A 115343-nucleotide genomic window follows, 5' to 3' on the forward strand; every position below is an offset into this window, starting at 1 on the left:
CGGCCTGGGATAGCTGGATCCCCAGTCTGAGTTTGCCGTCAATCCAGAGCACTTTTTAAGGAGTAAAAATGGCTGAAATCAACCTGACCCCCGGCGAGCGTGAGCAGCTTCGCGAAAAGCTATGTACCTACTGCGAAAGAAATTTTGACCTTGAGCTTGAGCAGTTCGATGCCGAGTTCTTCGTTGATTTTATCGCCGAACAGCTGGGGCCCCTGTTTTATAACGCCGGAATTGAGGAAGCTATTCGCACCCACGTAGCCTACAGCGAGCGGATCCAGGAAGAGATGGATGCGAAGAAAGTGTTCTGATTACACCCCGCAATATGTCGCTATCGGCGGGAGATCAATAAACACACACTATTGACATGGTTATAATGCGGGCTCTTGCATTATCTCCCGTGTACGGGGAAGGAAAACCATGTCGCTGATTACCGATCTACCCGCCATTTTTGACCAGTTCTCCGAGGCCCGCCAAAAGGGCTTTCTCACGGTGATAGACCTGAAAGAGCAAAATATCCCCCTGGTCGGAACCTACTGTACCTTTATGCCGCAGGAGATCCCGATGGCGGCAGGCGCCGTGGTCGTCTCGCTGTGCTCAACCTCCGATGAAACCATAGAAGAGGCGGAAAAAGACCTGCCGCGCAACCTCTGCCCGCTGATTAAAAGCAGCTACGGATTTGGCAAAACGGATAAATGCCCCTACTTCTATTTTTCCGACCTGGTGGTGGGTGAAACCACCTGCGACGGCAAAAAGAAAATGTATGAATACATGGCCGAATTCAAGCCGGTTCACGTGATGCAGCTGCCGAACAGCGCCAGCGACGATGCTTCCCGCGCGCTGTGGAAAGCCGAGATCCTGCGCCTGCAGCGGGCGGTCGAAGCCCGCTTTGGCCGCACAATCAGCGAAGCCGCGCTGCGCGATGCCGTTCACCTCAAGAACCGCGAGCGGCGGGCGCTGGCCAACTTCTATCGCGTCGGGCAGCTCAATCCCCCCGCGCTCAGCGGCAGCGATATCCTGAAAGTGGTGTACGGCGCGACCTTCCGCTTTGATAAAGCCGCGCTAAGCGACGAGCTCAACGCGATGGCCGATCGCGTGCGCCAGCAGTGGCAGGATGGCCAGCGGCTGGCGGCTCGCCCGCGGATTCTGATCACCGGCTGCCCGATTGGCGGCGCGGCGGAAAAAGTCGTGCGCGCCATTGAAGAGAACGGCGGCTGGGTGGTGGGCTTTGAAAACTGCACCGGCGCCAAGGCGACCGAGCGCTGCGTGGAGGAGACGGGCGACGTCTACGATGCGCTGACCGATAAGTATCTCGCCATCGGCTGCTCGTGCATCTCGCCAAACGACCAGCGCTTAGCCCTGCTTAGCCAGATGGTTGACGAGTATCAGGCCGACGGCGTGGTGGATGTCATCCTGCAGGCCTGTCATACCTATGCGGTTGAATCAATGGCGATTAAGCGCCACGTTCGCCAGCGGCATAACCTCCCCTACATCGCGATTGAGACCGACTATTCGACGGCGGACATCGGCCAGCTCAGCACCCGCGTCGCGGCCTTTATTGAAATGCTGTAAGGAGCGCGCGTGACTTTTACGGTAGGTATTGATTCCGGCTCCACCGCCACCAAAGGCATCCTGCTGAAAGAGGGCGTTATCCAGCGACGTTTTCTCTGCCCGACGCCCTTTCGCCCCGCCGACGCCATCAACGAGGCGTGGCAAACCCTCAGCGCCGGACTTGCCGAGCGGCCATTTTTAACTTTAACCGGCTACGGCCGCCAGCTGGTGGATTTTGCCGATAAGCAGGTGACGGAGATCTCCTGCCACGGCCTCGGCGCGCGTCTTCTGGCGCCCGCCACCCGCATGGTTATCGATATTGGCGGCCAGGATAGCAAGGTCATCCAGCTCGACGACGCCGGCAATCTCAGCGACTTCCTGATGAACGATAAATGCGCGGCGGGAACCGGGCGCTTTCTGGAAGTTATCTCGCGCACCCTCGGCGCCAGCGTCGGGGAGCTGGATAGCATCACCGAAGGCGTCGAACCGCATGCGATCACCAGCATGTGCACGGTATTTGCCGAATCCGAAGTGATTAGCCTGCGCTCGGCGGGCGTCGCGCCGGAAGCGATTCTGGCCGGCGTGATCAACGCCATGGCCCGCCGCAGCGCCAACTTTCTCGCCCGTCTTTCAGCCCAGAGGCCGCTGCTGTTTACCGGCGGCGTCAGCCGCTGCACGGCCTTTGCGCGTATGCTCGAAGGCCACGCGGGGATCGCGGTGCACACCCATCCTGATGCCCAATATGCCGGCGCGGTTGGCGCGGCGCTGATTGGCCTGCGCCAGAGGCGCCGCGAATGACGGAGTATCTGTTTTTATTTCACTCGACGCCGGGCGTCGTGCGTACCCGCAAGGCCATGCAGGCGGCGGGGATCGTCTGCCAGGTGAAAGATATTCCGCGCCAGCTGCGCGGCGGCTGCGGCCTGTGCATCTCTCTCCGCTGCCAGCCGGGAGAGGAGCTGCGGTGGGTTATTCCCGGCGTCACGGAGGCGATTTATCGCTACGTTGCCGCAGAGTGGCGCCTTATCGCCTCCTTTCCGGCCTGAGCCTATTCGGTAATAACGAACCGCGTCGGCGCAAAACAGTTCAGGATGCGGTGGACGAGAAACACCAGCGTCAGGGTGACGATAAGCGCGATGGTGACCGAGCTAATACGGTACAGATCGCTGAAGATCAGATCCTGATCCGGGTGCAGGTTCTGGCCAAACATAATGCCGATGGTGGTGATGCTGGCGAAGCCCACGCCGGCCCCCACTTTCTCCATCACGTGGAGGCGCGCGCTAAAGGCCAGGCCGAGCGCAATCAGCGGCATCATCAGCACCATATGGTTGCTGAAATCATAAATAAGCAGCCTGCACCACCAGAATATAGAGACAGGCCAGCACCACGCCCACCACCCGCCAGATGGAGCTGATCACCGCGCCGCGGTAGTGCATCGGGAAGAGGATCAGGATCCCGGCCATCAGCGCTGACAGGGAATCGCTCAGATCGCAGATCTGGAAAACCACGAAAATCATTGTCGCGACGGTGCCGGAAAGCAGCGATTCATGGCGAATGCGGGCGGCATCCTTCTTAATCCGCGGCGGCGGCCGGCGCGGCTCAACGTCCGGGATCAGATAGTTCAGCAGCGCGCTGAGGGCCACCGCCATCACGCAGGCTTCGAGATTGGAAAACATCAGCGTATGCCAGTTGCTGGTGGGATAGCTCATAAAGTTGAGCATCGTGCTTTGACAGACCACGCCCATTGAGCCCAGCAGAAACAGCGGCCCCTGACTCATAAAGCGAAAACGCATCACGTAGAGGCCGAAGACCACCAGCGTCATAATCACCGGCCACTGCGACAGATAGCCGACGATTAGCACCATTTCAACGCAGTTTACCGCCGCGCTGAACAGAAACTGCCGTGCGACGTGGCGGTTAAACACCGGCACCAGCGACAGCAGCATCAGCGGATAGACCACAAAGAATACCCCGTACTGCACGTCGTAGAAGGTCGAAATGCTCAGGGCGATCGTCCCGGCGACGGCGATGCGCAGCGTCTGGCGAAAATCATTCGCCGTATAGACAATATTGTCGTGCGGCGTAAAAACCCGGGCCAGCGTATTAATAGACATAGTGCAGCAGGCTCACCAGATGGATCTGCACGCCGGCAAAGGTGCGGGCAAAGGGACCGTCGCTGTTGTACAGCTGTACCGTGGCGCGGGCGCCGGTCGGCAGCGGTTTGTCCAGCGGCTCATCAAGCGCGACGTGAATGCGCATCCGCTGGGCATCGCGCACCCAGCGCGTGGACTGCTCCGGCTGCGACAGCTGGCCGTTTACCTGCTCCTGACCGGCCAAAATCCCGGCGTCGCTGCTGGTGACGTGCGCCGGGAAAACCTTGCCCGGCAGCGCATCGAAGACCACCGCGGCGTCGGTGTTCACGCCGGTATGGCGCAGGCTCTTCTCGCGAAAATCGGCGACGATATCCGTTTGGTTGCTCACCAGCGCCAGCAGCGGCGTGGCGGCGGTGGCGTACAGGCCAGGGCTAAGCTGAAGGTTGCTGACCATTCCGTCGGTTTCGGCATAGATCCTGCTCCAGGCGAGGTTCAGCTGCGCCTCTTCCAGGGCGTTGCGGTATTTTTGCAACGTGACGTTACGCGCATCGTCGCGCTCCCCGCGCTGGATCAGCAAATTCTGGATGCTGGCGTTGAGCGCGCTGACCGACTGCTCGCTGGTCTGCCAGGTGGTGCGCACCTTATCCAGATCCGACTGCGAGACGCTCTGCATCGTACTCAGGCGCTGGTAGCGATCGAGCGTAACTTTGTCGTTACGGGCGGTGAACTGGGCGGTGCGCAGGTTGGCGCGGGCGGCGGCGATCTGCGCATCCAGCTGCTGATTGCTCAGCTTCGCCTGCGCAAAGGCGATTTGCGCGGCCTGCACTTTATTGCTAAACGGCGTCGGGTCCAGCTCGTAGAGCAGATCCCCTTTCTTCACCTGGCTGTTGTTGTGCACATAGACCTGTGCGACATAGCCGGAAACGCGCGGCGATACCGGCGTCACAACGCGCATCACCGTGGAGTCCGGCGTGAGCGGGATCCAGATATCGGCAACGATAAACCAGGCGAAGATCGCCAGGAAAGCGGCAATACTCACCCTTACCCAGCGGGCAAATTTTTGTTCTGGCGTCATCATAGTTTTTTAGATCTTGTTATCTTCTTCGCGGATTGTCCGCAAATTGCAGGCGATTTGATTTAACGTCGCGCTGAAGGTGGCAAGCTCGGCTTCCGGGATGGTCCGGGTAACGCGGGTTTGATAAGTTTCAATCACGCGGTTCAGATCCTCCAGTTTGGTCAGGCCTTCCGCCGTCAGCGTCAGCAGGCGTATGCGTTTGTCATATGGCGATGTGGAACGCAGCAGATAGCCCTGCTTTTCCAACTGGGTGAGGGTGCGCATCAGCGGCGGCAGTTCAATGCCCTGCACCTCCGCCAGTTCGCTAACCGAGACGTTGTCCCCCAGCTGATACAGCTGCATCAGCACCGTCCAGCTTGACTGGGTCATACCGGTATCGTTGAGAGCGGCATCGATAGTCGCGCGCCACTGGCGGACCACCATCGCCATGCGCATCCCCATCGGACGGCGGGCAAACAGTTCGTCTTCGGTCATCTTACTTTCCTCATGTAGAACCTATCCCACCAGGCGTTATTGGCGCAGGCAGTTTGAACGCGGAGAGCGCGGAGAAACCAGAACGTACAGGTAGTACGTGAGAAGTTACTCGCTACGCTCACCCTCCGGGCCGCGCTGAAGGGCGTTCAAAATGACAGGCAAAATGGCCAGGCTCGTAGCTGTGAGGAAAATAATACTTATCACGATAACTATCAAGAAACGAAGAATGAAGAAGCATTAATTGATAAATACGCTGAATGTAACAATCCCGCGGGACGCCGGCTGTCCGGTCGCGCCGGGCGTGGCGAACTGCTGGCCCGGGCGGTCACGGCTCGCAGCCTGCGGGGGGCAGGCCGGGAGCCCGGATAAGGGCTTTATGCCTTCATCCGGGAAAAGCGCATTTTTTAATTGACCTGATCCCGCCGCAGCCCGACATCTTTCAGCTGTTCGTCGCTCATTTGCTGCAAAACCCGGCGCGTTTGCATCCGCAGCCACCATTTTTTGAACGCTCTGCCTACCAGGACAAAACCAATAAACGGCTGCCTTACCCGATTCTCATGAAATTCCATACTCCACCTCCTCACCTTGCCAGAGGCTTTATCTTCTCGGATCCGAGGGTGAACAATACAGATTCAAAAAACTCTTTTCTTTAACATACAGATTAGCTAAAACAGTATCTGCGTGGGATTTTCTCCGCCTATCTGTACTGGTTTATAAATCTGTATGGCGACAATAAGGGATACAGCATGACACGTTACCAACATCTGGCCAGCCTGCTGGCGGAGCGTATTGAGCAAGGGCTGTATCGCCACGAGGAGAAACTGCCTTCGGTTCGCAGCCTGAGTCAGGAGCACGGGGTAAGCATCAGCACCGTGCAGCAGGCCTATCAGACGCTGGAACAGCAGCGGATGATCGTCCCCCAGCCGCGTTCCGGCTACTTTGTCGCCCCGCGGAAAGCCCAGCCGCCGGTACCGCCGATGTCGCGCCCGGTGCAGCGCCCGGTGGAAATCACCCAGTGGGATCAGGTGCTGACCATGCTCGACGCGCGCAATGATAAAAGCATTATCCCCTTCGGCGGCGGTTCGCCTGACGTCACCCAGCCGAGCCTGAAGCCCATCTGGCGCGAGCTGAGCCGGGTGATCCAGCATAATCTCAGCGAGGTGCTGAACTACGACGAGCTGGCCGGGCGCCGCGAGCTGCGTGAACAAATCGCCCGTCTGATGCTCGACGGCGGCTCGGTGGTCACCGCCGATGATCTGATCATCACCAGCGGCTGCCACAGCGCGCTATCGCTGGCCCTGCTGGCGGTATGCCAGCCCGGCGATATCGTTGCCGTCGAATCTCCGTCCTATTACGGCACCATGCAGCTGCTGCGCGGTTTGGGGATCAAAGCCATTGAAATCCCTACCGATCCGGACAGCGGGATCAGCGTAGAAGCCCTGGAGCTGGCGCTGGAGCAGTGGCCGATCAAGGGCGTTATCCTGGTGCCGAACTGCAATAACCCTCAGGGCTTTATCATGCCGGACGCCCGCAAGCGCGCGGTGCTGACCCTCGCCCAGCGCCACGATATCATCATTTTTGAGGATGATATTTACGGCGAGCTGGCCACCGACTACCCGCGCCCGCGCACCATTCATTCGTGGGATATCGACGGCCGGGTGATGCTCTGCAGCTCGTTTACCAAAACTATCGCGCCAGGCCTGCGCATCGGCTGGATCGCGCCGGGGCGCTACTACGATCGCCTGCTGCAGATGAAATATGCCGCCAGCGGGACCAACGTTCCCTCCACGCAGCTGGCGGCGTCGATATTTATTCGTGAAGGCCACTACCACCGCCACGTGCGGCGGATGCGGCAGATCTACCAGCGCAATATGGAGATTTACACCTGCTGGCTGCGGGAATACTTCCCCTGCGGCATCTGCGTCACCCGGCCGAAGGGCGGCTATATGCTGTGGGTCGAGCTCCCCGAGCACGTCGATATGGTCTGCGTCGCGAAGCAGCCTGTGCCGCCTGAAAATCCAGGTCGCGCCGGGCTCGCTGTTTTCAGCCTCGGGGAAATACCGCAACTGCTTAAGGATCAACTGCGCCCTGCCGCCGATCGACAAGCACCGGGAGGTGATGGTGAAGCTGGGAGAGGCGGTGAAGGTGGCGATGGAGTGAGTTTTTCGCTCTGGTGAACAAACTTGTCCCCCGGCGGCGCGGCGCTGACCGGGGCTGCGGGCTGGTAGCCCAAACAAGACGCGTCGCCGCTTCCAGGAACGCAGAGGCCTGGCAGATAGAAGCTTATTTCTCGCTCAGATCGCGGTTCATCGCTTCTCTTAAAATCGCGTTCAGCCGCGTTTGATAGCCTTTTCCCGGGCGTTTAAGCCACGCCATAACATCAGCATCGATGCGCACAGAGGCCTGCGTTTTTAATGGCCGATAAAATTTACCGCGAACCGCATCTGACCACAGCCCATCGTCCGAAGCGGGGATATCGCTGTAATCAATTTCGCCATCCGCTTTCTTCGCCAGCGCTTTGAGTTCGTCTTCACGCTGAGCGCTAAGCCCGGCCGGCTTAGCGCGCTGATATTTAACTGTGCTCATAACGACTCCTCTCTTTGCCGTCCGCCTTCCGGGCGCTAATGATACGAATCACCTCAGCCCCACTTTCAAAACGGACCGAATGCGCCACAAGAATAACGATAATTCCATGAACGAGGCCGATGGTTTGCCATCGATACTCACCGTTTTCATAACGATCCTGGCGGGAAAGGTGCTGCGGATCGTCAAAAACCAGTACCGCCTCCTCAAACCGAATCCCATGTTTTCTTAGATTACTTGCTGCCTTGTTTGCATCCCATTCAAACTCCATTGGCATAGCATTCATCCCGATTGTATATACAAAAAAGTATAGACAATTATCGGGCAAGTATACTATCAATGCTGGAAAAAGCCTCACATTTCCAGAGGCTAATTTGTAAAGGTTATGCCCATTCACTCGTCATAAAACACCATCCCCTTATACGGCTGTTCGCGGCACGCCGCCAGGCGCCGGGCGAGGCTGCCGACGTGCAGCTCCAGCTTGTGGCCGTCCGGGTCGAGGAAGTAATAAGACGCCCCTTCGCTGCGGTTCACCTTCCACACCGCCACGCCGGTCGTTTCCAGCCGCGCGCTGAACCCGGCGAAATCGGCTTCACCGACGCTAAAAGCGTAGTGGGTGTAGTCGCTCTCTTCCGGCGGAGTGACGCGCCGTTGCGGATCGAGGGACAGGCACAGCCACAGATCGCCGCAGGAGAGATAGGCGCCGCTATCCCAGCGCGCGTGCAACGTCATTCCCAGCAGACTGCTGATAAAACGCCACGCTCGGCGCCAGGCTGCTGACCGCCAGGGTCAGGTGATTCAATCCGCTTAACATGGCTTAATCCTCCAGTGAACTCACAATTTGCTGGCGCAGCCAGCGGTGCGCCGGGTCGCGATGCCAGCGCTCGTGCCACAGCATCAGCATATCAAACCCGGCAATCGCCAGCGGCGGCTCGACAATCGTCAGCCCGCTCATTCCGCGCAGCAGCCGCTCCGGCAGCATGGCGACCAAATCGCTGCTACGCAGCGTTTCCAGCATAAACAGGAAATGTGGCACTGAGAGGACAACCCGCCGCGAAAGCCCAAGGTTGGCCAGCGCGGTATCGGTCGCGGCGCTGAAACCGCCGCCGTCCGGGGAGACAATAACTTGATCCAGCAGGCAAAACTGCGCCAGGCTCAACGGCGCCCGCAGCGCCGGATGCCCCGCTCTGCCCGCCAGCACGTAGCGCTCGCTGAATAGCAGCCGCTGATGCAGCTCCGGCGGAGCGCCGTCGCGGGTATGAAAGAACAGATCGACCTCGTCGCGCTCCGCCTGCTGCACCAGGCGCGAAGGCTGGAGATCGAAGAGCGCCAAACGGCTCGATGGGGATGCGCGACGCAGAATATTCAGCGCCGGCAGCAGGATCGCCGAGGCCATATAGTCCGTCGCCGCCATTCGCCAGGTCTGCGTCGCCGTTAGCGGATCGAAATTGTCGGCGGGTGCGACCGCCAGCTCCAGCGCCAGCAGGGCATCACGCAGCGGCCCGCGCAGCGCATCGGCGCGGGCGGTAGGCAGCATCCCGCGCGGCCCGGGAAGCAGCAGCGGGTCGGCAAAAATTTCCCGCAGGCGCGCCGAGCTGGATGCTGACCGACGGCTGCGACAGGTTGAGCCGCTGCGCCGCTCGCGTGACGTTATTCTCACTCAGCAACACGTCGAGGGTGCGCAGCAGGTTGAGATCCAGACGATGCAAATTAATCACGGCTATACCTGAAATTTAAGTAATTAATTTCTACTATAGCGATCAGCCGCCTACTCTGCAGCTCTCCATGACTCAGAGGTGATTTTCATGAAGGTACTGCTGATTTACGCCCATCCGGAACCGCGCTCCCTGAACGGCGCGCTAAAGGATTTTGCCGTCCGGCATCTGCAAAACGCCGGGCACGAGGTGCAGGTTTCCGATCTCTACGCCATGCGCTGGAAGGCGGGCTTTGATGCCGACGACAGCAGCGCCCCGCCGGTCGGCGACTTCTGGCGCTCGACGCTCGATTCAAAGCAGGCCTTTGAACAGGGCACCCAAAGCGCGGATATCGTTGCCGAGCAGGAGAAGCTGCTGTGGGCGGATACGGTGATTTTCCAGTTCCCGCTGTGGTGGTTCTCCATGCCCGCGATTATGAAAGGCTGGATCGACCGGGTTTACGCCTACGGTTTCGCCTACGGCGTCGGGGAGCACAGCGACCGCCACTGGGGCGACCGCTACGGCGAAGGCACCCTGGCGGGCAAACGGGCGATGCTGGTTGTCACCACCGGCGGCTGGGAGGAGCACTACGCCCCGCGCGGAATTAACGGGCCGATTAACGATATCCTGTTTCCAATCCAGCACGGGATGCTGTTTTACCCCGGCTTTGCGGTGCTGCCGCCGCTGGTGTTCTACCGCACGGAGAAAACGGACGAGCAGCGCTTTGCGCAGCAGTGCCGAGATCTGGGGCAGCGGCTGGATACGCTGGCGAGCACCGCGCCAATCCCCTTCCGCCGGCAAAACCACGGCGACTATCTGATCCCGTCCCTGACGCTGCGCCCGGAGCTGGCGGTCGGGGAAAGCGGGCTGGCAATCCATCAGCGGGTGGATTAAGCGCAGCAAGGCGATGCCCGGCCGCCCGGCGTCGCCGTTCAAATACGCTGATTTAGTCCCTGACACGCTTATTTATCCCGAAACGGCTATTTGTTGTAGTCAGACGCCCGCAAGTTGGTTTCTCGTCTCTTTCTCATCGGCCAGGATGGTGTATGTTCTCAAACATCACCTTTAAGCAATCCGGTAACGAGATGAGACGTATTGAGGTAGTACTGCGTGAACTGGAGCGGCTGACGAAGACCATCAGCCGGGACGACCTGGCCGCTGGCGCCGGCGCCTTCACCGCAGAGCAAATCGGTTTTAACCTCGGCCTGGCGCGCAACTCCGTCAGCAAGGATTTAAACCAGCTGTGGAGCGACGGGCTGGTTATCAAAACCCGCGGACGCCCGGTATTCTTTCTGCATCTGCAGGCGACTCAAACCCTGCTGGATCGGCCGCTGGCTGAATCGGAGCGCGAAATCGGCGCCATTAGCGACCTGCTGCCTGATCGGGATCTGCCATCGGCTAGCGATCCGTTCTCGCTGCTAATCGGCCACGATCGCAGCCTGCGGGATGCGGTGGAAAAAGGTAAAGCGGCGGTGCTCTATCCGCATGGGCTGCACGTGCTGCTGACCGGCCCCTCCGGCGTCGGGAAGACTTTTTTCGCCGAGCTGATGCACCGCTACGCCTGCGAACATAGCGACGATAGCCCTCCGCCTCTCGTGTACTTTAACTGCGCCGAGTACGCCAACAACCCGGAGCTGCTCTCCTCCCATCTCTTTGGCCATCGACAGGGGGCGTTTACCGGCGCAACGGAGAGCAAGACCGGCCTGATTGAACAGGCCGACGGCGGCTATCTGCTGCTCGACGAAGTCCATCGCCTGCCCTATGAAGGTCAGGAGAAACTCTTCTCGCTGCTGGATAAAGGCGAGTATCGCCCTCTGGGCGCCAGCGGCCCGGCGCGAAGCATCACCGTACGCCTTATCTGCGCCACCACCGAGCCGGTGAGCTCGTCGCTGCTGCGCACTTTTCAACGCCGCATTCAGGTCTCCATCGATCTCCCCGGCATCCGCCAGCGCTCGCTGGAGGAGCAGATCGAACTGATTATCGGCTTCCTGCAGCGGGAGAGCCGCAAGATTGAGCGCTCAGTAAGCATCGATAAAACGCTGCTGCTGTGGCTGCTGAATAAGCCGCTGGAAGGCAATATCGGTCAGCTAAAAAGCGATATCCAGTTTTTATGCGCCCAGGCCTGGGCGTCAGGGATGGCGGCGCAGCACGATGTCCTGCTGCTGGATGGCAAGCTGGCGGACGGTTCCACTAACCCCACCCAGGAGCAGCGGATACTGGTCGACGCGCTGTTCAATGGTAAAACCCTGCTCAGTATTGACGCCCGCACGCTGCCGCAGCTTAAAAGCCCGGCGGGCGGCGATGGCGGCATCGAAGAGAGCGATCTGTTCTATAGCTTCCTGACCCGCGAATACGTCAATCTGCGCAACAGTAACGTTCCGCCCGCAGAGACGCTGGCCATTCTCAAAAACAAGCTCAGCTCCATTTTCGAATATGGCCTCTACAGCCGCGACAGCGGCACGCGTTCGCCGCGCTATGGCGACCAGATTGAAGAGCGCGTCGCCCTGCTGATCGGCTATGTAGAACAGATCCTGGGCTTTTCCCTGCCGGAAAATCTGGTCAATCCCCTGCGCAAGCACCTGCTGGCGCTGATCGGCTACGTCCAGCGGGGGCTGATCCCGCAGCTCTACTCCTCCAGTTTAATTCTCGATCGCTGTAAAGATGAATATGAGAATGCCACCCAGCTATGCAGGAAAATCAACGATCTGCTGAATATTCAGTGCCCGGCGACGGAGGTGGTCTGGCTGTGCCTGTTCCTCAAAGAGTGCCGCCATTACCGCCAGCGGATCGGCGTCAGCCCCGACTGCGGAGTGATACTGATCGCTCACGGCGCCACTACCGCCACCAGCATGGCGCAGTACGTCAATCGGGTGCTGGAGCGCGAACTGTTCAGCGCCATCGATATGCCGTTCGAACAGTCGGTGCACGACACCCTGGATGCGTTAATCCGGCTGATGCAGGCACGGCGCTGGCAGCGGCTGATCCTGATCGTCGATATCGGCTCGCTGGTGCATTTCGGCAGCACCATCAGCAAGCTGTTCCAGATAGACGTCCTGCTGCTGCCGGATATCACCCTGACCAGCCTGCTGGAGATTGGCCTCGATCTAAGCTACGAGACCAGCGACCTGCCGCGGCTGGCGGCGCTTATGCAGGAAAAAGGCATCCCCAGCCAGCTATGCACCCCGCAGCAGGAAAACGTCGGCAAAGTGCTGGTCATCTCCTGCATTACCGGCATGGGCACGGCGGAGAAAATCAAAACCGTGCTGGAGGAGAGCTTCGGCGAGCTGATGTCGCAGGATACCCGCATGGTGATCCTCGACTATAACGAAGTGCGCAGCCCGGAGCGCGTGCAGCAGGCCATTAACGCCCACGAGCGGCTGGCGGGCATCGTCGGGACCTTCCAGCCCGGGCTGCCGGATATTCCGTTTATCTCGCTGGAAGAGCTGTTTTCCGAGCAGGGCCCGGAGCTGGTGTTAAGCCTGCTGACTCCCGATCTCTCCAGCGCCGAGCGGCGGCTGGAGATGGAGCGCAGCGCGTCCCGGTTTATCAGCGCGCTGACGATGGAAAGCATCATCAACCATATTTCGGTGCTCAACCCGCAGCGCATCCTCAAAGAGATGGAAGGCGTCCTCAGCCAGCTGCGCGCGACCCTGGCGATCGCCCCCAGCCGCCAGGTGACACTACGCTTCCTGATCCACTGCTGCTGTATGGTCGAGCGTATCGTGATTAACCGCAAACCGTTACAGATGGCGCTGGAAATGAAGCCCGATATGGATACTCACGCCTTTAGTGTCATTAAATCCGCCTTCCACCCGGTGGAGGAGGCCTACGCCATCCGCTTATCGGATGCGGAATATATTTATATCTACGAATTATTGTATAGCTAATCCCTTTACTGGCGCGGCCCATCGGCCCGCCAGCTCCCCTCCTCCCCCGTAGATGACACTAATGCTGGCACGGCCTTTGCTCTATCAATAGCGTCTATAAAACGGCGCCAGGAGGCCACCTTGTCATCTACTGTACCTGCACACCCATTACCGCAAATTCTGCTGCTGACGCACGGCGGCTGGGGCACGCCGCTTTGCAACAGCCTGCGCATGGTCACGGGCGAAATTGAAGGCGTGACGGAAATCGCCCTGATGCCCGTCGATACCCTCGGCGAGTATTACCAGCGCGTTGAGGCGACGGTGAAGTCGATGCCGGAAGGCTCGCTGATCCTCACCGACTTTATTGGCGGCACCACCTCTAACGTCGCCGCCCGCCTGAGCGCCGACTATCCGATCGCCGTGATTTGCGGCCTCAACGCTTCGCTACTGCTGGAAGCGCTGGATAAGCGCGAACAGGGACCGCTGACCCGCTGCGTCAACGAGCTGGTGGAAGCCGGACGCAGCAGCTGTCGCGACGTCGTCGCCCACGTGAACCAGTTAAATCATTAAGGAGCCCTTCATGGCAAAAATCGTTTTATGTCGTATCGATAGCCGTCTGATTCACGGCCAGGTTGTCACCAAGTGGGTCGGCCAGTCGCAGGCTAACCGTATCGCCGTGGTCAGCGACGAGCTCGACGCCGATCCGTTTATGAAAAATATCTACCTGATGGCGGCGCCGCCGAATATCAAAGTCGACTGTTTCAGCAATGCCAGCTTTACCGCGGCCTGGCGGGAGAACCAGACTCGGCGAGGGGAACGTGCTGGTGCTGTTTCCGTCCCTCAGCGCAATCCAGCAGGCCGTGCAGCAGGGTTTCGACGTCACCTCGATTCAGGTCGGCGGACTTGGCGGCGGGCCAAACCGGAAAGCCGTATTTCAGAACATCACCCTCGATGAAAAAGACGTCGGTATCCTGGGTGAGCTGAAAAACAGCGGAATTCAGGTGTTCTTCCAGACGATCCCGGAAGATAAACCCCAGTCACTGGACGACATCCTGAAAAAATTCTAACCAGTTGATAAGCAGGTAAAAACTATGGACACATTGCTTTTTGCGAGCCTGATGGGACTCTATTACTGGTTCGCTCGATTACGTTTAGGCTATACCTTCTCCGCCATGCTGCTGCAGCCCGTCGTGGTTGCCGTTTTCGTCGGCCTGCTGCTGGGCGATATGAAGACCGCGATGATCATCGGCGCGGGTATGCAGCTGGTGTATCTGGGCGTCACCTCCACGCCGGGTGGTAACGTCCCGTCGGATCCGGCGCTGGCCGCCTGTATCGCCATACCTATTGCCGTGAAGGCGGGGATGGAGCCGAACCTGGCGATCGCGCTGGCGATTCCGTTTGGCGTGATCGGGGTATTCCTCGATCAGCTGCGCCGGACGCTGAACGCGGCGTGGGTGCATATGGCCGATAAACATGCCGAGAGCGCCAACATGACGGGGATCATGCGCTGCGCCTTCATCTACCCGGCCCTGCTTGGGCTGCTGCTGCGCTTCCCGGTGGTCTTTGCCGCCAACTACTTCGGACAAAGCGTGGTTGAGAAGTTCCTCAAGCTGATGCCGCACTGGCTGACCCACTCGTTTGAAATTATGGGCGGCATCCTGCCCGCGCTGGGCTTCGCCATCACCATCATGGTGATTGGTAAGAAGAGCCTGCTGCCGTGGTTTATCGGCGGATTCTTTGCGGTGCTCTACCTGAAGGTGGACATCATGGCGATGGCGATTTTCGGTACCTGCGTGGCCTTCCTGATTAAAGGCCTCGCCAAAAATGAAGGGGCGGCATAATGAGTAGCGATGTCATGCAACATGAGCTGGTTGAACGGGCCCGTGAAAGCCGGGCGCTGAGCAAAGCCGATATCACCAAGGCCTGGCTGATTTACTGGCTGGGGGCGGAAGTATCCAGCTCCTACGAGCGTCTGCAGAGCCTGGTGTTCTGCGCCTCGATGACGCCGATTATCAAAAAGCTGTATCCGGAGAAAGAGGAGCAGGCCGAGGCCCTGAAGCGCCACCTCAACTTCTTTAACTCCGAGCAAACTTTCGGCGCGGTTATCCAGGGTATCTCTATCGCCATGGAAGAGCAGAAAACCCGCGGCGAACCGATTAGCGACGCCTCCATTACCGGGATCAAAACCGGCCTGATGGGGCCGCTGGCCGGGATGGGCGATTCAATAATCTGGGCCGCGGTCATGCCGCTGCTGATTGCGATCTTTATCCCCTTCGCCGCCGGCGGCAGCGCCTTTGGCGGCATCGCGCCGCTGATCCTCTACCCGGCGATCACCATGGCGATAAGCTACGGGCTAGTGCATAAAGGCTACACCCTCGGGCGGGATTCGATAATCGGCCTGCTGCAAGGGGGGCGCATCAAGGAGCTGATCTACGGCGCCAACGTGCTGGGCCTGATCATGATGGGCGCGCTTTCGGCAAGCTACGTCAAAATCACCACGCCGCTGAAAATCAGCGCGCTGAAAGGCTCCGAGGTGGTGGTGCAGCAGATCCTCGACTCTATTGCTCCGGGCCTGCTGCCGCTGGCGGCGGTCTTTGCCGTCTACTTCTATCTGCTGAAAAAGGGTCCGCGCTACACCACGATTTTACTGTCGATTGTCGCGATCAGCATCGTTTGCTCGCTGACGGGAGTGCTGTAGGCCATGAACGATAATATTTATCAACGGCTTGGGCTAAAGCGGGTGATTAACGCCTGCGGCAAAATGACGATCCTTGGCGTATCGTCCGTTGACCCGGAGGTGATGCAGGCCGCGGCCGAAGCCGCCAGCGCGTTCGTGGAAATCGATAAGCTCACCGACCGCACCGGGGAGCTTATCTCCACCCACACCGGCGCCGAGGATAGCTACCTGACGTCCTGCGCCTCGGCGGGCATTGCCATCGCGGTGGCCGCGGCGATCACCCGCGGCGAGCCGGATAAGGTCGCGCAGATGCCGGATAGCAGCGGTCTGGCCAACGAAATCATTATCCTGCGCGGCCACAACGTCGATTACGGCGCACCGATAACCAGCGCGATCCGCCTCGGCGGCGGACGGGTGGTCGAGGTCGGGTCCAGCAATCTCGCCGCGCGCTGGCAGCTGGAGAGCGCCGTCAGCGACCGTACAGCGGCGCTGCTGTTTGTGAAATCGCACCACTGCGTGCAAAAAGGGATGCTCGCCATCGACGACTTTGTGCAGGTCGCCCGGCGGCACAACCTGCCGCTAATTGTCGATGCCGCCGCCGAAGAGGATCTTCGCCGTTGGGTCGCCACCGGCGCGGATATGGTGATTTACAGCGGCGCCAAGGCCTTCAACGCCCCCACTTCCGGCTTTATTAGCGGAAAACGCACCTGGATCGCGGCCTGTAAGGCGCAGCATAACGGCATCGCCAGGGCGATGAAGATTGGCAAAGAAAATATGGTCGGCCTGGTGTATGCCCTCAATCGCTATCAGGCAGCCGCTCCGGCTCCCGATGCGGCCGCCCTGCGTCCCTTCGCCGAGGCGATATCCGCCTTACGCGGGCTAAAGGCGGATATCGAACAGGATGAGGCCGGGCGGGCCATCTGGCGCATTCGGGTTAGGGTCGATAAAGAGGCCCTGGGCCTCGATGCCGGCGAAGTCGAAGCCCGACTGCGCGGCGGCGAAATCGCCATCTACGCCCGCCGCTACGCTTTGCATCTGGGCGCGTTTAGCCTCGATCCGCGGACCATTGCCGCAGGTGAGATGGCGCTTATTATCGCGCGACTCAAGGAGATTACCGAATATGCAGCAGATTAACTTTTATCGCCGGCGGGTCGCGATTAACGTTCTGGCAAAAGATATCGCCAACGCCCGGGAGATTCACGACGCCGCCGAAGGCCATGCGGTGATTGGCGTTTTATCCGCACAGTTCTCTGGCGTCGATGAGGGCGTGGCGGAAGTGCGCCGCTGGATGACGGACATTCCCGCTATTTCCGTCGGCCTGGGGGCGGGCGATCCGGCCCAGTTCTATAAAGCGGCGATGATTTCGGCGAAGCTTCATCCCGCCCACGTCAATCAGACCTTTACCGGCTGCGGCTTCGCGGCAGGCGCGCTGGCCGCTACCGGCGGGCAAAACACGCGGATCAATGCGCTGATAAGCCCCACCGGCAGTCCCGGAGAGGTGCTTATCTCCACCGGAGTCAGCAGCGCGCAGGGAACGCCGACCAGGGTCTCCAGCGATGCGGCGGTGAGGATGATTCAGGATATGGGCGCCCACGCCGCTAAGTTCTTTCCCATGGACGGCGAACGCTCGCTGGATGAGCTAAAGGTTCTCGCCCAAAGCGCCGCGCACAACGGCATGACGCTGATTGAACCCACCGGCGGTATCGACCTGAATAACTTCGCCGTCATTCTGCAAGCCTGCCTGCAGGCCGGCGTTGCGCAGGTGATGCCGCATATCTACAGCTCAATCATCGATCCGCAAAGCGGTAATACCCGCCCGGAAGATATTCGCCGCTTGATGAATATCGTCAAGGATCTTGTCGATTAAAGATCCGGCCTCGTGCGGCAGCGACTGCCGCACGCCACGCGCTGATTTATATGACGAATTGTGAGCCTCCGCGCAATAACAGCATTCCATCGCCGCACACTCCCTCTCACATTGATAGCGATCAAGAATAATCATACCGTCTGGTCGGTATGATTCAGGCCATGAACCTGGAAGCCCAACACCGAAAAAAAGACCCCGTCCGTTTACATCAGCAGCTGCTGGAATCCGCGGCGATGATTGCCGGCAGGGACGGTATCGCCTCGCTGTCGCTGAACGCCGTGGCGCGCGAAGCCGGGGTGAGCAAAGGCGGTCTTTTGCACCACTTCCCCAATAAGCAGGCGCTGATCTTTGCCCTATTCGCCCGCCTGCTGGCGATTATGGAAGAGGCGATCGCCGAGCTGATGGCCGCGGATAATGTCTCTTATGGCCGCTTTACCCGCGCCTATTTGCACTATCTATCGGCCCCTGAGCTGACGGACACCCAGGAGAGCCGCCAGCTGATGGTGCTGTCGCTGGCGATGCCGGATGAGCCGGTGCTGCGAAAATGCTGGCGCGACTGGATGCTGGATCACCTCGCGCGGGGCGATGCGCTGGATAACGGCCACATCGGCACCCTGGTACGCTACGCGGCGGACGGCATCTGGCTATCGGAGCTAACCGAGGGGCGCACCATGAGCGCCGAACACCGGCGATCGCTGGTCAGCGATCTAACGAGGATGACGCTTCCCGCGTGAAGCATGTTGAGCCTGATGAGTCAGGCAACCAGACTGAGGCCGCGATGCGCTACAACATCAATGGCCGTCTCATTTATGATGCAACGGACGGCACACTACTCCTACCGGGAAGCGATGAGGCGGACAGCCAGCTGTCGATCACCGCCAGCGCGCTGCTGTGGTTTTTTCTGCGTCATCCGGAGATTGTCAGCCGCGATGAGGTGCTCAAAAAGGTCTGGGACGACAACGGATTAACCTCCTCGAACAGCAACCTGAATCAGTATCTGAGCATGCTGCGCAAAACCTTCCGCCACTATGAGATCGACAATATTATCGTCACCGTCTCGCGCGGACTGCTGCAGCTGAACCCGGAAATCACCGTCCATCAGTTGGACGCCCCCGCGCCGCTGGAACCGCAGGCGGAACCGCCGTCGCTGCCGCCCGCAGAGCCGGACGCCGTGCCGCCGGCCGCGGCGCAGAGCCCGAAACCAACCCGGCATGCCCGCGGCACCTGCTGGTATATCGCCGGCGTTTGTCTACTGACCATCGCCCTGCTGCTGGTGCTTTTCAGCTTTTTCGGCAGCGGCGAATCACGCCCCATTACTCTGACGCAGATGACCCACAGCCAGTGCGAACTGCTGGCCAGCGACGAGATGCTACGCTCGGTGGCCGGCACCGCCTACGGCAAAAACTTTGATGCCGTGCGCCAGCGGCTGAAGCTGGAGTGCAAACCCGGCGAGCGTTTTGTCTTCTTCTACGGCGATCGGCTGGAGACCAACGGCCTGGGCCGCGTCTTCCTCGCCCACTGCGCGATGCATGAAGACAATCCTTTCAGCTATTGCGATAACTATTTCTACTACTCATGGAAACCGCAATGAGACTCGCACCCCGGCCTTTTTTCGCCCTCTCCGCCCTGGCGTTTATCACCGCGGCCGGGCTCAGCGCCTGGAAGCTGCTGCCGGCGGAAAACGACGGGGCGATGAGCTGCTCGACCAAAGCCATTATGCGTTTTGAAAACATGGATAAAGAGAACGTTAACGGCAATATTCACTTCAATTTTGCCGCCCACGGCAAAGGCTCGATGGTCGTTGAAGGCTATACCGACTCCGCGGCCGGCTGGCTCTACCTGCAGCGCTACGTTAAATTCAGCTATACCAGTAAACGCATCTCCTCAACCGAGCGCCACTACCGCATCAGCCGCTGGGAATCCAGCGCCTCATCGATCGACGAATCCCCGGACGTCATCTTCGCCTACTTTATGCGCGAGATGTCCGACAGCCACGACGGGCTGTTTCTCAACGCCCAGAAGCTCAACGAGAAGGCGATTCTGCTCAGCTCGATCAATTCGCCGCTCTACGTTTGCACCCTGAAGTCCGGCAGCAAGCTCGTCTGACGTCCTGTCCCACCCGCCCCGCCTTTTTCCTGCGCCACCGCATGCGCTAAAAGCGCACTTTTTGCGTTTAGCTCCCGGCGAAAAACATGACCATAACCACACTTAATGGATGGATATATTACCCTGCCCCAGCAATAAATTAGCAACTCATTAACATTCCCTGCCGCCGGTCCGGGTGGCGTAAAACTCGCCGCATCCACAGCCAATTCCATCGGTCTCAATCAGCATAAAGAGATAAATACAGCGCCTTAAAAGGCTAAATCACAGAGTAAAAAACTAAAAACAGAACCCAAGCGGATTTAAATTTCACTTCACTCGCCATTCCCTATAGTGAACCTCGAACGCCGCTACCGCGTGTTGACGCCGTTACGCGGACGGTTTTCCCGAATCACAAACCTGTCTGGAGGAAAAACCATGGGTGATGCATTGGGGCTTATTGAAACCAAAGGCCTGGTGGCCTGCATTGAAGCAGCGGATGCGATGTGCAAATCCGCCAACGTCGAGCTGATTAGCTATGAAAACATCGGCTCCGGGCTGGTCACCGTGATGGTGAAAGGCGACGTCGGGGCAGTAAAAGCGGCGGTGGATTCCGGCGTGGAATCGGCGCAGCGCATCGGCGAGGTGGTGACCTCGTTGGTTATCGCGCGTCCGCATAACGACATCAACAAAATTGTTATTAAACACAAGGCTTAAGGCCAGGAGAACGCAAATGGGTGATGCATTAGGTCTGATCGAAACCAAAGGTCTGGTGGCCTGCATTGAAGCGGCGGATGCGATGTGTAAAGCCGCCAACGTCGAGCTGATTGGCTATGAAAATGTCGGCTCCGGGCTGGTCACCGCGATGGTGAAAGGCGACGTCGGCGCGGTGAAGGCGGCGGTGGATTCCGGCGTGGAATCGGCGCAGCGCATCGGGGAAGTGGTGAGACTCGCTGGTGATCGCGCGTCCGCATAACGACATCAACAAAATCGTCGCGCATTACAAAGTCGCGGAATAACGGGAGACAACATGATGAAAGAAGCGCTTGGTCTGATCGAAACCAAAGGTCTGGTGGCCTGTATTGAAGCCGCCGATGCGATGTGTAAAGCCGCCAACGTCGAGCTGATTGGCTATGAAAACGTCGGCTCCGGGCTGGTCACCGCGATGGTGAAAGGCGACGTCGGCGCGGTGAACGCGGCGGTGGACTCCGGCGTGGAAGCGGCGAAACGCATCGGCGAAGTCGTCACCTCTCGCGTCATTGCGCGACCGCATAACGATATCGAGAAAATCGCGTCGCAGCACAAAGCATGACCTGACAGGGCGCGCCCCGTCTCCACTCTTTTCGTCTGATGAAGGATAGACTCATGATTGAACTGGATAACGATTTGCAGTCCCGCCAGAACGCGCGGGAACTGGTGCGCAGCGCCAAAAAGGCCCAGGCGATTCTGGCCACCTTTTCGCAGCAGCAAATCGACGCCATCGTGAAAAACGTGGCCCAGGAAGCGGCGCACCACGCCGAAGCGCTGGCGAAAATGGCCTCGGAAGAGACCGGATTTGGCAACTGGCAGGACAAGGTGCTGAAGAACCGTTTTGCCTCGCTGCGCGTCTACGACGCCATCAAAGATATGAAGACCGTCGGCATCATTCATGACGATCCGCTAAAAAAAGTGATGGACGTGGGCGTGCCGCTGGGGGTGATTTGTGCGCTGGTGCCGTCCACCAACCCAACCTCGACCGTTATCTATAAAACGCTGATTGCCCTCAAGGCCGGCAACGCGATTATCTTTTCGCCGCATCCCGGCGCGCGCGAGTGCAGCTGGAAAGCGATAGAGATCGTTAAGCGCGCCGCCGAAGCCGCAGGCGCCCCGGCGGGCAGCGTCAGCGCGATCACCCAACTGACCCTCGAAGCCACCTCCGAACTGATGCACAGCAAAGAGGTCTCATTGATTCTCGCCACCGGCGGCGAAGGGATGGTGCGCGCGGCGTATGCCTCCGGCACCCCGACCATCAGCGGCGGTCCGGGCAACGGCCCGGCGTTTATCGAACGCAGCGCCGATATCCCCCACGCGGTGAAAGATATCATCACCAGCAAAACCTTCGATAACGGAGTGATCTGCGCCTCCGAGCAGTCGATCATCGTCGAACGCTGCATTTACGACGAAGTCCATCGCGAGCTGGAAGCCCAGGGCGCGTACTTTATGAACGAGGGCGAAGCGGCGAAAATGGCGGCCCTGCTGCTGCGCGCCAACGGCACCATCAACCCGAAAGTGGTTGGCAAAACCGCGCTGTATCTGAGCCAGATGGCCGGCTTCAGCGTCCCGGCCAGCACCCGGGTGCTGATCGCCGAGCAAACCACCGTCTCGCACAAAAACCCCTATTCTCGCGAAAAGCTGTGTCCGGTACTCGGCCTGTACGTGGAAGAGGACTGGAAGGCGGCCTGCAACCGGGTGATGGAGCTGCTGACCAACGAAGGCCTCGGCCACACCCTGGTGATCCACACCCGTAACCAGGACGTCATTCGCCAGTTCTGCCTCGAAAAACCGGTTAACCGCATTCTGATCAACACGCCGGCGGCGCTGGGCGGCATCGGGGCGACCACCAATATCACCCCGGCATTAACCCTTGGCTGCGGCGCCGTCGGCGGCGGTTCCAGCTCCGATAACGTCGGGCCAATGAACCTGCTCAACATCCGCCGGGTGGGCTACGGCGTGCGCTCCATTGATGAACTGCGCGCTCCGGGCAGCCGCCCTGAACCGCAGCCCACCATCGTCGCCCCGGTTGATAACCCGCACCGCAGCATTTTTGACGACCAGCGCTTCACCGCGCCCGTCGCTGCCGCTGTGACCCACAGCGCGACGGCGGACGATCGTTTTGCGGTCCGCGCGGCCGTCGAGGCGGAAGGCGACATCAACGAGCAAAACGTGGAGCGCGTTATCCGCCAGGTGCTGGAGCGTCTTGGTAAGTAACGCATTGAGATAAGGCGATAAAAACGATGATTCTCGCAAAGGTAGTCGGACATGTGGTCGCCACGCAGAAATGCGCTGAGCTACGCGGCAGCAACCTGCTGTTAATCACCAAATTAGACGATGAGCAGCGGCCAATGAAGGACCAGACCTGGGTTGCCGTCGATAGCGTCGGCGCCGGCATGCACGACATCGTGCTGGCCGAAGAGTATTTAGCGCTCAACCGGGACCGCTACCGGGCCATGTCGGTGGTTGCCATTGTCGAGAACGTGTTTCGGGACGCTTAAGGAGTGAATAGTCCAATGAGTGAATTTTTGCTGAAACCCCGGATCCGCTTTGGTCAGGACGCGCTTGCGGTCCTCAACGAGCTTCCCGCCCGCAGCGTCCTGCTGGTCACCGATAAGGCGATGGTGAAATTTGGTCTCGCCGAGCGCGTGACCCGGATCCTGCACCAGCGCGGCATCCCCTTCCAGCTCTGGGACGACGTGGTGGCCGACCCGGATATCGCCACCGTCGTGCGCGGTATGAAGCTGATGGACAGCAGCTATCCGGATCTGGTTATCGCCCTCGGCGGCGGTTCGGTGATTGATGCCGCCAAAGCGGTTATTTTCGCCCTGGCGCAAACCCGTCCGCACGCCCGCCGCGAACGTCCCTGCTTCGTGGCGATCCCCACCACCAGCGGCACCGGCTCTGAAGTGACCGCCTTTTCGGTGGTGAAAGCCCACGCCGAAAAACTGGTGCTGGTGGACCCGTCCCTGCTGCCGGATATCGCCATTCTCGACCCGGCGCTGGTGGCCTCGGTGCCGCCGGCGATCACCGCCGATACCGGGATGGACGTTCTGTGCCACGCGCTGGAAGCCTACGTCTCTCTCAATGCCAGCGACTTTTCCGACGCGCTGGCGGAAAAAGTGGTGCAGCAGGTGTTTCGCTACCTGCCGACCTGCTGGCGCAGCGGCGACGACCTGCTGGCGCGGGAAAAGATGCACAACGCCTCCTGCATGGCGGGCATGGCCTTCACCAACGCCTCCCTCGGCATCACCCACAGCCTCGCCCACGCGCTTGGCGGCGTCTTCCGCGTCCCGCACGGCCGCGCCAACGCGCTGCTGATGGCGGAGGTCGTGGCGTGGAACGCCGATTATCACGGGCGATGTGATACCGATGCCGCGCGCAAATACGCGCGCCTGGCGCATCTGCTGGATCTGCCGGCCGCCAGCCCCCGCGAGGGCGTCGCCAGCCTGCTGATCGCCATTCAGACATTAAAAGACGAAATGACCATGCCGGCCGGCATCCGCGACACCGGCGTCGATGCCGCTGATTTTGACCGCCGGCTGGCGGAAATGGTCGGTCAGGCGCTGCGCGATAGCTGTACCCCCACCAACCCGCGCACGCCGGACGCTCACGCTTTAACCGAACTCTATCGCCGGGCGTGGACCGGCGGCGCCGTTCAGGGCCACTGATAACGAGAACTGGAGAACCTTACCTATGGCACACTACAGCTTAACGCCGCGCGTCAACGTGTTGGCAGAACGTTTACTCGCACAAAAAAGCACCCTGTGCACCGAACATGCCACGACGCTGAACGCCCTTGATGGCGATATCGCGGGCGTCCCCGCCGCCGTTAAACCGGCGCGCCGCTTCTATGAACTGATGCGCCAGCTGCCGCTGTGCATCAGCGCCGACGAGCTGATCGTCGGCAACCAGACCCGCAAACCGCACGGGGCAATTTTTCACGATGAAAGCGCGGCCCATCGCCCGTCGGCGTTTCAGTTTCTCAATCTGAACGGCGACCTCGACTCTCCGGACTATAAGCTGGTCATCGAGAAAGGCGTGCTGGCGATCAGGCACCAGCTCGAAGAGAAAACCCGCAGCCTGGGCAGCGCCGTCAGCCGCAGCGGCATGGATGAAGTCAACGGCTGCCGCGCGGCGATTTACGCCTGCGACGGGCTGTTGACCCTGGCCCAAAACCTGGCCACCAGCGCGGAAACCTTAGCCGCCGGCGAAAGCAACGCTTATCGTCAGAGCGAGCTGCGCGACAGCGCCGCCATCCTGCACCAGGTTCCGGCCCACCCGGCGCGTAGTTTTAAAGAAGCCTGCCAGGCCTTTTATCTGTTCCAGCTCGCGCTGCAGCTCGATAACGGCAGCTATGCGGTGAACCCGGAAGGCGCCGATAAGGCCCTGCTGCCGTGGTATCAGCGCGATATCGACAGCGGCGCCCTGACGCCGCAGCAGGCCTATGAAATCGTCGAATGCCTGTGGTTCAAGCTGGCGGAGCTGAGTGAAGTCCGCGCCGCCTGCGCCATCGACGGCTACCCGATGTTTGACGCCCTGCTGCACGGCGCGAGCCTTGAGAACGCCAGCATCAACGCGCTCTCCGACATGTTCCTCAGCGCGCAGCGCAACCTCAGCGCGTTGAATCTGCCGGTGCGCCTGTTCCGCGGCGCGCAACGAGTCTCTACCGCGCCGTTTGCCGCCTGCGGCGATACGCCGGTGATGGAAGGGCTAACCCCGCGCATGCAGCGCCTGCGTAACCACTACCTGACCGTGCGCCCGAGCGTCTCGATCTACCGCGCGCTGGCCTTTACCGAAGTGGTCAAAGCCAATCCGGGCATGCCAACCATTCTGCTGCGCGCCAAAGCGTTCCGTCACGCCTGCGAAACCGCGCCGATCCTGATTCAGGATGACGAACTTATCGTCGGCCATCCGTGCGGCAAACCGCGCGCGGGCGCCTTCTCACCGGATATCGCCTGGCGCTGGGTGCGCGACGAGCTCGACACCATGAGCACCCGCCCGCAGGATCCGTTTGAGATCAGCGAAGAAGATAAAAAAACCATTCGCGAAGAGATCGTGCCGTTCTGGGAAGGCCGTTCGCTGGATGAAATTTGCGAGGCGCAGTATCGCGAAGCCGGCGTCTGGACGTTCAGCGGCGAGACCTTCGTCAGCGACCTCTCCTATCACCAGATCAACGGCGGCGGCGATACCTGCCCGGGCTACGACGTCCTGCTGTTCACCAAAGGAATGAACGGCATTAAGGCCGATGCGCAGGCCCGCCTCGATCGGCTGAGCATGGAAAACCCGGAAGATATCGACCGTATTTATTACTACAAAGCGGCGATCGAAACCTGCGAAGGGGTCATTAACTACTCCCACCGCATCGCCGCCCACGCCCGCGAACTGGCGGCCGCGGAGCAGAACGCCCGGCGTCGCGCCGAGCTGCTGACCATCGCCGAGGTTAATCAGAACGTGCCGGCCAACCCGCCGAAAACCCTGCAGGAAGCGCTGCAGAGCATCTGGACCGTGGAGTCGCTGTTCGAAGTCGAAGAGAACCAGACCGGCCTCTCCCTCGGCCGCGTTGACCAGTACTGTTACCCGATGTTTGAGGCCGATATTCGCGAAGGCCGCCTGACCCACGAGTCCGCGCTGGAGATGATGCAGGCCTTTATCATCAAGTGCGCCGAGCTGATGTGGATGTCCAGCGAGCTGGGGGCGAAATACTTCGCCGGCTATCAGCCGTTTATCAACCTGACCGTCGGCGGCCAGAAGCGCTCCGGCGGCGATGCCTGCAACGATCTCACTTATCTGATTATGGACGCCGTGCGCTTTGTGAAGGTTTACCAGCCGTCGCTGGCCTGCCGCATTCACAACCAGTCGCCGCAAAAGTACATGGAAAAAATCGTCGACGTGGTGAAAGCGGGCATGGGCTTCCCGGCCTGCCACTTCGATGACTCCCATATCAAGATGATGCTGCGTAAAGGCTTCGATTTCGAAGACGCCCGCGACTACTGCCTGATGGGCTGCGTGGAGCCGCAGAAATCCGGCCGCATCTACCAGTGGACCTCCACCGGCTACACCCAGTGGCCCATCGCCATCGAGTTCGTGCTGAACCGCGGCCGGATGGTGCTGTTCGATAGCTATCAGGGGCTGGATACCGGCGATCTGCGCGACCTGCACACCTTCGAAGCGTTCGACGCGGCGGTGAAACAGCAGATTGCCCATATCGTGCGCCTGTCGGCAATCGGCACGGTGATCAGCCAGCGCGTGCACCGCGACGTGGCGCCGAAACCGCTGATGTCGCTACTGGTGGAAGGCTGCATGGAGAGCGGTAAAGACGTGGCGGCCGGCGGCGCGATGGTCAACCACGGGCCGGGGCTAATCTTCTCCGGTCTGGCGACCTACGTCGACTCCCTCGCTGCGATCCGCAAGCTGGTGTATGAAGATAAAAAATATACCCTCGAGCAGATCCGCGACGCGCTGCTAGCGAACTTTGAAGGCTTCGAAGGGCTGCGCCGCGACTGCCTGAATGCGCCGAAATACGGCAACGACGACAACTACGTTGACCAGTACGCGCTGGATATTACCGAGTGGACCGAGCGCGAGTGCCGTAAGTACCAGATGCTCTACTCCACCCTCAGCCACGGCACCCTGTCGATCTCCAACAACACGCCGATCGGCGAGTTGACCAACGCGACGCCGAACGGCCGCCTGGCGTGGATGCCGCTTTCGGACGGTATCAGCCCGACCCAGGGCGCCGATAAGCAGGGCCCGACGGCGATAATCAAGTCGGTCAGCAAGATGAACGTGGAGACCATGAACATCGGCATGGTGCACAACTTCAAGTTCCTCAAAGGCCTGCTGGATACGCCTGAAGGACGCCACGGCCTGATCACGCTGCTGCGTACCGCCTCGATTCTCGGCAACGGCCAGATGCAGTTCAGCTACGTCGATAACGAAGTGCTGAAAAAAGCCCAGCAGGAGCCGGAAAAATACCGCGACCTGATCGTCCGCGTGGCGGGCTACAGCGCCTACTTCGTCGAACTGTGCAAGGAAGTACAGGATGAAATTATCAGCCGCACGGTCATTGAGAAGTTCTAGGCGTCATTTGAGAAATATTTGAGCCATATTTGAGAAATAACAGGAAGTTCTTCACCGAGGGCGGGCCGCAGATAAGGTTACTGCGGCCTGCCGGAGGGCGAGGAGGAGGCAAGCGTGATCGCAACACAAGAATTAACCGGCCGCATTTTCAATATTCAGAAGTACTCGATCTACGACGGGGATGGTATTCGCACGCTGGTTTTTTTCAAAGGCTGCAATATCCGCTGCCCGTGGTGCGCGAACCCGGAAGGGCTTACCAGCCAGTTTCAGGTGATGTTCTCGCAGGATAAGTGCGTGAACTGCGGCGACTGCGTCAGCGTCTGCCCGGCGGGTATTCATTACCGGGCGGAGGAAAACGGCGCAATGAAGCACTTCGTCGACCGCAATAAAGACTGCATCGGCTGTCGTAAATGCGAAGAGATTTGCACCCGGAACGCGCTGGATATTATGGGTAAAGACGTCACCGTCAGCGAGCTGATGGAGATAATCATGCAGGATTACGATTTTTATATCGCCTCCGGCGGCGGCGTGACCATAGGCGGCGGCGAAATGAGCCTGCAGACCGATTTTGCCGTCGCCTTATTTAGCGAATGCAAAAAGATGATGCTCAATACCGCTATCGAAACTCAGGGCACCACCTCGCTGGCGAATTACCAGAAGCTCGCGGCGGTCACCGACACCTTCTTATTCGATATTAAGCAAATCAATAGCGCGCACCATAAAGCGTTATTCGGCATTGGCAACGAAGGGATCCGCCGCAATCTGGAGTGGCTGGTGGATTCCGGCGCCAACGTGATTGTCAGGATGCCGCTGGTGCGCGGATATAACGACTCCTGGGAGGCGATTACCGGCGCCATTGATTATGTACAGAAGCTTGCCAAACGCGGGCATATCCGCCGCATCGATATGCTGCCATACCACCAGCTGGGACGTAAAAAATATGAACGCCTTGATATGCCGTACCCGATTACCCAGGACCCGTCCTATTCGCCCGAAGAATTAGACCGGCTGGAAACGTTCTTCGCGCAGTTTGATTTTGATATTCGTTTAGTCCGCCATTAACAGGAGCTGACAATGAAAAGTTTAGGCGTAATTGAAACGCGAGGGCTGGTCGCCGCCGTTCAGGCCGTCGACGCCGCCTGTAAAGCCGCAGGCGTAAGCTGCATCGGCTACCGTAAAATCGGTTCCGGGCTGGTCAGCGTCTGCTTTGAGGGCGAAATCAGCGCCATCCACACCGCGATTGAGCGCGGCGTCGAGGTCGTCGCCGCGGGCCAGATCGTCGGCTCGCTGGTCATCGCTCGTCCGGAACGCAGCGTGGTCGATGCGCTGGGTAAATTAAAAGGCCGCCCGTCGCGCCCTGCGGCTAAGATCGACGCGCCGCGCCCTGTGGAAGAAGAAAAAGACGCGGCGGAGCCGACCGCTCAGTACCCGGCGCAGCCCGCAGCGGGCCAGGCGGAAGATAAAAACGCCGCGCAGAGGAAAGGGAAGAAGGCATGATCGACGCTCTGTTACATGAAAAAATTGCCGCCCGCCTGACCCGCATCGCCCCGGAGATCCCGGTCGGCATCTCTAACCGCCACGTTCACCTGGCGCAGCAGGATGTCGAAGCGCTGTTCGGCAAGGGCTACGCGCTAACCCCGCTGAAGCCGCTACGTCAGCCGGGGCAGTTCGCCGCTGAAGAGTGCGTCACCGTGGTCGGGCCGAAGGGGTCGCTGACCCACGTTCGCGTCCTCGGCCCCACGCGCCCGCGCAGCCAGGCTGGAAATTTCCCGCGCCGACTGCTTCACTCTCGGTATCAGGGCGCCGGTGCGCGAGTCCGGCCAGCTGGAGAACGCCGGCAGCGCGCTGCTGATCGGCCCGGCGGGCCACGTTGAGCTTCGTTCGCAGGTGATCTGCGCCTGGCGACATATTCATATGTCGCCGCAGGACGCCCGCCGGCTGAACGTCAGCAACGGGCAGAAGGTCAGCGTCCGCAGCAACGGCGAGCGCCGGCTGACGTTTGATGAAGTGGTGATTCGGGTGCGCGATGATTTTGTGCTTGAGTTCCATATCGATACCGAAGAGGCCAACGCCGCCGGGCTGAAAAACGGCGCGCAGGTCGTCATCACCCAGCCCGCTTAACGGAGACCGGCCATGACCGACGAAGAGATCGAACGCCTGGTGACGCGGATTGTCCAGCGGCTACAGCCGCCGGTGCTGGTGATGGTCGCCGCCGCCGACGGCTACCGGCAGGCGATCCGCCGCCGTCTGGCGGGCTGCGGGCATCCGCTGCATATCGTACTGGACGAAGGTATCCCGGACGCCGCATGCTGGCAGGAAATGGGCACAATCGTCCCGCCGTCAGCCTGGCAGGAGGCGCTGCCGGCAATGGCCTGGCGAGCGGCGATCGTGCCGTTCCTCGACTATCCGCTGGCGGCAGACCTGGCCAACGGCAGCCTGCGCAGCCCGTTCGCCAGACGCCTGCACGAGGCGCTGCTGAGCGGCCTGCCGGTGCTGGCACTGCGCTACCACTGCGATCCCGACAGCGAGCTCAATCAGCTGTACGGCGCGGCGACCCGCTCGGCCTACGCCGGGCAGATGCGCGCGACGCTGGCCCGGCTGACGGAGTGCGGGGTTACGCTGTGCGATATGAACGGACTGCTGGAGCGGCTGACGTCGGGCGCTGGCGCAGCGGCGACGCCGGCAAGCGCGGCGCGGCGTTATCTTACCGTCACAGACGTGGTGAATAATCCGGCGCTGGCCGCCGCCCCCGATGCCGAGCTGACAGATGCCGCCATCGATTTTTTAAAAAACAGAAAAAAAGAACCTTATCTTAATAAATAGACCCGGAGTTTATTATGTCTTCCAAAACAAAATGTTGGCTATGGATGCTGCTGGTTATCCTCTCCGAAACCTCAGCCACCTCAACGCTTAAAATGTTCGGCAGCAGCGAAGGCGCGACCAAAATGATGCTGCTCGCGCTGCTGATTGTTCTCTACTGCACCTGCTACTACTCGCTCTCCCGCGCGGTGAAAGATATTCCCGTCGGCCTGGCCTACGCCACCTGGTCCGGCACCGGCATCCTGGTCGTTTCCACCCTGGGCATGGCGTTTTACGGCCAGCATCCGGATACCGCGGCCATTATCGGCATGGCGATTATCGCCAGCGGCATCGTCATCATGAACCTGTTCTCGAAAATGGGCAGCGAAGAGAGCGCCGCGGCGCCCGCCGAGCCGGTTACGCCTCTCGACAAAAAGATCGCCAACTGACTGAAAGGAATAGCATATGTTTAATCTCGGATTTTTATGGCTGGCGCTGTCAATCGGCTCCGAAATCACCGGTACCTCGATGATCAAAAAGACCAACGGCTTTAGCAAACTGGCGCCGTCGGTGCTGGTAGTCTGCGCCTACGGGCTGTGCTATTTCGCCCTCACCCGCGCGATGAGCACCATTCCGGTGGGCGTGGCCTACTCGCTGTGGTGCGGTTTTGGTATCGTCGGCGTCACCATTTGCTCAATGATCCTCTACAAGCAGAAACCGGATCTGCCGGCCATCTTCGCCATGGTGCTGATTATCTCCGGCGGCATCATCATGAACGTCTTCTCCAACATGTAAGTCCCGCCTGCGCCTTCATCGAGTTCCATGAGGGCGCAAAAACCGCATGCTATACGCCGTTATTGTCGCAATAAAAAAACAAAAAACTATCGCCTGTTAATCAAATAATCGATCACGCTAAAAACACGACCAACGTCAAATTTTGCTGCTCCGTTTAGCCATAAATAACTTTTTGTGATTTTAATCGTAGTTATTTTCCCATTTTGCCTTATTTTTATCACATCCCTTCACCTACAGAGGACGATGTAATGACGCAAAAATCGATTTATCGCCTCATTGCCCAGGGCGGCCTGGACGACTGGTATAATTTGGATCACCGTATCTCCAACGACTTCCCTCGTTAATTCTCCACGGCTGTTTACCCTCTAAATAAAATTAATTTAGCACTGCGTTTAGTCGCTGTTTGTTGCGCCTGTTATTAGTCGCCGAATAGCCAAACGCGGTATAGCATTCCCATGGAGAAAATAAATGAAACGCATCCCTGAGCCGTTCCGCATTAAAATGGTCGAAAACATTCGCATGACCACCTTTGACGATCGCGTCAAAGCCCTGGCGGAAGCCGGCTATAATCCGTTTTTGCTCAATAGTCAGGACGTTTATATCGATCTGCTGACCGATTCCGGCACCGGCGCGATGAGCGACCATCAGTGGGCCGGGCTGATGATGGGCGACGAGGCTTACGCCGGGTCGCGTAACTATCAGCACCTGTGCGAAAAGGTCAAAGAGATTATCGGCTATCCGTACACCATTCCGACCCACCAGGGGCGCGGCGCAGAGCAGATTCTGTTCCCGAGCCTGATTGCCCGCCGCAAGTCGGCGCGTCCGGTGTTTATTTCCAACTTCCATTTCGATACCACCGCCGCCCACGTCGAACTCAACGGCGCGAAAGCCATTAACGTGGTGACGCCAAAAGCCTTCGACACCACGTCGTGGTACGACTGGAAGGGCAATTTCGATATTGATTTGCTGAAAGCGACCATCGCCAAACATGGCGCAGAAAATGTGGCGGCCATCATTACCACCGTCACCTGTAACAGCTCCGGCGGCCAGCCGGTATCGCTGGCGAATATGCGCGAGGTATATCAGATTGCCCGCCAGAATAATATTCCGGTGGTGATCGACTCCGCCCGCTTCTGCGAAAACGCCTGGTTTATCAAACAGCGCGAAGAGGGCTACGCCGATAAATCGGTGAAAGAGATTATTCTCGAGATGTACCAGTACGGCGATATGCTGACCATGTCCGCCAAGAAAGATCCAATGGTGAATATCGGCGGCCTGTGCTGCTTCCGCGATGACGAAGAGCTATTCAACGAAGTGCGTATTCGCTGCGTGCCGATGGAAGGCTTTGTCACCTACGGTGGTCTGGCGGGACGCGATATGGAGGCGCTGGCTATTGGTCTGGAAGAAGGCACCAACGAGGATTACCTCGCTTATCGCATCAATCAGGTGGAATATCTTGGCGAACGCCTGCGCGAAGGCGGCATTCCGATTCAGTATCCGACCGGCGGCCATGCGGTATTCGTCGATGCGAAACTGCTGCTGCCGCATATCCCGGCGGAGCAGTTCCCGGCGCACGCGTTAAACAACGAGCTGTATCTGGAAGCGGGTATCCGCAGCGTGGAAATCGGCTCCCTGCTGCTCGGCCGCGACCCGGAAACCGGCAAGCAGAAGGCCTCGCCGATGGAGCTGCTGCGCCTGACCATTCCGCGCCGCGTTTATACTAACGATCATATGGACTATATCGCTGACGCGCTGATTGCCGTTAAGGCCCGCGCCGCCACGATTAAGGGCCTGACCTTTACCTATGAGCCGCCGGTATTACGCCACTTCGTCGCCAGACTGAAACCGGTGCAATAACCCAACCCCCGGGCGCTCTCGCAACGGGAGCGCCTTTAACTTCGCATACAGAAAAATAAGCTCAATTCACTCGGGTTGCGCCTGGGTAGCCGTTTTCCCGCAGCCTGTTACTTAATATATAGCCACGTGAGGAATAACCTTATGGCTACATTATCGGTCGCAAAAGCGGTCTCAAAAAATACGCCATCGCTGATTGGCGGGGCGATGATTATCGGCGGCACGATTATTGGCGCGGGCATGTTCTCGCTACCGGTGGTCATGTCCGGCGCCTGGTTTTTCTGGTCTCTACTGGCGTTGGTATTTACCTGGTTTTGTATGCTGCATTCGGGGCTAATGATCCTCGAGGCAAACCTGAATTATCGTACTGGCGCCAGCTTCGACACTATTACGAAAGATTTACTGGGCACCGGCTGGAATATTATTAACGGCCTGACCGTGGCCTTCGTATTATATATTTTGACCTACGCCTATATATCCGCCAGCGGTTCGGTTATTCAGCATACTTTTGCGCAAATGCATCTCGCGGTTCCCGCACGCTCAGGCGGCCTGGCGTTCGCGCTGGTCGTCGCCTTTATCGTCTGGCTGAGTACTAAAGCGGTCAGTCGGATGACCACCATCGTACTGGGCGCCAAAATTCTCACCTTCTTTATGACCTTTGGCGGCCTGATGTGGCACGTGGAGCCCGCGATTCTGTTCAATCGCGCGGAAGCGAATGCGTCGTATCTGCCCTACGTGCTGATGACGCTGCCGTTCTGTCTGGCGTCCTTTGGCTATCACGGCAATGTCCCCAGCCTGATGAAGTACTACGGTAAAGACCCGCAGATCATTCGCCGCTGCCTGCTGCTCGGCACGCTGATGGCACTGGTGCTGTATATTATCTGGCTGGTCGGTACGATGGGCAATATTCCGCGCCCGGCGTTTATCGATATCGCCGGAAAAGGCGGCAATATCGACGTGCTGGTGCAGACCCTAAGCGGCCTGCTGAACAGTGCAACCCTGGATTTACTGCTGACCGTCTTTTCCAACTTCGCCGTCGCCAGCTCGTTCCTTGGCGTCACGCTCGGCCTGTTTGATTATCTCGCGGATCTGTTTAAGTTCGACGATAGCCGTCAGGGGCGCTTTAAAACCGCGCTGGTCACTTTCCTGCCGCCCATTGTCGGCGGGCTGCTGTGGCCCAACGGTTTTATCTATGCCATCGGTTTCGCCGGTCTCGCCGCCACCGTCTGGGCCGCTATCGTCCCCGCCCTGCTGGCGCGCGCCTCGCGCAGGCGTTTTGGTAGCCCTGCCTATCGGGTCTGGGGCGGCAATGCCATGATTATCCTGATTTTGTGCTTCGGCGGCGCCAACGCGATCGTTCATATTTTATCCAGCCTTAACCTGCTGCCGGTTTATCGCTAAATAAAAAACCGCTTTCACTGCCGCCGCGTTTCGTGACAGGATAGTCCGATGAACAGAAACGTTGTCGTTATCCGCCCCCTCCGCTGGTGGCTGCCTGCATAACAGGCGGCACGATTAATGTTTCCATTTTTAAAGCCGCCGGAAGGCGGCTTTATCGTTTCTCAGCGACGTCTTTCGGCTTAACAACATCGTAAGGAGTCTCTGATGAACACCAACCCGACCATTCTTACCGGCGATCGTCCAACCGGCCAGCTGCATCTCGGCCACTACGTGGGATCGCTGCGCCAGCGCGTGCAGCTGCAGCATGACCACCAGCAGTTTATTCTGGTCGCCGACCTGCAGGGATTAACGGACAACGGCAGCAACCCGCAAAAGGTAAGCGGCAATATCTTTGAGGTGATGGCCGACTATCTGGCCGTCGGCATCGATCCGCACAAAACCACGATTTGCCTGCAGTCGGCCCTCCCCGCGCTGGCCGAGCTGAGCGCCCTGTATATGAATATCGTCACCGTCGCCCGCGTCGAGCGCAATCCCACCGTCAAACATGAGATTGCGCAGAAAGGATTCGCCCGCTCGCTGCCGGTGGGCTTTCTGGCCTACCCCATCAGCCAGGCGGCCGATATCACCGCCTTTAAGGCCGCGCTGGTGCCGGTCGGCGACGATCAGCTGCCGATGATCGAACAGACCAACGAAATCGTACATAAGATGAATAGTCTGACCACGATGCCGGTGCTACAGCCCTGCCGGGCGCTGCTCAGCGAGGTCGGCCGCCTGCCGGGCGTTGACGGCGGCGCAAAAATGTCAAAATCGCTGGGCAATACGCTGACGCTTTCGGCCAGCGAAGAGGAGATCCATCGCGCGGTCAGCGCCATGTATACCGATCCCGGCCACCTGCGCGTTGCCGACCCGGGCCGGGTGGAAGGTAACGTCGTCTTTACCTATCTCGATGCCTTCCACCCCGACAGGGCGCTGATTGCCGAAATGAAGGCGCACTATCAGCGCGGCGGACTGGGCGATCGGCAGTGTAAAAACGCGCTGGAGGAGTGTTTGCAGACGCTGCTGGCGCCGATACGCGAGCGCCGGACGCGGTTTATTGCCGATAAAGGCATGCTGCTGGATCTGCTGCGTCAGGGCAGCGAGCGGGCTAACGGCCTCACGCAGCGGACGCTGCATGAGGTAAAACGGGGTCTGGGCTTACCGATTCTGTTCTGAGCGCGGCGACTCGCCATCGCGCTTCGCCTGTGGGAACCTGGCCGGCAGACGGCTTAGCCGCCGCTGGCGCCTTCATGCATCTTCACGCAGTTGCGTCCGTCGCGCTTGGCGGCATAGAGCGCGCTATCGGCATCGCGCAGCAGCAGGTTGTAGTCAGGATGGCCGCTATGAACCGCGTAGCCGATGCTGGCGGTAATGGCGATTTCGGTCTCGCCGCCGACGTTGAAGGCGAGCTGGCCGATATTTTTGCGCAGGCGTTCAAGGAGCGCATGGGCCTCGCGGGCGTCGGTCTCCACCAGCACCAGCAGAAACTCTTCGCCACCGTAGCGGAAGATATAGTCGCTGGAGCGGATATTATCGCTGAGGAGGTCAGCAACGTGCTTAATCGCCCTGTCGCCCACCTGGTGGCCCCAGCTATCGTTAATCTCTTTAAAATGGTCGATATCGACGATCGCCACCGTCATCGGCCGCTCATACTCCATGGCGAGCGTAACCTCGTGCTTGAGGACCACCGGCAGGTAGCGACGGTTGAGCAAGCTGGTAAGGGCGTCTTTGCCATTTTGCATTTGCGACAGGCTGCTGAAGATAACCCCGAGCTGGCTGCTGATTTTCTGGCAATGGATGTGGATGCTCTGGAGCAAAGTTTGCGTATTTTTATATTCTGCGCTGCTGTCTGAGGATTTCCAGCCGATGATTAAATTATCTACCTGCGTAATCAAGTCGCCGATCTCTTCCATCTGCGCGTTCTTGTTAAAATAGCGCACGCATTTATGGCGGAACCACAGGCCAAACTCGGATTCCGATAATAACGTGGTGTTAATATCGTTTTTATTTTCGCTAACGATATTAAAAATAACGGTATTTTCCCAGCCGGAGAGCGCGGCCTGCTGTTTGCCGTACTCCATCGGCACGTTATCCATCAGGCTGTACAGGCGATAGGCCTCTTCGTTTTTGGTCGCCCGATAGTGCGACAGGGTGTAGGCGTGGCACATCATCTCGATCGCCATATTAAACGCCATAATCGCATAGTAGATGGCGGCAATGCCGGTTTGGCGGTCAATCGCGCTGTCGCAAACGTATTCAATAACCCCGGCCTTGAGCTGCCTGGCGCCGCGCAGAACGGCCTCGGCGGGGATGCCGATCCGCGAGTGAATGCTGCCAATATGGTATTGCCTTTCCGCCAGCGCCTGCAGGTCATCCTTCTCGCAGGTCAAAATATCTTTGACCCAGCCGGCCAGCGAGCGGCTCAGACGTTCCTGAACCAGGTCGTAGGTAAGGTGCCTGGCAATATCCGGGTCCTGAAAAATAAAGTCATAAAAACGGGCCGCCAGCGCTTCCGACTGCCCGGTGGCAATATTATTAAGCACCGCCTTCACTTCCGGCGTCAGGCCGTCGTGCAGCGGCAGCCATTCCTTAAAAATAATCGCGATATATTTTTTGCTTTCATCACTCATTGAATAAAGCGCTCGCTGACGTTTTCGCCTTTCAGGGCCGCAGATCTTACAACAGTTAGCTATGACCAACCAGATTGAAAATGCAGCAATCGCCATTTACGCCATTCCATCCGGATGGTGGCTGACGGTTCGACACGCGGCGGCAAGATCCCACAGTTAACGGATGGATATACTCAATGCGCAAGGACGAGGTACTGGCGAGGATGGATATTCGGGTGCTTAACGAACAGCGCCTCGGAGTCGCCGCCCGGACGACGGAACGACGCATCCAGGCCGATATTGACTCGGACGAAGTGCTGGCCGCCGCCGGCCGGGTGCTGAATACGGTTAGCTTTTGCGGCTCATCACGCGGCGCAGCAGCCAGGTAAAGCCCATCGCCATGCTAAACAGAATGAACAGCAGCACGACCCAGCTCACGGAGATGCGGACCAGCGTGCCAAAGGTCATCAGCGGCTGCAGATAGACGGTAAACGACTCGCTTAACGGCTTACCCAGCAGCGTATACGCGCTATCGGCCAGCCAGACGCAGACCCGACACGCCAGCCAGATAATTGCCGGCCAGCAGAGCAGGACCAAAAAGGTGAGGCGTTCTTGTATGTAGCGGGTGAGCCGGCGTAAAGGGGGCCAGCTAAGCAGGATTTTCATTTATATTCTCATATTGCCGCCCGGTAACAGAGGTTATTTGGCCCCGTAAGCGACCGAAACAGGCATTAATATCGGCAGTACGCTTGATATTTTATATCACAATTCAGTTAACCCGAATCCGATCAAGTTAACAAAGTGTTAAGGACAGTAAATCATTTTTTTCGCAAAGTCCAGCTATTACGATATTACGGTTTAAACGGCGGCAGGTTGTTTCGTAAGTGATTAATAAAATTAAATAAATATAATAAACAAATGAATTAAAGCTATTCAGAGCATTAATTAGAAAGCGTGTTTTTATATTTAAACCATAGCTGATTTATATTTTAAATATAGCATCGGGGAAAGGAAGATTTTTTCTCATCAGAAGAGCGCGGGTCACGGCGTGCGATTTGGTCTGCGGCAGGTTGTTTCCTGAACCGCAGACAACAAAAAAACCCCATGCCTGCGCATGAGGTTTCTTTGTTGGTCTGATGCCCGGCAGTTGTATGCCGGGCTTCCTGCCCGCCACCCTCCGGGCAGCACTCCGTGCTGTGCAAATTCGTTCCCGACGAATTTGTCCTCCTCAGGAGAGCGCTTACCGACAAACAACACATAAAACAAAAGGCCCAGTCTTTCGACTGAGCCTTTCGTTTTATTTGATGCCTGGCAGTTTATGAATCACTTTGTGATTCACCCTTCGGGCCGTTGCTTCGCAACGTTCAAAAGCATTCGCTTTTGTCCTACTCTCTGTCGAGTAGTGAACTGCCTCAAAGGTCAGTGCCATACTGCTAATTTGATGCCTGGCAGTTCCCTACTCTCACATGGGGAGACCCCACACTACCATCGGCGCTACGGCGTTTCACTTCTGAGTTCGGCATGGGGTCAGGTGGGACCACCGCGCTACTGCCGCCAGGCAAATTCTGTTTACCAACACGCCACAAGGCCTGTCAGCTAATCTGTATCAAGCTGATTATTCGTCTCACGCCAAAACAGCTTCGGCGTTGTAAGGTTAAGCCTCACGGTTCATTAGTATCGGTTAGCTCAACGTATCGCTACGCTTACACACCCGACCTATCAACGTCGTCGTCTTCAACGTTCCTTCAGGACTCTCAGGGAGTCAGGGAGAACTCATCTCGGGGCAAGTTTCGTGCTTAGATGCTTTCAGCACTTATCTTTTCCGCATTTAGCTACCGGGCAATGCCATTGGCATGACAACCCGAACACCAGTGATGCGTCCACTCCGGTCCTCTCGTACTAGGAGCAGCCCCCCTCAATTCTCCAGCGCCCACGGCAGATAGGGACCGAACTGTCTCACGACGTTCTAAACCCAGCTCGCGTACCACTTTAAACGGCGAACAGCCGTACCCTTGGGACCTACTTCAGCCCCAGGATGTGATGAGCCGACATCGAGGTGCCAAACACCGCCGTCGATATGAACTCTTGGGCGGTATCAGCCTGTTATCCCCGGAGTACCTTTTATCCGTTGAGCGATGGCCCTTCCATTCAGAACCACCGGATCACTATGACCTGCTTTCGCACCTGCTCGCGCCGTCACGCTCGCAGTCAAGCTAGCTTATGCCATTGCACTAACCTCCTGATGTCCGACCAGGATTAGCTAACCTTCGTGCTCCTCCGTTACTCTTTGGGAGGAGACCGCCCCAGTCAAACTACCCACCAGACACTGTCCGCAACCCCGATCAGGGGCCCACGTTAGAACACCAGCCATTAAAGGGTGGTATTTCAAGGATGGCTCCATGCAGACTGGCGTCCACACTTCAAAGCCTCCCACCTATCCTACACATCAAGGACCAGTGTTCAGTGTCAAGCTATAGTAAAGGTTCACGGGGTCTTTCCGTCTTGCCGCGGGTACACTGCATCTTCACAGCGAGTTCAATTTCACTGAGTCTCGGGTGGAGACAGCCTGGCCATCATTACGCCATTCGTGCAGGTCGGAACTTACCCGACAAGGAATTTCGCTACCTTAGGACCGTTATAGTTACGGCCGCCGTTTACCGGGGCTTCGATCAAGAGCTTCTCCCTAAGGATAACCCCATCAATTAACCTTCCGGCACCGGGCAGGCGTCACACCGTATACGTCCACTTTCGTGTTTGCACAGTGCTGTGTTTTTAATAAACAGTTGCAGCCAGCTGGTATCTTCGACTGACTTCAGCTCCACGAGCAAGTCGCTTCACTTACCATCAGCGTGCCTTCTCCCGAAGTTACGGCACCATTTTGCCTAGTTCCTTCACCCGAGTTCTCTCAAGCGCCTTGGTATTCTCTACCTGACCACCTGTGTCGGTTTGGGGTACGATTCGTTGTTACCTGATGCTTAGAGGCTTTTCCTGGAAGCAGGGCATTTGTTACTTCAGCACCGTAGTGCCTCGTCATCACACCTCAGCGTTAAAAAGGTTCCGGATTTACCTGGAACCTCCGCCTACATGCTTAAACCGGGACAACCGTCGCCCGGCTAACATAGCCTTCTCCGTCCCCCCTTCGCAGTAACACCGAGTACAGGAATATTAACCTGTTTCCCATCGACTACGCCTTTCGGCCTCGCCTTAGGGGTCGACTCACCCTGCCCCGATTAACGTTGGACAGGAACCCTTGGTCTTCCGGCGAGCGGGCTTTTCACCCGCTTTATCGTTACTTATGTCAGCATTCGCACTTCTGATACCTCCAGCAACCCTCACAGGCCACCTTCAACGGCTTACAGAACGCTCCCCTACCCAACAACGCATAAGCGTCGCTGCCGCAGCTTCGGTGCATGGTTTAGCCCCGTTACATCTTCCGCGCAGGCCGACTCGACCAGTGAGCTATTACGCTTTCTTTAAATGATGGCTGCTTCTAAGCCAACATCCTGGCTGTCTGGGCCTTCCCACATCGTTTCCCACTTAACCATGACTTTGGGACCTTAGCTGGCGGTCTGGGTTGTTTCCCTCTTCACGACGGACGTTAGCACCCGCCGTGTGTCTCCCGTGATAACATTCTTCGGTATTCGTAGTTTGCATCGGGTTGGTAAGTCGGGATGACCCCCTAGCCGAAACAGTGCTCTACCCCCGAAGATGAGTTCACGAGGCGCTACCTAAATAGCTTTCGGGGAGAACCAGCTATCTCCCGGTTTGATTGGCCTTTCACCCCCAGCCACAAGTCATCCGCTAATTTTTCAACATTAGTCGGTTCGGTCCTCCAGTTAGTGTTACCCAACCTTCAACCTGCCCATGGCTAGATCACCGGGTTTCGGGTCTATACCCTGCAACTTAACGCCCAGTTAAGACTCGGTTTCCCTGCGGCTCCCCTATACGGTTAACCTTGCTACAGAATATAAGTCGCTGACCCATTATACAAAAGGTACGCAGTCACACCCCGAAGGGTGCTCCCACTGCTTGTACGTACACGGTTTCAGGTTCTTTTTCACTCCCCTCGCCGGGGTTCTTTTCGCCTTTCCCTCACGGTACTGGTTCACTATCGGTCAGTCAGGAGTATTTAGCCTTGGAGGATGGTCCCCCCATATTCAGACAGGATACCACGTGTCCCGCCCTACTCTTCGAACTCACAGAATGTGCATTTTAGTGTACGGGAGTATCACCCTGTACCCTGCGACTTTCCAGACGCTTCCACTAACACACAAACTGATTCAGGTTCTGGGCTGCTCCCCGTTCGCTCGCCGCTACTGGGGGAATCTCGGTTGATTTCTTTTCCTCGGGGTACTTAGATGTTTCAGTTCCCCCGGTTCGCTTCGTTAAGCTATGTATTCACTTAACGATAGTGCAACGAATTGCACTGGGTTTCCCCATTCGGAAATCGCCGGTTATAACGGTTCATATCACCTTACCGACGCTTATCGCAGATTAGCACGTCCTTCATCGCCTCTGACTGCCAGGGCATCCACCGTGTACGCTTAGTCGCTTAACCTCACAACCCGAAGCTGTTTCGTAAAACAGTCGTGTTGCGAAAATTTGAGAGACTCGAACACACCATTTTTCCTTTCTTATTACGGAGAAAGGAAACAGTGTGTCGTTTCAATTTTCAGCTTGATCCAGATTTTTAAAGAGCAAATATCTCAAACGTGATTCCTGAGAATCAGTTTTGAGATATGTCGGCACGCGTCTTTCACTCACATACCAGCAAGTGGCGTCCCCTAGGGGATTCGAACCCCTGTTACCGCCGTGAAAGGGCGGTGTCCTGGGCCTCTAGACGAAGGGGACACTGAAGTCTCAATCGCAAGACGCCTTGCTATTTACTTTTCATCAGACAATCTGTGTGAGCACTACAAAGGCAGGTTCTTTCAGGTAAGGAGGTGATCCAACCGCAGGTTCCCCTACGGTTACCTTGTTACGACTTCACCCCAGTCATGAATCACAAAGTGGTAAGCGCCCTCCCGAAGGTTAAGCTACCTACTTCTTTTGCAACCCACTCCCATGGTGTGACGGGCGGTGTGTACAAGGCCCGGGAACGTATTCACCGTGGCATTCTGATCCACGATTACTAGCGATTCCGACTTCACGGAGTCGAGTTGCAGACTCCGATCCGGACTACGACATACTTTATGAGGTCCGCTTGCTCTCGCGAGGTCGCTTCTCTTTGTATATGCCATTGTAGCACGTGTGTAGCCCTGGTCGTAAGGGCCATGATGACTTGACGTCATCCCCACCTTCCTCCAGTTTATCACTGGCAGTCTCCTTTGAGTTCCCGACCGAATCGCTGGCAACAAAGGATAAGGGTTGCGCTCGTTGCGGGACTTAACCCAACATTTCACAACACGAGCTGACGACAGCCATGCAGCACCTGTCTCACGGTTCCCGAAGGCACTAAAGCATCTCTGCTGAATTCCGCGGATGTCAAGACCAGGTAAGGTTCTTCGCGTTGCATCGAATTAAACCACATGCTCCACCGCTTGTGCGGGCCCCCGTCAATTCATTTGAGTTTTAACCTTGCGGCCGTACTCCCCAGGCGGTCGACTTAACGCGTTAGCTCCGGAAGCCACTCCTCAAGGGAACAACCTCCAAGTCGACATCGTTTACAGCGTGGACTACCAGGGTATCTAATCCTGTTTGCTCCCCACGCTTTCGCACCTGAGCGTCAGTCTTTGTCCAGGGGGCCGCCTTCGCCACCGGTATTCCTCCAGATCTCTACGCATTTCACCGCTACACCTGGAATTCTACCCCCCTCTACAAGACTCAAGCCTGCCAGTTTCAAATGCAGTTCCCAGGTTGAGCCCGGGGATTTCACATCTGACTTAACAGACCGCCTGCGTGCGCTTTACGCCCAGTAATTCCGATTAACGCTTGCACCCTCCGTATTACCGCGGCTGCTGGCACGGAGTTAGCCGGTGCTTCTTCTGCGAGTAACGTCAATTGCTGAGGTTATTAACCTCAACACCTTCCTCCTCGCTGAAAGTACTTTACAACCCGAAGGCCTTCTTCATACACGCGGCATGGCTGCATCAGGCTTGCGCCCATTGTGCAATATTCCCCACTGCTGCCTCCCGTAGGAGTCTGGACCGTGTCTCAGTTCCAGTGTGGCTGGTCATCCTCTCAGACCAGCTAGGGATCGTCGCCTAGGTGAGCCGTTACCTCACCTACAAGCTAATCCCATCTGGGCACATCTGATGGCATGAGGCCCGAAGGTCCCCCACTTTGGTCTTGCGACGTTATGCGGTATTAGCTACCGTTTCCAGTAGTTATCCCCCTCCATCAGGCAGTTTCCCAGACATTACTCACCCGTCCGCCACTCGTCACCCGAGAGCAAGCTCTCTGTGCTACCGTTCGACTTGCATGTGTTAGGCCTGCCGCCAGCGTTCAATCTGAGCCATGATCAAACTCTTCAATTTAAGTTTGATGCTCGTGAATTAAACTTCGTAATGAATTACGTATGTTCACTCAGAGACTTGGTATTCATTTTTCGTCCGAAGACGTTAAGAATCCATGTCACTTTGAGTGCCCACACAGATTGTCTGATAAATTGTTAAAGAGCAGTGCAACGCGGCTTTCGCTCACCGTTGCGAGGTGGCGTATAATACGCTTTCCTCTTGCAGAGTCAACCCTTTAATTCAGGATTTTTCTCTTGCGACCCGGCTTAATCTGTGAAGTTGTTCACATTTGCCGTGTCAGTGGGAGCGCATTATAGGGAGTTCTTTTGGTATGGCAAGCCATAAAATACAAAAAACCTATCAAGCGCTCATTATTTGAACTTACCCATCCATATCTCAGATAGCAAAAACCGATAAAACCCAGGCCTGGCACGGCCTGCGGCTCATTGCAGACAACATACCGTTTTTTCAAAAAATGCGCGGCGACCTGCGCGCAGATGACGCCCTCTGGTTTAGAGAGGCCACAAACGGCGGATTAAGCAGCCGCTTTGACTCACGACAAGGCGCCCTCGGTTCACACCTTTCTATAATCAGGGCCGTTTCTTCCTTAGTGGTGTGAATCTATGGCTTATCAACTGAATATTAACTGGCCCGAGTTTTTAGAGAAGTACTGGCAAAAGCAGCCGATAGTATTAAAGAATGCTTTCCCGAACTTCGTCGATCCGATCACCCCGGACGAGCTGGCGGGTCTGGCCATGGAACCGGAAGTCGACAGTCGGCTGGTCAGCCTGGTGAACGAGCAGTGGCAGGCCAGCAACGGGCCGTTCGAACATTTTGATGGCCTGGGCGAAACCGGCTGGTCGCTGCTGGCGCAGGCGGTAAACCACTGGCATATGCCCGCCGCCGAGCTGGTTCGCCCGTTCCGCGTGCTGCCTGACTGGCGTCTGGATGACCTGATGATCTCCTTCTCGGTCCCGGGCGGCGGCGTTGGCCCGCATATCGACCAGTATGATGTCTTCATTATTCAGGGCATGGGCAGCCGCCGCTGGCGCGTAGGCGACAAGCTGCCGATGCGTCAGTTCTGCCCGCACCCGGCGCTGCTGCACGTCGATCCTTTCCCGCCGATTATTGATGAAGACCTCGAACCGGGCGATATCCTTTATATCCCGCCAGGATTCCCGCACGACGGCATCACCCACGAAACGGCGCTGAATTACTCCGTTGGCTTCCGTGGGCCAAACGGTCGCGACCTGATCAGCAGCTTTGCCGACTACGCGCTGGAAAACGATCTTGGCGGCGAGCACTATAGCGATCCGGACCTGACCTGTCGCGAACACCCCGGCCGGGTAGAAGAGTATGAGCTCGAACGCCTGCGCGGAATGATGATCGACATGATTAGCCAGCCGGAGGAGTTCACCCAGTGGTTCGGCCGCTTTGCCACCACCCCGCGTCACGATCTGGACATCGCGCCGGCCGAGCCGCCTTATGCAGAAGAAGAGGTTGTTGATGCTCTGAACGGCGGCGAAACGCTGGCCCGCCTGAGCGGCCTGCGGGTACTGCATATCGGCGACAGCTTCTTTGTAAACAGCGAAGCGCTGGCAATCACCGATGCCGAGGCGCTGGACGCGCTGTGCCGCTACACCTCGCTGGGTAAAGATGAGCTGGGCAAGGCGCTGCACAACCCGCAATTTATCGCCGAGCTGACGCGCCTTATCAACCAGGGCTACTGGTACTTCGAAGAGTAAGCGTCCCGAAGCCTGGCGCCGCCGGGCTTCTTTTTATAGCCTGCTTTTACTACGCCCGTTTTGGCAGCATCAGAATAAAGCGGGTTGCGCGTACGTCGGACTCCACCGCCACGCTGCCGCGGTGCGCCGTGACGATTGATTTAACGATCGCCAGCCCTATGCCGCTCCCCTCGCCTTTCCGCTGGCGGGAGGGATCGACGCGGTAGAAGCGGTCGAAAAGCCGCGACAAATGTTCCGCAGGGATCGGCGCTCCCGGATTCTCAACGACCAGTTGAACCTGGTCATTGGCCTCGGTCAGATGAACGGTGACCGCCCGGCCGCCAGGCGTATAGCGGATAGCGTTAGAGAGCAAATTGCTCATCGCCCGGCGCAGCATTAGCGGATCACCAACTACCCAGCAGGCGCTGCCGCTAAAGCGCAGGGCCACTTCCCGCTCCTCGGCCCAGGCTTCAAAGAAGTCGAAGACCTTGCTGACCTCATCGGCCAGATTCAGCGCTTTTAGCTCCGGAATCAGCTGATTATTGTCAGCCTGCGCCAAAAACAGCATATCGCTGACCATTCGCGACATCCGCGAGAACTCTTCCAGATTGGAGTACAGCACATCTTCCAGCTCTTTCTGGCTGCGGGTCTGACTGAGCGCGATCTCCGTCTGGGTCACCAGGTTGGTGATCGGCGTGCGGATCTCATGGGCAATATCTGCGGAAAAGTTGGACTGACGGGTAAACACATCCTCTATACGTTCAAGCATGTGGTTAAACGACAGCACCAGCCGCTCCAGCTCAATCGGCACGGACTGCGGGTTTAAGCGCACATCGAGGTCGCGAGAAGTAATGTTTTGAATCTGTCGGCTGACCCGGCGAATCGGCTTATGTCCGTGATAGACCACGAACAGCACGATGAAGATGATAAGGATACTGATCATCGTCGCCGCCGAAATCAGCCTCGCCTTCAGCTCGTTAATATAGTGGAGATGAAAATCGATCGACAGGGCCATCAGCAGGCGGTAGTCCGGCCTGCCTTCCGCCGCGCGGCTAAGCGGCAGCATAATCAGCCGCCAGGAGCGGGTCTGCATCTGGTGATTGTCATGGCTTAACGCCCGCGGATGCGGATCGACCCACGAAATGACGTTGCCATCCTGCAATCTGGCGGCGAGCCCCGGCGTACTCATGATATGGCTGAGATCCGGGCCATTCGGCGACTGGAACAGGATCTTGCCGCTGCCGTCATCGAGGCAAATAAAGACGTTGGCGTAGCCATCGATCACGTTCTTTAAGATCTCCAGCCGCCGCGCCTGAGGAGAGTCGGTGTGGTTGAGCACCGTCTCAAGGGTGGTGGCCAGTTGCCTGAGATCGTGGGCATCACGCTCTTCAAAGTGCGCCTTTACCGAGTGGATCATTATCCAGGTGAAGGCGAAAAAGGCCACTATCGTCGCCAGGCTGATAAAAAAGGTCAGCCGCGTCGCCAGCGAAAAAGGCCGCTGCAGCAGCTTAATCGCCATCCGGCACCTCAAGCACGTAGCCGACGCCGCGCACGGTCTGGATAAGCTTCGGCTCAAAATCATTATCGATTTTGCCCCGCAGCCGCTTCACCGCCACGTCAATGGCGTTGGTGTCGCTGTCAAAATTCATATCCCACACCTGAGAGGCGATCAGCGAACGGGGCAGAACTTCCCCCTGATGGCGGATAAAGAACTCCAGCAGCGTAAACTCTTTGCTGGTCAGCGTGATGCGCGCGCCCGCGCGGGTCACCCTGCGGCTAACCAGGTCGAGCGTTAAGTCCGCCACCTGAAACTGGCTCTCAACGATCGTCGCCGCCCCGCGGCGCAGGAGCGTCCTGACGCGCGCCAGCAGCTCGGCGAAGGCAAAGGGCTTCACCAGATAGTCATCGGCCCCGAGTTCCAGCCCCTTCACCCGATGCTCAACGGTCCCCAGCGCGGTCAGCAGCAGGATCGGCATGCCCTTATCGGCGGATCGCAGCATTCTGACGATATCCCAGCCGTTCACGTCCGGCAGCATGATATCGAGGATCAGCAGATCGTAATCGCTGGTCATCGCCAGGTGATAGCCGTTCAGACCGTTATCCGCCAGATCGACAACAAAACCGGCTTCCGTCAGCCCTTTCGTCAGGTACTCACCGGTTTTCATCTCATCTTCGACGATCAAAATCTTCATCACCTGCTCCTTCACGCGCCGGTTGTGCGGGCTTTCAATTTTAGAGGAGCCAAACCGGATAGCAATGAATTCTCAGGAAAATGACAGCTTTGTCATTTTCCCGTCACGCGTCAAACAGACGCCGTTGCGTAAAGTACGAGGCATTCCCTGATAGCCGATAAATCTGCCACTATGCGCCAGTTAAAGCTTGTTTCTCTCAGCGTTATTTTTATTCTGACGGGCTGTCTCTCCTTAGCCCCGGAGTACCGACAGCCGCCTTCGCCGGTGCCGCAGCAGTTCTCCCTCAGCCAGAACAAACTGGTTGCGCCGCCTGCGGGCTATCAGGACAGCGGCTGGCGCGCCTTTTTCGCCGATCCGCAGGTTAAATCGCTGATTGCGACCGCGCTCGTCGATAACCGGGACCTGCGCATGGCAACCCTGAAAGTACAGGAAGCGCGGGCGCAGTACGGCGTGACCGATGCCGACCGTTATCCACAGTTGAGCAACGCCGCCAGCAGCACCTACGGCGGGAAGCTCAAAGGCGATACCGCCACCAGCAGCGACTATCAGGCCGGGCTGAACCTCAGCTTCGATCTCGACTTCTTCGGCCGCCTGAAAAACATGAGCGAGGCGCAGCGGCAGACCTTTTTCGCCAGCGAAGAAGCCCGGCGCGCGGTGCACATCTTATTAATTTCAAACGTTGCGCAAAGCTACTTCAACCAGCGGCTGGCCGCAGCGCAGCTCGCCGTGGCGCGCGAGACGCTACAAAACTACCGCCAGTCCTACGCTTTTGTAGAGAAACAGCTGCTGACCGGCAGCAGTAGCGTGCTGGCGCTGGAGCAGGCGCGCGGGGTGATTGAAAGCACCCGCGCCGACATCGCCAGGCGAGAAGGCGAGCTGGCGCAGGCCAATAACGCCCTGCAGCTGCTGCTGGGCAGCTATCAGCGGCTGCCAGACGACGCGGCCGGCAGCGCGGCGGATATTCACAGCGTCAGGCTGCCGCCCGCCCTCTCCTCGCAGATCTTACTCCAGCGTCCCGATATTTTAGAGGCCGAGCACGAGCTGCGGGCGGCGAACGCCAATATCGGCGCCGCGCGGGCGGCTTTCTTCCCGTCGATTACGCTAACCAGCTCGCTTTCCGCCAGCAGCGCCGACCTCTCCAGCCTGTTTAATCCCGCCAGCGGGATGTGGAATTTCATCCCTAAAATCGAGCTGCCGATATTCAACGCCGGGCGTAATCAGGCCAATCTCGATGTCGCCGAAATCCGCCAGCAGCAGTCGGTGGTGAATTACGAACAGAAAATCCAGAACGCCTTTAAAGAGGTGGCCGACGCCCTGGCCCTGCGCCAGAGCCTGGCGGATCAAATCAGCGCCCAGCAGCGCTATTTCGCCTCCCTGCAAATCACCCTACAGCGCGCCAGAACGCTCTATCAGCATGGCGCGGTCAGCTATATCGAAGTGCTGGACGCCGAACGTTCGCTGTTCGCCACGCAGCAGGCCCTGCTGGATCTCAACTACGCCCGCCAGGTTAACGAAATTCAGACTCTTTACCGCCCTCGGCGGCGGCTGGCTGGCATAACCCATTATTGAATATCAGGAGTGTTAATCATGAATCATGTCGCAAAAACGGTCATTTTGGGCCTTCTTCTGTCTGCAGCGGTCTCCGGCGCCCAAGCCGCCGGGCACCAGCATGGCGAAATGATGTCCGCCGCGCCAGCCGCCGGGCAGGTGCAGGTCATCAGCACCACCGGTGAAGTTAAAACCATTGATATGGAAAGTAAAAAAGTCACTATCGACCATGACGCCATCCCGGCGCTGAACTGGCCGCCGATGACTATGCGCTTCACCATCACCCCGCAAACCCAGCTTAACGCGATTAAGCCCGGCGATAAGGTCACTTTTACCTTTATCCAGCAGGGCGGCCTCTCCTTATTACAGGATATCCACGTTAACTAATAAAGGTGTTCACGGAGCGCATTACGATGGCCTCTCTAAAACTTAAAACCGCTGCGCTCATTATCAGCAGTATGTCTCTTGGCGGCATTATTGCAGCGGGCCTCTATATCGGGCTTTCGCCCGTCCACCCTGCGGGCGACGCGGAGCCAGCCGCCGGGCAGGCGCGTAAAGTCCTGTTCTGGTATGACCCGATGTACCCCAATACGCGTTTTGATAAGCCGGGAAAATCGCCGTTTATGGATATGGACCTGGTGGCCAAATACGCCGATGAAGAGGCCCAGCCCTCGGCCGCCCCGGGCGTACGCATCGACCCGACGCAAACGCAGAATCTGGGCGTCAAAACCGCCGCCGTCGCGCGCGGGCCGCTAAGCTACGCCCGGACCTTCCCGGCCAACGTCAGCTATAACGAATACCAGTTTGTCATCGTCCAGGCGCGCGCGGCGGGCTTTATCGACAGGGTCTACCCGTTAACCGTCGGCGATAAGATTAAGCAAGGCACTCCGCTGATCGACCTGACCATTCCCGACTGGGTCGAGGCGCAGAGCGAATATCTGCTGCTGCAGGAAACCGGCGGCACCGCCACCCAGGTGGAGGGGATCCTCGAGCGGCTGCGCCTCGCCGGGATGCCGGATGACGATATCCGCCGCCTGAAGGCGACGCGCAAAATTCAGACCCGCTTCACCCTAAAAGCGCCGATTGACGGCGTGATTACCGCCTTTGATCTACGCGCCGGCATGAACATCGCCAAAGATAACGTGGTGGCCAAAATTCAGGGCATGGACCCGGTGTGGATTAGCGCCTCGGTGCCGGAATCCATCGCATGGCTGATTAAAGACGCTTCGCAGTTTGTCCTTTCCGTTCCGGCATGGCCGGACAAAGCCTTCACCATCAGTAAATGGAGCATTCTGCCCGGCGTGGATGCGGCCACCCGCACGCTGCAGCTGCGTCTGCAGGTCGATAACCCGGATGAAGCGCTGAAACCGGGAATGACCGCCTGGCTGAAGCTGAACGCGCAGAGTCAGCCGATGCTGCTGATCCCGTCGAAAGCGCTGATCGACAGCGGCGCGGAACAGCGGGTCATCACCGTGGACGGCGACGGCCGCTTCGTGCCGAAACGGGTCGAGGTCTTCCAGCAGTCCGGCGATATGACGGCGATCCGCTCCGGTATTCGCGAAGGAGAGAAGGTGGTCGCCAGCGGCCTGTTCCTGATTGATTCCGAAGCCAATATCTCCGGCGCGCTGGATCGGATGCGCGCCCGGCCGACCGCCGCGGCGCCGAATATGCCGAATAACCCGGCGCATGCGCACTGAGGAGATAGCAAATGATTGAATGGATTATCCGTCGCTCGGTGGCTAACCGCTTTCTGGTGATGATGGGAGCGCTGTTCCTCAGCATCTGGGGGACGTGGACCATTGTCCACACGCCGGTGGACGCGCTGCCGGATCTCTCCGACGTGCAGGTGATCGTCAAGACCAGCTACCCCGGACAGGCGCCGCAAATCGTTGAAAACCAGGTCACCTGGCCGCTGACCACTACCATGCTGTCGGTGCCGGGCGCCAAAACGGTGCGCGGCTTCTCGCAGTTCGGCGCTTCCTACGTCTACGTGATTTTTGCCGACGGCACCGATCCCTACTGGGCGCGCTCAAGGGTGCTGGAATACCTCAACCAGGTGCAGGGCAAGCTCCCGGCCGGCGTCAGCGCCGAGATGGGGCCGGATGCCACCGGCGTCGGCTGGATCTACGAGTACGCGCTGGTCGATCGCAGCGGCAAGCACGACCTCGCTGAGCTGAGATCGCTGCAGGACTGGTTTTTAAAATATGAGCTGAAAACCATCCCGGACGTTTCGGAAGTGGCGTCGGTGGGCGGCGCGGTTAAAGAGTATCAGGTCGTTGTCGATCCGCTGAAGCTGACCCAGTACGGCATTACCCTGGCGGCAGTGAAATCGGCGCTGGATAGCGCCAACCAGGAGGCCGGCGGCTCTTCCGTCGAGCTGGCGGAAGCCGAGTATATGGTGCGCGCCAGCGGCTATCTGCAAAGCCTCGACGATTTTAACAATATCGTGCTGACAACCGGCGACAGCGGCGTGCCGGTATATCTGCGCGACGTCGCCAGGGTACAAATCGGCCCGGAAATGCGCCGCGGCATTGCCGAACTGAACGGTGAAGGTGAAGTGGCCGGCGGCGTGGTGATCCTGCGCTCCGGTAAGAACGCCCGCGAAGTTATTTCGGCCGTAAGAAGCAAGCTGGCGTCCCTGCAGGGCAGCCTGCCGGAAGGGGTTGAGGTGGTCACCACCTATGACCGCAGCCAGCTGATCGATCGGGCCATCGACAACCTCAGCGCAAAGCTGCTGGAGGAGTTTATCGTTGTTGCGCTGGTCTGCGCCCTGTTCCTGTGGCACATACGCTCGGCGCTGGTCGCCATTATCTCTCTGCCGCTCGGCCTGTGCTTCGCCTTTATCATGATGCATTTCCAGGGGCTGAACGCCAACATCATGTCGCTCGGCGGGATTGCGATTGCGGTGGGGGCGATGGTCGATGCCGCCATCGTGATGATAGAAAACGCCCATAAGCGGCTGGAGGAGTGGGATCATCAGCATCCCGGAGAGCGGCCCGATAACGAGACGCGCTGGAAAATCATCACCGACGCTTCGGTGGAAGTCGGCCCAGCGCTGTTTATCAGCCTGCTGATTATCACCCTGTCGTTTATCCCGATTTTCACCCTCGAAGGGCAGGAAGGGAAGCTGTTCGGCCCGCTGGCGTTTACCAAAACCTGGTCGATGGCCGGGGCGGCCCTGCTGGCGATCGTGGCGATCCCGATCCTGATGGGATTGTGGATCCGCGGCAGGATCCCGGCGGAGAGCAGCAACCCGCTCAACCGTTTGCTGATCCGCATTTATCACCCCCTGCTGCTAAAGGTGCTGCGCTGGCCGAAGACGACCCTGCTGGTCGCGGCGCTGACGATCCTGACGGTTATCTGGCCCCTCAGTCGGGTGGGCGGCGAGTTTCTACCGCAGATCAACGAAGGCGATCTGCTGTATATGCCGTCGACGCTGCCGGGGATTTCCGCCTCGCAGGCGGCGGATATGCTGCAGAAGACAGATAAGCTGATCATGACGGTGCCGGAAGTGGCCCGCGTGTTCGGCAAGACCGGCAAGGCCGAGACCGCCACCGATTCCGCGCCGCTGGAGATGGTCGAGACGACCATTCAGCTCAAGCCGCAGGATCAGTGGCGCCCGGGGATGACCATGGAGAAGATCGTCGAGGAGCTGGATAAAACCGTGCGCCTGCCGGGGCTCGCCAACCTGTGGGTGCCGCCGATCCGTAACCGGATCGATATGCTCTCCACCGGGATCAAAAGCCCAATCGGTATAAAGGTCTCCGGCAGCAACCTCGCCGACATCGACGCGAGCGCCGAGCAGATTGAAGCCGTGGCCCGCACCGTGCCGGGCGTCACCTCGGCGCTGGCGGAACGGCTGGTCGGCGGACGCTATCTCAATATCGATATTAACCGTGAGAAGGCCGCCCGCTACGGCATGAGCGTCGGCGACGTGCAGCTGTTCGTCTCATCGGCCATAGGCGGCGCGATGGTGGGCGAAACGGTGGAAGGCGTTGAACGCTATCCGATCAACATCCGCTACCCGCAGAGCTATCGCGATAGCCCGGAGGCCCTGCGCCAGCTGCCGATCCTGACGCCGCTGAAGCAGCAAATCGTCCTCGGCGACGTGGCGGAGGTGAAGGTGGTAACCGGTCCGTCGATGCTGAAAACCGAGAACGCCCGCCCGACCAGCTGGATCTATATCGACGTCCGGGATCGCGACATGGTTTCGGTGGTTCACGATCTGCAGCGGGCCGTCGTCGAGGGCGTGAAGCTGAAGCCGGGGACCAGCGTCTCCTACTCCGGCCAGTTTGAGCTGCTCGAACGCGCCAACCAGAAGCTGAAGCTGATGGTCCCTATGACGCTGATGATCATTTTCGTGCTGCTGTACCTGGCGTTCCGTCGCGTTGGCGAAGCGCTGCTAATCGTCGCCAGCGTGCCGTTCGCGCTGGTCGGCGGCATCTGGTTCCTCTACTGGATGGGGTTCCATCTGTCGGTAGCGACCGGCACCGGCTTTATCGCCCTTGCCGGGGTAGCGGCGGAGTTTGGCGTGGTGATGCTGATGTACCTGCGCCACGCCATTGAAGCGGAACCGACGCTGGAAAACGCGGCAACCTTCAGCGCAGACCGGCTCGACGAGGCGCTGTATCAGGGCGCGGTGCTGCGCGTGCGGCCAAAGGCGATGACCGTGGCGGTGATTATCGCCGGCCTGCTGCCAATTTTATGGGGCACCGGCGCCGGTTCCGAGGTGATGAGCCGCATCGCCGCGCCGATGATTGGCGGGATGATCACCGCCCCGCTGCTGTCGCTGTTTATTATTCCGGCGGCCTATAAGCTGATGTGGCTGTATCGGCACCGACGCCCGGCGCAGCGGGCATAACCCAGCAGCGGCGGGCCGGACGCGCTTCGCCCCGCTCGCCGACTTATCAGGAGGAAGCTAGGCTGTGTCCCTTAATTACATAACCTCTTGTAAAACAATCGGATGCAACCCAGTTTCACCATCGCCAGATAATTCCTCGCCGTTTTGTCGTAACGTGTGGCAATGCGGCGGTATTCTTTCAGGCGACCAAAGCACCTCTCAACAACATTGCGATTGCGGTAGGCTTCACGATCGAGTGGTGAACGACCATCTGTGGCCATTTTTTCATTGGATTTACGCGGGATGACAACTTTTATCCCTCTTCTTTTCAGTTCGTTACGTAACGCATGTCCGGAGTAGGCTTTATCAGCCAGTACTGCATGACCACGGCGCTTGATACTTCCGTTCTGGCGCTGAACACCGATACCGTCCAGAAGACGTTGTGCAAACTGGCTTTCGTGAGCCTGACCGGGACTCAGTACGATGTTTAACGGCAGACCACTTCCGTCTGTCGCCAGATGAATTTTGGTGCCAAAACCACCGCGAGAGCGACCCAGCCCATTATCTCCGGTGATATCGGGTTGTTTTTTTGCGCACCGGCAGCACATTTCAGCGCCCGGATATTGCTGCCATCCAGTGCAGTGGCCGACCAGTCCACGAGGCCATGTGCATCCAGAGCTGAAAGTAACTTGTTGAAAATAATGTTAATCACACCCGATTTTGACCATCGGTTAAAGCGGTTATAAACGGTCTTCCATGGGCCGTACCGTTCAGGTAAATCACGCCATGGTGCACCTGAACACAGCACCCAGAACATGCCGTTGATGATCATACGATGCTCCGCCCACGGACGCCCGGCCTGTGGAGAGGCAGACGCTGCTGGCAGAAAGGGTTGGATGATAGTCCATGCTTCATCGGGAATGTCGTAGCGAGCCATAGTTTAATATGTTGTGGAAACAGACAGTTACTATAGCTCAGGTGATTACGGGACACAGCCTAGCACGTTGATGGAGACATCTTCGCTGCTCGATGCTGGATATGCGCCCGCAGCAGCTTCTCCATCTCCTCTTCTCTCACCCCGGGAGCAATTTTTTCACACGCAAAGGCCAGCGTTCGCTGCCGGTAGGGAGCCAGCAGCGGGTTATTATTTACTAATAATTCGCCAATCGCCTTAACCCGGCTCGCTTCAATCTCCGGCATCGCTTTAATGATGGCTCCGCACGGGATATTGCCATCGTCCCCAATCATAACCAGCGAATAAAAATCGCTGAAGGCTGAGAATTTCCAGGCCGGCACGTTAAATTTATTATAGTTAACCCCGCTGCTGTCGATATTGGCAAAATCGACGGTATAGAACGGAATAAAATCGTTAGCCTGCAGGGCCAGAGAAATAAACGCCGCATCCTCGGTCTTGTGTATCGTTGCCAACACAAGATTGAGCAGAAACTCCATCTGTGTGACCGTCAGATCCACAGATATCACCGCCTCATTTTGCAAAAAGAACAGAAAAGTGACCTTATCCTGACGATCTTTCATCACAAAATCGGTCACCCGCAGCGCGACATCAGGGTTCTGTATCTCATCAAGGGTGACGGAGAGCGCGCGGTTGTTTAAGCGCTCGGTATCAGCGATGGTGCGCGCTCTGATGCTTTCAGGATCCTCGCGGAACATCATCTGCAGCCTGCGGTAACCGCAGAAAACAGCAAAAACCAGGTCCTGTACCCGATCCGGCGGCAGGTACATAAGCGTTTCCGCAGTCAAGACGCTTTGCATCTTCAGGGCCAACGCCCGCACGGCGTTGGGTGATTTAATGATCCCGGTATTAATGCCCGTTAAGATGTTCATAAAATAGTCTCCGTAGTAGGCTGCTGTGGCAATAAGGTAAGTTTCGCTAAATCAATGATCCGATCGGCACAGGCGATGGTTGAAGGACGGTGAGCAATAATAATCCGGGTGATGTTTAAAGATTCAATTGCCGCGTTGACCATCTTTTCATTATTAATATCAAGATGACTGGTGGCTTCATCCATAAATAGAATTTTCGGTTTTTGGTACAGCGCCCGGGCAATAAGCAGGCGCTGCTTTTGACCGCCAGAGATCCCGGCGCCAAGTTCACCGATAATCGTTTCATAGCCCATCGGCATGCGCAGAATCTCTTCATGGATATTGCATTTCATTGCGCAGTCAACGAGCAGAGCCCGATCCATCTCCTCATCAAAGCCGGAAATATTATCGGCAATCGACCCGGAAAACAGGCGGTCCTCCTGTAATACGCAGGCGATATTGCTGCGGAAGTTATTAATGCCGATTTTGTTAATATCAAAACCGCCAATAAATATATCCCCCCGCTCGGGCGTCAGCAGGCCGGACATGACTTTGAGTAACGTTGTTTTACCGATGCCCGACGCGCCGATCAGCGCGACGGATTCCCCAGCGGCAACGCTGATATTGACGTTAGAAAAAACCGGTTTTGACAGCCTGTCGTACTGATAGGCCAAATTCTGCACTTCTAAAGAAACGCCGATATCATCTGCAAAAATCTTTCTTACCGGCGACTCAACCTCGGGTTCGCTATAGACAATTTCTGAAATGCGCTCGTTATGTAGCGACAGCATTTTCAGCTGCATAGTGAGATCGATGAGCGCCGCGGCGCGCTGCGCAAACTGGCCGCGATAGGCGTTAAACGCCATATACATACCGATAGTCATGGTGTTATCCATAACCATCTGCGCACCGAGCCATAAAATGACAACCTGATCGGTCGAGTTAATGAACGTATTAATGCCGCCAAACAGCATATCGAAACGCGTTTGCTTCAGACCTGCGTTGCTGACATCGATATTGGTATTCAGCCAATGCTGGGAGCGCCTGTTTTTCAGGTTAAGCGATTTTATCGTCGCGATGCCGTACAGCGACTCCATAAAATGCGAGCCCGAGCGCGCGCGTTTGACGATTAACTCTTCATTAATGGCACGGTAGAATTTATAGGTGATCGCGCGCATCGCGGCGTAGCACACGGTGAATCCCACCACCACCCACGCCAGCCAGCCGCCGTACAGACACAGCATCACCAGCAGGCCGATGGTCATGATTGAGTCAATAATTCCGCTGACGATGCTGTTAGTGAAGGTTGAGCGGATAGTATCGAGAGAAGCAAACCGCGACTGTATATCCCCCAGCTGGCGTTTCTCAAAGAACGCGAGCGGCAGGCCGATCAGATGATCGAAAAAGCTCGTTTTCCACTGCACGTCGGTCAGCGTATTCAGCTTTAGCGAAACCCACGCGCGGAGCATACTGACCCAGGTTTTAAATATCGTGAAAAACATTAGCCCGACGCAGATCACCAGCAGCAGGTTTTCATCATGTGCGGTAATAACATGATCGGTAACAACCTGCGTGCCCATCGGCAGCAGCAAATTCACCGTTTCAATGACTATCGACAGCATCAATATTTTCGTCAGCGCCGACTTCAGGCCAACAATGTTGTGCATTAGCTCCCGCAGCCTCAGCCGCGAGCGCTGCTTTTCCTGAACAAAGCCGCTATCCGGCCATGCCTCGAGCGCAATGCCGCTGAAGTTTTCTGATATTTCCTTACCGTGGACCACGCGCCGCCCAAGCGCCGGATCGTTAATAATAAAACGCTTACCTTTTACCGCGACCAGCACGACAAAATGATTTAACGACCAGTGCAGTATGCAGGGCATACGGAGCTCGCCGATCTCTTCAATATCCAGAGATAGCGCCCGCGTCTTCAGGCCAGCCTTCTGCGCAATAGTCGCCAGAGCATTTAGCGTCGTCCCGTTAGATGATGAACCATAGATATTGCGAAAGTTGAACAGATCGATATCTTTGCCGTAGAACCCACAAATCATTGATAAGCAGGCATTGCCGCACTCCGTTGATTCAGACTGTATAATAACCGGGACCTTGTTCCTGATTGAAAAGTTGATCCTTCTAAAAATTGAATCAAGCACGTCTTTATTCATCGTTGGGTCCCTTAAGGCTCTGAACTACTTTATATACTGGTGAGAACAGCCACTGATACAGCGGCCTTTCCTCGGTAAAAACAATGCTCTTCGCCTTAAGGCCATTAGACAGCACAAGCGTTCTGTTCTTATAAATAAACTCTTTTTCTTTAACGTTGATAATAGCTTTATAGAGCGTCGGCGACGTATTACTGTTAGCCTGACTATTACCGTAGTCAGATAATTCCCGGCGGGTAACCGGCATTGATGAAATGGACATCACTTTGCCAGAGAATTGCCCAAACTTATCTGAAGGAAAAGCATCGTAGCGAATGTTCACGGTATCGCCGATTTTGACATAGGGTAAACTGTTATCGGGGAGCCATAGCAATAAATAGTAGTCAATACCGCTAAGCTGCTTAACCTGAGCTAAGCTGCTGCCGGCCTCGATCATTTGGCCACGCGTAACGGCTATCGATTCCACCCGGCCGTCAATCGTTGACTTAACTAAAATTCTTCCGCTGGCGCTATTTTCGATTAACTGCGTTTGCAGATCTCTCAGCTGGCTATATTGTGAAGTAATCTGATTATCAAGCTCAGCGGTCTTTACCGTTAAATCGCTACGGGTCTGGGTGAGCTGCAGTTCTATCTGCATTTTCTGCGATGATAATGACTGAAACGCATTTTGCTGCTGGACGAAAAGAGAGTGCTGATTATTGTACTGATCTTTATTGATCAGCCCTCGCCGCAGGTAGTTGCTATAGCTCTGCAGCGAATTCTCAATATGTGAAAGACCTTTTTTAGCCGTCGTCAGCATTTTCTCGGTTTCATCAAGGGAGCGCTCATAGCGCTGAATCTGGCGATGCGTTGTGCCAATAAAATCATCTTTGTTAGCTTTTAGTTTTTTGATGATATCTTCAGCATTGACAATCTTGGCTTTCACCATTGAAATATTAGTATCGCTGACGTTGCCAACGTCGGTATTTTTGGATACATCAAGCTCAAATAACACGGTGCCTTTCTTAACAACATCACCAACCTGGACATACTGTTTCGAGATCGAACCAAGCTGCGGCGAGGAGATATTAAGAGGATGGGGCAGAGTAATAACCTCGCCGACAACATCAATTCTTTTGGTATATTTAAAAAAGCAAAGCATAGCAATAATGACAGCTAAAAAAGCAATACAGCATGCGGAGACTATACCCGTGATCATTGAAACTGCTTGATTTCATGCAGTCAGGGGATCATGCTTAATTCATGAACATCAGACTCTCACCCGAACAGATTGCAGCCCTTGAGGCTCAGCACCGCCTAAGCCGTGACCGCCGTGTCTGCGACAGAATTCGCTGCGTACTCCTCTCTGCTCAGGGCTGGTCAACGACCATGATTGCGCAGTCCCAGCTTATCCATGAGACCACCGTCCTGCGCCATATCGCGGATTATCTTGATGAGGGTAAGCTGACCTCTGAAAACGGTGGTTCTCAGGAGCATCTCAGTTCTGCGCACTCAGCAGAGTTAATCTGTTTGCTGACCGATGACGTACATGTGAGTACAGCCAGTATTGTTGCCCTCGTCAGCGAGCGTTTCGGTGTGTCTTACTCCATTCCGGGGATGAACAAGTGGCTTCACCGCAATGGTTTTTCATGGAAAAAGCCGACGGGCGTCCCGCATAAGTTCAGCGAAGAAAAACAGCAGCAGTTCATGGCTGAATATGAGGCTCTGAAGCTGACGGCGGGTGACAGCGAACCCATCCTGTTTATGGATGCGGTGCATCCCACGCAGTCAACGAAACTGAGTGGTGGCTGGATACGCCGGGGTGAGCGCAAAGCGGTTAAAACCACCGGCAGCCGTACCCGGATGAATATCATCGGGGCACTCAGCCTGAACGACATCGCCCGGACAGTGACCTGCGATTATGCGCAGATTAATGCCAGAACCATTTGTGAGTTTTTCATCGCTATCCGGCAGACTTACCCGGTCAGGCAGAAAGTGCATCTTATACTGGATGGTGCACCGTATCACCGTGCCTCACTGGTGCAGGACTGGGCGGTGGTGATGAATATTGAACTGCACTACCTGCCTCCTTACAGCCCGAATCTGAATCCGATTGAGCGGTTGTGGAAGGTCATGAATGAGCATGCCCGGAACAACCGGTATTTTGCCACGGCGAAGGCCTTCCGGGCGGCAATAAACGGATTTTTCAGCGATACCCTGCCAGTGATAGCCGGGCAACTGACCTGTCGGATTAACGATAATTTCCAGACACTCAGACCAGCATCTTCGGTATGATTGGGTAAATGAAATTGTATTCACGCTCAGGCGCTGTTTAATTTGTCCTTTCACCAAAACCAGAGGACTGATCAATGATAGAAACCGAAGCCTTTCTGTGGAAAAAACAAGTATCTCCACTCCTGCTTGTTCGCCACGAAAAAGTCTTACAGGAACCTGGCGATGATCAGGTGCTGATTGAGAATCGGGCTATTGGCATCAATCCTGTAGACTGGAAGTAAGTATCCTCCGGCAGAGCCGGAGGCTTTAGGGGGAGCGCCTCAAAGGCGCCGACAAACCATGAGCCGCCCAAGGCGGCTGCTATACGTTCAGTTTCATTTGATCGTATCGTTCGTCTCTCTCTCCTGGTTGCGTATGTATGCCCTGACCGTGGCTTCATCCAAACCAACGGTTGAAACGAAATATCCTCGTGCCCAGAAAACTTCTCCGGTGAAGTTTTTACCTCTGCCGAAGTGTCGTGCTATCGCTATCGCGCTTTTTCCCTTCAGATAGCCGACGACTGTCGATACCGAGTACTTTGGCGGTATGCTGATGCACATGTGGACATGATCACGCATCAGATGCCCCTCCAAAATCTGACAGCCCTTCTGGCTCGCAAGCTCGTGGAATATTTTTCCCAACTCATGCCGCAGCGCACCATATAACCGCTGTTTCCGGCGTTTAGGGATATAAACCACGTGATATTTACAGTCCCATTTCGTATGGCTTAAGCTCTGATAGTCTCTCATCACGAATCCTCATCTCTTGGCGGAGATTTCAGATTCGCGCGACTGACTTAAAGGTCAAACCTTTCGGAGTCCCCCGGCAATGCCGGGGGTTTACCGGATTTAATTACTGAATGGTCTATCAGATATCTGGCAAATTGACCAAATCCCAGGTGTAGATGGTATGGGTGTCATAGCCGCCACAGGCCGAAACGCCACGCATCTGCGCCTTGGTTCTCGGGTAATGTACCATACCGATCTTCGATTCGACGGCAGTTTTTCCCGCCATACAATAGTCAACGCTCATGCAGTTATTTCTGTTCCCGAGCATATCAGTGATATCAGCGCGGCAGCGTTACCCTGCCCGGGTCTGACGGCCTGGCAGGCAGTGCAAAAAGTCCCTCATCTCTCTGGTGAGAACGTGCTTGTCAGCGGTGCCGGTGGTAGTGCTGGCAGCCTGTTAACACAGATGCTTATTCAGGCAGGCGCTAATGTTTATGTCACCGCCAGCGGCAGGCATCATCAAAAATTGCTCAACCATGGGGTCATCCAGTGCTTTGACTATGGCCATAGGTCATGGACAGATGAGTTGAATCGCGCACTGGGCGAAAAACCGCTGTACGCTGCTTTCGATACCGTCAATCAGCAAAATGCACTATCTCTGGCGGGATTACTGGGTTATTACGGCCATCTTGTATGTATTCAGGACAGATTGGAAAAAGCGCCATTACCACCGTTCACGACCAGTATCTCGCTTCATGAAATTGCTCTGGCAGCCATTCATGCATACGGTAGCAATGTACAGTGGAGTCGGTTACGTCAAGCCGGCGAAAACATGCTGCAACAGATCGGTCGCTGCGAGTTGATTATGCCGTTTATTCAAACCGTTGCGTTTGATGACATTCCACAGACGCTTGAAACGTTAAAAGAGAATAACAATGGCATAAAATATGTTGCGGTAGTGTAGCGGGTTGAGGTGGATTTGGTTTTATTGAATAAAGAAATCCAAAAATCTGCTTTGCTAAAAGGCGGCCATGCACCAAATCCTTAATCAGTTACAGAGTGAATGATTAATATAAGGGAATGAACTTAACAAACTGCAACTTGAAGTATCATGTGTATATCAGCGGTGAAACGCCGCCGAACAGAATCACTCGCCCTTTCCAGTAGCTTCGCTGATGTTCTATTGCTTCCTGTCTGAACAATCTTCTACCCATGAACACCTGACCTGATATAAAAAGGCCCGACGCATCGGGCCAGAAGAGGAGTCAATTCGAACTCATGGTTTAAAGGTACCGTCGAGGTAACCATCAAGTGCTCTTTGGGTATATTCCCAGGTGTCCTCAAAACCAACGATCAATCCGCCGATACCGCAGGTGATGCCACCAATAATACCGCCACCGATCATCCCAACGCCCTGGCCGATAGTGCCGAATCCGAGAACTCCGCCGCCGTCGCCGCCGTGCTTTCCGCCAATGATTGCTCCCGCAGCAAAGCCGGCAACCGCGCCCAGCGTTGCGCTGACTACCGCTTCACCGATATTGCCAAAAATATCCCAAGGGCTGCTCCAGGAGTAGGCGCCCGAAACGGCATTCATTTCTTCAAGAGAAAGTACTTTCATCACTATTCCTTATCTATTTAAGTTGTATATTCCAGATGGTATAAATTTATCAATCACATATGCTGTGCTGATGGGAGGCTATTTTCGGCACTTCCCGTAAAAAAACAACTTTAGTTTCATGAATAATCCAAACTTCAGGATTAAATAAGAAATAAAAATATGAATAAGAAAAGGACTTATCAATAGGGGACATAATTTTCAGGGCTTAATCCGCTCTCAACAACCGTTGAGCATAGGTATGCTGTTCCCTGCTTATCGCGACTCTGATGGCAGCGAAGGCCAGGCGGATTCTCCCTCGAAGGGCGTTGTGATGGGTCTGTTAACTTTTCTTAATCACAAAAAAGAAATGTATTTTCACTATGTTCAACAACCACATAGTAAGAAATCAATAAAGGAAGAGACTGCGATGCCGACGCCATCGCAGCTCTCTAATGAGCCCCTAAATTCACGCCAGTGGTTCATCTCATCTTTTTATCTGCTGAACGTAAGCCCCCCGATGCACTAATGTAATCAATAGCCGTGATATTACCGCAACCGTTAATAATAAAGAGTAAGATAATAACCTTACTATGCTTATTATAAGCGTTTCACTAATACCTTCTCTAAAAAATAGCGCCACCTGTTTTTCTCTTATGATGAAACCATAAAGAATCTTTGCAGATATTAACTTTGTTTAACCTCCCTGTTTATCTCTGAGGATAATCCCTCTCACTAACCAGCCCGCCAGCGCCCGCCATAAGCCGCTTTTCCGTCATTAAGAAAAACCGCCACCGATCCTCACGACACGGTTCTTTGTGTGTATTAAGTTTTATTGAAAAAAATTCAGATGAGTATTTTAACAGCCCATGATTAATATAGCGGCACTTACCCATGCAGGCCGTAAGGGTTGAATAGTAAGTATATATGGATACATACGGGATAAGTTTCTGAGGTCATGTTTGGTCTCTTTCCTGTAATTAATAAATTAACTTTAAATGAATGGATTAAACGGATGAAAAAAACAATTCTGGCTATGGTTATTACTGCCTCTGCGGCTTTCAGTGCTCAGGCTTTGGCAACGAACCAGGCTGAAGTCACTATCCTGGGTGAAGTAGCAGACTCTCAGACTTCTTGCGTCGTGACCCCAACGGGTACCCTCAACAACGGTATCGTTAAGTTAATGACCGTAACTACTGCTGAAGCAACCGGTCAGTCTGTTAATACATTATTTAAAAACCAGCAATTTGGTTTCCGGGTTAGCGACTGTGCTATCGGCGGCGCAGATGAAAACAACGTTACCGGCCTGAGCGTTAAAGTTACCGGCACATCCTCTTCAACTCCTGACATTCTGGACAACACTGCCGTTAACGGCGCTGGAAACATCGGTATCGGTATTCAGAAAATGAGCAACAGCGCCCGTATCAAATTCGATGGCACTGCGGTTACCGAAGCCTACACCCCGCATCAGGCAACCAACCTGGAATATCTTGCTGGCTACGTGAAAGTCAACGCGGCAAACCCGGTTACTGAAGGCCCGGTTAAAGGCGTTGCAACCTTTACCATTGATTACACCATCTAATTAATTTTCAAGGGGCCTGCTAATCCAGCAGGCCCTTTTAATTAAATGTTGAAGGAATCTAATGTACCAGATGATGATCAAGGCAATCATTGCCTTCGCCATGATACTGAGTGGCTTTGCGCATGCAGGAATTGTTATCGAATCAACTCGCTATCTTTATAAAGAAGGCGCTCGTGAGATATCTGCGCAAATTGATAATAAAGACGAAATGCCTTATCTGATCAAGTCGTGGGTTGAAGCAGCAGAGGGAAAAACGCCCGCATTTATGGTCACGCCGCCTCTTTTTCGCCTGGAGATGAAACAGAAAAACACCGTCCGTATATTCTCTACTGGCAATATCAATGCCCCCACTGACCGTGAATCATCTTACTTTTTTAATATCATGGCCATCCCACCGTCTGATGATACCTATGCGAACAGCAATACCATACAGCTCGACGTCCGCCATCGCATGCGGCTGATTTACAGACCAAAAGCGTTGGACGAGTTATCCAATAATACCGAAGCCGAAAAAATAGAATGGCGTAAGACCGGTAATCGGCTAACCATAAAAAACCCGACACCATTTTTCTTCTATTTTAGAAACGTGCAGATCGGCGCTAATGAATATCAGGCAGTAATTAAGTTCATTGAGCCATTTTCTTCAAAAACTATAACGTTAAAAGATAACGGCAATGCTACCAAAGTAACGTGGAAAATAGTGAATGATTATGGAGGTGCAGGTTCCCTCTATTCATCGAGATTGCCATAAACAGTTCGCATTTATAAATGGATGTTTTTATGCCAATAGAACACAGAGATACCTTCAGGCTATCTACGCTCTGCATAGCCATTATTACTATAATGACGGCGAGCATTCACACTACGGTGAACGCGCGTGAATTCTTTGATCCCGCATTTATTACATCGGCTAATGGAGGTGATGCATCCAACGTTCCCGACCTGTCCATTTATCAGTCGGTCAACGCTCAGGCACCGGGAGACCCCCCCATGTCAGGGTAGTTGTCGCCTCTGACAGAAAAATTTCCGGGGGCCGGAGAGGACAATAATGAACACTTATTCACCTGAGCGTAAAGCCGCTCTGATCGCCAGAATGATGCCGCCACATAATCAACCGGTCGTTCAGTTAGCCCGTTCTGAGGGGATCCCGGCCAATACGCTTTATGCCTGGCGTACTCAGGCTGGCGTTCGTGTAGCGGAAAGTCAGTCAACGCCAGAATGGTCGCAGGACGCCCGCTTTGCCGTTCTCGTTGAAACCGCACCGCTTTCTGCTCATGCTGTGGCTGAATACTGTCGCCGTAAAGGTCTTTATCCTGAGCAAATTCAGCAGTGGAGGGACGAATTTATGCAGCCCGGTCAGCGTGAAGAAAGAGCCTTGATTAAAAAGCAGAAAAAAGAAATTCAGCAACTTAACCGTGAAATAGCCCGCAAGGACAAGGCGCTGGCTGAAGCCGCGGCGCTGCTCATTCTGGAAAAAAAGCTGAAGGCGTTCTTCGCCGAAGAACGCGAGGACGAATGACACCCGCGGCCGACAGATTACAGCTGATGTCCATGGTGCAGGAAGCCCTTGATGCCGGCGCCCGGCAGCACGCAGCCTGTCAGTGTGTGGGTATCAGCGAACGGACTCGCCAGCGCTGGCAACGCAGGCTCTGATGACCGGCGTCCCGCTGCCCCCCGGCCGGTGCCGAAGAACAGGCTCAGCGCTGAAGAGGAGCAGCTGGTGCTGGCTGTCTGTCATGAACCCCGGTTCGCCAGTCTGCCACCGGCACAAATCGTCCCGGTGCTGGCCGATGAAGGTCGTTACATCGCCAGTGAATCGACGTTTTACCGGGTACTGCGGCGTTACGGCGAAGTCAGTCACCGGGGACGTCAGCAGGCTCCACAAAGCAGGCCGCTGTCGACCTGGAAGGCAACAGCGCCGAACCAGGTCTGGTCGTGGGACATCACGTGGCTGAAGTCGCTGACGGCGGGCCACTGGTTCTACCTGTATCTGACAGAAGACGTGTTCAGCCGCAAAATCGTGGGCTATGAAGTGCATCCGGTAGAAAGCGGGGAATATGCGGCAGAGCTGGTAAAGCGGACAGTGCTGAGCGAGCGTTGCTGGCAGGAGCCACTGGTGCTGCATGCGGATAACGGGGCCCCCATGAAGTCACAGGTGCTGCAGGTGAAGCTTGCGGAACTGAAGATAACCGCGTCGCACAGCCGGCCACGGGTAAGCAACGACAACGCCCACGTGGAGTCGCTGTTCAGGACGCTGAAATACGTCCCGGCGTGGCCTGAGAAGGGCTTCGCGTCGCTGGAAGAGGCCCGTGCCTGGGTGGAAGGCTTCGTCGGCTGGTACAACGAAGAGCACCGGCACAGCGGTATCCGCTATGTGACGCCGGGTCAGCGGCACAGAGGCGAAGACCGTCAACTTCTGTCACAGCGAAAATCGGTGTACGAGGCCGCGAAAAAGCAGCATCCGCACCGCTGGTCAGGGGCAACGCGAAACTGGAGCCGGCAGGAAGAAGTGTGGCTAAATCCGGAGCGGGAAACGCGGGCCGCATGAATCAACTGAGGCGACAACTACCTTGACACGCACCGAGACTACCGGGTCGATATCGTTTTTAATGGTCGCTATCTGGAAACCAAAAACGTTAAATTTGTTACAACCGACCGCGGCAGCAGGCTTGATAAAAAGCTAAACCTTATCCCCTGCTTCACGCTGGACGCACTTTCTCAGTATGGCGTCAGAGTTAAATCATTCCCCGAACTGAAAGAGAATGAAAAAGGCTGTGCCAACTTCGATATTATTCCAGACAGCAAAACCGTTTTCGATTTCACCGCCCAGCGCTTAGATATCTCCACGCCCCAGTCCGCGATGAGTACGGTGGCCAACGACTACATTCCAACGGAAAAGTTTGATGACGGCATAAACGCCATGTTTGTGAACTATCAGTTTAACGGTTCGCAGGATTATAAAAGCGATAATGAATACCATGGACTGAATCTGGCATCCGGGATAAATATCGGCCCCTGGCGCGTCAGAAACCTTGGCATATGGAACAAAAGCAAGGGGGAGTCAGTCTCATTTTGATTCCGCTTATCTTTATCTCCAGCGCAGCTTGCGCTCCATCAGCAGCAACCTGCTCCTCGGCGAAAGCTCTTCCTTATCCGGCATCTTTGATAGCGTCCCCTTTTCCGGCGTGCAGCTGGCGACGGATACCAGCATGCTCCCGGAGAGCATGCGTGGCTATGCCCCGGTGATCCGCGGTATCGCTAAAACCAACGCCCGGGTGGTGATTAAACAGAACGGCTATCAGGTTTACCAGACCTACGTCGCGCCTGGCGCGTTTGAAATTACGGATATGTACCCCAGCGGCGGGAGTGGCGATCTGTATGTTACGGTTGAAGAGTCCGACGGCTCGCGACAGAACTTTATCGTTCCCTTTGCGGCTCTGCCGGTCATGCTGAGGGAAAATCAGTTCGAGTATGAAATCACCTCGGGGAAATATCGGCCTTACGTCGGCTCCATTAATGAAACCCCTTTTACGCAGGCCACCGCCAAATACGGCGTATCAACCAGCGCAACGATTTTCGGCGGTATGCAGGCATCGGCAAAATATCAGGCTCTGTCTACCGGCCTGGGGTATAACCTCGCCAGCCTCGGCGCCCTGTCGGCCGACGTGACCCAGGCCTGGTCTAAAAAACGCTATGACGATAAAACTTCCGGCCAGTCGTGGCGCGTACGCTACGGTAAAAATATTATCGAAACCGGAACCAATTTTACCATTGCGGGCTATCGCTACTCGACCAAAGGGTTTAACACGCTGTCTGAAGTGCTTAATACTTATTCCGATGACGGACGTTATTACTCGGCGCGTTCTTTACGCAATCGTACCAACCTGACGCTAAATCAGAGCCTGGGAAAATCACGAGGGAGCCTGTCTATTAGCGCGCTGATCGAAGATTACTGGGATAACAAGCGTACCAATAAATCATTAAGCCTAGGCTATAACGGCGGCTGGCAGGGTATTAACTATTATCTGGGCTATAGCTATAACCGCTATACCTGGGGTTCACACGGCTCCAGCTACGAGGCGCGAAACGATCAGCGTCTTGCGCTAACAATTTCCATACCTCTGAGCAACTGGCTGCCAAATACCTATGCAAGTTATCAGATCACCGAGAGTAGCCCAGGGTCTACGGATCAGTATGTTTCTTTAGGCGGCATCGCTCTGGAAAACAATAACCTTGACTGGGATATCCAGCAGGGTTACAGCAATCGTGAGCACTATAGCGGCGACGTCAGGGGAACCTATAACGGCTCGCGTGGCAGCGTAAACGTCGGCTACAGCTACGACAAAAACAGCCGACGGATCGACTACGGCGCCAGCGGCAGCCTGATCGCGCATGCGGACGGAATCACGTTTGGGCAGAATATCAGCGACGCGGCAGTGTTAATCAAAGCCCCGGGTCTGGATAACGTCAGGCTCAGCTCGGATTCAACGATCGTCACGGACAGTCGCGGCTATGCCATCGTTCCCTATATTACCCCCTACCGCAGCACCGATATCACTCTGGACAGCACATCCTTTGGCGACGATATGGAGCTGATGCAGACCACGCGGCAGGTTGTCCCCACTCGCGGCGCTATCGTGCGCGCAAACTATGACGGGAATATTGGGCAGCGGGCATTTATTCGCCTTAAAACCCCTGCTGGCCGCGAAGTGCCTTTTGGCGCAATGGTCACGCTTGCCGGCGCAGCCAAAACCCAGGCCAGTATCGTGAGCGATGCAGGCATGGTTTATATGACCGGCCTACAGCAAACGGGCGCGCTGACGGTCAGCTGGGGTAAAAATGCGGCCCAGAAATGTACCGCCATCTATGCCTTATCTGCCGGCCAGAAGAAAAACGCCGGAGTCAGCCAGACTGAAGCCCTGTGTCGATAATAATCATAAAGAGATGAGTAAAATGAAAAAAATGATTGTACTGCTGGCCGGAATATTTTTCTGCAGCGGGGTTTCGGCTGCACGGCTGTGCAGTTATACAAATTCTGCGGGTAATGAAGGTCCTAATGGTGGTGTAGAAGAACGTCAGGGTATGACGATGTCCCCCAAGATATCAGCCGATTCTGCTCTTCCGATTGGCGCAATCCTTTATAGCCGAACAGTAGGCGGGATGAATCTACACCACCGACTGTATACTTGCGGACCGGGGGCGCAATATATCGTCGCCGTGAACAGGCCAGAGGTGCCGGGGTTGACCGTCCGCGGCATGCCTGTTTATGAAACCGGCGCTCCCGGCATTGGCATTCAGTTTAGTGATATATTCGCTAGCCGGATCGGTAAACAGATCGTCGGGCAGGCGGGAAGCTGGCCAACGCCTTTTGACAGATCCGCGCAGTTTGCCGCAACGCCGCACTTCTCTGCGTGGTTAATTAAAACGGGTCCCATTGATACCAGCGGGGCGAACAACATCAACGTCGAAATTGAGTTTCGCGTAGCAGATCCGGACGACCTGACATATGCAAGAAAAGGCGCGATCTACTGGGTAAACCCCAAAACAACCAGAATCGCCTTTCGTAATGAGAGCTGCAATATCTCGCTTAAAGGGCCGAGCACGGTTAATCTACAAAGAATTACTAAAAGCGATCTGCTGGCGCTTGCCCGCGGTGCGACAACCGGCAAAGGTAAAACAATTGATATGAATATTACCTGCCCAAATGAGTTGCAGGGTAAGAAACTCACCTACTGGTTTAACCCGAGGGGATCGGTTGCCACCGATACAGGCGTAATAGAAAATGCCATCCCCGTAGCACCAGGCGGCGGCGGTGGAGCCAAAAACGTCGGGATCATTTTTAAAAAAGATAACACGCCGGTGAAATTTTTCGATACCGATGCCTACACAATTTCGTCTCTTAGCCTTGATCAGGACATCAGCTTTACCGCTGATTATTTCCGGATGAATGATGATATTTCAGACGGACTGGTTAAAGCGGCGCTAGAGGTTGTTATCCAGGAAGATTAATCTAATAATCCGCGGTATATACTGCCCTCAGTAAGAGGGCTTAAACGATCCGGGCCGATATAAATATTTAAATAATTTTGCCAGGACCGCCCACGCGCCCCTCTGTATTCGAACGCGAAGAACTTACCCGGCCCATGCAGCTAAATAACCATTGGAACACTTATCCTTAATCCCGACCTGAAATTCAGAACGCCGTTCTGCCATTATGAGGCCACTTAATCACGAGGATTGCCCTTTATATACCGGGCCTGAGCGTATCTCTGACAGGGTCGGGCGAAACGGGTAGCAGAGCGTGACCAGGCGTGCCAACGAGCATGATTAAATAATATAATAATAACAAAATTCATTTTACAGCTATTACATTCACATGCTTATGTTTGTCTTTTATCTCGGGGTTAATGAAATGGCAAACAACCGCAATGAACCATATAAATTATTAACGGATCTACGTGCCAATTATGTCATTAATGAATGCGTAGAATTTCAACCAGCAACAAGTACCTTGCGTAATATTCACAACCCGGAGCTTAAGGTCACCCTTAATTTACCCGCCGGTCGCTGTTTATTATTATTAATTAGTCATATCGGCAATGTCGTCACGCAGCAGGATTTTATGGATATCGTCTGGAAGCAGAGCGGCATGCGCGTAACCGCAAACGCCTATTATCAGAACATCTCGATTCTCCGCAGAGGCCTTACCCATGCCGGGTTAGAGGAAAATGTCATTATTACCCTTCCCCGCATTGGGCTGACTCTGGCATCCGGCACACAAATCCGTAAATCAACCACCGACGTCTCTCCGGACTCAGAAAGCAACAGGAAACCGATCCACAGCACCTCGATCGCGGTGGTTAAGAACAGTAATCATCAGGATATCGGACGCTCATCGATGAGCATCGCCGATTATGGCTTAAAAAGAGAGCTGCCATGGTCGGGAGCTGGCAACAATACCTCCCCAGCTATTCTTAGCGGAGTGAAGAAATACAGGCCCGAGTTCACGGTAAAAAATGGCGTTCTTCTGGCGCTAAGCATTGCTGTTATCTCAGCGTTTTTCTCATACATGGCGGGTATGAAAGAAAGCTATTTTGCTGACTATGAGACGATAACGTCAACCCAGAGCTGCCATGTTTTATCAGCGGAACCGGCATCCGATAGCCTGAAACAAGAGGTGCTCAACAAATATGGCAAACATATCACCAGCGATTGCCGGAACTACCCTTGGGTATACGTGACGACAACAGACTGACCTCCCCAGAACCTCGATTATCCGCTGTAATAAACCATTCGCGCAATCGACCTCGTGTATTTCCGAATACTTCATTGAGTAATGATTAAAGCACTACGCCATCATTTCACTACAACGGCGGATTAAAAGATAAAGGGAAAATCATGCCGGCGCATGGCCTCAACTTAATCTGATTTCGGACAATACGCTATCAGACTCATGCAGACACGTAATGACAACCCTGCTATTCCCGCCTCCGTTATTGATGGAAAGAATGTCCTGTCCGTGATGACCTGACAAGACGGGCTCGTTGATTCAATACAATTATATAAATGAGATTTTTCGCCAGGAGCCAGAGTATGCAGCACTTAGTCTATCACTTATACTTTTATCTAAATGTGAAAATATCTTAATTTATCTGCATCCGCAGAGATAAACCTCACCAGTTGCTGAATGAGTTCTATATAATTAATGCATAGATATTACGTTATTAACAAGGTTGTTGAATTTCATCCTACAACCCGTCAGTTAAGAAATATTATCAACCCCACGAATATGGTTGTACTAAACTCGCCGGCAAGCCGTTGTTTACTATTATTAATCGAGAGAGCCGGCACAATTGTTACGCAGCAGGAGTTTATGTATAACGTATGGGAGAAGCTTGGACTCGTTGTATCAGCAAATACCTACTATCAAAACATCTGTCTGCTCAGAAAAGGGATGAAAGAAGTTGGATTCACCAGCGATCCCATCACCACGATACCGCGTATCGGATTAACGCTGGCTCTCGATACGCAGATTGAGGCCATTGAATCCACCGATCCGCCAGCGCTAACCCATGTTGACGAGCAGGTAGCCGACGAAGCAGAGTTGCCCACATTTGATGATGAGCTGGACAAGGAAAACTCCGGCTATGACGAAAGCCTGCACGAGGCGGCTGAGTCCGTTGTCGATGTCGCGATCTCGGCTCCCGACATCCCCGACCCGCAGTACCTGCAAAAGAGAGACGCCGGCAAATTGAGTAAGCTGTTTTTTCTCATGACGGTTCTTATCTTTTCTATTCTGCTGGCAGACCTGAAGGTCATTCTGACTCACTTCCAGGACCAGCGTTACTTCGAAAACTATCAGCTCACCGCGAACACCGGTGGTTGCCACCTCTTCCTCAATAAAGATATTCATAATGCGGATGAACGAAAGAAAGCGCTAACCTACGGCGTACAGTTCAAATCTGACTGCCAAAAGTTCCCATGGGTATATATCAGCAGATACGCCATGCTGCCCAGGGCTTCGGTGATCCGCTGTAATAAACCCATGTCCAGCCCTAACTACTGCATTTCAAACTATTTTATTGAGGATCATTAGAATGAGACATTACCGTGTATCGGTGTATGTGCTTTGCGTATGCTTATTTTTAACGTTAATACTGACAGGCTATTCGCTGTGGCAGCGTTATCAGCCGCTTGAATTCACATGCAAAGCTAACTTTGTTCAGCACCATGCGGACGAGGAGCTCAATGTTTCTCTCACTTACAGAATTAGCAAAGATAGCGGTATTCTCAGCATGAATGGCCGCTCCATTACCCATGAGGCGAATAAATTCAATCGGAAAATATTCTTTAATATTGAAAAGCGCAACAACGTTTATCATTTACACTCGTTGAACAACGTCGTCTTCCCTGATGAAACCGTTAGTAACGGTTGGTTAGAGAAATATGAGCCTTTGTTTTTCGTTTATCCTAAAAAAGATATTTACGTGAAGATACTTGAACAAGAGAACAGCTATTTATTTATATTTTCTACTCTGCCGGCCTACGTGTGTCATAAGCAGAAGATGCTCTGAGAGAGTCAACACCCTTCCGACTATGGCGTTCTTTGCACAGTCGGCCATGACGGCAGATTCTGACCTAATGACTTACTTAAACGTGATCATATTTTTTACAGTAGAACATCGGCATGTTGTGTAAGTAGATGACGGGATTGTGATACTTATCATACTCAATCTTAAGCGCGATCTCTTTTCCTGCTTCATAAAAGAATGCGGGTAAATGAAAATCTACATTGCTATCTTTGCTGTTGTCAGTACTCAGATACTCGACATACTTATTTTTAAGTATATATACGTCATTATTTTTCACATACGTAAAATTAATGACCCTGCCAACCTGCGACTGTATGCCATTCTCAGCGGCGATGGCGTGCACCGTAATCTCTCCTTTGTCATTAGCTAAAGTGAATCCAAAATTAGAATCCAGACGAAAACCGTCATGCAGTAAAGTATGACGACTCTGGCATACAATCTTATTATTTGAATCATCCGTTTTAAAAAAATAAACCGCAGCGAATACAGCAGCTATAAGTAAAGTTGCCGGGTAATATTTTTTTGTTCGCATCACTTTACCTTTATTTTTTTCATTACTGTCAGCGAGCGACAGTTTTGATTACTTTTATTGTAAACGGGACAATACATTAAGTTTAATCGCGTATTCATGGGCGATGCGGTAAAATAAATAACTTCGTTACTCACACAGGACAACCCCAGAGCGCTAAGGATTCCCTTAATCTCAGAAGGAGAATGCTTGCGATCCGCTGAAAATATAGTACAGCCATCGGAAGATAGTTTGACATAGTCAGAAAAAGCATCGCCGTCAGCGCCGTGGCGGTGAGCAAAAAGAATCAATAAAGCCATTGCTGCTATGACGAAAATCCCCATACTCCTTAGCCATTTATCTCTGAGGTTAATACCACTATCTAGCGGATCATTCGCGGGCTTGCTTTCATAACCCGCAGGCTCTGGTAATACTTCATTCGAGGTATTAAACGCCTCGGGGGCATCATCAGCTTCAGCCTCTTCCCCCTTTGATATTTCACCAATGATATTATTCGGAGCGAAGGCTTCTTTGCCATCAACGTCGGTTTTTACACCGTTATCAATTTGTTGCTTATTATCTTCATCAGGATACACGCGCGTTACTTTTACGCTATTATTAAACCTCAACCCACGCCTTGGCACCGTATCAATAACGTCGGGAAACCCTACAGCCTGAAAGGGATTTTCGCAGGTGTAAAATACACTGATAATAAGTATTATGGCTCACGCCGGCATTGCGCTTACTCCCCCATCCGCAGAGGATTAACGCTTCCTGAGAAACAATCTCTCCCTGATGATGGAGTAAGTTTTCCAGACAACAGCTCGCCGGAAGATGCAGCTTAATTTCTTTTGCAGTCAGCTTATCAACAATCACCCGCTGGGAAGGAACGAACGCAACTCTCTCCCCAATAAGAAAGCTTTGGATGTTATCTGAGCGATCCATATTACTACACCCTTAGCTACCCGTGTCTTTGAAATCAGTGAGTTAAATATTCGGCTAAGAAAGCAAATTTTTCGCGCAAATATTAACCGATCGAATAAAGATTAACAAACGGAATTTAACTATGTTCTGATGGCGAAAATCCATATCACGATACGTAAAATGCGAGGGATATCTATTTATTTCAGCAGCATCCATAAATAGATTGTCAATTTGTTTCTAAGTTGACATTGATGTAACCAGGTATAAATTCAAATGCATCCGAACAGGGCTTAAAATTGTTATCAGACTGATTAATTTATTAATCGCCGAATTCGGTAAATCACGCTATGCTGAATTCACCTTCTTAGCCGCCAACAGCATATTCAGCCAGATACGTCCCCTGACCTCTTCCTTTTGGCCGGTAGCCGGGATCGCTGAGACGCATAAGATGGCGAACGTGAATGATAAAGAAAGCTATAGTATTGTGCCATGGGCCGCTATGTGCGTAGAAACATATTAAAACATCCAATAACTTTTTGAAAATACTATCCAGCTGCAACATCCTGAAAATATCAGCTGAGAATATTTTATATTTTAAGGCAGGGATGTTGCGAGATGGCACCATTATTTTACCAGCATTAAACACTTAATTTACACCTGAAAAGAATTTCATTTACTCACGGGTATTCAAGTTTAAAATACACGAACCTTTATACAAGCACCGATCATCAATCCAGCAGACGCTAAAGCTTTCGCTATCACCGGCGTTGACGGCATGTCCAATGCAGAGCGCTATTCCCGGCGATCGTTACCGTCCGCCCGCAAGCGTAAAGGAGAGTAAAACCGCCGGGCAAACTGGCACTCTCGGGCAGAATTACTAAACTTAACCAGCGAAAACGGTTAATTTTCTTATAGGGAGCGTATATGGGATTCTGGAGAATTGTTTTAACGATTATTTTACCGCCGCTTGGCGTACTATTAGGTAAAGGATTCGGCTGGGCATTTATTCTTAACATTGTGCTTACGCTGCTGGGCTATATTCCCGGCCTGATTCACGCGTTCTGGGTGCAAACCCGCGATTAACCGCCCCACCATTACGGCGCCCGGGCGCCGTGCTTTACCCCAAAGTCACTTTTCTCCACGCTGGCCTGCTACTCACATCTCTTTTTCATGCCGACGCCGCCGCTGAACGGTTTGCGATACGGACGACCGCTGAGGGCATGAAATCCTCACCCGCCAAAGAATAAACCCGCCCGCTCGCCGCCTTGTGCAATATTACAAATCCGTTCCAATATTGTTGAATTTTTGTTGTGAGCCATTCAGCAATTTCCGCTGCGGAAATTCTCCAGACTACGACAAGCCATCATGCTATGTCAGGAGAGACAAATGAGCAGCACCTCCGCCGACTTTCACAATTTATACCAGGCCTTGCGCCACAGCGCCTCACGCCGCCCGGACGCCCTGGCGCTGGCGTTTGAAGATCAGCGCTATCGCTACCGCGATTTCCACCAGCGGGTACAGCAGACCATAGCGCAGCTCGACCGCGTCTGGTCATTACGCAAAGGCGATCGCATTTTGCTGGCCTGGGGCAATCACCCGGCCTTTTGCGAGATCTTTTTCGCCGCCCTCGCCCTGGGCATCGAAGTGATCCCCTTCAGCACTAAGCTAAAACAGGCCGAAAGCGAGGAGCTGGTGGGCCATATCGCTCCCCAGGCGGTGTTATTCGATGCCAGCTTACAGGACTGGCTGGGACACACGTCAAACGCGCGCTGCGTTGCGCTCACCGACTGGCAGGCGCTGACGCTGCCCGAGGCTTTGCCAGAGCTGCCGGTGCAGGTGACCCGCAACGACACGGCGATAATGATGTTTACCTCCGGCACCACCGGCGAGCCCAAAGGCGCCATCATCACCCACGGCAATCTGCTGTGCGCCATCGACGCCTATGCGCAAAAGCTGAATCTGACGGAAGCAGATAGCACCATCCTGGCGGTGCCGATCTATCACATCACCGGGCTGTCGGCACTGCTGGCCCTGTTTATCGCCCTCGGCGCCAGCATCTGGCTGCAGCAGCGTTTTAACGCCCCTGAGGTACTCACTACCCTGCGCGAGCAGAACATCACCTTTCTACACGGCTCGCCGACGGTGTTTATCCTGCTCTGCCAGGCGGCGAGGGCGCGCAATGCCCTCCAGCCCACCACCTGGCCCTCGCTACGCGCCATCGCCTGCGGCGCGGGCCACCTGAACGAGGGGATGATCGGCGAGTTAAAAACGCTGTTTCCGAATACCGCCATTCACCCGATCTACGGGCTGACCGAAACCACCTCCCCGGCCACCATCTTCCCGGTCGACGTCTGGGACAACGAGAAGCGCGGCAGTTCAGGGCAGGCGATCCCCGGCCTTGCCATCCGCATCCTCGACGATCGCCAGCAGCCCCTCCCCAGCCGGCAGATCGGCCATATCTGGCTGAAAGGGGACGTGGTGATCCGCGAATACTGGCAGCGCAGCGAACGACGCCCCAGCTGCGACGCGCAGGGCTGGTTCTGCACCGGCGATCTCGGCTATCTCGATGAGGAGGGCTGGCTGTATATCAAGGATCGCAGCAAGGACATGATCAATCGCGGCGGCGAGAAGATTTATTCCCTGGAGCTGGAAAACATTATTTCGACCCATCAGGGGGTGCGCGAAGTCGCGGTGATCCCCGCCCCCAGTCCGGTGTATGGCGAAGAGCCGGTGGCGTTTATCGTCCCGGACGCGCACTCCCACCTCACCAGCGAGGAGATCCTTGCCTGGCTGAGGGTGAAGATCGCCCGCTTCAAGCTTCCGGCCCGCATCATCTTTACCCGCACCCTGCCGCGCACCCATAACGGCAAGGTCAGCAAGCGGCAGCTCAAAACGCGGCTTGCGGAATCTATCACCAGCCTGACGACGGAGGATAAAAAGTGAGCAGCAGGTTTATCAGCGCCCACGAGGCGGCGCAGCTTATCCGCAGCGGCGATACGGTTTGTACCGTCGGCATGACGCTTATCGGCGCGGCGGAATCCATTCTGCAGGCCATCGAAGCGCGCTTTCTGGCAACCGATGCGCCACGCGACCTGACCCTGATGCACGCCGCCGGACAGAGCGATCGCCAGCGCGGCAACCAGCACTTCGCCCATCCGGGGATGGTCCGCCGTATTATCGGCTCCCACTGGGGGCTGGCGCCGCGCTGGATGGCGATGATCAATAACAACGACGTGGAGGCCTGGTGCCTGCCACAGGGGCAAATGGTCCACCTGTACGGCGCGATGGCCGCCGGCCTGCCGGGACGGCTCTCCCCGGTCGGGCTGGGCACTTTTGTCGATCCGCGCATCGAGGGCGGACGCATGAATGCCCGCACCGGCGAGCAGCCCAACCTGATCGAACATGTCGAATTTCGCGGCGCAGAGTATCTCTTCTACCCGGCGATCCCGCTGGATGTGGTGATTGTGCGCGGCACCCACGCCGATGAGGCGGGCAACCTCACCACTGACGAAGAGGCGATGAAGCTGGAAGTGCTGCACGCCGTCCTCGCCGCTAAACGCTACGGCGCGAAGGTGCTGGCACAGGTGAAATACCGCGTGGCGACGGGCTCGCTGCATCCGAAAAGCGTGACCGTGCCCGGAACGCTGATCGACGCGATAGTGGTCTGCGACGAGCCGCAGACGAATCATCGTCAGACCTCCGGCTGGGCGTTCGATCCGGCATTCTGCGGCGATATCCGCCTGCCCGCGGCGCAGAGCGCCCCGCTGCCGCTGGACCTGCGCAAGCTGATCGGCCGCATCGCCTGCCGCTACCTGACGCCCGGCTGCGTCATCAACCTCGGCACCGGCATTCCCAACGACGTCATCGGCGCCATCGTCCACGAAGAAGGGCTCGACGATCGGCTCACCATCACGGTGGAGTCAGGCATCTACGGCGGGCAGCAGGCCGGCGGCACCGATTTCGGCATCGGCTGCAACCTGAGCGCGATGATAAGTCACCAGGACCAGATGCTCTATTACAACGGCGCAGGGGTGGATATCACCTTTATGGGCGCCGGGGAAATGGACCCATGCGGCCACGTCAACGCCACACGCCTTGGCGCTTCCTGCCCCGGCGCCGGCGGCTTTATCGACATCACCCAGAACGCGCGCCACGTGGTGTTCTGCTCCTCCTTCACCGCCAAAGGGCTGGAGATCGCCTGCGAACAGGGGGCGCTGCGTATCGTCCGCGAAGGCGAGGTGCGCAAGTTCGTCACCCGCGTCAACCAGATCTCCTATAACGGCGAGCTGGCCCGCGCGAAGGGGCAAACCATGCATTACGTTACCGAACGCGCGGTGTTCGAGCTGCGCCCTGAAGGGCCGGTGCTAACGGAGATCGCCCCCGGCGTCGATCTGCAACGCGACATCATGGCGCACATGGATTTTCGCCCGTTAATCGCCCCGGAGCTGACCGTGATGGACAGCGCGCTGTTTCAGCCCGCCCCCTGCGGGCTGAAACAGCGCCTCTCCCCCGATTCATCATCACACACGTAAGGAACCGTTTATGAAACTTGCCACTAAAACCGCCATTGTCACCGGCGCCGCACGCGGCATCGGCTTTGGCATCGCCCAAATACTCGCCCGCGAAGGGGCGCGCGTGGTTATCGCCGATCGCGACGCCCACGGCGAGGCCGCGGCGGCAGCCCTGCGCGACGCGGGCGCGGAGGCGCTCTTCATCAGCTGCAACATCAGTGAAAAAGCGCAGGTCGAAGCCCTGTTCGCCGAGACGGAAGCGGCGTTCGGCCCGGTGGATATTCTGGTGAATAACGCCGGGATCAACCGCGACGCCATGCTGCACAAGCTGACGGAAGAGAACTGGGATACGGTAATCGACGTCAACCTGAAAGGGACCTTCTTCTGCATGCAGCAGGCCGCCATCCGCATGCGCGAGCGCGGCGCGGGCCACATCATCAACATCGCCTCCGCCAGCTGGCTGGGCAACATCGGACAAACCAACTACGCCGCCTCGAAAGCCGGCGTGGTGGGGATGACCAAAACCGCCTGCCGCGAGCTGGCGAAAAAAGGGGTGACGGTAAACGCCATCTGCCCCGGATTTATCGATACCGATATGACCCGCGGCGTGCCGGAAAACGTCTGGCAAATCATGATCAACAAAATCCCGGCGGGCTACGCCGGCGAGGCGAAAGACGTCGGCGAATGCGTGGCGTTTCTGGCCTCCGAGGGGGCCCGCTACATCAACGGCGAGGTGATTAACGTCGGCGGCGGCATGATTCTGTAAGGAGAAAAACCATGGCACAGGCCAATGATATTGTGATCGTCAGCGGTGTACGCACCGCGATAGGAACCTTCAACGGCAGTCTGAAACATACCCACCAGCACGATCTCGCCGCGGCGACGATCCGCGAAGCGGTGCGGCGCGCCGGGCTGGCGCCGCAGGAGGTGGATGAGGTGATCGTCGGCAACGTCGGACAGATCGCCGAAAGCGGCTTTATCGCCCGCGTCTGCCAGCTGCGGGCCGGGATTCCGCAGGAGAGCACCGCCTATTCGGTCAATCGCCAGTGCGGCTCCGGGCTGCAGGCGCTGGCGGACGGCATGATGGAACTGCAAAGCGGCCAGGCGGAGGCGGTGGTCGCCTGCGGGACCGAGAACATGACGCAGCTGCCCTACTACCTGCGCAAAGCGCGCGACGGCTATCGCATGGGCAACGGCGAGCTGGAGGATGGGCTGATCTCCATCCTGACCTGGCCGGAAGGGCCCTATCACAACGGCATGACCGCCGAAAACGTGGCGGAGCGCTTCGGCATCACCCGCGAAGCGATGGACGATTTCTCCTGGGACAGCCAGCAAAAGGCGTTGAAAGCGATTGAGCTGGGCCGCTTTCGCGAGCAGATCCTCGCGCTGGAAGTGCCGGACGGCAAAAAAGCGACCCGCTGGTTCGATACCGACGAACATCCACGCGATACCCCGCGCGCAAAACTCGCCGCCCTGCGTCCGGCGTTCAAAAAAGACGGCGTTATCACCGCGGCCAACTCCTCCGGGATTAACGACGGCGCGGCGGCGCTGGTGATGATGACGCGTCGGCAGGCGGAGCAACGCGGTTTAACGCCGCGGATGCGTATTCGCGGCTGGGCGGTGGCAGGCTGCGGCGCCGACATTATGGGCTTTGGTCCCGCTCCCGCCACCCGTCGCCTGATGGATCGGCTCAATCTGGACGTGCAGTCCATCGATCTGGTGGAGCTCAACGAGGCCTTCGCCGCCCAGGCGCTGGCGGTGATCAACGATCTGCGCCTCGATCCGGCGCGGGTTAACGTCAACGGCGGCGCGATTGCGCTGGGCCATCCGGTCGGCGCCAGCGGCGCGATCCTGCCGGTCAAGCTGATGTACGAAATGGAACGCAGCGGCGCGCGCACCGGCCTGGTGACCATGTGCATCGGCGGCGGACAGGGTATTTCGATGCTGTTTGAGCGCGAAGGAGCGTAGAAAAACGGCCCGAAGTAGGGCTTCGGGCCGGGCGTCGTTCGGGTCAGCGCCCGGCGACAACCTGAGAGCTGACATGCGGGATCGGCACGATCCCGGCAAGGCTTCTGACCACGATTACGGGGAAATAATAACCATGTCCGCAATAAATGAAAAGGCGATGAGCGATACGCCGCTCCGGCAAACGCATAAAAAGATCTACCGTCATTTGATGCCGCTGCTGATCGTGGCGTACATCATCAGCTTTATCGACCGCACCAATATCGGCATGGCGAAAGCCAGCATGTCGGTGGATATTGGCCTCTCCGCGACCGCCTTCGGGCTGGGCGCGGGGCTGTTTTTCCTCTCCTACTCGGTACTGGAGATCCCCAGCAACCTGTTTCTGACGAAGATCGGCGCCCAGCGCTGGATCGCCCGCATCATGATCACCTGGGGGATCATCTCCTGCGCGATGGCCTTCGTCACCGGGCCGACGTCGTTTTACATCATGCGTCTGCTGCTGGGGGCCGCGGAGGCGGGTCTCTATCCCGGCATCATCTACTATCTGACGCTGTGGTTTGGCCGGGAGGAACGCACCAAAGCCACCGGTCTGTTCCTGCTCGGGGTCTGCTTAGCCAACATCATCGGCGCGCCGCTGGGCGGGCTGTTGCTGAATCTCGACGGCGCCGCGGGCTGGCACGGCTGGCAGTGGATGTTCTTTATTGAGGGCCTCCCGGCGATCCTCCTCTCCGTCATCGTGTGGCGCAAGCTGCCGGATAAGCCCGCGGACGCGCCGTGGCTGAATGCCGAAGATATCCGGGCGATCGACGCCGATCTCGCCCGCGAAGCGCGGGAAACCAGCCTGGTTCCCGCCCGTTTTTCCCTCAAAACCGCCCTCACCACCCGCGTATTTCTGCTGCTGGTGCTGATCTACTTTACCCATCAGTTCTCGGTATACGGACTGAGCTACTTCCTGCCGGGGATCATCGGCAGCTGGGGGCAGCTGACGCCGCTGCACATCGGTTTTCTGACCGCCATTCCGTGGGTGGCCGCCGCCTGCGGCGGGGTGCTGCTGCCGCGCTTCGCCCGCACCGAACAGCGCTCGCGCCGGATGCTAATGACGGGCTACCTGGTGATGGCGGTCGGCATGGCGATTGGCGCCACCGGCGGCCATAGCGTCGCGCTGCTCGGCTTCTCGCTGGCCGCCTTCATGTTCTTCGCCATGCAATCCATCATCTTCAACTGGCTACCGTCGATCATGAGCGGCCATATGCTGGCGGGCAGCTTCGGCCTGCTCAACTGTCTTGGCCTGTGCGGCGGCTTTCTGGGGCCTTTTATCCTCGGCGCCTTTGAGGATCGTACCGGTTCCGCCACCTCCGGGCTGTGGTTCGCCGTGGCGCTGTTGATCGTCGGCGCGCTGGTGGCGCTCTTTATTCAACGCCAACCCTCACATACCGCCGCCGCGGCCAGGCCCGCAGGCGGAGAAAAAATTTAACCAGGAGACAATCATGCGCATTGAAGTGTTGCTGGATTTAAAAACCCGGCTCGGCGAAAGCCCGGTCTGGGACGTAGAACAACAGCGGCTCTGGTGGGTGGACAGTCAGGACGGGCGGCTGTTCGCCTGCAACGCGCAGGGCGGCGCGATCCAGAGCTGGGACGTGCGGCAGAAAATCGGCTCCTTCGCCCTGCGCCAGAACGGCGCAGGCGCGGTAGTGGCGCTGCAGCACGGCGTGCATCTCCTCGATTTCGCCAGCGGCGAGCTTGAGCTGCTGCATCACCCGGAGGCGGACCGACCCTTCAACCGCCTGAACGACGGCAAGGTGGACCGCCAGGGACGCTTTCTCTTCGGTTCGATGGATATGCGCGAAGAGGAGCCGAGCGGCGCGCTGTATCGCCTGGATGCGGATCTGTCGCTGCACGTGCTCAAGGAGAACATCATCGTCTCCAACGCCCCCTGCTGGAGTCCGTCGGGCGATACCTTCTACTTCGCCGACACCTGGACCGGCGAGATCCGCGCCTGGGACTACGACGCCGCCAGCGGCAACCTCTCCCGCGAGCGGGTGTTCTGCGAGGTGGATCGCAGCGAAGGCGGCGCGGCGGACGGCGCCACCGTGGACAGCGAAGGTTGCCTGTGGAATGCGCTGGTCTACGCCGGCAAGCTGGTGCGCTATACGCCGGAGGGCAAGGTGGACCGCATTATCGAGATGCCGGTGAAGAAAGTCACCAGCGTGATGTTCGGCGGAGAAAACCTCGATGTGCTGTACGTAACCTCGATGGCGCAGCCGCCGCTGCCGCGTTTCCCGGAAGATAATCAGCTGCGCGGCAGTCTGTTCGCCATTTACGGACTGGGCATCACCGGCGTAGCGGAGCGGCGCTTCATTGGTTAAATGAATATCCGGTTCGCCGTTAAAACAACAATACCCGGTGAACTTACTCTGACCCTGACAACAAGCGGCGCCCATCACGCTGTCGCGGCGCCGTGGAGCAAACACTATGACAACGATTAATCAAACGCCTGCCAGCGAAAAAGGCGTGAAAAAGCAGCTAATACATCGTTTCTCCTGGGTTTCCCTGCTGGTATGCTGGCTAATCTGGGTGCTTAACGCCTACGATCGCGAAATGATCCTGCGCCTCGGACCGGTCATCTCAAAGGAGTTTTCCCTCTCCCCGGAACAGTGGGGTAACCTTGTGGCGCTGATCATGGTCGCCCTGGCGATCCTCGACATCCCCGGTTCGATCTGGAGCGATCGCTATGGCTCCGGCTGGAAACGCGCGCGTTTTCAGGTGCCGCTGGTGCTGGGCTACACCGCCCTGTCGTTCATTTCCGGGATTAAAGCCATCAGCCACGGGCTGACCACCTTTGTGCTGCTGCGGGTCGGGGTGAACCTCGGCGCGGGCTGGGGCGAACCGGTGGGCGTCAGCAATACCGCCGAATGGTGGCCGAAAGAGAAGCGCGGCTTCGCGCTGGGGGTCCACCATACCGGCTATCCGATCGGCGCGCTGCTGAGCGGGGTGGTCGCCAGCCTGGTGTTAGCCACCTTCGGCGAAGGCAGCTGGCGCTACTGCTTCCTGCTGGCGCTGATTATCGCCATCCCGCTGATGATCTTCTGGGCGAAGTATTCCACCGCCGACCGCATCACCACCCTTTACCAGCACATCGAGCAGCAGGGGATGACGCGCCCGGCGACTCAGGACAGCAGCCATGTCGCAAAAGGCGAAGGGATGCGGACCTTCCTGCGCACCTTGCGTAACCGCAATATCTCGCTTACCGCGGGCAACACCCTGCTGACGCAGATTGTCTATATGGGCATTAACGTCGTCCTGCCGCCCTATCTGTACCACGTCTCCGGCCTGTCTCTGGCCTCCGCCGCCGGGTTAAGCATCGTATTTACCCTCACCGGCACCCTGGGCCAGGTGATCTGGCCGTGGCTGTCGGACAGCCTGGGCCGCAAGCGCACGCTGATCATCTGCGGGCTGTGGATGAGTATCGGTATCGCGCTGTTCTACTTCGCCACCAATATGCCGCGGCTGATCGCCATCCAGCTCTTTTTCGGCCTGGTCGCCAACGCCGTATGGCCGATCTACTACGCCATGGCGTCGGATTCCGCCGATGAACGCGCCACCTCCACCGCCAACGGCATCATCACCACCGCAATGTTTATCGGCGGCGGGGTTTCCCCTCTGCTGATGGGCTGGCTGATCCAGCTGGGCGGCGGCTGGTCGAACCCGGCGGGCTACATATACGCCTTCTTCACCATGGCGGGATGCGCGCTGCTGGGCATGCTGCTGCAGCTGATGACCACCGACAAGACCCCGCGCCACGCGCCGTAAACCAGGAGAACCCATGAAAATTGTCATCGCGCTGGATTCGTTCAAAGGCAGCTGTAGCGCGCAGGCGGCCTGCGCCGCGGTCGCCAGCGGGCTACGCCGCGTCGGCGCGCCGCTGACGCTGGTGGAAATGCCGGTGTCGGACGGCGGCGAAGGATTGCTGACGACGCTGGCGGAAAGCCCGCAGCTCGGCGCCGCGACCTGGCAGCGGCACCTTTGCCGCGATCCCTACGGCCAGCCCGTCGAGGCGGCGCTGCTGCTGCTGCCCGGCGGCCAGGCGATTATCGAGATGGCGCAAAGCTGCGGGCTGGAGCTCACCCCTGCGGCGCGGCGGGACGCGCGCCGCGCCAGCAGCTACGGGCTCGGCCAACAGGTGAAAGCGGCGCTGGACGCCGGCTGCCGGCGGCTGATTATCGGGCTGGGGGGCAGCGCCACCAACGATGGCGGCATCGGCTTCGCCCAGGCGCTCGGCGCGCGCTTCTGGTGCGAAGACGGCTCTCTGCTGCCGGCCGCCGCCGCGGGACAGGATCTGGCGCGCATTCAGCGCATCGACCTGCGCGAACTGGACCCGCGCCTGCGCCATGCCGAGGTGCAGGCCTCCTGCGACGTCAGCAACCCGCTGCTGGGCGAACAGGGCGCCACCTGGATTTACGGCGCGCAAAAAGGGGCGGACAGCGCGGCGCTCTGCGAGCTGGAAGCGGGGATGACCCACTATAACCGGCAGCTGACGCAGACGCTGGGCTACGACGTCGGCGCCTTAAACGGCGCCGGAGCGGCGGGCGGAATGGGCGCCGCGCTGATGGCCTACGCCGGCGCCACGCTGCGCCCCGGGATCGAGCTGGTACTGGAGCTGCTGAACGCCGATAGTCACCTCAGCGACGCTGCGCTGGCCATCGTCGGCGAAGGCTGGCTCGATCGCCAGAGCGCGTTCGGCAAAGCGCCGGTGGGGGTGGCGAACGCCGCCGCGCGCCGCCGCGTACCGGTGATCGCCCTGTGCGGCGGACGGGATGACTCCAGCCAGCAGCTTTACCAACATCATATTGACGCCATGTGGTCGATCTGCCCGCGGCCGATGCCGCTGGCGGAATCAATGAGCGCCTGCGAAAAGCTGCTCGCCGACGCGGCGGAAAATGTGCTGCGAACCTTTTTATGCGGGCAACGGCGGAATGAACACGAGCGGATAACAGCATGATTATTACAACAGCGCTGGCTAATGAGATTGTCACCCGGGCAATGGCGATCATCCATCACAACGTCAACGTGATCGATCATCACGGACAGATTATTGCCTCCGGAGAACGCCATCGTATTGGCGAACAGCACGAGATCGCCCGCGAGGTGATCCGCACCGGAAAGCGCATTTGCATCCATAACACCGCGGAAGCGGCGCGCTTTCAGAACGTCCATCCCGGCATTAATCATCCGATTATTTTTGCCGATCGGGTGGTCATGGTGGTGGGGATCAGCGGCGATCCGTCGGCGATCAGCCGCTATGCCGAGCTGGCGGTGCTTACCGCCGAACTGCTGGTGCGCCAGGCGATGGAGATGCGCGAAACCAACTGGCGGCAGCGTCTGCGCGACACCCTGTTCTGCCAATATCTTGAGCAGGGCGAGAGCCACCCGGGCCAGGAGGCCCTGTGCCGCCTGGCGGAGCTGGGCTTCACCTTCGACACGCCGCTGGTGCCGGTGGTGGTCACCATCCAGGTGGAACAGCGCCATCTGAGCGAGATCCTAAGCACGCTGCTGCGCGAATTCTCGCAGCTGGCCGGGGTCAGGGAGGTGATCCTGCTGGGCAGTAATGAAATCCTGATCCTCGATGCGCTGAACGAGCCCCAGGAGACGTTGCTCAAGGGGATTGCGTTTATCCTCAGCACCCAGATCAGCCATTATCACATCGGCGTTGGCGTACAGGCGGACAGCGCGCCCGACATTCGCGAGGCGATTCGCTTCGCCCGTTCGGTGATAGAAGTGGGCAGCAAAGTTCAGCCGCAGCGGCAGATTTACTATTTCCGCGAAATGGCGATGCTGTGCCTGTTTCGGGTGCTGGAAGACAGCTATATGGTCAACTTCTTTAACAACAACGTGCGGCAGCTGCTGGAGCATGATTCCGGCGAAGCGCTGCTGGATACGCTGGCCTGTTTTATCGCCAATAACGCCGAACCGGGCAAGACCTCGCTGCAGCTGGGGATCCACCGCAATACCCTCACCTACCGGCTACAGCAGATTAAAAAGCATATCCAGCTGGATCCGATGGTGTTTACCGACCTGGTGCAGCTCTCGGTGTCGGTTCATTGCTACCGGCGGCAGAACCCGCGGCAGAGCGAGTGGATTGATACGCTGAGTCTGAGGCGACAGCGGGAGAGACAGGGCGCAAAGGAAAATGCACGCATCGCCCCCTAATCCTGCACCGCGTCGGGGATAGCGCCCCATCGTGGTGCGGTGCGGCAAAAGCGAAAAATCTAACCTAATGATCTCTCAGCACTTTAAAAATGGCATGAATTTTTCATGTCGAATATATACAAGCCGGGGCAACCCTTAAGCCTTGTCCCCATTAAATATCGACAGGTAATGAAGCCTGATTGTCCTGCTAAGGACGATCGGGCTTTTTTTATTGTGGAGAGCGCGCACACGTGAAAACCATTGATATCGGCATTCTGCTGTCCACGGAGGGGACCTACAGCCACATGGCGAACAGCGCGCTGGCCGGTACGCTTCACGCGCTGGCGGAAATCAACGCCGATCCCACTTATCCGTTTCAGATTCAGGCCCGACATATTAATCCTGCCGGCGATCTGGCGGCCTACGGCGAGGCCGTGTGTTCCTTTATCGACCAGGGCATCCGCCATATTTTCGGCACCATCACCTCCGCCAGCCGGAAGGAGATCATTCCGGACCTGGAACAGCATAACCTTTTGCTGTGGTACGGCTCGCCTTACGAAGGGTTCGAAAGCTGCGAACAGGTGGTCTATCTCGGCGGGTGCCCGAATCAGACCCTGCTGCCGCTGCTGCGGCTGGCGCTGGAGACGTTCGGCACTCGCGCCTGGCTGGCCGGCTCTAACTACGTCTGGGGCTGGGAGAGCAACCGTATCGCACGCGAGGTTGTGGAAGCCTCCGGCGGCGCGGTAGTCGGAGAAAAATATCTGCATCTGAGAAACCGCGGCGTAGCCGAGCTGGTGGAGGCGATTCTCAGCGCAGAGGTCGATTTTGTCCTTAACAATCTGGTGGGCGAAAGCGCTTACGCTTTTCTCCGCGCGCTGGACGAAGCCTGCATTCAAGAACGGCGGACGTTAGCCGTGCTCAGCTGTAACTTTACCGAAGCCGAAGTGGCTGAAGTCGCGCCGCTGCGGGCAGTGCGTCTGCTCTCCTGCGGCCCGTTTTTTGAAAGCGTCGATCCCGACTTTTGTGCCCGGCAGCGCCTGCAGCACGGCGCACGGCGCATCTCCCACTATTACATCGGCGCCTGGAGGGCGGTAAGGCTGTTCGCCGACAGCCTGCGTCAGGCCGGAGACAGCCGGCCGGACGCGGTGCTGGCGGCGCTACATCGCCAGTATGATGCCCGTTCGCCGGGCGCGCTCGCGGTGCTGGCGCAAAATAACCACGCCTGCCTGCCCTGCTATATCGCAGAGCTGCAACAAACCCACTTTCAGATTTTACATCGCGAATCGCAGCCGGTGATGCCTGACCCCTATCTTTCTGCCACCGACCTGCGCCAGGGCCGGACGGTTTCCGCCAGACCAGACCTGAGGATTGTGAAATGAAAACGCTACTGTCCCCGGATTTTGATGCTCAGCCGCTCCTGCTGGTGGACTGCGAAGCGAGGAGCCGCGAAGCGCTGGAAAAGAACCTGACGCGGATGGGCATTCGCTGGCATCACCTGACGACGGATGACGCGCCGCCGCCGCTCGCCCCCTGCGCGGTACTGGTGGAGCTGGAAGCGTTCGCCAGCCCGCTAACCCTGCAGCAGGTCAATCTGGCGGGGATACCGGTAATCGCACTGACCTCCCACGAAGGGCTTTCCCAGGTACAGCGCGCGCTGGATCTCGGCGCCACCGCGATCCTCACCAAACCCATTACCCAGCGGGCTATCTACACCACGCTAATGATGGCGGTGGGATTGCGTCAGCAGCTCCATGACGCCCAGCAGCAGCAGGCGCTGCTGCGCCAGCGTCTGGCGGCAGTGCCGCAGATTACCCGGGCGCTGGCGGCGCTGATGCTGGCGGAAAACATCGACGAACAGCAGGCCTGGGTTCGTCTGCGCACGGAATCGATGCGTAGCAACCAGCCGGTGGCGCAGGTGGCGCAGCAGTGGTTGCTGCGGATAACGCCAGGCGAGCGGGGAACGCGATGAACCAGGTCAGATATCTTCTGCGGCGCCCCGCGCTGCTGCTCTCGCTGCTGTTTATTCTGCTGGTGGTGCTGGCCGCGCTGTTCGCCCCCTGGCTCGCCCCTTTCGATCCCGATGAACAGTTTGTCGAAGGGTTGAGTCTGGAGGGGGCGCCGCTCTCACCCAACGCCACGTACTGGCTGGGAACCGATCTTCTGGGGCGCGATCTGTTTTCGCGGCTGATTTACGGCGCGCGTACCTCGCTGCTGATCGGCGTCGTCGCGAACGGCATTGCGGTGCTGACCGGCGTACTGGTGGGTCTAAGCGCCGGCTATTTGCAGGGGCGTATCGGAGGACTACTGATGCGCTTTACCGACCTGATGATGGCGTTTCCGGCGCTGCTGCTGGCAATTGCGCTGGCGGCTATTTTCCAGCCCAGCGTGTGGATCGTGGCGATGGTGATCGCCATGGTGAACTGGGTGCAGATCGCGCGGGTTATCTACGCCGAAACCAGCGCCCTGAGCGCCCGCGACTTTATCGCCGTGGAACGCACCCTCGGCGCCGGCACCTTACGCATTCTCGGCGTGCATTTAATTCCACATCTGGTGCCGACGGTGCTGGTCTGGGCCACGCTGGGCATCTCCACTACGGTGCTGCTGGAGGCCACCCTCTCGTTTCTCGGGGTAGGGGTACAGCCGCCGACTGCGAGCTGGGGCAACATCATCTTTGAAAGCCAGACCTGGTTCACCTCGGCCCCGTGGCTGGTGTTCTTTCCCGGCGCGGCGATCGTGCTGCTGTCGCTCTCTTTCAACATTGCTGGCGACGCCCTGCGCGATGCCCTCGATCCCGGCTTAAAAAGGAGAAGCTGATGCTGTTTCTGGGAAAACGTCTGCTGCACGCGCTGCTGATCCTGCTCGGCGTCACGCTGATCTGCTACCTGCTGCTGTTTATGCTGCCCGCCGATCCGGCACGCCAGATAGCCGGGCGCAGCGCCACGCCGGAAGTGGTTGAAAGCATTCGCCATCAGTTGGGGCTAGACCTACCGTTTTATCAGCAGTATTTCCGCTACCTGACGGGACTGCTGCATGGCGATCTTGGGCGCTCTTTCATTCAGCGTAGCGAAGTAAGCGAACTGATTTCCGCCCGCATCGGGCCGTCGCTGCAGCTAATGGCGGCGGGGATTGTCTGCGAACTGGTGCTGGGTATCGCCCTCGGCGCCCTGGCGGCGCTAAAACGCGGCGGGCTGGCTGACCGACTGCTGATGGCGCTCTCCTTTGTCGGCGTTTCGGCGCCGCAGTTCATCGCCGCGATGCTGTTTCTCTATCTCTTCGCCGTGGTGCTCAACTGGTTCCCGATGGGAGGCTACGGCGGTTTCAGCCATCTGGCGCTACCGGCGCTCACCCTTGGTCTGCTCGGCAGCGGCTGGTATTCGCGAATGTTGCGCTCGTCAATGATTGAGGTACTGCAGCAGGACTTTATCCGCACCGCGCGGGCCAAAGGGCTGGGCAGGACACGCGTACTGCTGCGCCACGTACTGCCGAATGCCGTACTGCCGCTGATCCCGATGATTGGCATTGATATCGGTATTTTTATGGGCGGACTGGTGGTGGTTGAGTCGGTCTTCGGCTGGCCGGGCATCGGCCAACTGGCCTGGCAGGCGATTCAACAGGTGGATATTCCGGTGATTGTCGGGGTAACCACCGTCTCAGCGGTTGCCATTGTGGGCGGCAACCTTATTGCGGATCTGGTACTGCCGTGGGTCGATCCGCGCATTGATGTCAAAAAGTAGCAGGGGAAAATAATGAAAAAAGCATTACTGACGATGGCGATCGCCGCGGCCTGTTTCTCTTATGGCGCGCAGGCTGACCAGAAGACCGGCGGCGATATCGTGGTGACCTACCAGAACGACGTGGCGACGCTCGACCCGGCCATTGGCTATGACTGGCAAAACTGGTCGATGATCAAAAGCTTGTTTGACGGCCTGATGGATTACCGTCCCGGCACCACCGAACTGGTGAACGATCTGGCGGAAAGCTACGCCATTTCCGACGACGGCAAGGTCTATACCTTCGTGCTGCGCAAGGGGGTGAAATTCCACAATGGCCGGGAAGTGACGGCGGCGGACGTGAAATATTCACTGGAGCGCACGGTTAACCCGAAAACCCAGAGTCCGGGCGCCGGGTTCTTCAGCCCCATCGCGGGCTATGACGAAGAGGCCAACGGTAAAACCACGACCCTGAGCGGTATCGAAGTGGTGAACGATCGTACTGTGAAGATTACCCTGAAAGAGCCTAACGCCACCTTCCTGCACGTGCTGGCACTGAACTTCGCGTCCGTGGTTCCCCGCGAGGAAGTCGAAAAATGGGGCGCCGACTTCGGCAAACACCCGGTCGGCAGCGGCGCGTTTGAACTCCAGGAGTGGAAACTGGGTCAGGAGCTGATCTTCCGCAAGAACCCAAACTACTTTAAACCCGACGTGCCGCGGCTGGATCGCATTAAGTTTGAAATGGGGCAGGATCCCTCGGTCGCGCTGCTGCGCCTGGAAAAAGGCGAAGTGGATATTGCCGGCGACGGCGTGCCGCCCGCGCAGTTCCTGGCATTTAAAAACAACCCGGCTTATAAGGGCCTGATGGTCACCGGCGACCAGCTGCAGACCGGCTACGTGACGATGAAAACCACGCTGCCGCCCTTCGATAACCTTAAAGTCCGCCAGGCCGTAAACATGGCGGTAAACAAAGATCGCATCGTGCGCATCATCAATGGACGCGCGGCGCCGGCCAACCAGCCACTGCCGCCCGCCATGCCTGGCTATGACAAGGCTTATCAGGGGTTCAGTTACGATCCGGCGAAAGCGAAGCAACTGCTCAGCGAAGCAGGCTTCCCCAACGGTTTCTCCACCGAGCTTTATGTGATGAACACCGACCCGCAGCCGCGTATCGCCCAGTCCATCCAGCAGGATCTGGCGAAAGTGGGCATTCGCGTCAGCATCAAATCTCTGGCGCAGGCCAGCGTGATTGCGGCAGGCGGCTCCGCCAGCCAGGCGCCGATGGTGTGGTCCGGCGGTATGGCGTGGATTGCCGACTTCCCGGATCCATCCAACTTCTACGGGCCGATTCTGGGCTGCGCCGGCGCGGCAGAGGGCGGCTGGAACTGGGCGCGCTACTGCAATAAAACGCTGGATGCGCAGGCGGCGGCCGCGGACAGCATGGTGAAACCCGACCAGCAGGACGCGCGCATTGCAGCCTGGCGCAAAATCTTCACCTCCGCGATGGACGACGCGCCCTGGGTACCGGTGTTTAACGAGAAGCGCTACACCGTGCATTCCGCGCGCATGGGCGGCGAAGACGCGCTCTATGTGGACCCGGTACATGTGCCGGTTAACTACGACTATATCGGGCTGAAATAATTTGCTGGCGCCGTGCCGCCATTACCGGGACGGCGCCGCTGTTTAAAGGGGAGTTAAGATGTGCCAAAACTGTCTGGTAAAAACCATTCACCATGCGCAGCACCATTTCGGCTGGGACAATAGCCTCCGCCCGGCGGCGCACGTAGCCTCCGGCAGCCAGTTGGAGTTTCACTGTCTGGATGCGTCTAACGGCTGGTTCAATCCCGTCTCCACCGCAGCGGATATCTCTACGCTGCCGTTCGATAAGCTCAACCCGGTGAGCGGCCCGATCTATGTGGAAGGCGCCCGGCCGGGCGACGCGCTGAAGGTGACGCTGGAATCATTTCGTCCCGGCGGCTTTGGCTGGACCGCCATTATTCCCGGCTTCGGCCTGCTGGCCGATCAGTTTCCCGATCCAGCGCTGACGCTCTGGCAGTATGACAGCCAAAGCTTAACCCCCTGCGCTTTTGGCCGCTATGGCCGCGTGCCGCTGAAGCCCTTCGCCGGAACCATCGGCGTCGCGCCTGCCGCCACAGGCCACCATTCGGTGGTGCCGCCGCGCCGCGTGGGCGGTAATCTGGATATTCGCGATCTGGCCGCCGGCTGCACGCTATGGCTACCGGTGGAAGTGGAAGGCGCGCTGTTTTCTATTGGCGACACCCACGCCGCGCAGGGCGACGGCGAAGTCTGCGGCACGGCGATTGAAAGCGCCATGGACGTAGTAGTGACGCTGGAAGTGGTTAAAGATATGCCACTGAAAACCCCGCGTTTCGCCACGCCCGGCCCGGTCACCGACCATCTTGATCGGCACGGCTACAACGCTTTTACCGGCATTGGCCCGGATCTGATGACCGCCGCGCGGGACGCGGTGAGCTATACCATCGATGCGCAGTGCCGCGAACAAGGGATGTCGGCGGAGGAGGCCTATATGCTCTGCTCCGTATGCGGCGATCTGCGCATTAGCGAAATCGTCGACCAGCCTAACTGGGTGGTGTCATTCTATTTTCCTAACAGCGTGTTTAATTAGGAGCGCTATGTCAGCAGCTATATTTACGGCGCCGCTGCTCTCTGTGGAGCGCCTGTCGATCCAGTTTGGCGCGCAGCGGGTGGTGGATGACGTCAGCTTCGCGCTCTGGCCAGGCAAAACCCTGTGCATCGCCGGCGAGTCAGGCAGCGGTAAGTCGCTAACCTCGCTGGCGATCATGGGGCTGCTTCCTGAAGAGGCGCAGATTCCGGGCGGCGCGATTATTTTCGCTAATCAGGATCTGCTCAGCCTGCCTGAGAGGCAAATGCAGCTGCTGCGCGGCAAGTCGATGGCCATGATTTTTCAGGAGCCGATGACCTCGCTCAACCCGCTGATGACGGTGGGCCAACAGTTGGAAGAGACGCTGCAACGCCACGAAGCGCTGGGCCGCCGTGAACGACGTATCCGGGTCAGCACGATGCTGGATGCGGTCAAACTCAGCCACGTCGAAAAGCGTCTGCAGCAGTATCCGCACGAGCTTTCCGGCGGCATGCGTCAGCGGGTAATGATCGCGATGGCGATGCTGTGCCAGCCGCAGGTGCTGATCGCCGATGAACCGACCACCGCGCTGGATGTCACAATCCAGGCTCAGATCCTCGATTTGATGCGTGAACTCCAGCAGGAATTTTCCACCAGCCTGCTGCTGATCACGCACGATATGGGCGTGGTGGCGGAAATGGCCGATGACGTGTTAGTAATGAATCACGGCAACATTATCGAGCAGGCTCCGGTAGAAACGCTGTTTACCGCGCCGCAGCAGCCCTATACCCGCCAGCTGTTACAGGCGGTGCCGGTGCTGGGCCAGGCGCCCGCGCTGGCGCCGGTTGCACAGACCCAGCCACTGCTCAGCGTCCGCGACCTCTGCGTGCGCTTTCCGGTGCGCGGCGACGGCCTGCGCGTACGTCGGGAAGTCCATGCCGTAGAAGGCGTGAGCTTCGATCTTTTCCCCGGCGAAACGCTGGGCATCGTCGGCGAAAGCGGCTGCGGGAAATCCACGACGGCGAAGGCGTTGATGAATATGGTGCCGTTTAGCGGCAGCGCGCGGCTTAACGGGCAGGAGCTGCACGGCCTGCAGGGCGAGGCATTAAGATCCGTGCGGCGTGATTTGCAGATGGTGTTTCAGGACCCCTGGGCGGCGCTCAATCCGCGCAAAACCATTTTCGAACTGGTAGGCGAGCCGCTGCTGATCCACGAACAGCTGCCCGTCCTCCGGCGTCGCGAACGGGTGGCACAGCTGTTGCAGCAGGTCGGCCTGCCCGCTGAGGCGATGCAACGCTATCCGCACCAGTTCTCCGGCGGCCAGCGCCAGCGCATCTGCATTGCCCGCGCCCTGGCGCTGAACCCGAAAGTAATAATCGCCGATGAATCGGTTTCGGCGCTGGATGTGTCGGTACAGGCGCAGGTGCTGGCGTTACTGGAGGATCTACGCCTGCGCCACCAGCTCAGCTACCTGTTTATTTCCCATGATATGGCTGTGGTGGAGCGCATCTGTCATCGGGTAGCGGTGATGTTTGGCGGCCAGATCGTGGAGATCGGCCCGCGCGATCGGGTGCTGCGCCATCCGCAGCACCCTTATACCCGACATCTGCTTAGCGCCGTTCCTATGCCGAAGGTCGCGCACAAACGGGAACCCCGTATCGCCAGCGCGATGCCGGAGCGCCCTGACCCCATAAAACCCCTCGGCTGGCAGAGTGCGCAGCAGCGCTTTACCGATTTTGGCGACGGGCACCTCGCGGCTTGCTGAGCGGATCGTACGTGAGGCCGGCGGGCGCTGAGCGCCCGGCACGGCCTGATGTCAGTAGCAAAGCTTCCCCCTCCACGGCGATGCAACGTTGCACCAACTGTCGCCGCGTTCGGCGGTCAAGCCAGGTGTGACCAACGGTTGCGAGGCAGCCGGAACGCGTCTCACCTCATCGCAGCCTGCTGGATTCGTAACATAATGTCCTGGGTATCCGTCACCTCGGCAAATTCATAGGCCATAGCGCTCAGAGAGATACGCTGGACATCAGTTGCGCTCACCTCGCCAAACCCCATATCAGGATAGGGCATCGCCGCATTGGCATCGCTTAAAGCAATCATCTTATATTCGCGATGTACGCCATCACGAATGGTGGTTTCACAACAGACGTTGGTCACCGTGCCACAGACAATCAGGGTGTCGATATCCTTCATGCGTAAAATCGCATCCAGGTCGGTGTTGTGAAAACCGCTGTAAAACAGCTTATCCACCACGATGTCGCCGGGCCAGGGAGAGAGCGCATCGATGATGTCAACCGAGGGATTCTCGCGCCCCAGCAGCGCATTGACGTTAGGGTAGAGATCGCTCATCCGCCCGGTATCACTGCCATCGCCCCGCACCACGTGCCGCAGATAGATCACCGGCATGTTGCATTTCCTCACCAGGCTACTGAGCGCCTGAATGTTTCCGATAATATTCGCCGTATCCGGGACATATAACCCTTCGCCCGCCACACAAAATACCTTTTGCATATCCACGACGATCAGCGCGGTGCGGGCCGGATTAATCTCCCATGTCACTTTTTTCATCATAAAAGTGTCTCCTCCTCAAACGCCGGCTTGCGTAAACCGCGTACGAATACATTGATAATAAGATTGAGGGAAATCAGCAGGATGATGCCAACAATCATCGGCTGTGCCACAATCCCCTTCAGCGAGGCGGGCAGTAAATCCAGTACCGCCGGCGGTAGATACATACTGCCCATTGAGAGGATGAAAGCGGGCGCGGCGACCGCCAGGTTGAGTTCATCCCAGTGAATACGCGCCATTATCTGCACCCCGCTCAGGGCGATAATGCCAAACAAAATGGATGACGCGGCGGAAAGGACAGGTTCAGGCAACGATGCCAGCAGTAGCCCTACTGGCGGTAGCAGGCCAATAAGTAACGACAAAACCCCGGCGGTCAGAGTGACAAAGCGGCTGGCTACGCCAGAAACCCGAATAATGCCAACATTCTCCGGGTACGACGTCGTACCCAGCCCGCCTGCCGCCGCGCCAACGGCACAGCCGATAAACTCAGTAAATAATCCACGATTAATACGCTGCGTCGTCAGCGTTTGTCCGCCCCAATCGGCCAGCAGAGAATACATGCCCATCGCTTCCGCGGATGCTTGCAAAAAGGCCAGCATCATCAGCAAAACCACCGGTAGCGACACGCCGAATCCAAAGGCGAAGAAGCGGGGTAATGAGATAAATGGCGTGCTGGCGAGCTCAGGCAGATGCCACGCCGTCATGAGCTTAAATGCGATCGCGCCGACGCCGATCCCCCACAGCAGTGCGCCGCGTTTTATCAGGTCATAGCGGCCAAACACCATGCAGCCAATAATGGTGAGGACCGTCACCAGCGCGGCGATAAAACTACTACCCAACGTCCCGCCGCTGGCGGTGCTAAACCAGCCAGCCGGACCAATGCTGGCAAGCTGCGCGCCGATAATAACCAGGAGGCAGCCAAAAACGACAGGCGGTGAGATATAGCGAATCATCAGGCCAGTAATCCCCAGCCGTTTTAACGGGATGGAGAGCGCCGCGAAAATTAATGCCGCCACAAACATCGACCCGAAGGTGGTACCCAGCCCAACGCTATGCGCCGACCCCAGGACTGCGACCATAAAAGCTGCCGTCGGCCCCTGAACAACCGGAAGGCGCAGGAATCGGCTCGATTGCAAAATGGTGACAATGCCGGTAGTGAAAAAACAGGCCTGCACGATGGTGCCGGTCTGCTGGCTGGTAAGATTGAGAGAGGCGCCAATGATCACCGGAAAGACCCAGATCCCGGTCAACGCCAGAAGATGCTGGAGCGCAAACATCAACGTACGGGTGGGCGACACCTTGTCTTCGATTCCTACCGATAGTACTACCGATGTGTTGGGCATGTTGATACCTGTAAAAGAGGGAGTGTATTGAGTACGGTACATAATCACAGGCAATAACCGTGCCGCTTATCTGACGGTCAGCGACATGATATGCAATGCCTTGTTTTGCATTCAGCCCGCCGGGACTATGGAGAACGGCGCGCCAAAAAAACGATTCTGAGCAGGCAGTCCCTGCTCAGTCCCCGTCGTTAAACGCCGATTTGATAGCTATGCAGCCAGGAGAAGTGCTGTTGCAGGCTGTTGAGTACCGCATTACGCTCGGCGCGTTGCTGGCCATCCGGAAGGTGAAGGCAATCATTCAGCCGCCGCGAGGATTTTTGGATTTTTTCACCGCGCCCCTTGCGTTCCTGTTCATAGCGTTTGAGCCCGTCAGCAAGGGACGTCGCGGCATCATCATTGAGAATATGCGCCAGCGCCACCGCATCCTCAAAAGAGGAGATCGCCCCCTGTCCGTGATGCGGCATCATGCCGTGAGCGGCATCACCAATCAGCACCGCGCGCCCTCGGTACCAGGAAGACATCGGGCTGACCTGGAACATTCCCCAGCGTTCTGCCAGATTAACGTGTTCCAGCAGTTGGCCGACGGCAGGGTGCCAGCCGGAAAAATGGGCGCGGACTTCCTCCGCATCCGCCGGAACACGCCATGACTCTTCCTGCCACTTTTCCGGCCCATCCATAAACACCACGATGGTCTGATAAGCGAAATCTTTACCCACGGGAAAATTCAGCACGTGCATACCGTTGCCCATCCAGTCGGTAAAGGAGTGTGGTTCCGGCAACAGATCCAGATCGACAGTTTTCGCCAGGCCCCGAAACGCGCTATTGCCGGTGAACAGCGGCGACGCATCGGGGCTAACATACTGCCGCACGACCGACTTTATACCGTCGGCCCCCACCACTAAATCGGCACTGTCCATCGACCCATCCGCCCAATGTAGGGTGATTTCATCCTCCGCGTCTTCCAGGCGCACCAGCTGCTTATTCAGACGAATAGTCTGTTTACCGATCACATCGAGTAATGCTGACTGAAGATGAGTGCGGAACGCCCCGTAATAGGGGTAGCCATACTCATTCCGGTACCAGTTTTCCCTCGCCAACGCTTGAGCGCCGGCTACGCTACCGTCTTCATTTCTGAAAAACGCCATCTCCGTTTCACAGGATTTTTCCGCCATCTGCGCAGCAATGCCCATCTCTTCAAACAGGCGCGTGCCATTAGCCCATAAAGAGATTCCCGCCCCCAGCTCAGCCAGTTCACTGGCCTGTTCGTACACGGTCACCTCGTGTTGACTGTTTCGCATTACCGAAGCGAAAGCCAGACCACCCATGCCCGCACCTACGACTGCAATTCTCGCCATTTCGCTTCTCCTTATTCCTGGCCAGGATAGGTCAGATAACTCATCCCGGTGATCCACTCAGGCACTGATTCATAAGCGACATAATCGGGGCGGGCTCCGTTCATTGCGCCCATTAACGCCACCCAGTTGAGCGCTTCATGGCCCCCGTGACCGCCACGCTCTTCCACTTCGTCGTAGGTCAGCGCGCGCATATAGTCGACATCGCCAGCTTCGAAACGCTCCAGCATTTCACGGTCCCACTCTTCGTTGACCAGCGGGTGGCTATTACCTAGCGGCCACTCCATTTTGCTCATCATTTCAATTTCATACTGCGCGAAATCGGTATAAAGCGTCGGATCATTAATCAGCGCCTCTTTGCCAATGGTCTGGTAGACCTTCATGCGCTGCAGCAGCTCATCGCTTTCCGGGGCCCCTTCCGTCCAGACCGGAGGCCAGTGCGACAGTCCCCCGGTGGCGAGAAAGTGCACGCGATACTCATCCGGTAAGGTGTCGATGATTTCACGCACTTTTGTACCGAGATCGTAGGCACGTGAATAGGGCATCAGCGGTGGAGAGAAGACGTTGATATATACAGGTACGACCGGGATATTAAATTCCGGATTAATAAATACCAGCGGCATCATCAGGTTGTTACCATATTCTATCGCGCCCATCCGTGTCGCTTCAAAACCGCCATGAATAAGCTTCTCCAGCAACCGTTGCGCAATATCCGCATTGCTGGCGATGCTGTGCTGCTTATCAAATTTCAGCGCCTCCATCATATATTCCGCGGGGCCAATATTCGCATCGCTAATAGGGATACCGAGTGTCGGCATTAAATTACGGAAATTATTCTCAAAGTGATCGTCCAAAAAGGCGATGATCAAATTGGGCTTAGTTTCATCGATACACTGTTTTAACCTGGCATGAATTTCCGCCAACCGTTGACGCTGTTCGGGGGAAGGCGCATCGGCCCAGCCTAATGCCCCCGGAACGTGAGACATACTGATTGCACTGACTATCTTAGCCATAAGAACCTCATTCTTTTGTATCAAATTATGGTATTGGTTAATTGCCCAATCTCATCCATAGAAACCGTTACGCTATCACCAGGAGCGAGGTAACGAGGCGGAGTAAATCCGAGCCCCACGCCTGCTGGAGTACCGGTGGCAATAACATCTCCCGGTAGCAGGGTAATATTCTGACCAATGGTTTTAATTAATCGTGGGATATCAAAAATCAGATCTGAAACAGGTGCCTGCTGGCGCAGTTCGCCATTCACATGACAGGAGATGGTTTGATTCGAGGGGGCGCCAAACTCATCGGCGGTGACCAGAACCGGTCCCATCGGGCAGAAACCATCAATGCCTTTACCCAACAACCACTGACTGTGTTGTTTCTGCAAATGGCGAGAGGTGACGTCGTTCACCAGGGTATAACCGAAGACGAAAGTCATAGGATCCTCATCCTGGGTAACCCGTCCCCTTTTCCCCAACACCACCGCCAGCTCGGCTTCATAGTCAATGGTGTGGTACGGATCCAGCGTGCTGTCGATGGCGTCGCCGGGGCCGCAGATGGAGGTGCAGGGCTTACTAAAAATGATAGGATGAGCCGGTACGTTACCCGCCGCCGCGCTGGAGTCATAGCCGCTGTTAGCGAACTCCTCCGCATGCGCATAATAGTTTTTGCCGACGCAGAAAATATTGCGCCGCGTCATCGGGATCGGCGCCAACAGGCGTACAGCGTCAATTGCCACCTCATTTTCACCAGCATCTTCACAGCATAATCTTAAACGGCTCTCGACCTCGGCAAAACGCTCGATAAGCACATTCATATCATTCGTTTTTACAATATCGCTGACGTCAATAATGTTACCAGCATGATTAATGACACCAATTCTCGTGTTGTTTGAGTAGACATAAGTGACCAGCTTCATAATTAACCTTTCCTGCAGAACTGACATTAATCGCGTGAACGGGCAACGGCTTCCACTTCAATCAGGAACTCCTCTTTCACCAGGCGGTCAACCACCAGCAGGGTATTAGGAGCATAATCAGAGGTAGCAAATAAGCTGGGGAAAAGTTTTGCCCGATTTTTCATGAAACTATCTATGTGCTGTGACGCCACCAGATAGGTATTGAATTTAACGACATCATTAAAATCGCAATTAACGGCAGTGAGCACGTCAGCGAGATTTTTAAATACCTGGTCGAATTGCGCATCAAAGTCACCTTTACCAACCACGCTGCCGTCATAGCCGACCGAGATCTGCCCGGAGATATAATAGAGATCGCCGGCACGAACTTTTGTCAAATTAGAGTAAAGCCCCTGGGCCGGGCTGGTATTTTCAGGATTGATATACTTAACGTTTGCAGACACAACAACACTCCTTATAGCAGGATAAATAATGGCAAGCATGCCATATGTATTGCGAATAGATATTGGCGATAAAAATTAATACGATTCCCGACGACGAAAGCGGTCAAGAACCACCGCCAGAATAATAACCACGCCAACGGCAAGCGTCTGGTAATATGCCGACACGCCGACCATGTTCATTACGTTGGATAACAGGGTCAGAACCACCACGCCGGTAATTACCTGGCGTAGATTTCCGGCTCCGCCGGTCAGAGCGACACCGCCTAGTACCACGGCCGCCAGCGATTGCAGGGTCAAATTCGCCGCCGCAATCGGCTGTGCGGAACTGGTCCAGGCGGTGAGGATAATGGCGCCGATACCGGCGCAAAATCCGCTGACCATATAAACCAGCACCGTATTCAGGCGAACATTAATACCAGATTTCGACGCGGCAGAGACGTTAGAGCCCATGGCGTAAACGTAACGGCCAAACAGGGTATATTTCAGCAGCACGCCAATAGCCACGGTGAGCGCGACGGCGATCCACACCATCACCGGCACTCCCAGCAGCGTGCCGTAGCCGACCGCGTCAATATAAGCAGCGGGAACATCGTAGATAGGCACTCCGCCGGAAAGGATCAGCGCAAACGCCTGAGCAACCGAGAGCATACCCAGCGTGATAACCAGCGGCGAAGTATTAAAAAAGGAGATCAGCATGCCGGACACCGCGCCGGTGAGAGCGCCCACCAGCAGCATCACCAGCAGCCCGGCGGGAATACCAGCATGGTTCATCACCATCACCCCAGCCACCCCCGCCAGCGACATAGCAGAAGAGAGGGAAAGATCGAGCCCTCCCCGAATGACCGCCACCGCCTGCCCCAGAGAAAGGATTAATAGCGGCGCGAGCTGGCAGGCCAGGTTAATGCCGTTACTCACCGATAAAAACCGGGGCTGAATAATCCCCGTCACAATTGCAACGACAACCACCAACAACGGCAGCATCCAGTCAGACAGCGAGAACTGGCGTCTGATCGCTGGCTTCTGCGAGGCTACCAGGCTGACATCTCTGCTTGTATTCATCACATCCACTCCTGCTTCAGGCTAACACTTGATTGACTGGGGTCGTCATCGGATGTTTCTTGCCCCACCACATCGGCAATAATTGATGCTTTATCGTGCTCATCCGGCATGCGATACGTGTTCACCACGCTGCCGTGAAACAGAGTCCAGACCGTGTCGCACAGGGACATGGTTTCGCCTAAATCACTGGAGAGCAGGATTACCGAAACGCCGCTGGCCGCCAATGTCCGAATACGTTGATGGATTTCATATTTGGCATCGATATCCACGCCTGCGGTCGGTTCCTCCAGCACCAGCACTTTCTTTGCGCTCGCCATCGCCCGCGCCAGCAATACCTTTTGCTGATTACCGCCGCTCAGGCTGGTCAGTAAATCGTGCTTGTCCGCAAACTTAACGCCACAATCCTTAAGCATCTTATCGGCGCAGGCATCAGCCTGTCGGGTGCGGATAAACCCCGCCAGACTGAAGCGCTTCAACTGCGTCATCATCAGATTTTCAGCAATCGACAGCGTGGGATAAACGCCGTTACTGGCTCGACCCGCGGGTAGCCACGCCACGCCATTTTTCAGCGCATCCACCACGTTTTTCGGCCGCCATTCATAGCCATCCAGCCGAAAGCGGGACGAGACATCTGGCGGCGTGGGGAGAAATCCCACCAGATTTTGCAGCAACAGATCGCCACCGCAGCCAACGACGCCATAGATGCCCAGGATTTCGCCCTTACCTACGCTGAACACCCGATGGCCACCCCCGCTAACCGGTAGCTTTTCAAAGTCGAGTAATGGCGGAAAGTCCTGCTCTCTTTTATTCTCCACGCGGTGACTTCCCGGCGCTTTGCCAGTCAACCGCGAGACGATGAAATCTGCCGTTATCCCTGGAGTCACCGGAAAAGCGTCCACTACCTGACCGTTGCGCATAATGGTGACGCGGTCGCTGACGGCGAGGACATCATCGATATGGTGCGTCACCAGCACCGACGCGATGCCAGCTTCACGCAGCCGGCGCAATACGCTGAAGAACATCTCTTTTTCGACGGCGCCGAGCATCGCGGTGGGTTCATCGAAAATAATCACCCGCGGCTGCGACATCAGGGATTTGCCGATTTCAATCAGTTGCTGAATCGCCACCGGAGAATCCCCAACCGCACTTTCCATATCAATGTCATCCAGGCCCAGCTGACTCAGGACGTCCAGTACCCGACTCTCCTCCCGGGAACGACGGGTGAGCGCGAGCAGGGTTTTACCTCTCTCCGCCCCCAACCACAGATTGGCGCGTACGGACAGGCTCGGTGCCAGAGACAGCTCTTGATAAACCATAACAATGCCGGCGTGCCGTGCTTCACGGGAGCTGCTGAAAGCCACCCGCTGTTCGTCGTACCAGATACTGCCCTCATCAGCCGGATAGAGTCCGCTGACAATTTTCCCGATGGTTGACTTTCCAGCGCCGTTTTCCCCTAGCACGCAGTGGATTTCTCCGGCGGAAAACTGAACGGAAACATTGTTCAACGCCTGGGTTGCGCCAAATCGCTTGGACACCCCACTGATACGCAGCAGAGGAGAAGCCGGCTGAATAGCGGTCTCTACATTGTGCATCCCCACATTCCTCAGACGGTGCTACTGCATCGCGGGGACTTTCCAGTCCGCCGGCGCAATCTCATAAGTTTCAAAGGGATGTGTCGATATATTGCTTTTATCAAGCACTTTATTCGGCACGTTATAGTGGGCGTAGCTCAAGCCGTCGGCGCCGGCCGGAGCCAGATTGGGCAGAGGTTTATTTTCCATCGCGCGAATGGCGTACTGGACGATCAGACGCCCCATAATGATGCCCGGCTCGGAAACCACCGCCAGCATTTTACCGTCCTCGATCATCGGCACCGCCCGTTTCACCATCGCGGAGCTGACTACGGAAGCATCGCGATGCTGCTGGCGTATCGCCTGCACGGCCCCCATCCCCAGGGTAATCTGTGGGGTATAAATGAAATTAATATCCGGGTTACGCAGCATCAGGTCAGATGCTTTGGCCAGCCCTTCCTGCAAATCAATACCGCCGCCGAATGCGGAATCAATGACTGAAACAGGTGTAGCGCATTTCTGCGCTTCGGCTTTAAAGCCCTCATAGCGCAGACGTACCCACTCTGCGCCCGCAGGCCCTGGGATCATCGCCACTTTTTTCGGTTCTGCGGCCGCCTTACAGACAGCATCAGCCATCAGCTTTCCGATATAGGTGTCATCCTGAAGCACACCAAAATCGATGTTCTTGCTGTCAACCGGGATGCCGACCGAGGCGACTTTCATACCCGTTTCTTTAAGGGATTTGATAATTGGATCGAAACCGTTATAGGCAGCGGGGGCTAATACGGCGACATCGGCGCCGATACTTTTGAAAGCTTCAAGTTGAGCAAACTGCTCGCGGACGTTGCCATATGCGCCGGCAACAGAAACCTGCACGACATTAACCCCGGTGCGTTTAGCCTCATCGGTAATCCCGTAAATAATACCTTTATAAAAGTCATCATTCAGATGGACTACCGTCACCGCCAGTTTAAATGGTTTTGCTGCGGTCATCGCGGGAATAAGCCCCACCAATCGATCTTCCTCTGCCTGCGCTGGCGAGGCCATGAATAGCGAAAATGCCATCGATGTCATAAAACAGGTTAAACGTAAAGATGCAGGTGTTTTTTTATATTGAGACAACCAGTTCATTATTGTTTCCTCGTTTCACAAAAAACAGGGACAGATGCATCCCCCCAGATTTAACGGCGTTTCCGAAATAAAATAAGACATATTTTCAGGCGTCGAATTAACCCGTAACGATGTAACCCATAATCGCCAGCGCTAATAAGTGAAAAAGTTAACTAAACAATTGATTTACCGCAGTCAAAAAGGAACGACTTCGTTCAAATGCCACCGAATGCGCACATCCATGAAGAATATAAAGATCAGCGCACTTTATTTTTTTCGCCAATATCACAGAGGTTTCTGGCGGAAAAGGGATATCTTCCCGACCATGCAGCATTATCACCGGACAGCCGATCGCTGATAATGTTTGTTCACTTAAGGTGGTTTGTTCAACATATTGCTGAGGATTGCCGGAAAACATATTATTAAAATAATCGGCATAGCCCTGGGCAAAAACAACCGGTTCGCGCGCGGCAATATAATCATCATCAATAATAGAGCTGTCATGAATTAATGTGCTTAGCGCGGCCACTAATTCGACGCGGTTGACCGGGCAGCGCCATATGCGTCTGGTCGCAGCGGATACGCTAAAAGGAGCGCCGATCGCACCGGTGGTAAGTACGGCGGAAATTCGTTTATCGGATGATGCCAATTGCAGAGCAATGGCCGCCGAAAGAGAATGACCAATGACGCCGATTTGAGGCGCATCGATCAAATCGAGCATCGCTTTAGCCTGGCGAACCCACATGGCGAAATCAAAATAGGGTGGCGCAGGCTTGCGGTCGCTGATGCCAAACCCAATGAGATCCATCGCATAAATGCGGTAATGCTGACTCAGCTCATCCAACACGCGACTCCAGTTTCCGAGACTGGATGCGCCTGGACCGGAGCCGTGAATCATCATGAGCGGCTCTCCCTCCCCGCCGGTGTAATAACCCACCTCCATACCTTCAAACTCAAAAGATGATCTCTTCAGTGGATGGGACATATCGGCTCCTGCATCAGATTGGGTGTCATGCTGATAATACCCGCAAAAAACCTTTTTCAAAGACAAAAATGGATTTTTTGTTAATTATAAGTTTTTAGTATTAATATCTTCTTAACATATTTTGTGCTATGATTAACATCATTATGGACTTTTTAAAATTAACTTATTGAAAATAAAGCAGAGGTTGCAATGAAAACGCTCAAGGAGGGAAGATCGCTGAATCAGACGATCTATGCGCGTATCAGGGAGTTGATCTTGACCGGGCAGCTGATGCCAGGAAACAAACTGAAGATTTCTGAATTGGCGCATCGCTTTGATGTCAGCCTCAACGTTATCAGGGAAGCATTGAATCGTCTCGCCGGCGAGCTGCTGGTAGACGTAGCTCCCCAGCAGGGCTTTAGCGTTCGCGGATTGGATGCCGACGATCTTCGGGATCTCACAGAGCAGCGAATTATCTTTGAAAGTATTGCCCTGCGAAAATCAATCGCCACCCGAGATGTCGAGTGGCAGGCCCGACTGGTGGCGGCGAACCATCGTCTGGTGCATACGCCACAAACTCTGGCAGAAGAGCCGGGGAAGCTAAATCCAGGGTGGCATTCCCGTCATGAGGATTTTAATTTTATCATGATGGAAAACTGCGGGAGTGAGTGGTTGTTTCTGATGATAAAACAGTCTGGCTGAGGCTTTTTCCATTTATCAGCGTGTTCTGCTACCCGTCACCGCCGAAGAGGGAGAGCGTAACACCGACCACAATGAGCTCCTGGCGGCGATCCTCGAGAATGATGCCGATCGCGCGATTGCCATACTGACAGAACATCTTAATCAAACCCGGGATGTCATGTTGCATGCGCTGGATGCGGTTTCCTCCGGGCAAAAGACAACCTTTATTCCCTGACTGACAGGAGCCGCAGGCATGGATAAGCAGGCAAGCCGCCTATTGCGCCCGGCCGTCGTTCACCAGATCACCGATATCCACCCGCGCATGACGCGGGTAGTACTCTCTGGCGAGACGGTTGCTCATTTTGCCGATGCTCTACCCGGCGCCTGGGTTAAAGTCTTTTTTACCCCGCCAGGCGAGGCGGAGGGCCCGGGCCGGGCTTACACAATCAGCCATCTGAATAAGCAAGCGCAGACGCTCAGCCTTGACATTGTTCGACATAGCGACGGCGCCGCCATGCGCTGGATAAAAAGCGCCCGTCCCGGCGACATTATTCGCCTTGCCGGCCCGCGAGAAGGGCTGGCCGCCCGCGGGATAACATCTTTGTTGCTGTTCGGCGACGAGACGGCTATTCCGGCAATATGTGCGATTCTGCCAACGCTGGAAGAGCATGTCTCCGCGCACGTCATTCTGACGCCTGGCGACCACTTCGATTATCCCCTGCCGCCGGTAAGCTGCCCCCTTAAAGTGACCCGATTATCTTCCCGAACCGTTGACATCTGCCAGCACGTGATTAACGTCATCGAGCATCTTGGTCCGGAAAAAGTCTGGGGCGCCGGCGAACACAGCGACATCACCCGGATTCGCCAGACGCTGTTCAAATCAGGACGTAGCCGGAAAGACACGGACATCACCGCCTACTGGAAACAGGGAGAGGCCGATCATCGGGACTCCTGAACGCCCCGGGCTAGTCAAGATATCGCCGCAGTTGGTCAATAAACGTGCGCACACGGCCCGGTAGATGCCTGCGGCTGGGATATATGACATGGACGGCGAGCTCTGCCGCGCTTATTTCCGGCAAAACTTCAACCAGCTGGCCTTCGTTCAGTTCCCGTGCCACGACAAAGGGAGGCAGAAGCCCGATCCCCATACCTTCGATCGCCGCGACCCGAATGGCATCGCCACTATCAAATCGGGCGTAAATCCTGCCGTTGACGCTGACCGCCCGACCTTCGTTGTCGGTGAAGTTCCACGCGGTGGTGGTGGTGCCAAGCCCGTAGATGAGGCGTTGGTGTTTTTCCAGCCCGGAGGTGCTGAGAGGAACGCCCTGCTTTTCAAGATAGCCCGGCGCAGCATAAAGACGCGGCCTGGCGCGCGCTATCACCTGCGTCACATATTCAGTGCTGGTCACCCCTTCTCCCACCCTGATAGCCAGATCAAACCCCTCTTCCACAAGATCGACAATCCGGTCCGTAAAATTGACCTCAACGCTCAGTTCGGGCGATGCGGCCAGCAACGAGCCCAGAAACGGAATCACTATCGCTTTGCCATATCCTTCGGAAACCGTTAGCCGAAGCGTGCCGCGGGGAAGCGGATGGTCATGCCGGATACTGGCTTCGGCTTCCTGCACATCTTCGATTATCTGTAAGCAGCGGGAATAAAATTCATGGCCTTCCGTTGTGAGGGAAAGCCTTCTTGTTGTGCGATGAAACAACCGGGTCCCCAGGTAGTCTTCAAGACGAGACAGCGCTTTTCCCGCCGCAGAACGCGTCAATCCCACTGATGCCCCTCCCGCGACGAAACTGCCAGCCTCAGCTACGGCGACAAATATCCGGATCGCCCGGAGATCGAGTTCGGATGTTAACGGATTTCGTTTCGGGACTTTTGCCGCTCTCATAGGGGAAACATATTCGCTAATTAAAGTCGTAACATCATTATTGTCGAATAATAAACCAAGAGGTAAGAGAATGATCCCGGAACAGGCACAAAACGCACTTGATGGCTGGATCACCGCCGCCGCCCCCGTAGTGAAGAAACTGTATGGCGAGACGGAAACCGAATGGCCAGAGGTTCGCCGGCAATATATGCATGGCATGCTTAATCTCTTTCCGGCCATCCGCGGCGTTTCCTACAATACAACAATGTTGGGATCCACCTCCGCTCTCTGCGCGACGCCAGATGATGTTGAAACAGAGCGTACAGTCCTTTATATCCATGGCGGCGGTTACGTTCACGGAGGCGTAGAAGCCTACCGCGGCCTTACGGGACGTCTCGCCAACCAACTGAAGGCAAAAGTCTACACCCCGGCCTACCGCCAGGCGCCTGACTTCCCGTTCCCGGTGCCAATAAACGATGTTTTTTCTGCCTATCGCGCCCTCCTGGCCTGCGGTAGCGATCCGCGAAAACTCGTTCTGGTCGGTGATTCTGCTGGCGGGGCAATGGTGGTAACCATGATGCGTAAGGCCCGTGACGCAGGTATTGCGCTGCCGGTGGCGGGAGTCGCCATCTCCCCATGGGCAAACCTCACGCACAGCGGTTTTTCCGCAACGGTGCGCGATGGAATAGATCCGCTCTGCCGCGTGGCGTTTCTCAATATCCTCGCGCGCACCTTCCTCGCGGGTGCGCTGCCTACGCATCCCGATGCGTCTCCCGTTTTTGCCGATGTTCACGATCTGGCGCCGATCCTGATTCAGATCGGTGAAAATGAAGTCATGCTCAGCGACGCGATCCGTCTCGCGTCCAATCTGGGTGAAGCGCGGGTACGCACGTCGCTTGAGGTCTGGCCGGGAATGTTTCATGTCTGGCATCTGTTGGCCGGGACGTTACCCGAAGCCGACCAGGCTCTGCGTAACGCGGTTCGTTTCCTCGACGACGCGCTGAGGATCTCTGAAGCTAGCGGGAAGTAACCGGCACAGGTACGGGCGGCGAACGCTCGCCCGTAGGCTAACAAACGTACTCACGCAAAGCCGTAGTGCCCCGCTGGCGCTGTGCAAAGGCGAGGCACATTTTTAAGGCCCTTCTATTTTACCGTTCAAATTCCCACACGAAGCCCTCTTCTGTGCCGGTAACGCGCCCCACAGAACTTGCTGAAAAGTGGCTTGTGAATACCGTCGCCTGACGTTCGGCGGCAAAGTTTAAGAACCACTTCCGGGACTGATTCGCCTGCAAACTATCCTTGCAAAATACGGAACTCAGGGCGTGATGAGACACCTGCAGCGGGGTATGCATCAGGTCGCCACAAAAAATCGCCGTTCCCTCTGTCGTTTCAACGGCAATGCTCATATGCCCGACGCTATGCCCCGGAGTAGGGTAAAACAGGATCCCCGGGAGAAATTCCGTCGGGGAATCCGCTACCGTCACCAGACGGCCGCTCTCAACAATTGGCAAAATGCTGTCATCAAATACCATTTTGCGCGCAGCAGCTGCCGGAGATGAGACAAAATTGAGCTCAGATTGAGAACAAACCCATGTCGCGTTGGTAAACGTAGGCCGCCATTTTTCCCCATCCCAGAGGGTGTTCCAGCCGACATGATCGGTGTGTAAATGGGTATGCAATACATAATCGATATCATCGGGTTGAATACCCGTCTGCTTTAAATTTTCCATCCATGGCGAAGAGAGCTGATGAAACAAGGGGCTAAATGGCCGATTCTTGCCATTGCCGGTCGCCGTATCAATCAGTATCCGGCCCTGCGGCGAGTCGATTAACCAGCTATGCACGCTCATTTCGATCGGCGTTTGCGCGTTCATCCCTGCAGGAAAACGAACGCCTGCGGCATCCGGCAATAATTTAGCCAGCGGCATGCTAAAAAGCTGTTCAGTAATTCGGGTAATAACCACATTGCCGAGACGATAAGAAGCGGAGGTAGACATCGGTGGCATCCTTTTGATAAACACATCATTAATCATGGCTGACAGCTGTAGCACTGCGCTTCATGGCAAGAGTATAAAACAGGGTCGCAGCCGTTGCCGCACTGACGCTCACTATCGCCAGCCCCAAACCAAGCGCATTGTCAATTCCGTGAAATTTCTGGCTTAAATATCCGACCAGAAACGGCCCAATGCCCCCGCCCAACAGGTTAGTCATAAAAACCAGCAGGGAAATCGCGCGGCCGCGCATTCTGTTGGGGATCGCTATTTGTAACGGAATGGGGGCCAGCGCCATGGTGATGCTGGCGCAGAACAGCGTTATGGCATAAAAAATAATCGCCGCAGAAAATGGCATACAAGAGGCGAGTACGGAGAAAATAATCAACAATCCGCACGCGCAAGCAGACACTTTGAGCGAGTCTCGCAGCAGGTTTGCCGGTAGCGCCGCGCGCACTAATTTCCCGGCCAGCAGAACCCCGACAACCCCCGCGCACATATATACCGGTCCGGTAATTTGCCCAACATAGTCCGCCGTGAGAGTAAAGTGCCGCATCATGACCGTCGGGAACCAGGCCGTCAGCGAATAAAACAGCATAATGAGGCAGGTGTAGGCAAAATAAAAAGGCAAACAAAAACGGTTCTTCACCAGCAGTTCGTTAAGTACGTCGCGGAACGCAGGCGTTCCCTTTTCCACCGACGTCTGACTCGCCTGATGATTCCGCCGGGCGGGTTCACTTACGGTGAAGAAAACCAATATGGAGAGTAATATGCCGGGTAACCCGACGATTAAAAAGACCCATTGCCAGGGATGCATTGCCGCCAAACCGGGCATATGGCCCATTTCGCGGGTTAACCACCCCAACAACATTCCGCCCCCGGTGAGTGCCAGGCCGCTGCCAATATAGGGGCCCAGCATAAAGATTCCGGTAGCGCGAGTTAAACGGCTGGCAATAAACATATCAGCGAACAGCGACAACACGGCCGGACTCAGAGCGGCCTCCGCTATAGCCGTTCCACCGCGCCAGATTAACAGCTCCGTATAGCTACCGGCGGTAGCGCACAACATCGTTGAACATGCCCAAATGGCCACGCACACCGCAATTAATCTTACCCGATTGGCGCTGTCCACCATTCGGGAAATAATCACCCCGGCGGTAGCATAGCAAAGGGTAAAAGAGAATCCCTGAAGTATACCTATCTGAATGTCTGAAATGTGTAAAGTAGCCTTTAATGGCTCAACCAGGATACTCATTATTTGACGATCGAGATAGGAAAAGGCAAAGCAGGCGAGGAATAACCCAACAGGGTAGGCGCATGCGCCCACCGTGGTCCCCTCTTGACTAGCACCGGATCGAATATTCATCGGGAATGCTCTCGTAGCGGATTAATACCAGGTGGCAGGCGAAGCGATCACCGCAATACAATCACCGGCGACGACATGAGAAAACGTGCGCGTGACCATAATCTCTCCGGTCCCGGAAAAATAGTGCTCTTTTGCCGGTTCCCAGGGGGCATCGAGGTTATAGAGTCGCCCGGCAAGCTGATCCTGTTTAACGCGATCGCCAAGTTTAAAACAGGGCTCAAACACCCCTCGCCCGGCAGAGAATAGATAATGTCCGGCGCCGCCTACCTTCATCAGTCGCGTCTCATTTTGTGAGGCGACGGGGGCATGCTTCGTGACCCCTGATGCCTGTAAAACGCGTCTCAGCCCACTCTCGACAATCTGCAGATTATCCGGGTTACAGGAGGCACCGCCCCCAAACTCACCGCAGAGAAAAAGCTTTCCGTGACGTTCCGCAGCAGCGCCGTATGTACGATCTTCTCCCAGCAGATCCATGATCATGGTCGTCGGCGCATTGAAAGCGTTAACGAGCTTGATGTAGTCGCGATGCTGGGCCGCGTTTTTCGGCAGCGCGGCTAATAACACCGGCGCATGGTTAAATGATGCGCCGCCGGCATGCATATCTAAAATAATGTCGGCGAGCGGAAATAATTCCGTATCAACATAATGCGCGATCATTTCCGTCAGGCTGCCGTTCCGCTTCCCGGGGAACATTCGGTTCAGGTTGCCATTATCGATCGGAGAAGTGCGTGTACCCTGCTGAAATGCGGGGAAATTAAGCCCCGGAATCACAATAATTCTGCCATTAATTTTCCAGGCTGCCATTTCCTGGATAATTTTCATCAACGCGACGGGTCCTTCCAGCTCATCGCCATGGTTACCCCCGGTCATCAGGACCGTTGGACCTTCCCCTTGTTTCAGGACGGCGATCGGAACGGGAATACGCCCATAGGCGGAGGTGTTGTGCGAATAAGGAAGCATCAGCACGCCGGTTTGAAATCCCTCTTTATCAAAATCGACGGTGGCACTGATAAGCGAACGTGGTGAGGTCATCTAGGCTGTGTCCCGTAATCACCTGAGCTATAGTAACTGTCTGTTTCCACAACATATTAAACTATGGCTCGCTACGACATTCCCGATGAAGCATGGACTATCATCCAACCCTTTCTGCCAGCAGCGTCTGCCTCTCCACAGGCCGGGCGTCCGTGGGCGGAGCATCGTATGATCATCAACGGCATGTTCTGGGTGCTGTGTTCAGGTGCACCATGGCGTGATTTACCTGAACGGTACGGCCCATGGAAGACCGTTTATAACCGCTTTAACCGATGGTCAAAATCGGGTGTGATTAACATTATTTTCAACAAGTTACTTTCGAGCTCTGGATGCACATGGCCTCGTGGACTGGTCGGCCACTGCACTGGATGGCAGCAATATCCGGGCGCTGAAATGTGCTGCCGGTGCGCAAAAAAACAACCCGATATCACCGGAGATAATGGGCTGGGTCGCTCTCGCGGTGGTTTTGGCACCAAAATTCATCTGGCGACAGACGGAAGTGGTCTGCCGTTAAACATCGTACTGAGTCCCGGTCAGGCTCACGAAAGCCAGTTTGCACAACGTCTTCTGGACGGTATCGGTGTTCAGCGCCAGAACGGAAGTATCAAGCGCCGTGGTCATGCAGTACTGGCTGATAAAGCCTACTCCGGACATGCGTTACGTAACGAACTGAAAAGAAGAGGGATAAAAGTTGTCATCCCGCGTAAATCCAATGAAAAAATGGCCACAGATGGTCGTTCACCACTCGATCGTGAAGCCTACCGCAATCGCAATGTTGTTGAGAGGTGCTTTGGTCGCCTGAAAGAATACCGCCGCATTGCCACACGTTACGACAAAACGGCGAGGAATTATCTGGCGATGGTGAAACTGGGTTGCATCCGATTGTTTTACAAGAGGTTATGTAATTAAGGGACACAGCCTAAAGCTACTGCTGCTTTTTCTAAAGCTTCCTCGTGCTGGGCCTGAAGGGAACGATGATCAATACGTTCTGACGAACCAGCGGCAGCAAGGTAGCTGTTAGCCATAGCTGACCATGATTCACGCCATAAAACAGACATTTTTCTGTCGTTCCAGCTCCTTTCCTTTTTACCAAAACCTTCTGGTCCTATAGTTTTTAATGTCAACATAACGTGAGCATGTGGGTTGTCGCTATCAAGATCATGAAAAGCGATGTCGGCAATCATGCCTTTATCAACGAAATTTTTCTGGCAATACTCAAGGACAAGTTTTTTCTTGTCGTCATTGTTTAACTCGGCAGGAATAGCAACATCGAAATAACGGGCTGTTTGACCATTTTGCTGGCGCTCGACCCTTTCAACTTCATTCCACAATGCTGTAGAATTTTTAACTATATGTTCTGGAGCATTAACAGGTGCTAATATGAAATGTCCGTATAAATCAGTACGGCGGCTATAATCATAGGTATCACCTGTTCTTTCATCTGTGATTCTGCAGCGAGCATGATAAGCAGCCTTCGCAACGGAAGATCTGCCCTCACTTCGTTTCACAATTTTAAAATCCAGATGAAAAATAGCCATACAATAAAAACAACCTCAATATAAAATTAAATATCAAACCAAAATATAAATCTCCAATGCGACTATGCTGGTTTTAGTTTTTCGTAAGAAAAACTCTGGTGTTGACGTTGACCTTGTTTCCGAAGGAAACGGTGTTAGCCTGCGGCAGGCAACCGTCGGTAGACCCCACACGCTGCGTAGCAGTGTATAGGTGGGCATTGCTTTATTTTTATATCTCCTAAAGGAGCTAAAAATAACGACAATGTTTTAAGTTTTTCTATAGTTAAATAATAACTCTAGTTTTACAGGCTGTGAAATTAAAAAGGTAGGAATCGGATAAACGGTTGAGGTAGGATAATAATGTTGGATTCTGGTGTTTAGAAAACGCCCGTAAGGGCAAAAGTAGTTAAATTAGTCTCCCGCCGTAAGGCGGGAAAGCAGAATTTAAGATAAATAGTGAAAATTATAAATACTTTTATGTGTTACACAATTCACAGGTTAAGACCAGAAATCAGAGTCAAAAAGCAAGAGGTAAAATTGTTTTCATTGATTCAATAAAATAAGTAACGCGGAGAGTATCAGGTAATTAATGTTAGTGACTGCATTCGTATGTGTTGCATGTTTTTATTTTGAGCTTACTGATATCATATTTTTAAAGACAAAACATCATTTTTCGGGATGAATCCTATCATTAACAGGGATGAACTCTGTTCCAGCAATGTGATTGTTTTGAACAATCATCTCGCGCTGCGTTATTTAATCTGGAATAAAAAGCATTCAACCTTCTGCCTATGGTTTGACCTTTTCCTTTTTTAATTGTATTCCATGTTTTTGACAACTAAAAGGAAAAGTA

98 protein-coding genes, 1 tRNA gene, 3 rRNA genes and 11 pseudogenes are annotated in these 115343 nt (G+C 56.1%); 71 read left to right on the top strand and 42 right to left on the bottom strand.

Annotated features, from left to right (window positions below):
- The first annotated feature begins 68 nt into the window (after positions 1-68).
- The 4 genes from ABOC21_RS21435 (at position 69) to ABOC21_RS21450 (ending at position 2591) form a co-directional block, all read left to right on the top strand.
- The gene (locus ABOC21_RS21435; protein WP_095104033.1) at positions 69-308 is read left to right on the top strand and encodes a DUF2164 domain-containing protein; all 240 of its coding nucleotides are present in this window, start codon (positions 69-71) and stop codon (positions 306-308) included.
- A 109-nt stretch (positions 309-417) separates the two neighbouring features.
- On the top strand, positions 418-1569 hold the full coding sequence (locus tag ABOC21_RS21440) for a double-cubane-cluster-containing anaerobic reductase (RefSeq protein ID WP_426813201.1): 1152 nt from the start codon (positions 418-420) through the stop codon (positions 1567-1569).
- A 9-nt stretch (positions 1570-1578) separates the two neighbouring features.
- Positions 1579-2346: a putative 2-hydroxyacyl-CoA dehydratase activator YjiL gene (gene yjiL, locus ABOC21_RS21445; protein ID WP_426813202.1), complete on the top strand. Its 768-nt coding sequence runs from the start codon at positions 1579-1581 to the stop codon at positions 2344-2346.
- Entirely contained in the window at positions 2343-2591 is a 249-nt protein-coding gene (locus ABOC21_RS21450) for a DUF3343 domain-containing protein (RefSeq protein WP_426813203.1), read from the top strand. The genes yjiL and ABOC21_RS21450 overlap by 4 nt, the downstream gene beginning before the upstream one ends.
- Positions 2592-2593: 2 nt before the next feature.
- Here the strand turns inward: ABOC21_RS21450 and ABOC21_RS21455 are convergent.
- The 4 genes and pseudogenes from ABOC21_RS21455 to ABOC21_RS21470 all read right to left on the bottom strand — a co-directional run bounded on the left by ABOC21_RS21455 (position 2594) and on the right by ABOC21_RS21470 (position 5756).
- A pseudogene (locus ABOC21_RS21455) lies at positions 2594-3659 on the bottom strand (DUF2955 domain-containing protein).
- Entirely contained in the window at positions 3649-4716 is a 1068-nt protein-coding gene (locus ABOC21_RS21460; RefSeq protein ID WP_426813204.1) for an HlyD family secretion protein, read from the bottom strand. The pseudogene ABOC21_RS21455 and the gene ABOC21_RS21460 overlap by 11 nt, the downstream one beginning before the upstream one ends.
- Positions 4717-4722: 6 nt before the next feature.
- Positions 4723-5187 (bottom strand): MarR family winged helix-turn-helix transcriptional regulator, encoded by a 465-nt coding sequence (locus tag ABOC21_RS21465; protein WP_426813205.1) that lies wholly within the window; start codon positions 5185-5187, stop codon positions 4723-4725.
- A 404-nt stretch (positions 5188-5591) separates the two neighbouring features.
- Complete coding sequence (locus ABOC21_RS21470; protein WP_426813206.1) at positions 5592-5756, bottom strand: DUF1127 domain-containing protein; 165 nt, start codon at positions 5754-5756, stop codon at positions 5592-5594.
- A 177-nt stretch (positions 5757-5933) separates the two neighbouring features.
- On the opposite strand from ABOC21_RS21470, the pseudogene ABOC21_RS21475 reads away from it, so the two are divergent.
- Positions 5934-7347 (top strand): annotated as a pseudogene (locus ABOC21_RS21475) (PLP-dependent aminotransferase family protein).
- Positions 7348-7470: 123 nt separating this feature from the next.
- On the opposite strand, the gene ABOC21_RS21480 reads toward ABOC21_RS21475, so the two are convergent.
- The 4 genes and pseudogenes from ABOC21_RS21480 to ABOC21_RS21495 form a co-directional block, all read right to left on the bottom strand.
- Positions 7471-7773: a BrnA antitoxin family protein gene (locus ABOC21_RS21480; protein ID WP_426813207.1), complete on the bottom strand. Its 303-nt coding sequence runs from the start codon at positions 7771-7773 to the stop codon at positions 7471-7473.
- On the bottom strand, positions 7760-8047 hold the full coding sequence (locus ABOC21_RS21485; protein WP_426813208.1) for a BrnT family toxin: 288 nt from the start codon (positions 8045-8047) through the stop codon (positions 7760-7762). The genes ABOC21_RS21480 and ABOC21_RS21485 overlap by 14 nt, the downstream gene beginning before the upstream one ends.
- A 116-nt stretch (positions 8048-8163) precedes the next feature.
- Positions 8164-8584, bottom strand: a pseudogene (locus ABOC21_RS21490) (FosA family fosfomycin resistance glutathione transferase).
- Between the two features lie 3 nt (positions 8585-8587).
- Positions 8588-9488: pseudogene (locus ABOC21_RS21495) on the bottom strand (LysR family transcriptional regulator).
- Between the two features lie 87 nt (positions 9489-9575).
- Here ABOC21_RS21495 and ABOC21_RS21500 point away from each other — a divergent pair.
- The 28 genes and pseudogenes from ABOC21_RS21500 (at position 9576) to trpS (ending at position 35850) form a co-directional block, all read left to right on the top strand.
- Entirely contained in the window at positions 9576-10358 is a 783-nt protein-coding gene (locus ABOC21_RS21500; protein WP_426813209.1) for an NAD(P)H-dependent oxidoreductase, read from the top strand.
- Between the two features lie 191 nt (positions 10359-10549).
- Positions 10550-13351 (top strand): transcriptional regulator DagR, encoded by a 2802-nt coding sequence (dagR, locus tag ABOC21_RS21505; RefSeq protein WP_426815554.1) that lies wholly within the window; start codon positions 10550-10552, stop codon positions 13349-13351.
- Between the two features lie 120 nt (positions 13352-13471).
- Positions 13472-13900 carry a PTS sugar transporter subunit IIA gene (locus ABOC21_RS21510; RefSeq protein WP_133600783.1) on the top strand — a complete coding sequence of 143 codons (429 nt, stop codon included), beginning with the start codon at positions 13472-13474 and terminating at the stop codon, positions 13898-13900.
- A gap of 10 nt (positions 13901-13910) precedes the next feature.
- Positions 13911-14397 (top strand): annotated as a pseudogene (locus ABOC21_RS21515) (PTS system mannose/fructose/N-acetylgalactosamine-transporter subunit IIB).
- Between the two features lie 24 nt (positions 14398-14421).
- Positions 14422-15171 carry a PTS mannose/fructose/sorbose/N-acetylgalactosamine transporter subunit IIC gene (locus tag ABOC21_RS21520; protein WP_004857504.1) on the top strand — a complete coding sequence of 250 codons (750 nt, stop codon included), beginning with the start codon at positions 14422-14424 and terminating at the stop codon, positions 15169-15171.
- Positions 15168-16028: a PTS system mannose/fructose/sorbose family transporter subunit IID gene (locus ABOC21_RS21525; RefSeq protein WP_426815555.1), complete on the top strand. Its 861-nt coding sequence runs from the start codon at positions 15168-15170 to the stop codon at positions 16026-16028. The genes ABOC21_RS21520 and ABOC21_RS21525 overlap by 4 nt, the downstream gene beginning before the upstream one ends.
- 3 nt (positions 16029-16031) lie before the next feature.
- Positions 16032-17141, top strand: a complete 1110-nt coding sequence (gene dgaE / locus ABOC21_RS21530) for a D-glucosaminate-6-phosphate ammonia lyase (RefSeq protein ID WP_426813210.1) — start codon at positions 16032-16034, stop codon at positions 17139-17141.
- Positions 17128-17874: a 2-dehydro-3-deoxy-phosphogluconate aldolase gene (dagF, locus tag ABOC21_RS21535; protein WP_426813211.1), complete on the top strand. Its 747-nt coding sequence runs from the start codon at positions 17128-17130 to the stop codon at positions 17872-17874. The genes dgaE and dagF overlap by 14 nt, the downstream gene beginning before the upstream one ends.
- Before the next feature lie 149 nt (positions 17875-18023).
- Complete coding sequence (locus ABOC21_RS21540) at positions 18024-18608, top strand: TetR/AcrR family transcriptional regulator (RefSeq protein ID WP_426813212.1); 585 nt, start codon at positions 18024-18026, stop codon at positions 18606-18608.
- 44 nt (positions 18609-18652) lie between these two features.
- On the top strand, positions 18653-19465 hold the full coding sequence (locus ABOC21_RS21545) for a winged helix-turn-helix domain-containing protein (protein ID WP_426815556.1): 813 nt from the start codon (positions 18653-18655) through the stop codon (positions 19463-19465).
- Positions 19462-19980 (top strand): FidL-like protein, encoded by a 519-nt coding sequence (locus tag ABOC21_RS21550; protein WP_426813213.1) that lies wholly within the window; start codon positions 19462-19464, stop codon positions 19978-19980. Before ABOC21_RS21545 ends, ABOC21_RS21550 begins: the two co-directional genes overlap by 4 nt.
- A gap of 414 nt (positions 19981-20394) precedes the next feature.
- Complete coding sequence (locus ABOC21_RS21555; RefSeq protein WP_010634659.1) at positions 20395-20673, top strand: BMC domain-containing protein; 279 nt, start codon at positions 20395-20397, stop codon at positions 20671-20673.
- Between the two features lie 16 nt (positions 20674-20689).
- Positions 20690-20975, top strand: a pseudogene (locus ABOC21_RS21560) (BMC domain-containing protein).
- A 14-nt stretch (positions 20976-20989) separates the two neighbouring features.
- Positions 20990-21268, top strand: coding sequence for a BMC domain-containing protein (locus tag ABOC21_RS21565; protein ID WP_015585230.1), 279 nt, complete (start codon positions 20990-20992; stop codon positions 21266-21268).
- A gap of 53 nt (positions 21269-21321) precedes the next feature.
- Positions 21322-22923 carry an acetaldehyde dehydrogenase (acetylating) gene (locus ABOC21_RS21570; RefSeq protein WP_426813214.1) on the top strand — a complete coding sequence of 534 codons (1602 nt, stop codon included), beginning with the start codon at positions 21322-21324 and terminating at the stop codon, positions 22921-22923.
- 26 nt (positions 22924-22949) lie between these two features.
- Entirely contained in the window at positions 22950-23207 is a 258-nt protein-coding gene (locus ABOC21_RS21575; protein ID WP_426813215.1) for a EutN/CcmL family microcompartment protein, read from the top strand.
- Positions 23208-23222: 15 nt separating this feature from the next.
- Complete coding sequence (locus ABOC21_RS21580) at positions 23223-24377, top strand: 1-propanol dehydrogenase PduQ (RefSeq protein ID WP_426813216.1); 1155 nt, start codon at positions 23223-23225, stop codon at positions 24375-24377.
- 25 nt (positions 24378-24402) lie between these two features.
- Entirely contained in the window at positions 24403-27789 is a 3387-nt protein-coding gene (cutC, locus tag ABOC21_RS21585) for a choline trimethylamine-lyase (RefSeq protein ID WP_426813217.1), read from the top strand.
- Positions 27790-27903: 114 nt separating this feature from the next.
- Complete coding sequence (gene cutD, locus ABOC21_RS21590) at positions 27904-28851, top strand: choline TMA-lyase-activating enzyme (protein WP_426813218.1); 948 nt, start codon at positions 27904-27906, stop codon at positions 28849-28851.
- 12 nt (positions 28852-28863) lie between these two features.
- Positions 28864-29286 (top strand): BMC domain-containing protein, encoded by a 423-nt coding sequence (locus ABOC21_RS21595; protein ID WP_426813219.1) that lies wholly within the window; start codon positions 28864-28866, stop codon positions 29284-29286.
- A pseudogene (locus tag ABOC21_RS21600) lies at positions 29283-29910 on the top strand (phosphate propanoyltransferase). Before ABOC21_RS21595 ends, ABOC21_RS21600 begins: the two are co-directional and overlap by 4 nt.
- Before the next feature lie 12 nt (positions 29911-29922).
- Positions 29923-30612 carry a hypothetical protein gene (locus tag ABOC21_RS21605; protein ID WP_426813220.1) on the top strand — a complete coding sequence of 230 codons (690 nt, stop codon included), beginning with the start codon at positions 29923-29925 and terminating at the stop codon, positions 30610-30612.
- Between the two features lie 14 nt (positions 30613-30626).
- Complete coding sequence (locus ABOC21_RS21610; protein WP_426813221.1) at positions 30627-31037, top strand: DMT family transporter; 411 nt, start codon at positions 30627-30629, stop codon at positions 31035-31037.
- Positions 31038-31053: 16 nt separating this feature from the next.
- Complete coding sequence (locus tag ABOC21_RS21615) at positions 31054-31383, top strand: DMT family transporter (protein WP_426813222.1); 330 nt, start codon at positions 31054-31056, stop codon at positions 31381-31383.
- Positions 31384-31631: 248 nt separating this feature from the next.
- Positions 31632-31727: a tryptophanase leader peptide gene (gene tnaC, locus ABOC21_RS21620; RefSeq protein WP_004098218.1), complete on the top strand. Its 96-nt coding sequence runs from the start codon at positions 31632-31634 to the stop codon at positions 31725-31727.
- A 124-nt stretch (positions 31728-31851) separates the two neighbouring features.
- Positions 31852-33240 carry a tryptophanase gene (tnaA, locus tag ABOC21_RS21625; protein ID WP_426813223.1) on the top strand — a complete coding sequence of 463 codons (1389 nt, stop codon included), beginning with the start codon at positions 31852-31854 and terminating at the stop codon, positions 33238-33240.
- Positions 33241-33381: 141 nt separating this feature from the next.
- Positions 33382-34638: a tryptophan permease gene (gene mtr, locus ABOC21_RS21630; RefSeq protein ID WP_426813224.1), complete on the top strand. Its 1257-nt coding sequence runs from the start codon at positions 33382-33384 to the stop codon at positions 34636-34638.
- Positions 34639-34842: 204 nt separating this feature from the next.
- Positions 34843-35850 carry a tryptophan--tRNA ligase gene (gene trpS, locus ABOC21_RS21635; protein ID WP_426813225.1) on the top strand — a complete coding sequence of 336 codons (1008 nt, stop codon included), beginning with the start codon at positions 34843-34845 and terminating at the stop codon, positions 35848-35850.
- Between the two features lie 53 nt (positions 35851-35903).
- Here the strand turns inward: trpS and ABOC21_RS21640 are convergent, their stop codons facing one another.
- Positions 35904-37304: a GGDEF domain-containing protein gene (locus ABOC21_RS21640; RefSeq protein ID WP_426813226.1), complete on the bottom strand. Its 1401-nt coding sequence runs from the start codon at positions 37302-37304 to the stop codon at positions 35904-35906.
- 176 nt (positions 37305-37480) lie between these two features.
- Between ABOC21_RS21640 and ABOC21_RS21645 the strand changes: the two genes are divergently transcribed.
- On the top strand, positions 37481-37672 hold the full coding sequence (locus tag ABOC21_RS21645; protein ID WP_426813227.1) for a hypothetical protein: 192 nt from the start codon (positions 37481-37483) through the stop codon (positions 37670-37672).
- Here the strand turns inward: ABOC21_RS21645 and ABOC21_RS21650 are convergent.
- The 5 genes from ABOC21_RS21650 to ABOC21_RS21670 form a co-directional block, all read right to left on the bottom strand.
- Positions 37632-37949, bottom strand: a complete 318-nt coding sequence (locus ABOC21_RS21650; RefSeq protein WP_426813228.1) for a hypothetical protein — start codon at positions 37947-37949, stop codon at positions 37632-37634. The two genes, ABOC21_RS21645 and ABOC21_RS21650, sit on opposite strands and share 41 nt — an antisense overlap.
- Before the next feature lie 777 nt (positions 37950-38726).
- Positions 38727-38842 (bottom strand): 5S ribosomal RNA (gene rrf, locus ABOC21_RS21655).
- A 91-nt stretch (positions 38843-38933) separates the two neighbouring features.
- Positions 38934-41841, bottom strand: a 23S ribosomal RNA gene (locus tag ABOC21_RS21660).
- 217 nt (positions 41842-42058) lie between these two features.
- A tRNA-Glu gene (locus tag ABOC21_RS21665) sits at positions 42059-42134 on the bottom strand.
- Between the two features lie 85 nt (positions 42135-42219).
- Positions 42220-43759: ribosomal RNA gene (locus ABOC21_RS21670) — 16S ribosomal RNA — on the bottom strand.
- The 16S, 23S and 5S rRNA genes sit together here with 1 tRNA gene alongside, the layout of an rRNA operon.
- A gap of 602 nt (positions 43760-44361) precedes the next feature.
- Between ABOC21_RS21670 and ABOC21_RS21675 the strand changes: the two genes are divergently transcribed.
- Positions 44362-45483 (top strand): JmjC domain-containing protein, encoded by a 1122-nt coding sequence (locus ABOC21_RS21675; RefSeq protein WP_426813229.1) that lies wholly within the window; start codon positions 44362-44364, stop codon positions 45481-45483.
- 49 nt (positions 45484-45532) lie between these two features.
- Here ABOC21_RS21675 and ABOC21_RS21680 read toward each other — a convergent pair whose 3' ends face one another.
- Complete coding sequence (locus ABOC21_RS21680) at positions 45533-46981, bottom strand: Cu(+)/Ag(+) sensor histidine kinase (protein ID WP_426813230.1); 1449 nt, start codon at positions 46979-46981, stop codon at positions 45533-45535.
- Positions 46971-47654 carry a copper/silver response regulator transcription factor gene (locus tag ABOC21_RS21685; RefSeq protein ID WP_045853224.1) on the bottom strand — a complete coding sequence of 228 codons (684 nt, stop codon included), beginning with the start codon at positions 47652-47654 and terminating at the stop codon, positions 46971-46973. Before ABOC21_RS21685 ends, ABOC21_RS21680 begins: the two co-directional genes overlap by 11 nt.
- Before the next feature lie 171 nt (positions 47655-47825).
- Between ABOC21_RS21685 and ABOC21_RS21690 the strand changes: the two are divergent.
- The 4 genes and pseudogenes from ABOC21_RS21690 (at position 47826) to ABOC21_RS21705 (ending at position 54063) form a co-directional block, all read left to right on the top strand.
- Positions 47826-49212, top strand: a pseudogene (locus tag ABOC21_RS21690) (Cu(I)/Ag(I) efflux RND transporter outer membrane protein).
- 29 nt (positions 49213-49241) lie between these two features.
- Positions 49242-49589: a cation efflux system protein CusF gene (gene cusF, locus ABOC21_RS21695; protein ID WP_426813231.1), complete on the top strand. Its 348-nt coding sequence runs from the start codon at positions 49242-49244 to the stop codon at positions 49587-49589.
- Positions 49590-49615: 26 nt separating this feature from the next.
- On the top strand, positions 49616-50899 hold the full coding sequence (locus tag ABOC21_RS21700; protein WP_426813232.1) for an efflux RND transporter periplasmic adaptor subunit: 1284 nt from the start codon (positions 49616-49618) through the stop codon (positions 50897-50899).
- An 11-nt stretch (positions 50900-50910) separates the two neighbouring features.
- The gene (locus tag ABOC21_RS21705) at positions 50911-54063 is read left to right on the top strand and encodes a CusA/CzcA family heavy metal efflux RND transporter (RefSeq protein WP_426813233.1); all 3153 of its coding nucleotides are present in this window, start codon (positions 50911-50913) and stop codon (positions 54061-54063) included.
- A gap of 71 nt (positions 54064-54134) precedes the next feature.
- On the opposite strand, the gene ABOC21_RS21710 is transcribed toward ABOC21_RS21705, so the two are convergent.
- The 4 genes from ABOC21_RS21710 to ABOC21_RS21725 form a co-directional block, all read right to left on the bottom strand.
- Positions 54135-54979 (bottom strand): IS5 family transposase gene (locus ABOC21_RS21710; protein WP_426812222.1). Its coding sequence is split into 2 segments (ribosomal slippage): positions 54135-54634 and positions 54634-54979, totalling 846 coding nucleotides; the frame shifts between segments, so codons are not numbered across the junction.
- A gap of 59 nt (positions 54980-55038) precedes the next feature.
- Complete coding sequence (gene yjeJ / locus ABOC21_RS21715; protein WP_426813234.1) at positions 55039-55887, bottom strand: YjeJ family protein; 849 nt, start codon at positions 55885-55887, stop codon at positions 55039-55041.
- Positions 55884-58028: a peptidase domain-containing ABC transporter gene (locus tag ABOC21_RS21720; RefSeq protein ID WP_426813235.1), complete on the bottom strand. Its 2145-nt coding sequence runs from the start codon at positions 58026-58028 to the stop codon at positions 55884-55886. Before ABOC21_RS21720 ends, yjeJ begins: the two co-directional genes overlap by 4 nt.
- Positions 58021-59223: an HlyD family secretion protein gene (locus ABOC21_RS21725; RefSeq protein WP_426813236.1), complete on the bottom strand. Its 1203-nt coding sequence runs from the start codon at positions 59221-59223 to the stop codon at positions 58021-58023. The genes ABOC21_RS21720 and ABOC21_RS21725 overlap by 8 nt, the downstream gene beginning before the upstream one ends.
- 44 nt (positions 59224-59267) lie before the next feature.
- On the opposite strand from ABOC21_RS21725, the gene ABOC21_RS21730 reads away from it, so the two are divergent.
- Together ABOC21_RS21730 and ABOC21_RS21735 are read left to right on the top strand one after the other, a co-directional pair.
- Complete coding sequence (locus tag ABOC21_RS21730) at positions 59268-60299, top strand: IS630 family transposase (protein ID WP_426812791.1); 1032 nt, start codon at positions 59268-59270, stop codon at positions 60297-60299.
- A 74-nt stretch (positions 60300-60373) separates the two neighbouring features.
- The gene (locus ABOC21_RS21735) at positions 60374-60520 is read left to right on the top strand and encodes a hypothetical protein (protein WP_426812792.1); all 147 of its coding nucleotides are present in this window, start codon (positions 60374-60376) and stop codon (positions 60518-60520) included.
- A gap of 93 nt (positions 60521-60613) precedes the next feature.
- On the opposite strand, the gene tnpA is transcribed toward ABOC21_RS21735, so the two are convergent.
- Complete coding sequence (gene tnpA, locus ABOC21_RS21740) at positions 60614-61027, bottom strand: IS200/IS605 family transposase (protein WP_426812793.1); 414 nt, start codon at positions 61025-61027, stop codon at positions 60614-60616.
- 160 nt (positions 61028-61187) lie between these two features.
- Here tnpA and ABOC21_RS21745 point away from each other — a divergent pair, with 160 nt between their 5' ends.
- Positions 61188-61970, top strand: coding sequence for an alcohol dehydrogenase (locus tag ABOC21_RS21745; RefSeq protein ID WP_426812794.1), 783 nt, complete (start codon positions 61188-61190; stop codon positions 61968-61970).
- A gap of 312 nt (positions 61971-62282) precedes the next feature.
- Here ABOC21_RS21745 and ABOC21_RS21750 read toward each other — a convergent pair whose 3' ends face one another.
- Entirely contained in the window at positions 62283-62624 is a 342-nt protein-coding gene (locus tag ABOC21_RS21750; RefSeq protein WP_426813237.1) for a hypothetical protein, read from the bottom strand.
- A 991-nt stretch (positions 62625-63615) separates the two neighbouring features.
- On the opposite strand from ABOC21_RS21750, the gene ABOC21_RS21755 reads away from it, so the two are divergent.
- From ABOC21_RS21755 to ABOC21_RS21790, 8 genes and pseudogenes are all read left to right on the top strand, one after another.
- Positions 63616-64182 (top strand): fimbrial protein, encoded by a 567-nt coding sequence (locus tag ABOC21_RS21755; RefSeq protein ID WP_426813238.1) that lies wholly within the window; start codon positions 63616-63618, stop codon positions 64180-64182.
- A 61-nt stretch (positions 64183-64243) separates the two neighbouring features.
- Positions 64244-64933 (top strand): fimbrial biogenesis chaperone, encoded by a 690-nt coding sequence (locus ABOC21_RS21760; protein ID WP_426813239.1) that lies wholly within the window; start codon positions 64244-64246, stop codon positions 64931-64933.
- A 297-nt stretch (positions 64934-65230) separates the two neighbouring features.
- Positions 65231-66730: pseudogene (locus tag ABOC21_RS21765) on the top strand (IS3 family transposase).
- A 36-nt stretch (positions 66731-66766) separates the two neighbouring features.
- Positions 66767-69113: pseudogene (locus ABOC21_RS21770) on the top strand (fimbria/pilus outer membrane usher protein); the annotation flags it as partial.
- Between the two features lie 22 nt (positions 69114-69135).
- On the top strand, positions 69136-70191 hold the full coding sequence (locus tag ABOC21_RS21775; RefSeq protein ID WP_426813240.1) for a fimbrial protein: 1056 nt from the start codon (positions 69136-69138) through the stop codon (positions 70189-70191).
- 403 nt (positions 70192-70594) lie between these two features.
- Positions 70595-71437 carry a winged helix-turn-helix domain-containing protein gene (locus ABOC21_RS21780; protein ID WP_426813241.1) on the top strand — a complete coding sequence of 281 codons (843 nt, stop codon included), beginning with the start codon at positions 70595-70597 and terminating at the stop codon, positions 71435-71437.
- 450 nt (positions 71438-71887) lie between these two features.
- A complete protein-coding gene (locus tag ABOC21_RS21785) occupies positions 71888-72778 on the top strand; it encodes a winged helix-turn-helix domain-containing protein (RefSeq protein WP_426813242.1) in 891 nt (296 codons plus the stop codon).
- A gap of 1 nt (position 72779) precedes the next feature.
- Positions 72780-73256: a hypothetical protein gene (locus ABOC21_RS21790; protein ID WP_426813243.1), complete on the top strand. Its 477-nt coding sequence runs from the start codon at positions 72780-72782 to the stop codon at positions 73254-73256.
- A 76-nt stretch (positions 73257-73332) separates the two neighbouring features.
- On the opposite strand, the gene ABOC21_RS21795 is transcribed toward ABOC21_RS21790, so the two are convergent.
- The 4 genes from ABOC21_RS21795 to ABOC21_RS21810 form a co-directional block, all read right to left on the bottom strand.
- Entirely contained in the window at positions 73333-73806 is a 474-nt protein-coding gene (locus ABOC21_RS21795; RefSeq protein WP_426813244.1) for a hypothetical protein, read from the bottom strand.
- A complete protein-coding gene (locus tag ABOC21_RS21800) occupies positions 73806-74378 on the bottom strand; it encodes a hypothetical protein (protein WP_426813245.1) in 573 nt (190 codons plus the stop codon). Before ABOC21_RS21800 ends, ABOC21_RS21795 begins: the two co-directional genes overlap by 1 nt.
- Positions 74379-74430: 52 nt before the next feature.
- Positions 74431-74727, bottom strand: coding sequence for a winged helix-turn-helix domain-containing protein (locus ABOC21_RS21805; protein WP_426813246.1), 297 nt, complete (start codon positions 74725-74727; stop codon positions 74431-74433).
- 343 nt (positions 74728-75070) lie between these two features.
- Positions 75071-75352 (bottom strand): hypothetical protein, encoded by a 282-nt coding sequence (locus ABOC21_RS21810; protein WP_426813247.1) that lies wholly within the window; start codon positions 75350-75352, stop codon positions 75071-75073.
- Between the two features lie 278 nt (positions 75353-75630).
- Here ABOC21_RS21810 and ABOC21_RS21815 point away from each other — a divergent pair, with 278 nt between their 5' ends.
- The 17 genes from ABOC21_RS21815 to ABOC21_RS21895 all read left to right on the top strand — a co-directional run bounded on the left by ABOC21_RS21815 (position 75631) and on the right by ABOC21_RS21895 (position 95466).
- Positions 75631-75789 carry a YqaE/Pmp3 family membrane protein gene (locus ABOC21_RS21815; RefSeq protein WP_015585265.1) on the top strand — a complete coding sequence of 53 codons (159 nt, stop codon included), beginning with the start codon at positions 75631-75633 and terminating at the stop codon, positions 75787-75789.
- A 303-nt stretch (positions 75790-76092) separates the two neighbouring features.
- Entirely contained in the window at positions 76093-77649 is a 1557-nt protein-coding gene (locus ABOC21_RS21820) for a class I adenylate-forming enzyme family protein (RefSeq protein ID WP_426813248.1), read from the top strand.
- The gene (locus tag ABOC21_RS21825) at positions 77646-79238 is read left to right on the top strand and encodes an acyl CoA:acetate/3-ketoacid CoA transferase (protein ID WP_426813249.1); all 1593 of its coding nucleotides are present in this window, start codon (positions 77646-77648) and stop codon (positions 79236-79238) included. Before ABOC21_RS21820 ends, ABOC21_RS21825 begins: the two co-directional genes overlap by 4 nt.
- A gap of 10 nt (positions 79239-79248) precedes the next feature.
- Positions 79249-79983, top strand: coding sequence for a 3-oxoacyl-ACP reductase FabG (fabG, locus tag ABOC21_RS21830; protein WP_426813250.1), 735 nt, complete (start codon positions 79249-79251; stop codon positions 79981-79983).
- 11 nt (positions 79984-79994) lie between these two features.
- On the top strand, positions 79995-81185 hold the full coding sequence (locus tag ABOC21_RS21835) for a thiolase family protein (RefSeq protein WP_426813251.1): 1191 nt from the start codon (positions 79995-79997) through the stop codon (positions 81183-81185).
- Positions 81186-81318: 133 nt separating this feature from the next.
- Entirely contained in the window at positions 81319-82656 is a 1338-nt protein-coding gene (locus ABOC21_RS21840) for an MFS transporter (RefSeq protein WP_426813252.1), read from the top strand.
- 13 nt (positions 82657-82669) lie between these two features.
- A complete protein-coding gene (locus tag ABOC21_RS21845; RefSeq protein WP_045853246.1) occupies positions 82670-83548 on the top strand; it encodes an SMP-30/gluconolactonase/LRE family protein in 879 nt (292 codons plus the stop codon).
- A 106-nt stretch (positions 83549-83654) separates the two neighbouring features.
- Positions 83655-84992 carry an MFS transporter gene (locus tag ABOC21_RS21850; RefSeq protein WP_426813253.1) on the top strand — a complete coding sequence of 446 codons (1338 nt, stop codon included), beginning with the start codon at positions 83655-83657 and terminating at the stop codon, positions 84990-84992.
- A 13-nt stretch (positions 84993-85005) separates the two neighbouring features.
- On the top strand, positions 85006-86181 hold the full coding sequence (locus ABOC21_RS21855; protein WP_426813254.1) for a glycerate kinase: 1176 nt from the start codon (positions 85006-85008) through the stop codon (positions 86179-86181).
- On the top strand, positions 86178-87389 hold the full coding sequence (locus ABOC21_RS21860) for a CdaR family transcriptional regulator (RefSeq protein ID WP_426813255.1): 1212 nt from the start codon (positions 86178-86180) through the stop codon (positions 87387-87389). The genes ABOC21_RS21855 and ABOC21_RS21860 overlap by 4 nt, the downstream gene beginning before the upstream one ends.
- A 230-nt stretch (positions 87390-87619) precedes the next feature.
- A complete protein-coding gene (locus ABOC21_RS21865; protein ID WP_426813256.1) occupies positions 87620-88747 on the top strand; it encodes a transporter substrate-binding protein in 1128 nt (375 codons plus the stop codon).
- Positions 88744-89337, top strand: a complete 594-nt coding sequence (locus ABOC21_RS21870; RefSeq protein WP_426813257.1) for an ANTAR domain-containing response regulator — start codon at positions 88744-88746, stop codon at positions 89335-89337. Before ABOC21_RS21865 ends, ABOC21_RS21870 begins: the two co-directional genes overlap by 4 nt.
- Positions 89334-90182, top strand: a complete 849-nt coding sequence (locus ABOC21_RS21875; RefSeq protein WP_426813258.1) for an ABC transporter permease — start codon at positions 89334-89336, stop codon at positions 90180-90182. The genes ABOC21_RS21870 and ABOC21_RS21875 overlap by 4 nt, the downstream gene beginning before the upstream one ends.
- Positions 90182-91102, top strand: coding sequence for an ABC transporter permease (locus tag ABOC21_RS21880; protein WP_426813259.1), 921 nt, complete (start codon positions 90182-90184; stop codon positions 91100-91102). The genes ABOC21_RS21875 and ABOC21_RS21880 overlap by 1 nt, the downstream gene beginning before the upstream one ends.
- A gap of 12 nt (positions 91103-91114) precedes the next feature.
- Positions 91115-92719, top strand: a complete 1605-nt coding sequence (locus ABOC21_RS21885; RefSeq protein ID WP_426813260.1) for an ABC transporter substrate-binding protein — start codon at positions 91115-91117, stop codon at positions 92717-92719.
- Positions 92720-92777: 58 nt separating this feature from the next.
- Positions 92778-93725: an acetamidase/formamidase family protein gene (locus ABOC21_RS21890; protein ID WP_426813261.1), complete on the top strand. Its 948-nt coding sequence runs from the start codon at positions 92778-92780 to the stop codon at positions 93723-93725.
- A gap of 7 nt (positions 93726-93732) precedes the next feature.
- Positions 93733-95466 (top strand): ABC transporter ATP-binding protein, encoded by a 1734-nt coding sequence (locus ABOC21_RS21895; RefSeq protein ID WP_426813262.1) that lies wholly within the window; start codon positions 93733-93735, stop codon positions 95464-95466.
- 161 nt (positions 95467-95627) lie between these two features.
- On the opposite strand, the gene ABOC21_RS21900 is transcribed toward ABOC21_RS21895, so the two are convergent.
- From ABOC21_RS21900 to ABOC21_RS21945, 10 genes are all read right to left on the bottom strand, one after another.
- Positions 95628-96272, bottom strand: coding sequence for a cysteine hydrolase family protein (locus ABOC21_RS21900; RefSeq protein WP_426813263.1), 645 nt, complete (start codon positions 96270-96272; stop codon positions 95628-95630).
- Positions 96269-97612 carry a uracil-xanthine permease family protein gene (locus ABOC21_RS21905; protein ID WP_426813264.1) on the bottom strand — a complete coding sequence of 448 codons (1344 nt, stop codon included), beginning with the start codon at positions 97610-97612 and terminating at the stop codon, positions 96269-96271. The genes ABOC21_RS21900 and ABOC21_RS21905 overlap by 4 nt, the downstream gene beginning before the upstream one ends.
- 188 nt (positions 97613-97800) lie before the next feature.
- Positions 97801-98967 carry an FAD-dependent oxidoreductase gene (locus ABOC21_RS21910; RefSeq protein WP_426813265.1) on the bottom strand — a complete coding sequence of 389 codons (1167 nt, stop codon included), beginning with the start codon at positions 98965-98967 and terminating at the stop codon, positions 97801-97803.
- An 11-nt stretch (positions 98968-98978) separates the two neighbouring features.
- Entirely contained in the window at positions 98979-99977 is a 999-nt protein-coding gene (locus tag ABOC21_RS21915; protein WP_426813266.1) for an extradiol dioxygenase, read from the bottom strand.
- Between the two features lie 20 nt (positions 99978-99997).
- The gene (locus ABOC21_RS21920) at positions 99998-100882 is read right to left on the bottom strand and encodes a fumarylacetoacetate hydrolase family protein (protein ID WP_426813267.1); all 885 of its coding nucleotides are present in this window, start codon (positions 100880-100882) and stop codon (positions 99998-100000) included.
- 26 nt (positions 100883-100908) lie between these two features.
- On the bottom strand, positions 100909-101325 hold the full coding sequence (locus ABOC21_RS21925; protein WP_426813268.1) for a RidA family protein: 417 nt from the start codon (positions 101323-101325) through the stop codon (positions 100909-100911).
- Positions 101326-101400: 75 nt separating this feature from the next.
- On the bottom strand, positions 101401-102384 hold the full coding sequence (locus tag ABOC21_RS21930; protein WP_426813269.1) for an ABC transporter permease: 984 nt from the start codon (positions 102382-102384) through the stop codon (positions 101401-101403).
- Positions 102384-103976 carry a sugar ABC transporter ATP-binding protein gene (locus ABOC21_RS21935; protein WP_426813270.1) on the bottom strand — a complete coding sequence of 531 codons (1593 nt, stop codon included), beginning with the start codon at positions 103974-103976 and terminating at the stop codon, positions 102384-102386. Before ABOC21_RS21935 ends, ABOC21_RS21930 begins: the two co-directional genes overlap by 1 nt.
- A 21-nt stretch (positions 103977-103997) precedes the next feature.
- Positions 103998-105086 carry a substrate-binding domain-containing protein gene (locus ABOC21_RS21940; protein ID WP_426813271.1) on the bottom strand — a complete coding sequence of 363 codons (1089 nt, stop codon included), beginning with the start codon at positions 105084-105086 and terminating at the stop codon, positions 103998-104000.
- A gap of 148 nt (positions 105087-105234) precedes the next feature.
- Complete coding sequence (locus ABOC21_RS21945; RefSeq protein ID WP_426813272.1) at positions 105235-106050, bottom strand: alpha/beta fold hydrolase; 816 nt, start codon at positions 106048-106050, stop codon at positions 105235-105237.
- Between the two features lie 189 nt (positions 106051-106239).
- Here ABOC21_RS21945 and ABOC21_RS21950 point away from each other — a divergent pair, with 189 nt between their 5' ends.
- The gene (locus ABOC21_RS21950; RefSeq protein ID WP_426813273.1) at positions 106240-106731 is read left to right on the top strand and encodes a GntR family transcriptional regulator; all 492 of its coding nucleotides are present in this window, start codon (positions 106240-106242) and stop codon (positions 106729-106731) included.
- Between the two features lie 28 nt (positions 106732-106759).
- Here ABOC21_RS21950 and ABOC21_RS21955 read toward each other — a convergent pair whose 3' ends face one another.
- Positions 106760-106897: a hypothetical protein gene (locus ABOC21_RS21955; protein ID WP_426813274.1), complete on the bottom strand. Its 138-nt coding sequence runs from the start codon at positions 106895-106897 to the stop codon at positions 106760-106762.
- Between the two features lie 66 nt (positions 106898-106963).
- On the opposite strand from ABOC21_RS21955, the gene ABOC21_RS21960 reads away from it, so the two are divergent.
- Positions 106964-107665 (top strand): siderophore-interacting protein, encoded by a 702-nt coding sequence (locus ABOC21_RS21960; protein ID WP_426813275.1) that lies wholly within the window; start codon positions 106964-106966, stop codon positions 107663-107665.
- 10 nt (positions 107666-107675) lie between these two features.
- On the opposite strand, the gene ABOC21_RS21965 is transcribed toward ABOC21_RS21960, so the two are convergent.
- Positions 107676-108605 (bottom strand): LysR family transcriptional regulator, encoded by a 930-nt coding sequence (locus ABOC21_RS21965; RefSeq protein WP_426815557.1) that lies wholly within the window; start codon positions 108603-108605, stop codon positions 107676-107678.
- Between the two features lie 70 nt (positions 108606-108675).
- Here ABOC21_RS21965 and ABOC21_RS21970 point away from each other — a divergent pair, with 70 nt between their 5' ends.
- A complete protein-coding gene (locus ABOC21_RS21970; protein ID WP_426813276.1) occupies positions 108676-109614 on the top strand; it encodes an alpha/beta hydrolase fold domain-containing protein in 939 nt (312 codons plus the stop codon).
- 118 nt (positions 109615-109732) lie between these two features.
- On the opposite strand, the gene ABOC21_RS21975 is transcribed toward ABOC21_RS21970, so the two are convergent.
- From ABOC21_RS21975 to ABOC21_RS21985, 3 genes are read right to left on the bottom strand one after another with little or no spacing between them, the layout of a single operon-like run.
- Entirely contained in the window at positions 109733-110581 is an 849-nt protein-coding gene (locus tag ABOC21_RS21975) for an MBL fold metallo-hydrolase (protein ID WP_426813277.1), read from the bottom strand.
- A gap of 28 nt (positions 110582-110609) precedes the next feature.
- The gene (locus tag ABOC21_RS21980; protein WP_426813278.1) at positions 110610-111941 is read right to left on the bottom strand and encodes an MFS transporter; all 1332 of its coding nucleotides are present in this window, start codon (positions 111939-111941) and stop codon (positions 110610-110612) included.
- 21 nt (positions 111942-111962) lie between these two features.
- Complete coding sequence (locus ABOC21_RS21985) at positions 111963-112973, bottom strand: succinylglutamate desuccinylase/aspartoacylase family protein (protein ID WP_048330684.1); 1011 nt, start codon at positions 112971-112973, stop codon at positions 111963-111965.
- Between the two features lie 63 nt (positions 112974-113036).
- On the opposite strand from ABOC21_RS21985, the gene ABOC21_RS21990 reads away from it, so the two are divergent.
- Positions 113037-113882, top strand: coding sequence for an IS5 family transposase (locus ABOC21_RS21990; protein ID WP_426813279.1), 846 nt, complete (start codon positions 113037-113039; stop codon positions 113880-113882).
- Between the two features lie 11 nt (positions 113883-113893).
- On the opposite strand, the pseudogene mobQ reads toward ABOC21_RS21990, so the two are convergent.
- Positions 113894-114511: pseudogene (gene mobQ, locus ABOC21_RS21995) on the bottom strand (MobQ family relaxase); the annotation flags it as partial.
- Between the last annotated feature and the right edge of the window lie 832 nt (positions 114512-115343).

Origin of the sequence: Klebsiella sp. WOUb02 (assembly GCF_050058015.1) — a bacterium.
Classification (GTDB): domain Bacteria; phylum Pseudomonadota; class Gammaproteobacteria; order Enterobacterales; family Enterobacteriaceae; genus Klebsiella.

What these genes read in the sequence shown, in the direction of transcription:
- ABOC21_RS21575 (WP_426813215.1), top strand. Translation starts at nt 22,950, where the DNA reads ATGATTCTCGCAAAGGTAGTCGGACATGTGGTCGCCACGCAGAAATGC.
- ABOC21_RS21750 (WP_426813237.1), bottom strand. Translation starts at nt 62,624, where the DNA reads ATGAAAGTACTTTCTCTTGAAGAAATGAATGCCGTTTCGGGCGCCTAC.
- ABOC21_RS21745 (WP_426812794.1), top strand. Translation starts at nt 61,188, where the DNA reads ATGGGTGTCATAGCCGCCACAGGCCGAAACGCCACGCATCTGCGCCTT.
- ABOC21_RS21460 (WP_426813204.1), bottom strand. Translation starts at nt 4,716, where the DNA reads ATGATGACGCCAGAACAAAAATTTGCCCGCTGGGTAAGGGTGAGTATT.
- ABOC21_RS21785 (WP_426813242.1), top strand. Translation starts at nt 71,888, where the DNA reads ATGCATAGATATTACGTTATTAACAAGGTTGTTGAATTTCATCCTACA.
- ABOC21_RS21640 (WP_426813226.1), bottom strand. Translation starts at nt 37,304, where the DNA reads ATGAGTGATGAAAGCAAAAAATATATCGCGATTATTTTTAAGGAATGG.
- ABOC21_RS21960 (WP_426813275.1), top strand. Translation starts at nt 106,964, where the DNA reads ATGGATAAGCAGGCAAGCCGCCTATTGCGCCCGGCCGTCGTTCACCAG.
- ABOC21_RS21680 (WP_426813230.1), bottom strand. Translation starts at nt 46,981, where the DNA reads ATGGCGATTAAGCTGCTGCAGCGGCCTTTTTCGCTGGCGACGCGGCTG.
- ABOC21_RS21550 (WP_426813213.1), top strand. Translation starts at nt 19,462, where the DNA reads ATGAGACTCGCACCCCGGCCTTTTTTCGCCCTCTCCGCCCTGGCGTTT.
- ABOC21_RS21645 (WP_426813227.1), top strand. Translation starts at nt 37,481, where the DNA reads ATGCGCAAGGACGAGGTACTGGCGAGGATGGATATTCGGGTGCTTAAC.
- ABOC21_RS21930 (WP_426813269.1), bottom strand. Translation starts at nt 102,384, where the DNA reads ATGAATACAAGCAGAGATGTCAGCCTGGTAGCCTCGCAGAAGCCAGCG.
- mtr (WP_426813224.1), top strand. Translation starts at nt 33,382, where the DNA reads ATGGCTACATTATCGGTCGCAAAAGCGGTCTCAAAAAATACGCCATCG.
- ABOC21_RS21890 (WP_426813261.1), top strand. Translation starts at nt 92,778, where the DNA reads ATGTGCCAAAACTGTCTGGTAAAAACCATTCACCATGCGCAGCACCAT.
- ABOC21_RS21755 (WP_426813238.1), top strand. Translation starts at nt 63,616, where the DNA reads ATGAAAAAAACAATTCTGGCTATGGTTATTACTGCCTCTGCGGCTTTC.
- ABOC21_RS21520 (WP_004857504.1), top strand. Translation starts at nt 14,422, where the DNA reads ATGGACACATTGCTTTTTGCGAGCCTGATGGGACTCTATTACTGGTTC.
- ABOC21_RS21795 (WP_426813244.1), bottom strand. Translation starts at nt 73,806, where the DNA reads ATGCGAACAAAAAAATATTACCCGGCAACTTTACTTATAGCTGCTGTA.
- tnpA (WP_426812793.1), bottom strand. Translation starts at nt 61,027, where the DNA reads ATGAGAGACTATCAGAGCTTAAGCCATACGAAATGGGACTGTAAATAT.
- ABOC21_RS21985 (WP_048330684.1), bottom strand. Translation starts at nt 112,973, where the DNA reads ATGACCTCACCACGTTCGCTTATCAGTGCCACCGTCGATTTTGATAAA.
- trpS (WP_426813225.1), top strand. Translation starts at nt 34,843, where the DNA reads ATGAACACCAACCCGACCATTCTTACCGGCGATCGTCCAACCGGCCAG.
- ABOC21_RS21940 (WP_426813271.1), bottom strand. Translation starts at nt 105,086, where the DNA reads ATGAACTGGTTGTCTCAATATAAAAAAACACCTGCATCTTTACGTTTA.
- ABOC21_RS21885 (WP_426813260.1), top strand. Translation starts at nt 91,115, where the DNA reads ATGAAAAAAGCATTACTGACGATGGCGATCGCCGCGGCCTGTTTCTCT.
- ABOC21_RS21790 (WP_426813243.1), top strand. Translation starts at nt 72,780, where the DNA reads ATGAGACATTACCGTGTATCGGTGTATGTGCTTTGCGTATGCTTATTT.
- ABOC21_RS21895 (WP_426813262.1), top strand. Translation starts at nt 93,733, where the DNA reads ATGTCAGCAGCTATATTTACGGCGCCGCTGCTCTCTGTGGAGCGCCTG.
- fabG (WP_426813250.1), top strand. Translation starts at nt 79,249, where the DNA reads ATGAAACTTGCCACTAAAACCGCCATTGTCACCGGCGCCGCACGCGGC.
- cutC (WP_426813217.1), top strand. Translation starts at nt 24,403, where the DNA reads ATGGCACACTACAGCTTAACGCCGCGCGTCAACGTGTTGGCAGAACGT.
- ABOC21_RS21595 (WP_426813219.1), top strand. Translation starts at nt 28,864, where the DNA reads ATGAAAAGTTTAGGCGTAATTGAAACGCGAGGGCTGGTCGCCGCCGTT.
- dgaE (WP_426813210.1), top strand. Translation starts at nt 16,032, where the DNA reads ATGAACGATAATATTTATCAACGGCTTGGGCTAAAGCGGGTGATTAAC.
- ABOC21_RS21650 (WP_426813228.1), bottom strand. Translation starts at nt 37,949, where the DNA reads ATGAAAATCCTGCTTAGCTGGCCCCCTTTACGCCGGCTCACCCGCTAC.
- ABOC21_RS21975 (WP_426813277.1), bottom strand. Translation starts at nt 110,581, where the DNA reads ATGTCTACCTCCGCTTCTTATCGTCTCGGCAATGTGGTTATTACCCGA.
- ABOC21_RS21570 (WP_426813214.1), top strand. Translation starts at nt 21,322, where the DNA reads ATGATTGAACTGGATAACGATTTGCAGTCCCGCCAGAACGCGCGGGAA.
- ABOC21_RS21465 (WP_426813205.1), bottom strand. Translation starts at nt 5,187, where the DNA reads ATGACCGAAGACGAACTGTTTGCCCGCCGTCCGATGGGGATGCGCATG.
- ABOC21_RS21725 (WP_426813236.1), bottom strand. Translation starts at nt 59,223, where the DNA reads ATGATCACGGGTATAGTCTCCGCATGCTGTATTGCTTTTTTAGCTGTC.
- ABOC21_RS21945 (WP_426813272.1), bottom strand. Translation starts at nt 106,050, where the DNA reads ATGTCCCATCCACTGAAGAGATCATCTTTTGAGTTTGAAGGTATGGAG.
- ABOC21_RS21500 (WP_426813209.1), top strand. Translation starts at nt 9,576, where the DNA reads ATGAAGGTACTGCTGATTTACGCCCATCCGGAACCGCGCTCCCTGAAC.
- ABOC21_RS21875 (WP_426813258.1), top strand. Translation starts at nt 89,334, where the DNA reads ATGAACCAGGTCAGATATCTTCTGCGGCGCCCCGCGCTGCTGCTCTCG.
- ABOC21_RS21565 (WP_015585230.1), top strand. Translation starts at nt 20,990, where the DNA reads ATGAAAGAAGCGCTTGGTCTGATCGAAACCAAAGGTCTGGTGGCCTGT.
- ABOC21_RS21685 (WP_045853224.1), bottom strand. Translation starts at nt 47,654, where the DNA reads ATGAAGATTTTGATCGTCGAAGATGAGATGAAAACCGGTGAGTACCTG.
- ABOC21_RS21990 (WP_426813279.1), top strand. Translation starts at nt 113,037, where the DNA reads ATGGCTCGCTACGACATTCCCGATGAAGCATGGACTATCATCCAACCC.
- ABOC21_RS21545 (WP_426815556.1), top strand. Translation starts at nt 18,653, where the DNA reads ATGCGCTACAACATCAATGGCCGTCTCATTTATGATGCAACGGACGGC.
- ABOC21_RS21435 (WP_095104033.1), top strand. Translation starts at nt 69, where the DNA reads ATGGCTGAAATCAACCTGACCCCCGGCGAGCGTGAGCAGCTTCGCGAA.
- ABOC21_RS21470 (WP_426813206.1), bottom strand. Translation starts at nt 5,756, where the DNA reads ATGGAATTTCATGAGAATCGGGTAAGGCAGCCGTTTATTGGTTTTGTC.
- ABOC21_RS21440 (WP_426813201.1), top strand. Translation starts at nt 418, where the DNA reads ATGTCGCTGATTACCGATCTACCCGCCATTTTTGACCAGTTCTCCGAG.
- ABOC21_RS21815 (WP_015585265.1), top strand. Translation starts at nt 75,631, where the DNA reads ATGGGATTCTGGAGAATTGTTTTAACGATTATTTTACCGCCGCTTGGC.
- ABOC21_RS21900 (WP_426813263.1), bottom strand. Translation starts at nt 96,272, where the DNA reads ATGATGAAAAAAGTGACATGGGAGATTAATCCGGCCCGCACCGCGCTG.
- ABOC21_RS21835 (WP_426813251.1), top strand. Translation starts at nt 79,995, where the DNA reads ATGGCACAGGCCAATGATATTGTGATCGTCAGCGGTGTACGCACCGCG.
- ABOC21_RS21840 (WP_426813252.1), top strand. Translation starts at nt 81,319, where the DNA reads ATGTCCGCAATAAATGAAAAGGCGATGAGCGATACGCCGCTCCGGCAA.
- ABOC21_RS21775 (WP_426813240.1), top strand. Translation starts at nt 69,136, where the DNA reads ATGAAAAAAATGATTGTACTGCTGGCCGGAATATTTTTCTGCAGCGGG.
- ABOC21_RS21705 (WP_426813233.1), top strand. Translation starts at nt 50,911, where the DNA reads ATGATTGAATGGATTATCCGTCGCTCGGTGGCTAACCGCTTTCTGGTG.
- ABOC21_RS21935 (WP_426813270.1), bottom strand. Translation starts at nt 103,976, where the DNA reads ATGCACAATGTAGAGACCGCTATTCAGCCGGCTTCTCCTCTGCTGCGT.
- ABOC21_RS21820 (WP_426813248.1), top strand. Translation starts at nt 76,093, where the DNA reads ATGAGCAGCACCTCCGCCGACTTTCACAATTTATACCAGGCCTTGCGC.
- yjeJ (WP_426813234.1), bottom strand. Translation starts at nt 55,887, where the DNA reads ATGAACATCTTAACGGGCATTAATACCGGGATCATTAAATCACCCAAC.
- ABOC21_RS21970 (WP_426813276.1), top strand. Translation starts at nt 108,676, where the DNA reads ATGATCCCGGAACAGGCACAAAACGCACTTGATGGCTGGATCACCGCC.
- tnaA (WP_426813223.1), top strand. Translation starts at nt 31,852, where the DNA reads ATGAAACGCATCCCTGAGCCGTTCCGCATTAAAATGGTCGAAAACATT.
- ABOC21_RS21910 (WP_426813265.1), bottom strand. Translation starts at nt 98,967, where the DNA reads ATGGCGAGAATTGCAGTCGTAGGTGCGGGCATGGGTGGTCTGGCTTTC.
- ABOC21_RS21580 (WP_426813216.1), top strand. Translation starts at nt 23,223, where the DNA reads ATGAGTGAATTTTTGCTGAAACCCCGGATCCGCTTTGGTCAGGACGCG.
- ABOC21_RS21870 (WP_426813257.1), top strand. Translation starts at nt 88,744, where the DNA reads ATGAAAACGCTACTGTCCCCGGATTTTGATGCTCAGCCGCTCCTGCTG.
- ABOC21_RS21915 (WP_426813266.1), bottom strand. Translation starts at nt 99,977, where the DNA reads ATGGCTAAGATAGTCAGTGCAATCAGTATGTCTCACGTTCCGGGGGCA.
- ABOC21_RS21855 (WP_426813254.1), top strand. Translation starts at nt 85,006, where the DNA reads ATGAAAATTGTCATCGCGCTGGATTCGTTCAAAGGCAGCTGTAGCGCG.
- ABOC21_RS21615 (WP_426813222.1), top strand. Translation starts at nt 31,054, where the DNA reads ATGTTTAATCTCGGATTTTTATGGCTGGCGCTGTCAATCGGCTCCGAA.
- cusF (WP_426813231.1), top strand. Translation starts at nt 49,242, where the DNA reads ATGAATCATGTCGCAAAAACGGTCATTTTGGGCCTTCTTCTGTCTGCA.
- ABOC21_RS21555 (WP_010634659.1), top strand. Translation starts at nt 20,395, where the DNA reads ATGGGTGATGCATTGGGGCTTATTGAAACCAAAGGCCTGGTGGCCTGC.
- ABOC21_RS21780 (WP_426813241.1), top strand. Translation starts at nt 70,595, where the DNA reads ATGGCAAACAACCGCAATGAACCATATAAATTATTAACGGATCTACGT.
- ABOC21_RS21980 (WP_426813278.1), bottom strand. Translation starts at nt 111,941, where the DNA reads ATGAATATTCGATCCGGTGCTAGTCAAGAGGGGACCACGGTGGGCGCA.
- ABOC21_RS21955 (WP_426813274.1), bottom strand. Translation starts at nt 106,897, where the DNA reads ATGCAACATGACATCCCGGGTTTGATTAAGATGTTCTGTCAGTATGGC.
- ABOC21_RS21805 (WP_426813246.1), bottom strand. Translation starts at nt 74,727, where the DNA reads ATGGATCGCTCAGATAACATCCAAAGCTTTCTTATTGGGGAGAGAGTT.
- ABOC21_RS21860 (WP_426813255.1), top strand. Translation starts at nt 86,178, where the DNA reads ATGATTATTACAACAGCGCTGGCTAATGAGATTGTCACCCGGGCAATG.
- ABOC21_RS21850 (WP_426813253.1), top strand. Translation starts at nt 83,655, where the DNA reads ATGACAACGATTAATCAAACGCCTGCCAGCGAAAAAGGCGTGAAAAAG.
- ABOC21_RS21760 (WP_426813239.1), top strand. Translation starts at nt 64,244, where the DNA reads ATGTACCAGATGATGATCAAGGCAATCATTGCCTTCGCCATGATACTG.
- ABOC21_RS21610 (WP_426813221.1), top strand. Translation starts at nt 30,627, where the DNA reads ATGTCTTCCAAAACAAAATGTTGGCTATGGATGCTGCTGGTTATCCTC.
- ABOC21_RS21905 (WP_426813264.1), bottom strand. Translation starts at nt 97,612, where the DNA reads ATGCCCAACACATCGGTAGTACTATCGGTAGGAATCGAAGACAAGGTG.
- ABOC21_RS21730 (WP_426812791.1), top strand. Translation starts at nt 59,268, where the DNA reads ATGAACATCAGACTCTCACCCGAACAGATTGCAGCCCTTGAGGCTCAG.
- ABOC21_RS21605 (WP_426813220.1), top strand. Translation starts at nt 29,923, where the DNA reads ATGACCGACGAAGAGATCGAACGCCTGGTGACGCGGATTGTCCAGCGG.
- ABOC21_RS21675 (WP_426813229.1), top strand. Translation starts at nt 44,362, where the DNA reads ATGGCTTATCAACTGAATATTAACTGGCCCGAGTTTTTAGAGAAGTAC.
- dagF (WP_426813211.1), top strand. Translation starts at nt 17,128, where the DNA reads ATGCAGCAGATTAACTTTTATCGCCGGCGGGTCGCGATTAACGTTCTG.
- dagR (WP_426815554.1), top strand. Translation starts at nt 10,550, where the DNA reads ATGAGACGTATTGAGGTAGTACTGCGTGAACTGGAGCGGCTGACGAAG.
- ABOC21_RS21880 (WP_426813259.1), top strand. Translation starts at nt 90,182, where the DNA reads ATGCTGTTTCTGGGAAAACGTCTGCTGCACGCGCTGCTGATCCTGCTC.
- ABOC21_RS21950 (WP_426813273.1), top strand. Translation starts at nt 106,240, where the DNA reads ATGAAAACGCTCAAGGAGGGAAGATCGCTGAATCAGACGATCTATGCG.
- ABOC21_RS21965 (WP_426815557.1), bottom strand. Translation starts at nt 108,605, where the DNA reads ATGAGAGCGGCAAAAGTCCCGAAACGAAATCCGTTAACATCCGAACTC.
- tnaC (WP_004098218.1), top strand. Translation starts at nt 31,632, where the DNA reads ATGACGCAAAAATCGATTTATCGCCTCATTGCCCAGGGCGGCCTGGAC.
- ABOC21_RS21450 (WP_426813203.1), top strand. Translation starts at nt 2,343, where the DNA reads ATGACGGAGTATCTGTTTTTATTTCACTCGACGCCGGGCGTCGTGCGT.
- ABOC21_RS21735 (WP_426812792.1), top strand. Translation starts at nt 60,374, where the DNA reads ATGATAGAAACCGAAGCCTTTCTGTGGAAAAAACAAGTATCTCCACTC.
- ABOC21_RS21720 (WP_426813235.1), bottom strand. Translation starts at nt 58,028, where the DNA reads ATGAATAAAGACGTGCTTGATTCAATTTTTAGAAGGATCAACTTTTCA.
- ABOC21_RS21920 (WP_426813267.1), bottom strand. Translation starts at nt 100,882, where the DNA reads ATGAAGCTGGTCACTTATGTCTACTCAAACAACACGAGAATTGGTGTC.
- ABOC21_RS21480 (WP_426813207.1), bottom strand. Translation starts at nt 7,773, where the DNA reads ATGAGCACAGTTAAATATCAGCGCGCTAAGCCGGCCGGGCTTAGCGCT.
- ABOC21_RS21845 (WP_045853246.1), top strand. Translation starts at nt 82,670, where the DNA reads ATGCGCATTGAAGTGTTGCTGGATTTAAAAACCCGGCTCGGCGAAAGC.
- ABOC21_RS21700 (WP_426813232.1), top strand. Translation starts at nt 49,616, where the DNA reads ATGGCCTCTCTAAAACTTAAAACCGCTGCGCTCATTATCAGCAGTATG.
- ABOC21_RS21485 (WP_426813208.1), bottom strand. Translation starts at nt 8,047, where the DNA reads ATGCCAATGGAGTTTGAATGGGATGCAAACAAGGCAGCAAGTAATCTA.
- ABOC21_RS21540 (WP_426813212.1), top strand. Translation starts at nt 18,024, where the DNA reads ATGATTCAGGCCATGAACCTGGAAGCCCAACACCGAAAAAAAGACCCC.